General features: G+C 48.2%; 96 protein-coding genes, 1 tRNA gene and 1 pseudogene. 52 read left to right on the forward strand and 46 right to left on the reverse strand.

Annotated elements, in window-relative coordinates; genetic code table 11:
* Together BGO59_RS22255 and BGO59_RS22260 are read left to right on the forward strand one after the other, a co-directional pair.
* A pseudogene (locus BGO59_RS22255) lies at positions 1-830 on the forward strand (hypothetical protein); the annotation flags it as partial.
* Between the two features lie 118 nt (positions 831-948).
* Complete coding sequence (locus BGO59_RS22260) at positions 949-2481, forward strand: malate:quinone oxidoreductase (protein ID WP_293686862.1); 1533 nt, start codon at positions 949-951, stop codon at positions 2479-2481.
* A 107-nt stretch (positions 2482-2588) separates the two neighbouring features.
* On the opposite strand, the gene BGO59_RS22265 is transcribed toward BGO59_RS22260, so the two are convergent.
* On the reverse strand, positions 2589-3344 hold the full coding sequence (locus BGO59_RS22265; RefSeq protein WP_293686863.1) for a LytTR family DNA-binding domain-containing protein: 756 nt from the start codon (positions 3342-3344) through the stop codon (positions 2589-2591).
* A 164-nt stretch (positions 3345-3508) separates the two neighbouring features.
* On the opposite strand from BGO59_RS22265, the gene BGO59_RS22270 reads away from it, so the two are divergent.
* From BGO59_RS22270 to BGO59_RS22280, 3 genes are all read left to right on the forward strand, one after another.
* On the forward strand, positions 3509-4132 hold the full coding sequence (locus BGO59_RS22270; protein ID WP_293686865.1) for a hypothetical protein: 624 nt from the start codon (positions 3509-3511) through the stop codon (positions 4130-4132).
* Between the two features lie 173 nt (positions 4133-4305).
* A complete protein-coding gene (gene ggt / locus BGO59_RS22275) occupies positions 4306-6000 on the forward strand; it encodes a gamma-glutamyltransferase (RefSeq protein WP_293686867.1) in 1695 nt (564 codons plus the stop codon).
* Positions 6001-6112: 112 nt separating this feature from the next.
* Positions 6113-7363 carry a DUF819 family protein gene (locus BGO59_RS22280; protein WP_293686869.1) on the forward strand — a complete coding sequence of 417 codons (1251 nt, stop codon included), beginning with the start codon at positions 6113-6115 and terminating at the stop codon, positions 7361-7363.
* Here BGO59_RS22280 and BGO59_RS22285 read toward each other — a convergent pair.
* The 10 genes from BGO59_RS22285 to fumC all read right to left on the reverse strand — a co-directional run bounded on the left by BGO59_RS22285 (position 7360) and on the right by fumC (position 19744).
* Positions 7360-8463, reverse strand: a complete 1104-nt coding sequence (locus BGO59_RS22285) for a hypothetical protein (protein WP_293686871.1) — start codon at positions 8461-8463, stop codon at positions 7360-7362. The two genes, BGO59_RS22280 and BGO59_RS22285, sit on opposite strands and share 4 nt — an antisense overlap.
* 82 nt (positions 8464-8545) lie before the next feature.
* Positions 8546-10102 (reverse strand): DHA2 family efflux MFS transporter permease subunit, encoded by a 1557-nt coding sequence (locus BGO59_RS22290; protein ID WP_293686873.1) that lies wholly within the window; start codon positions 10100-10102, stop codon positions 8546-8548.
* Positions 10103-10220: 118 nt separating this feature from the next.
* Positions 10221-11330 carry an HlyD family secretion protein gene (locus tag BGO59_RS22295; RefSeq protein WP_293686874.1) on the reverse strand — a complete coding sequence of 370 codons (1110 nt, stop codon included), beginning with the start codon at positions 11328-11330 and terminating at the stop codon, positions 10221-10223.
* Between the two features lie 122 nt (positions 11331-11452).
* Positions 11453-12781 (reverse strand): TolC family protein, encoded by a 1329-nt coding sequence (locus BGO59_RS22300; protein WP_293686875.1) that lies wholly within the window; start codon positions 12779-12781, stop codon positions 11453-11455.
* 1 nt (position 12782) lies between these two features.
* Positions 12783-13214, reverse strand: a complete 432-nt coding sequence (locus BGO59_RS22305; protein ID WP_293686877.1) for a MarR family transcriptional regulator — start codon at positions 13212-13214, stop codon at positions 12783-12785.
* Positions 13215-13501: 287 nt separating this feature from the next.
* Positions 13502-14176 (reverse strand): class I SAM-dependent methyltransferase, encoded by a 675-nt coding sequence (locus BGO59_RS22310; RefSeq protein WP_293686879.1) that lies wholly within the window; start codon positions 14174-14176, stop codon positions 13502-13504.
* Positions 14177-14306: 130 nt separating this feature from the next.
* Positions 14307-17063, reverse strand: coding sequence for an ATP-binding protein (locus BGO59_RS22315; protein ID WP_293686881.1), 2757 nt, complete (start codon positions 17061-17063; stop codon positions 14307-14309).
* Positions 17060-17356, reverse strand: a complete 297-nt coding sequence (locus BGO59_RS22320) for a hypothetical protein (RefSeq protein ID WP_293686883.1) — start codon at positions 17354-17356, stop codon at positions 17060-17062. Before BGO59_RS22320 ends, BGO59_RS22315 begins: the two co-directional genes overlap by 4 nt.
* A 52-nt stretch (positions 17357-17408) precedes the next feature.
* Positions 17409-18233, reverse strand: coding sequence for an AAA family ATPase (locus tag BGO59_RS22325; RefSeq protein WP_293686885.1), 825 nt, complete (start codon positions 18231-18233; stop codon positions 17409-17411).
* 110 nt (positions 18234-18343) lie between these two features.
* The gene (fumC, locus tag BGO59_RS22330) at positions 18344-19744 is read right to left on the reverse strand and encodes a class II fumarate hydratase (protein ID WP_293686887.1); all 1401 of its coding nucleotides are present in this window, start codon (positions 19742-19744) and stop codon (positions 18344-18346) included.
* Positions 19745-19896: 152 nt separating this feature from the next.
* On the opposite strand from fumC, the gene BGO59_RS22335 reads away from it, so the two are divergent.
* The 4 genes from BGO59_RS22335 (at position 19897) to BGO59_RS22350 (ending at position 21587) form a co-directional block, all read left to right on the forward strand.
* Entirely contained in the window at positions 19897-20355 is a 459-nt protein-coding gene (locus tag BGO59_RS22335; RefSeq protein WP_293686889.1) for an antitoxin Xre-like helix-turn-helix domain-containing protein, read from the forward strand.
* A gap of 89 nt (positions 20356-20444) precedes the next feature.
* Positions 20445-20894: an RES family NAD+ phosphorylase gene (locus BGO59_RS22340; protein ID WP_293686891.1), complete on the forward strand. Its 450-nt coding sequence runs from the start codon at positions 20445-20447 to the stop codon at positions 20892-20894.
* A gap of 133 nt (positions 20895-21027) precedes the next feature.
* A complete protein-coding gene (locus tag BGO59_RS22345) occupies positions 21028-21195 on the forward strand; it encodes a lmo0937 family membrane protein (RefSeq protein WP_293686892.1) in 168 nt (55 codons plus the stop codon).
* 197 nt (positions 21196-21392) lie between these two features.
* Positions 21393-21587, forward strand: coding sequence for a hypothetical protein (locus BGO59_RS22350; RefSeq protein ID WP_293686894.1), 195 nt, complete (start codon positions 21393-21395; stop codon positions 21585-21587).
* A gap of 187 nt (positions 21588-21774) precedes the next feature.
* Here the strand turns inward: BGO59_RS22350 and BGO59_RS22355 are convergent, their stop codons facing one another.
* The 4 genes from BGO59_RS22355 to BGO59_RS22370 all read right to left on the reverse strand — a co-directional run bounded on the left by BGO59_RS22355 (position 21775) and on the right by BGO59_RS22370 (position 26308).
* Positions 21775-23091, reverse strand: a complete 1317-nt coding sequence (locus tag BGO59_RS22355; RefSeq protein ID WP_293686896.1) for a gluconate:H+ symporter — start codon at positions 23089-23091, stop codon at positions 21775-21777.
* An 89-nt stretch (positions 23092-23180) separates the two neighbouring features.
* Complete coding sequence (locus BGO59_RS22360) at positions 23181-24536, reverse strand: restriction endonuclease (protein ID WP_293686898.1); 1356 nt, start codon at positions 24534-24536, stop codon at positions 23181-23183.
* Positions 24537-24541: 5 nt separating this feature from the next.
* Positions 24542-25300 carry an aldolase/citrate lyase family protein gene (locus BGO59_RS22365; RefSeq protein WP_293686899.1) on the reverse strand — a complete coding sequence of 253 codons (759 nt, stop codon included), beginning with the start codon at positions 25298-25300 and terminating at the stop codon, positions 24542-24544.
* A gap of 105 nt (positions 25301-25405) precedes the next feature.
* Complete coding sequence (locus tag BGO59_RS22370; RefSeq protein WP_293686900.1) at positions 25406-26308, reverse strand: histone deacetylase; 903 nt, start codon at positions 26306-26308, stop codon at positions 25406-25408.
* A gap of 153 nt (positions 26309-26461) precedes the next feature.
* Here BGO59_RS22370 and BGO59_RS22375 point away from each other — a divergent pair, with 153 nt between their 5' ends.
* The 5 genes from BGO59_RS22375 to BGO59_RS22395 all read left to right on the forward strand — a co-directional run bounded on the left by BGO59_RS22375 (position 26462) and on the right by BGO59_RS22395 (position 30762).
* Positions 26462-27211 carry an SDR family oxidoreductase gene (locus BGO59_RS22375; RefSeq protein WP_293686902.1) on the forward strand — a complete coding sequence of 250 codons (750 nt, stop codon included), beginning with the start codon at positions 26462-26464 and terminating at the stop codon, positions 27209-27211.
* Positions 27212-27333: 122 nt separating this feature from the next.
* Complete coding sequence (locus BGO59_RS22380) at positions 27334-27771, forward strand: hypothetical protein (protein WP_293686903.1); 438 nt, start codon at positions 27334-27336, stop codon at positions 27769-27771.
* A 31-nt stretch (positions 27772-27802) separates the two neighbouring features.
* Positions 27803-28087: a hypothetical protein gene (locus BGO59_RS22385; RefSeq protein WP_293686905.1), complete on the forward strand. Its 285-nt coding sequence runs from the start codon at positions 27803-27805 to the stop codon at positions 28085-28087.
* A 178-nt stretch (positions 28088-28265) separates the two neighbouring features.
* Positions 28266-30473, forward strand: coding sequence for a DUF5916 domain-containing protein (locus BGO59_RS22390; RefSeq protein WP_293686907.1), 2208 nt, complete (start codon positions 28266-28268; stop codon positions 30471-30473).
* 100 nt (positions 30474-30573) lie between these two features.
* Complete coding sequence (locus BGO59_RS22395) at positions 30574-30762, forward strand: hypothetical protein (protein WP_293686909.1); 189 nt, start codon at positions 30574-30576, stop codon at positions 30760-30762.
* A 110-nt stretch (positions 30763-30872) separates the two neighbouring features.
* Here BGO59_RS22395 and dapA read toward each other — a convergent pair whose 3' ends face one another.
* On the reverse strand, positions 30873-31772 hold the full coding sequence (gene dapA / locus BGO59_RS22400) for a 4-hydroxy-tetrahydrodipicolinate synthase (protein WP_293686911.1): 900 nt from the start codon (positions 31770-31772) through the stop codon (positions 30873-30875).
* A 369-nt stretch (positions 31773-32141) separates the two neighbouring features.
* Positions 32142-34295, reverse strand: coding sequence for an NAD-dependent DNA ligase LigA (gene ligA, locus BGO59_RS22405; RefSeq protein ID WP_293686913.1), 2154 nt, complete (start codon positions 34293-34295; stop codon positions 32142-32144).
* Positions 34296-34552: 257 nt separating this feature from the next.
* Between ligA and rpe the strand changes: the two genes are divergently transcribed.
* From rpe to BGO59_RS22475, 14 genes are all read left to right on the forward strand, one after another.
* Complete coding sequence (rpe, locus tag BGO59_RS22410; protein WP_293686915.1) at positions 34553-35224, forward strand: ribulose-phosphate 3-epimerase; 672 nt, start codon at positions 34553-34555, stop codon at positions 35222-35224.
* 57 nt (positions 35225-35281) lie between these two features.
* Complete coding sequence (locus tag BGO59_RS22415) at positions 35282-36685, forward strand: alpha-amylase family glycosyl hydrolase (protein ID WP_293686917.1); 1404 nt, start codon at positions 35282-35284, stop codon at positions 36683-36685.
* 132 nt (positions 36686-36817) lie between these two features.
* Positions 36818-38914, forward strand: coding sequence for an OmpA family protein (locus BGO59_RS22420; RefSeq protein WP_293686919.1), 2097 nt, complete (start codon positions 36818-36820; stop codon positions 38912-38914).
* Positions 38915-38944: 30 nt separating this feature from the next.
* Positions 38945-40795, forward strand: a complete 1851-nt coding sequence (locus BGO59_RS22425) for a hypothetical protein (protein WP_293686921.1) — start codon at positions 38945-38947, stop codon at positions 40793-40795.
* A 127-nt stretch (positions 40796-40922) separates the two neighbouring features.
* Positions 40923-41753, forward strand: coding sequence for a transketolase (locus BGO59_RS22430; protein WP_293686922.1), 831 nt, complete (start codon positions 40923-40925; stop codon positions 41751-41753).
* Positions 41754-41833: 80 nt separating this feature from the next.
* Entirely contained in the window at positions 41834-43834 is a 2001-nt protein-coding gene (locus BGO59_RS22435) for an NAD-dependent epimerase/dehydratase family protein (protein WP_293686924.1), read from the forward strand.
* Positions 43835-43943: 109 nt separating this feature from the next.
* Positions 43944-44852, forward strand: a complete 909-nt coding sequence (locus BGO59_RS22440) for a transketolase (protein ID WP_293686926.1) — start codon at positions 43944-43946, stop codon at positions 44850-44852.
* A gap of 12 nt (positions 44853-44864) precedes the next feature.
* Entirely contained in the window at positions 44865-46610 is a 1746-nt protein-coding gene (locus tag BGO59_RS22445; RefSeq protein WP_293686928.1) for a hypothetical protein, read from the forward strand.
* 67 nt (positions 46611-46677) lie between these two features.
* Positions 46678-47841: an acyltransferase gene (locus BGO59_RS22450; protein ID WP_293686930.1), complete on the forward strand. Its 1164-nt coding sequence runs from the start codon at positions 46678-46680 to the stop codon at positions 47839-47841.
* A 184-nt stretch (positions 47842-48025) separates the two neighbouring features.
* Positions 48026-48787: a glycosyltransferase family 2 protein gene (locus tag BGO59_RS22455; protein WP_293686932.1), complete on the forward strand. Its 762-nt coding sequence runs from the start codon at positions 48026-48028 to the stop codon at positions 48785-48787.
* 75 nt (positions 48788-48862) lie between these two features.
* Entirely contained in the window at positions 48863-50254 is a 1392-nt protein-coding gene (locus tag BGO59_RS22460) for an FAD-dependent oxidoreductase (protein WP_293686934.1), read from the forward strand.
* Between the two features lie 84 nt (positions 50255-50338).
* Entirely contained in the window at positions 50339-53056 is a 2718-nt protein-coding gene (locus tag BGO59_RS22465; RefSeq protein ID WP_293686936.1) for a hypothetical protein, read from the forward strand.
* Between the two features lie 50 nt (positions 53057-53106).
* The gene (locus tag BGO59_RS22470; protein WP_293686938.1) at positions 53107-54108 is read left to right on the forward strand and encodes a hypothetical protein; all 1002 of its coding nucleotides are present in this window, start codon (positions 53107-53109) and stop codon (positions 54106-54108) included.
* A gap of 163 nt (positions 54109-54271) precedes the next feature.
* The gene (locus tag BGO59_RS22475; RefSeq protein WP_293686940.1) at positions 54272-54886 is read left to right on the forward strand and encodes a class I SAM-dependent methyltransferase; all 615 of its coding nucleotides are present in this window, start codon (positions 54272-54274) and stop codon (positions 54884-54886) included.
* 67 nt (positions 54887-54953) lie between these two features.
* Here BGO59_RS22475 and BGO59_RS22480 read toward each other — a convergent pair whose 3' ends face one another.
* Entirely contained in the window at positions 54954-55187 is a 234-nt protein-coding gene (locus BGO59_RS22480) for a hypothetical protein (protein WP_080055957.1), read from the reverse strand.
* Between the two features lie 340 nt (positions 55188-55527).
* Here BGO59_RS22480 and BGO59_RS22485 point away from each other — a divergent pair, with 340 nt between their 5' ends.
* Positions 55528-56355, forward strand: coding sequence for a universal stress protein (locus BGO59_RS22485; RefSeq protein ID WP_293686943.1), 828 nt, complete (start codon positions 55528-55530; stop codon positions 56353-56355).
* A 10-nt stretch (positions 56356-56365) separates the two neighbouring features.
* Here the strand turns inward: BGO59_RS22485 and BGO59_RS22490 are convergent, their stop codons facing one another.
* Positions 56366-57463, reverse strand: coding sequence for a Gfo/Idh/MocA family oxidoreductase (locus tag BGO59_RS22490; RefSeq protein ID WP_293686945.1), 1098 nt, complete (start codon positions 57461-57463; stop codon positions 56366-56368).
* A 140-nt stretch (positions 57464-57603) separates the two neighbouring features.
* Between BGO59_RS22490 and BGO59_RS22495 the strand changes: the two genes are divergently transcribed.
* The 3 genes from BGO59_RS22495 (at position 57604) to BGO59_RS22505 (ending at position 60152) form a co-directional block, all read left to right on the forward strand.
* Positions 57604-58473 (forward strand): carbon-nitrogen hydrolase, encoded by an 870-nt coding sequence (locus BGO59_RS22495; RefSeq protein WP_293686947.1) that lies wholly within the window; start codon positions 57604-57606, stop codon positions 58471-58473.
* Positions 58474-58554: 81 nt separating this feature from the next.
* The gene (locus BGO59_RS22500; RefSeq protein WP_293686949.1) at positions 58555-59493 is read left to right on the forward strand and encodes an ROK family protein; all 939 of its coding nucleotides are present in this window, start codon (positions 58555-58557) and stop codon (positions 59491-59493) included.
* A 101-nt stretch (positions 59494-59594) separates the two neighbouring features.
* On the forward strand, positions 59595-60152 hold the full coding sequence (locus BGO59_RS22505) for an SIS domain-containing protein (protein ID WP_293686951.1): 558 nt from the start codon (positions 59595-59597) through the stop codon (positions 60150-60152).
* 9 nt (positions 60153-60161) lie between these two features.
* Here the strand turns inward: BGO59_RS22505 and BGO59_RS22510 are convergent, their stop codons facing one another.
* The gene (locus BGO59_RS22510) at positions 60162-61286 is read right to left on the reverse strand and encodes a BamA/TamA family outer membrane protein (protein ID WP_293686953.1); all 1125 of its coding nucleotides are present in this window, start codon (positions 61284-61286) and stop codon (positions 60162-60164) included.
* A 229-nt stretch (positions 61287-61515) separates the two neighbouring features.
* Between BGO59_RS22510 and BGO59_RS22515 the strand changes: the two genes are divergently transcribed.
* Positions 61516-62196 carry a phosphatase PAP2-related protein gene (locus BGO59_RS22515; RefSeq protein WP_293686955.1) on the forward strand — a complete coding sequence of 227 codons (681 nt, stop codon included), beginning with the start codon at positions 61516-61518 and terminating at the stop codon, positions 62194-62196.
* Here the strand turns inward: BGO59_RS22515 and BGO59_RS22520 are convergent.
* Both BGO59_RS22520 and BGO59_RS22525 read right to left on the reverse strand, forming a co-directional pair.
* Positions 62173-63603, reverse strand: coding sequence for an adenosine deaminase (locus BGO59_RS22520; RefSeq protein ID WP_293686957.1), 1431 nt, complete (start codon positions 63601-63603; stop codon positions 62173-62175). The genes BGO59_RS22515 and BGO59_RS22520 overlap by 24 nt on opposite strands.
* Positions 63604-63834: 231 nt before the next feature.
* Entirely contained in the window at positions 63835-65421 is a 1587-nt protein-coding gene (locus BGO59_RS22525; RefSeq protein ID WP_293686959.1) for an acyl-CoA carboxylase subunit beta, read from the reverse strand.
* Between the two features lie 106 nt (positions 65422-65527).
* Between BGO59_RS22525 and BGO59_RS22530 the strand changes: the two genes are divergently transcribed.
* From BGO59_RS22530 to porQ, 4 genes are all read left to right on the forward strand, one after another.
* On the forward strand, positions 65528-66061 hold the full coding sequence (locus tag BGO59_RS22530; RefSeq protein WP_293686961.1) for a hypothetical protein: 534 nt from the start codon (positions 65528-65530) through the stop codon (positions 66059-66061).
* An 83-nt stretch (positions 66062-66144) separates the two neighbouring features.
* Positions 66145-66888 (forward strand): hypothetical protein, encoded by a 744-nt coding sequence (locus BGO59_RS22535; RefSeq protein WP_293686963.1) that lies wholly within the window; start codon positions 66145-66147, stop codon positions 66886-66888.
* Positions 66885-67595, forward strand: a complete 711-nt coding sequence (locus tag BGO59_RS22540) for a hypothetical protein (RefSeq protein WP_293686965.1) — start codon at positions 66885-66887, stop codon at positions 67593-67595. Before BGO59_RS22535 ends, BGO59_RS22540 begins: the two co-directional genes overlap by 4 nt.
* A gap of 149 nt (positions 67596-67744) precedes the next feature.
* Positions 67745-68776, forward strand: coding sequence for a type IX secretion system protein PorQ (gene porQ / locus BGO59_RS22545; protein WP_293686967.1), 1032 nt, complete (start codon positions 67745-67747; stop codon positions 68774-68776).
* Positions 68777-68829: 53 nt separating this feature from the next.
* On the opposite strand, the gene BGO59_RS22550 is transcribed toward porQ, so the two are convergent.
* Together BGO59_RS22550 and BGO59_RS22555 are read right to left on the reverse strand one after the other, a co-directional pair.
* The gene (locus BGO59_RS22550) at positions 68830-71205 is read right to left on the reverse strand and encodes an ABC transporter permease (protein WP_293686969.1); all 2376 of its coding nucleotides are present in this window, start codon (positions 71203-71205) and stop codon (positions 68830-68832) included.
* An 89-nt stretch (positions 71206-71294) separates the two neighbouring features.
* Positions 71295-73178, reverse strand: coding sequence for a family 20 glycosylhydrolase (locus BGO59_RS22555; RefSeq protein WP_293686970.1), 1884 nt, complete (start codon positions 73176-73178; stop codon positions 71295-71297).
* Between the two features lie 155 nt (positions 73179-73333).
* Here BGO59_RS22555 and hslU point away from each other — a divergent pair, with 155 nt between their 5' ends.
* Positions 73334-74719 (forward strand): ATP-dependent protease ATPase subunit HslU, encoded by a 1386-nt coding sequence (hslU, locus tag BGO59_RS22560; RefSeq protein ID WP_293686972.1) that lies wholly within the window; start codon positions 73334-73336, stop codon positions 74717-74719.
* A 174-nt stretch (positions 74720-74893) separates the two neighbouring features.
* Here hslU and BGO59_RS22565 read toward each other — a convergent pair whose 3' ends face one another.
* From BGO59_RS22565 to BGO59_RS22610, 10 genes are all read right to left on the reverse strand, one after another.
* On the reverse strand, positions 74894-78004 hold the full coding sequence (locus BGO59_RS22565; RefSeq protein ID WP_293687541.1) for a CusA/CzcA family heavy metal efflux RND transporter: 3111 nt from the start codon (positions 78002-78004) through the stop codon (positions 74894-74896).
* Positions 78005-78108: 104 nt separating this feature from the next.
* Positions 78109-79188, reverse strand: a complete 1080-nt coding sequence (locus tag BGO59_RS22570) for an efflux RND transporter periplasmic adaptor subunit (RefSeq protein ID WP_293686974.1) — start codon at positions 79186-79188, stop codon at positions 78109-78111.
* 76 nt (positions 79189-79264) lie between these two features.
* Complete coding sequence (locus BGO59_RS22575; protein ID WP_293686976.1) at positions 79265-80533, reverse strand: TolC family protein; 1269 nt, start codon at positions 80531-80533, stop codon at positions 79265-79267.
* A 116-nt stretch (positions 80534-80649) separates the two neighbouring features.
* The gene (locus BGO59_RS22580) at positions 80650-81348 is read right to left on the reverse strand and encodes a response regulator transcription factor (protein WP_293686978.1); all 699 of its coding nucleotides are present in this window, start codon (positions 81346-81348) and stop codon (positions 80650-80652) included.
* 605 nt (positions 81349-81953) lie between these two features.
* Positions 81954-82430 (reverse strand): DUF3237 domain-containing protein, encoded by a 477-nt coding sequence (locus BGO59_RS22585; protein ID WP_293686980.1) that lies wholly within the window; start codon positions 82428-82430, stop codon positions 81954-81956.
* Positions 82431-82506: 76 nt separating this feature from the next.
* The gene (locus BGO59_RS22590) at positions 82507-82950 is read right to left on the reverse strand and encodes a nuclear transport factor 2 family protein (protein WP_293686982.1); all 444 of its coding nucleotides are present in this window, start codon (positions 82948-82950) and stop codon (positions 82507-82509) included.
* Between the two features lie 78 nt (positions 82951-83028).
* Positions 83029-85827, reverse strand: a complete 2799-nt coding sequence (locus BGO59_RS22595; protein ID WP_293686984.1) for an ATP-binding protein — start codon at positions 85825-85827, stop codon at positions 83029-83031.
* 322 nt (positions 85828-86149) lie between these two features.
* Positions 86150-86566, reverse strand: a complete 417-nt coding sequence (locus BGO59_RS22600; RefSeq protein WP_293686986.1) for a hypothetical protein — start codon at positions 86564-86566, stop codon at positions 86150-86152.
* Positions 86563-87825: an MFS transporter gene (locus BGO59_RS22605; protein ID WP_293687543.1), complete on the reverse strand. Its 1263-nt coding sequence runs from the start codon at positions 87823-87825 to the stop codon at positions 86563-86565. The genes BGO59_RS22600 and BGO59_RS22605 overlap by 4 nt, the downstream gene beginning before the upstream one ends.
* A gap of 68 nt (positions 87826-87893) precedes the next feature.
* Positions 87894-88391, reverse strand: coding sequence for a DUF4440 domain-containing protein (locus tag BGO59_RS22610; RefSeq protein ID WP_293686988.1), 498 nt, complete (start codon positions 88389-88391; stop codon positions 87894-87896).
* Between the two features lie 144 nt (positions 88392-88535).
* Between BGO59_RS22610 and mltG the strand changes: the two genes are divergently transcribed.
* The 6 genes from mltG (at position 88536) to BGO59_RS22640 (ending at position 94111) form a co-directional block, all read left to right on the forward strand.
* Positions 88536-89573 (forward strand): endolytic transglycosylase MltG, encoded by a 1038-nt coding sequence (gene mltG / locus BGO59_RS22615; RefSeq protein ID WP_293686990.1) that lies wholly within the window; start codon positions 88536-88538, stop codon positions 89571-89573.
* Between the two features lie 3 nt (positions 89574-89576).
* Positions 89577-89990 (forward strand): thioesterase family protein, encoded by a 414-nt coding sequence (locus BGO59_RS22620; RefSeq protein WP_293686992.1) that lies wholly within the window; start codon positions 89577-89579, stop codon positions 89988-89990.
* Positions 89991-90101: 111 nt separating this feature from the next.
* Entirely contained in the window at positions 90102-91055 is a 954-nt protein-coding gene (locus BGO59_RS22625) for a YihY/virulence factor BrkB family protein (protein WP_293686994.1), read from the forward strand.
* A 210-nt stretch (positions 91056-91265) separates the two neighbouring features.
* A complete protein-coding gene (locus BGO59_RS22630; protein WP_293686995.1) occupies positions 91266-92300 on the forward strand; it encodes a glycosyltransferase in 1035 nt (344 codons plus the stop codon).
* Positions 92301-92315: 15 nt separating this feature from the next.
* Positions 92316-92936, forward strand: a complete 621-nt coding sequence (locus BGO59_RS22635) for an L-threonylcarbamoyladenylate synthase (RefSeq protein ID WP_080055936.1) — start codon at positions 92316-92318, stop codon at positions 92934-92936.
* Between the two features lie 164 nt (positions 92937-93100).
* Entirely contained in the window at positions 93101-94111 is a 1011-nt protein-coding gene (locus BGO59_RS22640; protein WP_293686998.1) for a hypothetical protein, read from the forward strand.
* A 166-nt stretch (positions 94112-94277) separates the two neighbouring features.
* On the opposite strand, the gene tig is transcribed toward BGO59_RS22640, so the two are convergent.
* Positions 94278-95639, reverse strand: coding sequence for a trigger factor (gene tig, locus BGO59_RS22645; protein WP_293687000.1), 1362 nt, complete (start codon positions 95637-95639; stop codon positions 94278-94280).
* Between the two features lie 102 nt (positions 95640-95741).
* Positions 95742-95823 (reverse strand) — tRNA-Leu (locus BGO59_RS22650).
* A 242-nt stretch (positions 95824-96065) separates the two neighbouring features.
* Here BGO59_RS22650 and BGO59_RS22655 point away from each other — a divergent pair.
* The 5 genes from BGO59_RS22655 to BGO59_RS22675 all read left to right on the forward strand — a co-directional run bounded on the left by BGO59_RS22655 (position 96066) and on the right by BGO59_RS22675 (position 101655).
* Entirely contained in the window at positions 96066-98336 is a 2271-nt protein-coding gene (locus BGO59_RS22655) for a bifunctional (p)ppGpp synthetase/guanosine-3',5'-bis(diphosphate) 3'-pyrophosphohydrolase (RefSeq protein ID WP_293687002.1), read from the forward strand.
* A 125-nt stretch (positions 98337-98461) separates the two neighbouring features.
* Complete coding sequence (locus BGO59_RS22660; protein WP_080055932.1) at positions 98462-98971, forward strand: Fur family transcriptional regulator; 510 nt, start codon at positions 98462-98464, stop codon at positions 98969-98971.
* Positions 98972-99052: 81 nt separating this feature from the next.
* Positions 99053-99556: a DUF3291 domain-containing protein gene (locus BGO59_RS22665; RefSeq protein WP_293687005.1), complete on the forward strand. Its 504-nt coding sequence runs from the start codon at positions 99053-99055 to the stop codon at positions 99554-99556.
* A 30-nt stretch (positions 99557-99586) separates the two neighbouring features.
* Positions 99587-100873, forward strand: a complete 1287-nt coding sequence (locus BGO59_RS22670; protein WP_293687006.1) for an adenylosuccinate synthase — start codon at positions 99587-99589, stop codon at positions 100871-100873.
* A gap of 59 nt (positions 100874-100932) precedes the next feature.
* Positions 100933-101655, forward strand: a complete 723-nt coding sequence (locus BGO59_RS22675) for a hypothetical protein (protein WP_293687008.1) — start codon at positions 100933-100935, stop codon at positions 101653-101655.
* Here BGO59_RS22675 and BGO59_RS22680 read toward each other — a convergent pair.
* Both BGO59_RS22680 and BGO59_RS22685 read right to left on the reverse strand, forming a co-directional pair.
* On the reverse strand, positions 101652-102719 hold the full coding sequence (locus tag BGO59_RS22680; protein ID WP_293687010.1) for an ankyrin repeat domain-containing protein: 1068 nt from the start codon (positions 102717-102719) through the stop codon (positions 101652-101654). The genes BGO59_RS22675 and BGO59_RS22680 overlap by 4 nt on opposite strands.
* A 54-nt stretch (positions 102720-102773) precedes the next feature.
* Positions 102774-103208 carry a DUF3592 domain-containing protein gene (locus BGO59_RS22685; RefSeq protein WP_293687012.1) on the reverse strand — a complete coding sequence of 145 codons (435 nt, stop codon included), beginning with the start codon at positions 103206-103208 and terminating at the stop codon, positions 102774-102776.
* A 277-nt stretch (positions 103209-103485) separates the two neighbouring features.
* Here BGO59_RS22685 and BGO59_RS22690 point away from each other — a divergent pair, with 277 nt between their 5' ends.
* Both BGO59_RS22690 and BGO59_RS22695 read left to right on the forward strand, forming a co-directional pair.
* Complete coding sequence (locus tag BGO59_RS22690; protein WP_293687014.1) at positions 103486-104562, forward strand: hypothetical protein; 1077 nt, start codon at positions 103486-103488, stop codon at positions 104560-104562.
* Between the two features lie 148 nt (positions 104563-104710).
* A complete protein-coding gene (locus BGO59_RS22695; RefSeq protein WP_293687545.1) occupies positions 104711-106087 on the forward strand; it encodes a hypothetical protein in 1377 nt (458 codons plus the stop codon).
* A 159-nt stretch (positions 106088-106246) separates the two neighbouring features.
* On the opposite strand, the gene BGO59_RS22700 is transcribed toward BGO59_RS22695, so the two are convergent.
* From BGO59_RS22700 to BGO59_RS22715, 4 genes are read right to left on the reverse strand one after another with little or no spacing between them, the layout of a single operon-like run.
* Positions 106247-107560 carry a TolC family protein gene (locus tag BGO59_RS22700; RefSeq protein WP_293687016.1) on the reverse strand — a complete coding sequence of 438 codons (1314 nt, stop codon included), beginning with the start codon at positions 107558-107560 and terminating at the stop codon, positions 106247-106249.
* 22 nt (positions 107561-107582) lie between these two features.
* Positions 107583-108707, reverse strand: a complete 1125-nt coding sequence (locus BGO59_RS22705; RefSeq protein ID WP_293687018.1) for an ABC transporter permease — start codon at positions 108705-108707, stop codon at positions 107583-107585.
* 28 nt (positions 108708-108735) lie between these two features.
* The gene (locus BGO59_RS22710) at positions 108736-109743 is read right to left on the reverse strand and encodes an HlyD family efflux transporter periplasmic adaptor subunit (protein ID WP_293687020.1); all 1008 of its coding nucleotides are present in this window, start codon (positions 109741-109743) and stop codon (positions 108736-108738) included.
* 11 nt (positions 109744-109754) lie between these two features.
* Positions 109755-110438, reverse strand: a complete 684-nt coding sequence (locus BGO59_RS22715; RefSeq protein WP_293687022.1) for an ABC transporter ATP-binding protein — start codon at positions 110436-110438, stop codon at positions 109755-109757.
* Between the two features lie 228 nt (positions 110439-110666).
* On the opposite strand from BGO59_RS22715, the gene BGO59_RS22720 reads away from it, so the two are divergent.
* The gene (locus tag BGO59_RS22720) at positions 110667-111377 is read left to right on the forward strand and encodes a MarR family winged helix-turn-helix transcriptional regulator (RefSeq protein ID WP_293687024.1); all 711 of its coding nucleotides are present in this window, start codon (positions 110667-110669) and stop codon (positions 111375-111377) included.
* Here BGO59_RS22720 and chrA read toward each other — a convergent pair.
* From chrA to recR, 4 genes are all read right to left on the reverse strand, one after another.
* Positions 111374-112579 carry a chromate efflux transporter gene (gene chrA / locus BGO59_RS22725; RefSeq protein ID WP_293687026.1) on the reverse strand — a complete coding sequence of 402 codons (1206 nt, stop codon included), beginning with the start codon at positions 112577-112579 and terminating at the stop codon, positions 111374-111376. The two genes, BGO59_RS22720 and chrA, sit on opposite strands and share 4 nt — an antisense overlap.
* Before the next feature lie 131 nt (positions 112580-112710).
* Entirely contained in the window at positions 112711-113670 is a 960-nt protein-coding gene (locus tag BGO59_RS22730; RefSeq protein ID WP_293687027.1) for a 2-oxoglutarate and iron-dependent oxygenase domain-containing protein, read from the reverse strand.
* Positions 113671-113838: 168 nt separating this feature from the next.
* Complete coding sequence (locus BGO59_RS22735) at positions 113839-114531, reverse strand: superoxide dismutase (protein ID WP_293687029.1); 693 nt, start codon at positions 114529-114531, stop codon at positions 113839-113841.
* A gap of 162 nt (positions 114532-114693) precedes the next feature.
* Positions 114694-115305, reverse strand: a complete 612-nt coding sequence (recR, locus tag BGO59_RS22740) for a recombination mediator RecR (protein ID WP_080059895.1) — start codon at positions 115303-115305, stop codon at positions 114694-114696.
* Positions 115306-115343 lie beyond the last annotated feature (38 nt).

Genomic DNA, 115343 nt, shown 5'->3' on the forward strand with positions numbered 1-115343 from the left:
ATGGGCCCGCAGCCTTAACGGGTCTCACAACCTGGGATAACCTGTATGACCTGGCTCTGAAACTCAGCTTACCCGCCGAACGGGACCTTCGGAAGCAGGTGACTAGCTACGCGAAAGAGCATGGTATGCATATTCTGGAAGATATAGCTGGAACCAGCCTGCTCGTTCAACTCATCGATACAGCTAAGCTGGACCCCAAAAAATTGCCCACCGAGATCATGCATGAAGCCAAACACATCCGCGAAACGAAGCCGCTGCTGCTGGTCATGGATTACGCGTTTGGTGAACAGGCCTTCGAAACGATGGACGAACTCCTGAAACCGTATGAACATAATGAGCTAACGGACCCGCTTAATGTTGCCTCTATCTCCGTAATCGGAAAAGCGGGAATTCTGACCGGTGGAAAAGGAGATCTGATGATCCCAACATCGCACATTTTCGAAGGCACCGCCGACAACTATCCCCTTGATAATGACTTTAGTAAGGAAGATTTTGAAGGCAACGGGATTCCGGTGTATGAAGGGGCTATGATAACCGTTCTGGGCACTTCGCTCCAGAATAAGGATGTACTCAGTTATTTCCGTAATTCGTCCTGGAACGCCATTGGCCTGGAAATGGAAGGCGCTCATTATCAGAAAGCGATTCAGGCTCAGTCGAAAATACGAGGCAGTGTTCCGGCCACGGTGAAGGTGCGGTATGCTTACTATGCCTCCGATAATCCACTTCTGACCGGTGCTACACTGGCTTCGGGAAGCCTGGGAACCCTGGGCGTTAAACCAACGTACCTGATTACAGTTAAATGCCTGGAAAAGATTTTCAAGGCCATCTAATCAGATTCATTATAATCGACAGATTTAATGGGATTAAATCAGGAAAGATGACCGGCATTGAACAAGCTGTTTCTCAAATTTGTAGCTATAAGGAATACATACCTGCCAATCAATTATCATGGCGAAGCGTAAAAAATCTACCGAGAAAGGTCCCGATGTTATTCTGATCGGTGCTGGAATAATGAGTGCCACGCTGGGCGTGCTCCTGAAAGAGTTAGAACCTGACCTGACCATCGACATTTACGAGCGGCTGGATAGTGCAGCCGCCGAAAGCTCCGATGCCTGGAACAATGCCGGAACGGGTCATTCGGCCTTTTGCGAACTCAACTATACACCCGAAAAGGAAGATGGGTCTATCGACGTAACGAAAGCTATCAAAATTGCCGAATCCTTTGAACAGTCGAAGCAGTTCTGGGCCTATCTGATTCAGAAGGATTTTCTGCACGATGCCCCCAATTTTATTCGCTCCATTCCCCATATGAGTTTTGTGTGGGGGGCTGAAAATGTCGACTATCTGCGCAAACGGTACGATGCGCTCCAGCAGAACTACCTCTTCCACGGCATGCAGTATTCCGAAGAGCCAGGCCAACTGGCCGAATGGATACCGCTGGTGATGGAAGATCGTGACCCGGCCCAACCGGTAGCGGCTACCAAAATGGATATTGGCACCGATGTCAACTTTGGCGCACTTACCCGTGCCATGTTCCGGCGGTTGTACGATATGCCGGGCGTTCGACTCTATTTTGCCCACGATGTGCATGATTTGTGGCGTTCCAAGAGTCTGGGTGGCTGGAAGCTCCGGGTCGAAAACGTAACGACCCGTCAGGAGCGGGAAGTACAAACCGACTTTTTATTCATTGGAGCCGGTGGCGGTTCGCTGCGGCTACTCGAAAAATCAGATATTCCCGAAAGTCGGGGTTTTGGCGGGTTCCCGGTTAGTGGACAATGGCTCAAGTGCGTCAATCGGGAAGTCATTGAACGACACCAGGCCAAGGTGTATGGTAAAGCGTCGGTGGGTGCTCCGCCCATGTCGGTCCCGCACCTCGATACGCGCATGATTGATGGGAAACGAGAATTGCTGTTTGGTCCCTATGCTGGTTTTTCAACGAAATTCCTGAAAAGCGGCTCGTACATGGATTTACCTAAATCCATTCAGTTGAGCAACATGGCGCCCATGCTAATGGCCGGCCTGCACAATATACCATTGACCAAATACCTGATTCAGCAAGTGATGCAATCGCCTGAAGATCGGCTGAATGCGCTGAAGGAATACTACCCGGACGCCAAAATGGAAGACTGGGAGCTAGAAATTGCTGGACAACGGGTTCAGGTCATTAAGAAAGACGAAGAAGAAGGCGGGGTATTGGAGTTTGGCACCGAAGTAGTCAGTGCGGCCGACGGCAGTATTGCCGCTTTGCTGGGTGCATCGCCGGGTGCATCGACTGCCGTATCGATTATGCTCGACTTACTGAAACGCTGTTTCCCTGAACAGCTCCAATCGGAAGCGTGGCAGCAGAAACTGAAAGAGATGATTCCTTCATATGGTCAGGTTCTGGCTCAAAACCCTGAACTTGGCCAGCAACTCCGAAAACATACCAGTGAGGTGTTGGGTCTGGGCATGTTTGAATACACACCTGAAGTGACCCGATAAGCGGATCATTCTGTCTTACAGTAAAATAGCCTGACACTCACCATGTCAGGCTATTTTACTGTAAGACCCTTTTAGCGGAAAATTGATTACGTAACTTTCTTGCCGGCTCAATTCGGCTCTCCTAATTGCTCGCTTACATAGCGCTTATAGACTCGGCCGATGCGTAGTTCTTTCGAACCAATCCAGAAGGCATCGGACTCTCGCTTGCTGACCCAAATCATATGTACAATACTCGACCGACTAATTCGGATAAACTGCCGTTTGGGCAATCGCTCTTCAGCCTCTTTCATCGTTAGCCGGGTCACATACACCTTTCGCCCCGCATTGATTTTCAGGTAATTTTCCAGACTTTCGATGTACTGAATATCGCGATATGGAATAGCCTGCCGAACCCCATCAACCATACACGAAAAGTATCCATACTCATTATCCGGCTCCTCTGACAGGGGAGCCGAGTCAATCGTTTTGTGATTGCTTTGACGCAGAGACCGATACAGCATGAACACTCCCAGACCCGTAATGGTATACACCCAGAAATTGACCAGAAAAGGCAGCGAACGGGTAATGTTGAATTCGGTATGTAACACAAAATTCATGTTAAACGAGCACAGGGCCATCAGCAACAGAAGCCACCCGGTATAAAGCATCTTTTTCCCGCGTAGGAAGAGTCGTTCGAATAAAATCCGATTATGAAAAACGATCCAGCCATAGAGCAATACTAAATACAGGTAGGGCGATACCTTCAGGAAACCCTCCCGGTGATCGATCGCATACCAATCGGAGAGGTAATGAGCGACCAATAATGCCCCTAACCCCAATCCATTCCGAACGATGGCATGATCCAGCAGGTGTGTGCGTTGCATAGGGCAATTTACCTATTAGAACTCGTTCAATCGCCAATTCCGTGACAAACGGCTTTCGTCACAAGCCAGTGCACCTCATCACGTTTATCCGGGGTCGCTTATGTTTACCCAGCAATTTTGAAACGACTTCGGTAAACAAACCTACGAAGCCCATTTTTATGCAAATGCTTCATACACTTAATCTTTTTACACATGTCGGCTTCGGTACACTCGCATTAGGCATCGGTCTGATTACCCTATTCTATCAAAACCAACCAAAACACCATATTCGGTACGGGCGCTACTTTCTGTATTGTTTGAGTATCGTGGTTGGCACGGCAGCCATTGGTATTGTTTTCTTTCGCTCGAATCCTTTCTTGCTGATGCTTACCCTACTGGGCGGTTATGTCGGCTATTCAGGCTACAGAGCGGTTCAACTCCGGGAACGCAAACGCACTCTACCCGATAGTCTGCTTACAATCGGCGTATTGGTGGCGGGTGGTTTATATGCACGATCTATGCAACTGGCAGGCGGCAACTGGTCGCCAACCGTAGTCTATTCAACCTTATCGGCGCTTGGTTTAGTCGGCGGCTACGATCTGCTTAAATACGTCTGGTTGCATGAACGATTAAAAACCTGGTGGCTCTACGAGCACATTTACAAAATGCTGTCGGCCTATAGCGCCATTCTTTCCGCATTTGCCGGTACAGTATTGCCCAATTATAAACCCTACAGCCAGATTCTGCCTTCAGTGCTTTGCGTCAGCGCCATCATTTATTTCATCTGGCAACGAGCACGTAACCGCTGAAGGCTTTCTGACAAGATTATTTTCTGACAGTGATTTACAGAATAAAGCCGAATTTCTATGCCCCAACCTTCCTGTTTTATCCTATAAATCCTGTCAGAAAATAACATATTGGTTATCTTGTGCCACAGTTCAACAGGCTGTGGCACAACTATTTTTAAACGTCATACAACCTCATGAAACACCTCTTCTTTTTTTGTTTCCTACTTCATCTGGTCTCTTCAGTAGTTGCGCAGGATCGGCTTTCAGGTAAGGCTTTTGCGAACCGGTCGGTCGTGATGGCACAGCACGGCATGGCTTGTACCTCACACCCCTTACCAACGCAGGCGGCCATCGATATCCTTCGATCAGGCGGAAATGCGATCGATGCAGCCATTGCGGCCAATGCGATGGAAGGATTGGTTGAACCCCATGTCAACGGCATTGGTGGTGACCTGTTTGCGATCGTTTGGGATGCAAAAACAAAAAAACTGTATGGGCTGAACGCATCAGGACGGTCACCATACTCCCTCACCTTGGCCGAACTAAAAAAACGGGGCCTTACACATATTCCGTCCGATGGTCCCCTACCCATTTCGACACCGGGTTGTGTGGATGGCTGGTTCGAACTGCACAAGCGGTTTGGCAAAACGCCTATGCCGAAGATTTTGTCGCATGCGATTCGGTACGCTCGCGAAGGGTATCCTGTTCACGATGAAGCCGCCTTTTATTGGCCTTCCATGATCGCTCGTTTTAGTAAATACCCCAATGTAAAGGAAACGTATGCTCCGAATGGGGTAGCTCCGAAACGAGGTGAAATCTTCAGGAATCCGGCATTGGCGAACACAATGGAAAAGATTGCGAAAGGTGGTCGGGACGCGTTCTACAAAGGCGAAATTGCCCAGACTATCGATGCCTTCATGAAGCGCGTAGGCGGATTCCTGAGTGCCAAAGATCTGGCTGACCATACCTCCGAATGGGTGGAGCCCGTGTCGACCAATTACCGGGGCTATGATGTGTGGGAGTTACCGCCCAACAGCCAGGGCATTTGCACCTTACAGATGCTGAATATTCTGGAAGGCTACGATTTCTCGAAGATTCCCTGGGGTAGTCCTGAGCATGTGCATTTATTCGTAGAAGCGAAAAAGCTGGCTTTCGAAGACCGAGCTAAATACTATGCTGACCCTGCATTTGCCCAGATACCTGTAAAAGAATTGATCAGTAAAGACTATGCTGCCGAGCGACGTAAACTGATCGACCCAAACCGGGCAGCTAGCCGGGTCGATGCCGGGAACCCTGCGCTGCGACAGGGCGATACCATCTATCTGACCGTGGCCGATGAAGAAGGGAATATGGTATCATTGATTCAGAGCAACTACCGAGGCTTTGGCTCGGGGATGGTAGCCGATGGACTGGGGTTCATGTTTCAGGACCGGGGTGAACTGTACAGCCTGATCGAGGGGCAGAATAATACATTTGCGCCCCACAAACGGCCATTCCAGACAATCATTCCGGCTTTCGTAACCAAAGATGGGCAACCGTTTATGAGCTTCGGGGTGATGGGTGGCAGTTTTCAACCACTCGGACACACCGAAATCCTGATGAATATGATCGATTACGGCATGAACCCACAGGAAGCGGGCGACGCACCCCGCATCGACCATAGCGGCTCCTCAGAACCTACCGGCGAAAAAATGGTCGATTCTGGCCTTATCACGCTCGAATCAGGCTATCCTTATGAAACCATCCGCGATCTGATGCGGAAAGGCCATAAGGTTGGCTACGGGTTGGGTGGTTATGGTGGCTACCAGGCTATTATGTACGATGTCAAAAACAAAGTGTATCACGGCGCAACAGAATCCCGAAAAGACGGACAGGCGGCAGGGTTTTAAAACAATGAATAATGCACAATGGATAATGGATAATGCATTTTAAAGACTAGCTTTTACAACACAATTCATTATCCATTGTACATTATCCGTTGTGCATTATTCATTACCTCCAATGCCCGCACCGCTCATTACCAACGACGCCATTATTCTGGGAATTTTTCTGGTTCTGTTGACCTTTATTTTCCAGACGTCGCAGTCCAGCCATCCGTTCTGGCAACAGCTCTACACATATGTGCCTGCCCTCCTGCTCTGCTACATTTTCCCGGCAGCCATGAACAGTTTGGACATCATCTCGGGCGAGCAGTCAAGTTTATATAAAGTCTCGACCAATTACCTACTTCCTGCGGCTTTGGTGTTGCTTACCTCTACGGCCGATCTGCGAGCAATTGCCCGATTAGGCCAGAAAGCCCTGATCACGTTTCTGTCCGGAACGGTCGGCATTATTGTAGGAGCCCCTATTGCCTTTGCGCTAGTTATGTGGTTGTTACCCGGTTTTCGGGAACAGGCAATTACGCACGAGTACTGGAAAGGGCTGGTCACTATTTCAGGTAGTTGGATCGGTGGCAGCAGCAGCCAGTTAGCGCTTAAAGAGATCTACGGATGCAGCGAAGAACTTTTTGCCATTATCCTCGTCGTCGATGCGGTCGTCTCGACAAGTTGGACGGCCTGTCTGATTTACGGAGCGGCCTACCGCGACAGGATCGATGCGTGGCTTCATGCCGATACGAGTTCCCTTGAAGAAGTAAGGCTGCGGATTCTGGCCTATAAAGAAGAGCCAGACCGCCCTGCTAACCTACTAGACCTGAGCACTATTCTGGCACTTGGCTTTGGCGGAGGAGCCTTCGCGCATGCGATGGCCTATGTATTCTCAACCTCGTTACAACCCTACAAAAATGAACTGGCTACCTATGGGCTAGACCCGTTCACATCCAATTTCCTGTGGGTTGTCATTTTATCGACATCGCTGGGTATTGGACTCTCCTTTACCAGATTGCGTAAACTCGAAAAACTCGGCACCACCGATCTGGCGACGCTGTTCGTCTATTTTCTGATCATGACCATCGGAATGCGGCTCGACCTGTCGAACCTGGGCGGCAATCTGGGGCTATTTCTGGTAGCCGTAATCTGGATGCTGATTCATGTCATTTTCATGCTTATTACGGCACGATTGATTCGAGCCCCCTATTTTTTTGTGGCCGTAGGCAGTCAGGCTAACATTGGTGGGGTTTCAACGGCGCCAGCGGTAGCATCCGTATTTCATCCAGCTCTGGCTCCAGTAGGTGTATTGCTGGCGGTTTTAAGCCACGTACTGGGTACATACGGTGGATTGATTACCGCCTGGCTTATGCGCCTGATTGACTAATATGGATATAGTTTCTGCTCTATTATGGTTTCAATACCTGCTTTAATTAACGTCCGACGTACTAAGCGGCCTTTTGCATCGTAATAGCTCGACTCCTGTGTCCCGTCCTTATTGAAATAAAGTCTATACATAGGCTTACCCGAATGCTTATTCACCATACCTATTGACTGGATATTTCCATCACTCCCAGGTAATATATCATATTTTAAGGAGGTTATATCTGTTCCAAGAATCATCTCATAGTTCGGTATTCCATCCCGATGATAGCTTTTCATATACAGGTGTTGCCCGCCAACTCCATAAATATGAAAGCCCATTAGCTGAGGCCGACTATAAATCTGCCTGACCGAATCCAAGGGAATATTTCGGAGCAAACTTGTCATTCTCAACCTGGCCGAATCAGTTTCTATTTCATACCAATGCCAGCTCGAATCTATTGGAACTCCATTGCTATAGCTATCCTTGCTTTCTAAATTTCCATCGGCATACCACCAGGTAGCGGCCCCGTCTTTTAGTCCATTTTTATAAAACTCGTTCCCCCATAGTACGCCGTTCGAATGCCAGACAAGTCGTTCCCCTTCTAGCTTTCCATTTTTATAAAATTCTGTATAGCCTTTCTGTCCACTTGGGTAATACTCTTCAATTAACCCTTCCTTTACTTGAACAGGTTTCCCTGTTAAATGCCGGATGTGATTCAGCAATTCATCCGTACCGTGATACCGAAAGTCTTTGATTCCCGCATTATCTTTATATCTAGAGGAATAGTCACAGGCGAATACGGTTGCATACCCTTTGAATTCTTTCGTAAAAATGATCCATTCCTGACCCGGTCGAAGTCCGATATCACAAGAGCTCCGATACCCGTCCAATAGAAATTTATCAGGTAGTTGACCTTTAAATGCTTCAATTACATCGACAGTAAACTGAGCCGCCGTGGAACCATCCCAATGGATAGGTTCCAGCGACTGTATTTTAACCAAAGCAACGTAGTTATACGTCTGCAATTTCTCCGCATCTAATGGCTTCAGTCGAGCACAGTAGCAAGCAACTGCCTTTTGGTGGAAGATGAGACTAAAGCAAAGTAGAAGTAACCTTTTCATAGATCAAATATAAAAAAACATCGGACAGTCTAGTGACCATCCGATGTCCAAACAACAAATGAACAAAACATAATTTAATTACTTATTCCATCACCATCTCGGTATGAGCTGAAGCCTGGATTTTCTTACCGATGAAGAGAAGCAGCAACGGTACACAAACCAGGAAAAAAGCCCCAATAATCAGGAAGGAATCGGCATAGGTCATTACCAGTGCCTGTTTCATCACGGTTCCCTGCATCATACCATACGCTTTTCCTGTAGCCGTCATCAACGCATCGCCTTTCGATAGAAACAGGTTTGTAAACTGACGGATCCGCTCAGTTGATAAGGGGTTATACAACGAGATATTGTCCGATAAGCGAGAAGCATGGAACACGGTGCGCGTTGAGATGTAGGTGGTCATGATGGCCGTTCCAAACGTACCACCCAACTGACGAATCATACCCGTCAGAGCTGATCCTTGTGGAATTTCGATGTTCTTCAAATCGGCCAGCGTGATGGTCGTTAGCGGGATAAAGATCATTCCCATGCCAATACCCCGGATAATCAATGGCCAGAAGAAGTAATCTGGACCAGCCTCCAGACTGATGGCCGACAAGTCGAAACAGAAACCGAAAAACAGCAGGAACCCAATTGCCGCATACCAGATAGGCGAGATGTAGTTTTTACTGAGCAATCCGCCCACAACCGGCATCATTAGCCCCGTCATAATCGACCCAGGCATGAGCAATAATCCCGTTTGACTAGCCGTAAAGCCTAAGATCGTCTGACAGAATACCGGAATAATAAAAACTGATGCAAATAGCCCGAAGCCCAGAATAAAATTAAAGAGCGTACCTACTGCAAACCGGCGCTGTCGTAACAAACTCAGGTCCAGAATCGGTAGCTTGACCACCAACTGACGCCAGATAAAGCCGATCAGACCGATACCAGCCGCGATAGACATAACAACGATAAACTCCGAGGTAAACCAATCTTCTTCCTGGCCTTTTTCCAGAACGATCTGCAAACCACCGATACCCATTGTCAGCAGTATAAGCGCCAGCCAGTCCATGTTACCCGCCTGCACTTTTTCGGCCGGTTCCTTGATGTAGGCATATGTCAGGAACGTTGCCAGAATACCGAAAGGAATGTTGATGTAAAACACCCAGTTCCACGACAGGTTATCGGTAATGTAGCCACCCAGCGTAGGGCCAATCGACGGCCCAATAATAACCCCCATTCCGAAAATGGCGTTGGCAATACCGAGTTGTTCTTTCGGAAACGTCTGAATCAGAATAGATTGCGCTGTAGTCAACAAGCCACCACCCCCAATTCCCTGGACAACCCGGAAGAACACAAGCTCCCATACGTTGGTCGATAAACCGCAAAAAATAGACGCGATGGTAAAGAGGACGATGGACGCAGCAAAGTAATTCCGACGGCCTAATTTTGCGGTCAGCCAGCCCGACATGGTAATCATTACGGCACTGGCGGCTGCATATCCCGTTACAACCCAGCTAATATCGCCCAGCGACGCGCCGAGGTTACCCATCATCTGGTTCAGGGTTACGTTCACAATCGACGAGTCGATGGTTTGCAGCAAAGCCGCTGTCGTCACCGTCAAAACGACGACCCATTTATCAAATCCTAAATTCATAACAGTAGAGATAAATGGATAATGAAGAATGTAAAATGAATAATTCCGGCTACGAACTAAGAATGCCTACGCAAGACCATTATGCATTTTACATTATCCATTATCCACTATGAGTCACTTATTTCTGCAGATCGACCGCAACGGTTACGCTCATTCCCGGACGGATTTTGGCGTATAAAGGGCTGTTCTTCTCCAGCTCGATCCGAACCGGAATCCGCTGTACCACTTTCACATAGTTGCCTGTCGCATTGTCGGGAGGAAGAAGCGAGAATTTGGCGCCCGTAGCTCCGGCAAACGAACCCACGTGGCCTACCAGCTTTTCACCACCGAAGGCATCGACATCAATATCGACCGTCTGGCCGGGCTGCATTTGCTTCAACTGTGTTTCTTTGAAATTGGCCGTTACCCACAGATTTGAGTTGCCCACTACCGAGCAAACGGCTTGTCCAGCCTGCACTAACTGACCGATCTGCACCGACCGCTTCGATACCACACCCGAAACCGGGGCTTTAATCACGGTATAAGACAGTTGCAGTTTCGCCATTTCCAAATCGGCCTGACGTTGCTTGATAGCCGCCTGAGCCACCGTGATCTGTCCTTCCGTCGCCCGTCGTTGCGAACTGGTCACCCCTGTTTGCGTACCCGCAGCCGCCACCTGCGACTGAGCTGTTTGTAGCTGAGCCTGAGCCGCCTGCAATTGCGCCTGAGCCGCATCACGTTCGGCCTGAACCGCATCAAATTGTTGTTGGGGAACCGTCTTTTCGGCCAGCAATCGGCTATACCGTTCAAAATCCTGATTGGCTTTACGAGCCCGTGCCTGTGCTGCGGTTACGTTAGCCTGTGCCGTTGCTACCTGATTGCGTGCCGTTTGGACACTGGCTTCCGAACTCTGGATGGTGGCCGATGCAACAGCTACCTGCGAACGCGACACTCCGGCAGCTGCCAGGGAACTTTGCAGCGCGGCTTCGGCCTGCTCTAGCCGGATACGATAATCGGCATCGTCCAGTACAAACAAGGTATCGCCTTCTTTTACAGGCTGGTTATCCTTAAAGCGAATTTCTTTCACATACCCACTCGCTTTCGGAATAACTGGGTTCACATCCCCATCAACCTGAGCATCGTCGGTCGTTTCGTGACGTTGCAGGTAGCGAAACTCGCTGTACCCAAAAAAGAGGGCAATAGCCAGAACGATGACCCCACCTACTCGAAATAACGTTTTCTTATCCATGATTTTAATTTAAATAGTCAATTTTTGAGTCATTTAGTCGTCATTCGGTGGTCATTACTAGTCATTAATTGTATTCGCGACGAATCACAACTAAATGACAATCAATGACCATTGAATGACTGTTAAAGATTTGAGCCCGTCGCTTTCAACAGACGCTGATAAGCCAGTTGCGCGTCGACGGTGGCATTGATGACGTTGAGTTGAGCCTGTAACAGAAAACTATTGGCCTCCAGGAGGTCGGTCGAGCCAACCAATCCATTACGAAAACGTGATTCCGTCAGGCGGTAGTTTTCCTGTGCCTGACCAACAGCGGTACGGATCACATTTTGCTGTTCGAGCGCCAGCTGGTAGTTGTTATACGCCGTAACTACTTCGGAGCGAATCTGATCGGTTTGTTGTTGGCCCTGCAAACTGGCCTGATCGATAGCCGTTTGGGCACTGTGCAGCTTTCCTTTCATGTTGTAGATCGAACCGATGTTGTACGAAATCCCAGCCCCAACATTCCAGGCACTGATAAATGAATTGGCTTCCGGGAAAAGGCGAGCGGTTGGGTTGATGTAGTTGTATCCCAGGGATACACCCAGATGCGGATACATACTGCTTTTTGTATTCCGTAGCAGTTCCTGATTCGACTGTACACGTAGGGCATTGGCCTGTACTTCGGGGCGCGTTTGCACAGCCCGATCCAGAAACGAACCAAGTGATTCGGTCACGGCGGCTGGATTGGCCAGTACCGTATCCACAGCAATCTGCTGATTTTCGGGTAAACCGACTAGCAGGTTGAAATTATACAGGGCAGTCTGACGGGCTTTCTCAACCTGCAAACGACTCAGATTCAGGTTATTTTTCTGAAGCTGAATTTTCAACACTTCGTTTGCCGTTACAACGCCTTCTTTCTGTAAATTCTGCGCATCGCGCTCTTTCTCTTCAAACTGCCGAATATTTTGTTCAATAACGCCAACTGAACGGGCCAGTTTGACAATATTATAGTAGGCATCCGTCACCGTGTATACCAATTCGGCTCGGTTACGCTGCGCATCAAGGTGACTGGCTTTCGCTAATAACTCGGCCGATTTTTCTGCCGACTTTTCGGCAAAACCGCCAAATACTTCTTTACTGATCGTGGCCCCACCCATCGTTGCATTAAAAGCGCCAGCCGGAATACCAAACAGCGCTTTGCCATCGTCGCCCTGTCCGAACGAAAATGGTCCGGTCAGACTATAGCGCGAATACGCAAGTGATGCATTGGCCGTTGGCAGGCTACGATCTTTTGCTTCCTGCAACCGGGCTTCGGCCGCCTGCGTGCGCGAATCAGCCAGTTTTATGCCTTTGTTGTTCTGGAGGGCTAGTTGAACAGCCTGGTTTAGTGGCATGATGGTCGGTGCTGTCTGCGCCACTGACCAGCCTATACTTGCCAGCAGAACTCCAACACCTATGATGTACTTTTTCATATTATCGATTTCTAATTTTTTCCAGAAGTTTATTCATAACAGTTACCTCTTCCTCCGTCAGATGGTTGACGATGGATTCAAAATCGCTGAACTCGACAGCTACCTTTTTGACAAACTGATCCGACTCAGTGGTTAAGCGGAGATTTACCCGCCGACGGTTCGTTGGATCAACTTCTCGAACGACCAGGTTTTTAGCTACCAGTCGATCAATAAGTCGGGTCATATCGGAGTTCATATCGGTCATTTTCTCCTTCAACTCCCCTGCTGACAGGCTGTTTGGGAAGACATCCGAAAGCAGGCGAAGAGCCTTGTACTGCTGCACTGACAAATCGAACGGAGCCAGCTTCTGCTGAAAATGGTTGAAGATGTACCCATCCGTTTTGTGCAGGTTGATGATGAGCCGGTGGTATTCGTTTCGGAACTGATTTTCCATCGTTTTGTAAGAGCGTGACAAATGTATAACCAATATTTGTTTAAACAAATTTCGTTTAAACGTCAATACTTTAACAAATTGCTATCCTGGAATAATAAACTATAAGAAAGGCTTTGATTAATCCAAATGAGTCATTGTATTAGAATAGTACAAAATAATATTTTAAACAATATTCCCATAAATTATAACTTTTCCTATATTTCAATTTGATAGTTTTAATAGAATTTTAATTATCCGATCAACTATTCCAAGCCTATTTCTTACAATGTATTCGTTAAAAGCAGCGATTAATAAGCAAGGACAAATATGAATACAGCATCTTTTCTGCGTCTAGGGTCAACCACCGTTTTGCTGACAAACCGGAATCCGTTATCCGTCAGCAGTTTAATGAGCGTATCATCAGTAAACATTGGTTTCCTACAATCCGTATGCTTTCGGTTCGGTTTTGTAGCAATGGCTTCCCAGACAAACAACTGACCATTTGGTTTCAGATTCTCCCGAATCTGCTGGACCATCTCCGCCTGATAGGTAAACTCATGCAGGCTATTTTCTACAATAATTTTATCGAAGTACTGCTTTGGCAGTTTTGTCTCTTTTTCTTTTCCCCGCACGGGTACGAAGGTTGCTGAGCAGGCATCACGCGCTGCGCTTTTATAGATAGCTTGAATAAGTATGGTCAACCGATCGGGTTCAAACCAATAGGGGTCAAGATCTTGTAAGTAAACGGTCAGGCTATCTACCATTAATGAAAAAGCAACCTCTCGTATCCCCTGCCCCGCGCCAATACTAGCTACTTTCTCGTTGGGGCGGAAATCATAAATAGGACGATAATGCGCCAATAACCAGTCGATGCCCTCTTTTTTGGTATACCATTTATTGATTCCAATCGCCCAGTCTACACGTTGGGCAGTTGCAACATACCCTATTAACCAGCAGAAAAGGCAAAGTAGTAGTTTTTTCACGTATATCATTCAACGATGGCCTATCACTAATAAGCAAACATACACCCTAAAAATATATACAGAATATAGCTCTGTGATTATAAAAAAAGGCCCCATCACTGAGGCCTTTCTGTTTATGGTATAAGATGGCCTACTGAGCCACAGGTGTATTATAGTCCTGCATAAACTTAAATATTTTCAGAGCTACCTCTCTGACCTCAGCCGCCACTTCGGTTTTTAAGTACTCCTCTGAATTTAAGGTCAGCGCTTTAATGGCTTCGTAAAATGGCCGGGAAATTTGATCGTGTCCAGTTTCCCGGAAAATATTCTGTAGTTGTTCTCCGTAACCTAAGCGGATAGCAACGGCAGCAGAGAGGTGAAAAATTTCTCGAGTTGCTTTGTTAGGCTCTTTTTCTAGATTCTGTATAGCAGTGATCCAATAGGCAGATGCTAGGGACCAAGCGTGATTATATTCCTCAAAAGATGCTTTGTGTAACAACCTTCGCTCCTCGCTCAAATGCTCTTTTATTTTATAAAATAATTGATTTCCTCTTAACGACTCGCCCAATTTATCTCTATACAGAATAAGTAATTTTTCCTCAACTTTAATATCGCCTTTACTTAATGAAATAGCCTTCAGATATTTTTCCTCTGATTCTTTCATTTTATTTAACGATAAATATATATCTCCCATGCCTTCCCAAACCCACCCCAGCGTTTGTCCTAATTTTGTTTGTGTTGCTTTTATCATCATACTTTCAGCTTCTAGTGGTCGTCCACATTCCATTAGAAACCTACTATAAGCATAAAATATGTGAGGAGGGGGAGTCTTCGCCTTTGTTTTAGTGAGTGTTTTAAACTGTAATTCGGCATCATGTAATTTACCCTTATGCTGAAGATACCATCCATACCGTATGCGAGGCATATAATCCCAAACATTTTTTGAGGTCATATCTACACTCTCCTTATACAAAGCCTCAGCCTCTGATTCTCTCGAGAGCCTATACGCCAATAAATCAGCTATCTTAGCTAATATTTCTGCATCTTTATTAATACTTAAAGATTTGTTATAAGCCCTTTCAGCTTCGGTATACCTTTTTCTTCTCTCTAAGAAATCACCAAGTTCTCTCCAAGACCAAGCCGATTTATCAATATTAGTAGCATTTGAAAATGCTTCCTCGGCTTCCGCTAACTCTCCTCTTTCCTCCAATATTTCACCTAAATTGATCCAATCAAAATAATCTGTAGGATCAATACTAAGAGCTACTTTATACGACTTTTCGGCTTCTGCTTTTCTATTAGATTCTTCTAGTAACCTAGCTAAGCGACTCCAAGCCTTTGAGTTATTACTATCCAATTCGATTGCATCTCGAAGTAATCTTTCGGTCTCTTCAACACTAGTTTTATCATCATTAAGCCAAGCGTCTAGATAAATTTGATAACTTTTGTTAATGTTGTATTTCTTGATAATTTCCTCACTTACCTCATCCATATTTACTCCTACTAGTTCCTCAAGCTTATCTACATCGCCATCAACTAATTGTAATAGCCGCTGATAGATTTTTTCTTTTAGTTGCTCCCCGGTTTGGTTAGGCAATGCACGCGCTAATGCTAAGCCATAAGCTAATTCATAAACCTCCTCTCGCTCATGTACATTGCGCATAAATGCTTTTGCGTGTTTTACTAGTTCAGGACGAGTAAACCAGGCTTGGAGGAAGCGCGTAAGCCAAAGTAAATCTCGTCGTTGGCGACGGGTAGCCCGGCGCATCAGGTACCAGATATTGAAGAAGCGCTCGCTGATTTCATAGCTGGCAGCTTTACGCTTCCCTAACTTACTGATCCACCCCGATTTGCCTAAACGATCAAGCTGTATGGATAGCTGATTATTTTCCAGTGACGTTCGTTCACGCAGGGTATCTAACTTGCAGGGGTTCCAGTTCAAGGCAACTGCATCGACTACTACCTGCGCCTGTGGGGCAAGCTCTTCAAAACGCGACTTATATAAAGGAGTCATCTGGTCGATTAGCGCTTCAAGATCCTGAAACACATCGGCCGAAAATCCCTGTGCCACCAACGAGAACAAAATCACAACCGTTCGAACATTACCACCCGTAAGGGCGTGCAACGTTTCAAGACGGGGCATGTTTTCGGCAGTCAATTGCGATAAAAGTGTCGTCTGATTGGTAATTTCTGCCAAATGCCGAAGCATGACCAGCGTCTGCTGGAAATCTAATTTATACAGAAAGTGAACGGCAAAGGCATCGTAAAAAGGGGCATCGTATTGCAAATCCTCGTCAAACGCTTCGGGGCTGGCGCCAATAAAAATAGGTGCCCCTGGCTCCGTTATCAATTTACGTAGTTTTGACTGTTCGACTTCACCTAACCGATCAAAGATCAGGTTTAGGTTATCCAGCAAAAAAACCGGCCGACGTCCTAACGACTTCGTAAGGTTACGCAACGATTCATAGGCTTTCCGACTCAACTCCTGTTCATTACGAATCGTACTTAAAGCGGCAATCTGCTCATCAAGTTGAAAAGCCATTTTTTCATCTCCTTCCGTTTGCAGCGTATCTGCTAAGGCATCTAGGCTATTGAGCCAGAATTTCGATAATCGATCTATATTATATTGCTCTTCGGGAAACGTGAATGGCACAAATTTTTTGCTTAAGGGCGCTTTACGAAGTTCTACGTCCAGTCGCTTTAACAACGTCGTTTTTCCCATTCCCCGCTGACCAATAATCAGATGGTGTTGAGGTATACTCGTTTCCTTTTCTGTTTTAATTGAATCCAGTAGCGTATGAAAAACGTCCTGCCGCATGATGAATAATCGCTCAATTTCATCGTCACGCAACCGTTGTGGCATAAATACACTAATACGCTGTAATTGAAGAGCCTCTGGTTTTTTCATTGCAGGCGTGTGTTGAACCAGTATGTACGCAATAAGGGAGATCGAAATGCATAAACACCACTTTCTGAAAGCAGATAACCATCACGTTCCAGCATTTTGAGTAGTTGTGTTGCTTTGTCTTTTATGAGTTCTGGCGCGACATGCATACTTCCCAGGTGCTGTTCCAGTAACAGCCGTTTGCGTCCCTTTTCTTGCCGAGAAAGTAAGTCAAGCAGGCTTTTAGCCAGTCGAGCGTCTTCAACAGTCAATTGCTCGTCCAGCCGTTCCATCCAGGTTCCTAAGTTTGAATGCACAGCAGCCAGTTTAAAAGCGGGTTCTACATCTTCCACTGTAACCACTCCCCCTTTAAGTCTGTGCGCAGCTTTCAGTTTTGAGAAAAGAACCTGGAGATAATAAGGCAGCGGCCACCCTGCCCGAACAATGCCTACGAACAGCAGGAGCCAATGGAAGGCCATTATCCAGCCCCAACTTTTCTAAAAATTGATCAGCAACTTCAGGCGAAAATGCCCCTAAGGGAAAGCCATACAGATCATTGATTGTCTTTATAACACCCATTCGTTCCGTAAACGAATCCAGACCGATTGATCCGCAAAATACCCATCGTATTTGTATGCCGGGCAATTGCCGAAACGAGCGTAACCAGTGTAGGAATGACTCTGCACGCTGTTTACCATTATCAGATTTAGCAATACGATTTAATAGAATTGGCAATTCATCAATAACAATCAACCCATCATTCATATCGCGTAACAGATCAAGTAGCTGTGTTTTGAGATCGGCCGTTTTAGCCTGATTCCACTTAACAGTCATACTGCCTATATCTTCCGCTTTGACTTCAAGTTCAAGTGACTGTAACAAATCGCCTAACTTCTTGAACGTGGTATCTTTCGCCTTTTTAAACCAGTGAGCCTGCTCCTTTAGCCCTTCATCGAACAAGCGAACAAACCCAATCTCATTTTCCTCTCCCTCTACATTTATAAATAAGGACTTCCAATCAACGCCATGAGCATCTTTAACCAGGCGCCTAACTAATGACGTTTTCCCAACCCGACGGGGGGCTGAGATCAATAGATGGTTACCACTTTGAAGCAAGTCCCATGCTTCAGCTAGTTCTATCTTTCGATCAAAAAAGTCTTCATCCTCAACCGGAGATCCTATTTTATTTGTCATAATTCAATGAATGGGTTACGATGCAATTTATATACAATTTTGTATATATACAAAATTGTATATAAAAAAAGCCCCATCACTGAGGCCTTTCTGGTTAAGTAATAGACGATTTATTTAATCTCGCCAACCATATCTTCTGGTTTTACCCATTCGTTGAACTCGTCTTCGGTCAGGTAGCCGAGTTTCAGCGCGGTTTCTTTCAGCGTAGAGCCGGTTTTATGGGCTGTCTGAGCAATTTCGGCGGCTTTGTAGTAGCCAATTTTGGTATTCAGCGCTGTAACCAGCATCAGCGACGAATCGACGTGCTTTTTGATATTTGCTTCAATTGGTTCGATCCCTTCGGCACATTTGTCGTTGAACGATACACATACATCCCCGATGAGACGGGCCGAGTGCAGGAAGTTGTAGATCATAACCGGCTTGAACACGTTCAGTTCGAAGTGGCCCATAGCCCCACCAAAGTTAATAGCTACGTCGTTGCCCATGACCTGGGCAGCCACCATCGTCATGGCTTCGCACTGGGTTGGGTTCACCTTACCCGGCATGATGGACGAACCTGGCTCATTGTCAGGAATGTGCAACTCGCCGATACCCGCCCGAGGTCCCGACGACAGCATCCGAATGTCGTTACCAATTTTCATCAGGCTGGCCGCAACCGTTTTTAAGGCACCATGCGCTTCTACAATAGCATCGTGAGCAGCCAGGGCTTCAAATTTATTTTCGGCCGTCACAAAGGGTAATCCCGTCAGAGTGGCAATGTGTTTGGCTACATTTTCCGAATAGTTGGGTGGGGTGTTGATCCCTGTACCGACGGCGGTTCCGCCCAGGGCCAGTTCGCTCAGGTGAGCCAGCGAGTTATTGATGGCCCGAAGACCGTGATCAAGTTGCGATACATAGCCCGAAAACTCCTGCCCTACCGTCAATGGCGTGGCATCCATGAAGTGCGTGCGGCCAATTTTGACGATGTTCATAAACTGCTTCGACTTGTCGGCCAGTGTATTACGCAGCTTGGTAATACCAGGAATGGTTACGTCGAGCAGGATTTTATAGGCGGCAATGTGCATGGCCGTCGGGAAGGTATCGTTCGACGACTGCGATTTATTGACATCATCGTTTGGGTGCAGAAACTTCTTCTCATCGGTAAGCTGACCTCCGTGCAGCACGTGGGCACGATAGGCAACCACTTCATTGACATTCATGTTCGACTGCGTACCCGAACCCGTTTGCCAGACCACCAGCGGAAACTGATCGTCCAGCTTACCATCCAGAATTTCGTCGCAAACCTGTCCGATCAGGTCGCTTTTCTCCTGGGGTAGTACACCGGCGTCGAGGTTAGTCAGGGCAGCCGCTTTTTTGAGATACGCAAATGCCCGGATAATCTCTTTGGGCATTTTATTAATGTCCTGAGCAATTTTGAAATTTTCAATCGAGCGCTGGGTCTGGGCGCCCCAATAGACATTGGCCGGTACCTGTACCTGGCCCATCGTGTCTTTTTCGATGCGGTATTCCATGAAAATAGGCTAAAGAGTGAATGAGCGAAAGAGTGCCTGGGATCAGTAGCGTTTTCGCTCTTTAATTACGGCTGCAAAGTTAGGTTGCAGGAGAACAGCGTTGAAATGAATTCTTATCTTTGTCAGCTTGTTATCATTTAACAGTATTTAATTTGTCATTTGCCTTAATTATGCAGGTATCCGTCGAACAAATTCTGGCAGGCTTAGGGGGAGAGCGCTTTATTAAGCGTCGCATTCGGCACGAATTCGATCTTATCGAGATTGTCCAGGAGGGTTTGCCGATGGAATCGGCCGCTTTTTTACAAACGAATTTTGGGCTTACCAATAAAGAAATGAGCCACATTTTGGCTATTTCAGAAAGTACGTACCAACGTCGAATTCGAAAAGGGGCTCGATTAACTCAGGACGAAACGGAGAAAGCAATTTCGTTGGCCGAAGTCTACGAAAAAGGCATCGAAGTATTTGAAAACAAAGCGGATTGGGAGTATTGGCTCAATTCGCCCATCACGGCTCTACAGGAAAAAAAACCTATTGAGCTATTGGGTTCCATGATAGGCCGCAAGCAGGTATTAAATGTACTGAACGCGCTTCTGCACGGTCTCTTTTCTTAGGTTTCAGCCCTAACCAACATGAGTTAGCCACTCTAACTCCAATGAATTAAGCCTCTTTTTCTATCAAATCAGGTACATATCTTTGCTACATGAAGCTGTACCGAATTACAAATACAAAGTATGCCCGTGATTTGAATGGAACTGGAGGGCTTTATGGCCCAGGACGCTGGCATCGGGAAGGTACTCGAATCCTTTATTTAGCCGAACACGTATCCCTGGCGAAGCTTGAAGTGCTCGCTAATTCACGAATCATTCCACAGAATCAGTCGCTGGTGACGGTCGAACTGCCCGATGAAGCTTCCATTACCTTTGTAGATGAATCGGATTTGCCAGATGGCTGGCAGAACATACCTCATTTGGAGGAACTGGCTGCAATTGCCGAAAAATGGATAAATGAGCAGATGTTTTGGGTGATGCGTGTTCCTTCTGCTCACTCACCTACAGAATATAATTATTTGATAAATCCCCTTCATCCTGAACATGACAAGCTAAAACTGCTCAGTATTGAGTCTCATCTCTTCGATTCTCGCTTGAAATAGAAATCTATTGAGCCGCTCAGCTAGTCAGTCACAGGATTATTTTTTTATGGAATAAATCAACTTCTCTAACAAATTGAGGCAACCGTAGTTCTACTTACAATTCACCTAATTTCAACGTTAAGAAACTACAATTATGGGCAATCTTCTGTACACCATAGCCGTCATTCTGATCATTGTATGGCTGCTTGGTTTTTTAGGCGTCTTAGGCGCTGGTATTGCTGGCAGTAGCCTCATTCACATACTACTAGTAATCGCAGTCATCATGGTTCTGCTTCGTGTCATTCAGGGCCGAAGTATCTGAACTCCTTATTGATTCTAGCGTTTGAAGGTAACTATCTTCTCGTAAACGCATATAGATACAAGAAAGCCTTTGCTCATAGCAAGGGCTTTTTTTGTTACCTAATCGACTGTATTTCTAAAAAAATACCGAAGAACATGGGTTACTTTTTTGATTTTAAGGAATAAAAGGGAAATCACTATCTTCAACTTATAGCAAACATGGCTAAATCTGCATTCTTTCTGCTTTCTATGCTGGCATTGGCAACAGCTTGTTCCAGCACAAAAACCGAAACCACTGAATCGACTACAGCGGTTTCCGACTCGACGTCTATGACCTCTGACTCTACGAGCATGTCTACCGACTCATCATCGACGATGTCAACCGATACCACCAAGAAAGATTCGATCAAGTAATATAAATACTTTTCGGGCTAGTCCTGACGACTCTCTTTACGGCAAAAGGCCCTCGGGGTTAACAGACTGTTAGCTCCGAGGGCCTTTTGCCGTAAAATCACGTTAGCCGTACGATTGAACCTGTTTGATTTAATGTAAACGTTTAACGGTTTTATCTGGCAAATAGATAAACATGTAGGTTAGGACACTAAACCACCAGATTCAGGGCTAACACACCTAGCAGGCCAACAATTGATACAATGGTTTCCATCAATGACCAGGTTCGGATGGTTTGCCCGATACTCAGATTGAAGTATTCTTTAAAGAGCCAGAACCCTCCGTCGTTGATATGAGAAAACATCAGGCTTCCCGATCCGATGGCCAACACCATCAATTCGGGTTTGATAGGCTGCGATTGCAGTAAGGGTAATATAATCCCTACGGTTGTCAGGCCAGCCACGGTGGCCGACCCAACGCATACCCGAATAAACGCAGCGATTCCCCAGGCTAATAACAGAGGTGGAATAGCGGCATCAGCCAAGAGGCTACCGATGTATTTGCTGGTACCGCTATCGCTGAAAACCTGCTTCAGAGCGCCTGCACCTGCAATCACCAGCAGAATAGGGGCCACTGCTTTAACAGCTTCCTCCAGATCTTTGGTGATCGCTTTCATGCTTTGCCCCTGACGAATACCCAGCGCATAAATAGCCGTTAGTACCGAAAGCAACATCCCGATGTAAGGTTCGGCCAGGAGTGTCACGATGGTTTTCAGGATCGACTCTCCAGCCATGGCATTTTTTAATGGCCCGAACGTCGTTAACAGAATCACGGGTAGCAACGCAACCAAAAAGCTGATAAACGTTCCGGGCAAGTTCTGTGTTGGGACTTCTTTCCGATTGAATAAATCGCTGTTGGGCGTTGCCTTGATATGCGTCAGTGTTTTTCCGAAAATAGGCCCGGCAATAATGATGGCAGGTATCGCTACTATGATACCATACAACAGCGTCTGCCCGATATTGGCATTGAGCTGACCCGCTACAGCTGAAGGTGATGGGTGAGGAGGCAAATATCCGTGCGCGACAGAAAGGGCTGATAACATCGGTACCGCTACCGACATCAATGGAAGTCGGGAAGATGCTGCGATGGTGAAAATCAGCGGAACAACGATGATAAAGCCGGCATTGTAAAACAGCGGAATACCGATAACAAAGCCAGCCAACGCCAATCCCCACCGAATATTTTTGATCCCAAACCAGCCAATCAGCACATCGGTTATTCGGCGGGCAGCCCCACTTTCGGCCACTAGGCGACCAAGCATAGCGCCAAAGCCAATAATTAATACCAGTTCACCCAGAGTTCCTCCAATTCCGGTTTGAATGGATTTTCCGACGGCTACAACCTCCATGCCCGATGCCAGACCAATACCCAGCGCCACAAGCACAAATGAAATGAACGTATCCAGCCGAACAAATGCAACTAAAAAAACGAGGGTCAGAATGCCGATTAATGTAAGAATCAGGGGCATAGAGAATGGAAGGTAGGTTTTGCTTCGTTACGAAGTGGGTTACAATAAGCGCACAAACGACATAAAGCCTTTTATAAAGAGCGCTGTATTTAATGAGAAAAAGCGTAAGTAGCCAATTTTTCTACTTCATTAGCCAGCGAATTAGTCAGGTCGAACGGCCAGATGTGCAATCGGGTTGTGGCGTCGTAATCGAAAACGGGTAATGGGTGCTGAAACGTTTCGCTGGCCGGATAGATCAAAAACAGATTATCGGCATTGTATTTTTTCCCATAGGCGTACAGTTGATACAAATCGGCCTGCTCAATACCGTAATTGCCCATGCGTTGTGATCTGTTCGGTTCAGCCGCATTGATCGATTTCCATTTCATATCCAGAACCAGCGTATGCGTATTATGACGGATAATGACGTCGGGGCGGAGTTTGAATTTTGGCATACCAATGTGCTCATCGACCAGATGGGCCGAGGACTCCTGGATACGCACTTCGTCGCTCTCAGGCCAGTAGGTTCGGACGCCATGCGTTACATGATCTTCAAAAACCCGCTCCATCGGAAATAGCAGCGCCAGATTGGGCGTGGCTCCTGTTTTTACGCCATAGCCTCTTCCGTATGCTAAGGCTTCGGCCCAGTGTAACGCCGTTTCGTATCGCCGAAACAAGCGTCCCGACCGACGAATAAGCCGGAAATCATCAGCTAACACGTCCGAAATCGGCACTTCGTCCATTGCCCACACTAATTGACTGATTCGACGCAGTGTACCCGGATTTTTTGTTTCGCCAGCCAGGTAGTTCAGCAAGGTTTTCAGTATTCGGTTCGCGGCTACATCGGCGGTCAGCGTATCGTGTATGACGGCCAATCGCTCGGCATGCCAGGCATTTTCCCGTTGCTGCCGGGTCGCCTGAAACTTCCCTTTCCAGTAGCGTTCGTTGCTCTCCTCTAAAACGTAAGCATGCTGGATTCCCTGCCGAACCAGCGGTTCCACCGTATCGAGAAACGTTGCCATAAATACCTCCCATAAAGGCAATGAAATGGCCTGTGTCTGCGCATCGGGCAAGGTGCGAAAAGGACTATGCCGAAGCTGCCGCAACATGGTAAGCAGTCGCGCCCTAGCCTGGTCAATCGGGCCGATTTTTGGGAGAATTTCGAGTTGGGTCTGGGGTGTTATGGGTAATAGGCCGACGTACTGACGAACCTGAATCAGTTCACGACCTTTTTGGATGGAGAACGCCAACAGCCCCTCTGCATCTTCCTGCTCAAACACAAATCGACGCAGTACCTGAAACACGGTATCAGGAACCAGCAGTCCGTTTTTGGGAGACTCTGTCCACTGCTCCAACGAGCCGATCAGGCTGTTTTCAAGGACCGAAATTGTGGTTGGCATACTGAACGTAGCGTGGTTGGCGTGTAACGCGGGTGGAAACCCGTTATCAACATCGCGGGTTTCCACCCGCGTTACCTTCCCTTCATAAAATCACTAACTGCCGATTTCAGCAGCCCGGACATTGTGTTCAGACAGAATAAAACACCCCGATCAATTAACGCTTTAGCCTGATCGCCGGTAGCGGCTGTGGTTCCGGCAATTAGTCCGGCTTTTCGGATTCGATCAACGACACCAGCAATGGTTCGTTTTACTTCATCATGACCGGGTCCATCATGGTACCCCATGCTCATGGCCAGATCGCGTGGCCCAATCACAAATCCGTCAATACCTTCGACCTGCAACAGTTCATCAAGGTTGTCGATGGCTTCTTTGTCTTCAATTTGAGGCAACACCAGCAGTTGTTCGTTGGCAAAATCGACGTACTCACCCTGATTCATCGTACCCATCAGGTACTCATTGGCCCGTACAATACCGAATCCCCGCGTTCCTGCAGGTGGATACTTTACCGCTTTTACAAACGCTTCGGCCTCAGCCGCCGTTCGAACGCCCGGCATCATGATACCCATAACCCCTACATCCAGAAATTGCAGAATCAATTTGGCATCGTTGCTCCGAACACGAGCCAACGGCGTAATACCACTCACTTCACAAGCCCGCACAATATCCTGCACATGGGCCGTGGTAACGGGGCTGTGTTCGCCATCGATCATATAAAAATCGAGTCCCGAAAAGCCACAGAGTTCAGCAATGGTTGGATCAGTACTGTTGGCAAGAACACCCAGAACAGGCTGGTTATTTTTAAGGCGGGTTTTGACAATATTTTGCTTCATAGGTAAAGAGTGAAAGAGCGAAAGAGTGAATGAGCGATGAACTTGGCTACCGGAACTTTCGCTCATTCACTCTTTCACTCTTTACCTATGCAAGATACGACTGAATCAGAAAAACAAACTCGCTGCCAGCCGAAACGTATTGCAGTGCGCTTCGACAATATCGGCGATGCGGGGAGAATACCCCCCTCCCATCGAAACGGCAATGGGCAGATTAGCCCGGATAGCCTGTTCAAAAACGAACTGATCGCGCTCCCGACACCCATCCCGGCTCACCCCCAGCTTCCCTAACCGATCCGATGCCAGAATATCGACGCCCGATACGTAAAACAGAAAATCAGGCTGTTCACGACGAATCAGAGCCGGTAAGGTATCATACAACGTGTTCAGATATAGCTCATCGGCAGTACCCGTCGGCAGGTCAATATCCAGATCCGATTGTTCTTTTTTGAGCGGATAGTTGTCTTTCCCATGCATGCTAAACGTAAACACACGCGGCTCATGCTGAAACATGACGGCCGTACCATTGCCCTGATGCACATCCAGATCGATCACTACGATTTTTCGAGCCTGATTCGTTTCGAGCAGATAGTGAGCTGCTACGCCAACATCATTTAGCAAACAAAACCCCTCACCCCGATCGGGATAGGCATGGTGAGTACCACCTGCAATGTTCAGGGCAACCCCATCAGTTTTCGCATACTGGGTGCAGTCGATGGTTCCCTGCGTAATGACCCACTCACGCTCAATCAGTTCACGCGTTAACGGAAAACCAATCCGACGCACCATGGCAGGCGAAACGGTTAAGGTTTGCAGCGCTTTTACATATTCAGGGGTATGAACACCCAGCACCCAACGGTCATCGACAGCAGCCGGAGCCATGAAATTAGCCTCGGTGCAGGTGCCTTCGTATAGCAGTTGTTCATGAATCAATTCGTACTTCAGCATGGGGAAACGGTGCCCCTCGGGCAACCGCAGCCAATAGACCGGCGAAAAGGCAATATGCAGCATGAAATCAGGTAAATTCGGGGTTGGTATCCATACGTCGGCCTGTCCCGTTCGATAAGGATACGCACTAAGTTAACCGTTAGCGGCCAGGTTCGGTTACCAATTTTAGGTGTTTGTTCGTTGGAAAGGTTCATCCAACTACATTAACCGGCTTGTATGAGAACAGCTATCATCACAGGAGGAGGCCAGGGAATTGGCCGCGTTACAACCCAATATTTACTCACTCACGGTTACCGGGTAGCTATCTGGGAAGCCGATACCGACGCGCTGGCAGAATTACGCGAAGCCTTTAAAGCCTCATCGGCACAGATCTTATTCATTTCCTGCGACGTTTCGAGCGAAACCAATGTCCGCAAGGCTGCCGAACAAACCATAAATCATTTTGGCCAGATCGATGCTCTTATCAACAATGCGGCTATTATGATCGAAAAACCTCTCGACAAATTCATGCTCGACGAATGGAATCGGGTGATCGGGACAAATCTGACCGGGGCTTTCTTATGTGCCAAACATCTTTCGCCCTACCTGGCCCAACAAAAAGGGAGCATCATTAACATGGCGTCGACCCGCGCTTTCCAGTCAGAACCCGACACATTTGCCTACTCCGCCAGTAAGGGGGGCATTCTGGCGCTTACCCACTCGCTGGCCGTTAGCCTGGGTCCCGACATTCGGGTCAACGCCATTAGTCCCGGCTGGATCGACGTATCGGCTTTAAAGAAAAAAGCGAAGGCCAAATCGGATGATCTTCGGCCGGAAGATCACAGCCAGCATCCGGCAGGTCGGGTAGGTCAGGCCGACGATATTGCCCGCATGATCCTCTTTTTGATTGCCCCGGAAAATAGTTTTATTACGGGCCAAAACTTTGTGGTTGACGGTGGTATGACCCGTAAGATGATTTACGTATAACTACGCTGTACACAATCCGAAAACATCATCACCTTTGCGGAGTTAATAGACTGTTAATAAAAACAGCTGAGCGATGCCCGACAAACGGGCATCGCTCAGCCATCTGGTAATCTTCATCAACCATGAACATAGAATTCTCTACTTCTTCGGAGCGCTCACCACTGGAAGTTCTCGACGTACAGGTGTCGGCTCAACGCTCTTCCGGCCCTTCGTTGCTGTCCTTACGTTTTTTGTGCCGTAGTGACCGCTTTACGGATGTCCATGTTCCGACATTGTCGTGGTTCGATGCCAGTCAGCTAGAACGCTTTTCACAGCAGGTAGCGTCAACAGAATACCCCGATACCTGTCAGGTTGATTTGCTGGATGCAGGTGTACGATTAACCGGTTCGGTCCGTCGGTTAGCAGGCGTCTGGACTACAGGTCGTACTATTCGGATCGAACCGCTGGAAACCGCTGTCAACCCATTTTCCCCCTTCACGCTCCATGCATCGCACCGGGACGTAAAAAAGTATGCGGGTAAGCTCTACCAACGGCTGTGGGAATTATTTACAAAAGGCTAGCCAAAATTGAACCTTAAAACAAACCGCACTCATGGAAAACGTCAATCAGGATGCCATGCTGAAAAAGCAGTCTCAAACCTTTAGCCCGGAGACCGAAGGCCCTGCCCAAACACCCGACGAAAGCATTATACTCAACGAAGACTATAATCCAACGGATTTAATCGGTGAAGTCGATAGTGGTCCCGACGGTAAAGGTAAGCCTTCAGGAAGCCCCAACATGGAAGTGGATGAAGATTCGTTTGGCAACGACGATTCGCTGGGTAATAACGATGGCACCGAACCTGACCCCAGCATGACCGACGAACTGCCTTCGTAGACGAGTGCCCCAAACCAATTTACAAAGACGCAATGGCTACATAGTCATTGCGTTTTCTTTTAGGGCATTTTGCCTGCTCATCAACTCTACTTATCCTCTCTGCAATCCTCCAGCGTCGAACGGTATAAATGGGGCTTATCTTTGCTTTTACGTTTAAAGCCTATAAAGCGTCCATTTGGTGAAATTCTCCATAATTCTTGCCGTTACCTGCTCCTTATTCTGTCAAACTATTCTGGCTCAGAAGAAAAACGAAAGCTACCAACTTCATATTAATCGGGCTACGTCGCCCATTACAGTCGATGGCCTAGTTGAAGAAGCCGCCTGGCAAGCGGCCGAAGTCGCCACTAATTTCTGGATGGTACTCCCAATGGATACCAGTCGTGCCCGCGTTCGTACGGATGTTCGGATGGCCTACGATGACCATAACATCTATCTGAGTGCCATTTGCTATCATGGTTACGTAGAAGGCCCATACATGGTTGAATCGCTTCGTCGCGACTGGGCGTTTGTTAAAAATGACAACTTCATTTTTTTCATGGACACCTTCGACGATCAGACCAATGGGTTTACGTTTGGTACCAATGCCGCCGGAGCCCAATGGGATGGTTTGTTGTACGAAGGCGGCAAAGCCAATTTAAGCTGGGATAACAAATGGCATTCTGTCGTTAAAAACTACGCTGATCGTTACGTGCTCGAGCTGGCGATTCCGTTCAAAACCATCCGATACAAAAAAGGGATTACCCGCTGGGGCATCAATTTTAGTCGGCAGGATTTAAAAACCACCGAAAAATCGTCGTGGACCCCCATTCAACGACAATTCCCGACGGCTTCGCTAGCGCTAACCGGGGTACTGATCTGGGACCAGCCTCCTCCACAACCCGGCCCTAATATTTCAATTATCCCATATGCGCTTACGGGCATCACCCGAGATTATCAGAACAACACCCCCACCAGCAGCCGATTCGATGCGGGTCTGGATGCCAAAGTAGCTGTTACCTCATCACTCAATCTGGACCTGACCGTTAATCCCGATTTCTCGCAGGTGGATGTCGATCAGCAGGTAACCAATCTGGATCGCTACGAACTATTCTTCCCCGAAAAACGGCAGTTCTTTCTGGAAAATGGCGATCAGTTTACCAACTTCGGCTATGCTACCATCCGCCCGTTTTTCAGCCGCCGGATTGGGCTGGGAGGAGTACCGATTCGGTTTGGAGCCCGGCTTAGTGGCAAGCTCAATAAAGACTGGCGCATGGGTGTCATGGATATGCAAACAGGGAAGGTTGACGACACGGGTTTACCAGCGCAGAACTTCGCCGTCGTGGCCCTCCAGCGTCGAATCTTTGCCCGTTCGAATATTGGGCTGATGTTTGTCAATAAAGAATCGCTTTCGTACCAGCCCGAAGCCAATAAACCTCTGTATTCACGTTACAACCGCAACTTCGGCCTCGAATACAATCTGGCATCGGCCAATAATCTCTGGACGGGTAAAGCCTTATATGTTAAATCATTCAGCCCAGATCAATCGGGCGAGGATGCTGTTTATGCCGGGAATTTACAATACACAAGTCGTCGATGGCTCATTAGCGGTCAGGTGGAGTCGGTTGGTAAGAATTATACGGCCGAAGCGGGGTACGTCCCACGTCGAGGCTATCAGCGGGGCATGACCACTCTTGGCTACACCTTTCTGCCAACGGGCAGTAGCGTCCTGAATCACGGACCACTGCTTACTTCTACTTATTTTTTCGATCCAGCCTGGAAGCAAAGCGACAATGAAAGTGTATTGAGTTACGCCATTACCTTCCGTAGTCGAAGTGTTTTCACGGCCTGGGTTGCTACGGATTATGTCCGGCTCCTGCAACCTTTCGACCCAACCAACACGGGCAGAGAAACGCTGGCGACCGGCACCGAACACTATTGGACCGCCTGGGGCACCGATTTTGATTCGAAACCCCAAAGTGTATTCACCTATGGATTTTCGAGCCGCTATGGTGGTTATTATGACAACGGCACCCGGCTGAATCTGACGGCCGATCTGGGGTATCGCATACAGCCCTACGTAAGTCTGGCAGCTAGTTTAAGTTATAATGATATCCGGTTACCACAACCCTGGGGCCGGACAACGTTCTGGCTGGTCAGCCCCCGCTTCGACCTTACCCTAACGAATACGCTATATCTGACTACGTTTGTCCAGTACAATGAGCAGCAGAAAAACATGAATGTGAACGCTCGTATTCAGTGGCGCTACAAGCCTGCATCCGACTTTTTCCTGGTTTATACAGACAATTATTTACCTAATTCAGCACAGATTGGGCAGGATGTACCGGGCTTCTTTTCCGTAAAAAATCGGGCGCTTGTCCTGAAGTGGACATACTGGTGGAATTTGTAACAGGTAAGGTTTTAAACAAACTGAATTTGTGTTAGTTAATCAGACAATCGTCTAAAAACGAAGCTTAGCTTAAACAACTACACTAAAATTTATAAACGTTATGAAAACCCTGTTGCGCATTTTCCCCGTAGCCCTGGTGGCCTTGTTTCTGACTTTCTTTCTGACCAGTTGCGAAGCAATTGGCGGTATTTTTAAAGCGGGCGCCTGGACTGGAGCTATTCTGGTTATTGCCGGTATCGGTGTGGTTATCTGGTTAGTATCGAAGCTATTTGGTGGCGGAAGTCGATAATCGCTAATTCATGAATAATCAAAAAAGCTCGCCCGAAGATTCGGGCGAGCTTTTTTGATTAGTAACATGCCCGTCCGCGATTGTATCGCCGACGGGCGCATGTCAGCCTGTTACTGAGTCACTAATTCCAGCAATCCATCGCGCTGAAGAACGGCACGCTGGCGTTCGCTCAGGTCGTCGGAAGCTTTCATCAATGGTAGTCGAACTTCAGACGAAATCAGCCCCATAATTTCCATAAGGCTTTTCACCCCTACCGGATTACCTTCTTCATATAATAATGGATCGATGCGCAGGAAATGGCCCAGTTCTTTTTGCGCAAAGGCAAAATCACCCTGCAGAGCCGCGTCGATCATAGCCGAGAAACGAGCAGGGAACGCGTTGGCAATCACCGACATAACCCCTACTCCACCAATACTGATAATAGGTACACCCTGTACATCATCGCCGGAAATGAGCAGGAAATCATCGGGTTTGTCGCGAACGATTTCCATGCACTGCTCAATCACGCAGGACGCTTCTTTCACACCAATGATGTTTGGATGCTGTGCCAGTTCAACAATCGTCTCAGCCGACATGTTGATACCTGTTCGGAAAGGTATGTTATACAGAATAACGGGTACAGGGCACGCATCGGCAATACGGGTAAAATGCTCGATTACCCCGCGTTTACCAGGTTTATTATAGTAGGGGCAAACCGACAGGATAGCATCGACGCCCTCAAAATCAATATCCTTCATTCCCGCTACGACATCGGCGGTCACGTTGCCACCAACCCCATACACGATCGGAAGCTTCTTTGGGTTGTTTTCCTTCAGGTATTGCAGCAACTGGGCTTTCTCTTTCTTCGTCACCGTAGGCGATTCACCGGTGGTGCCCTGAAGGACAACATAACGCACTCCTCCATCGGAGATGTGTCGGATAACGCGGCCAAAACCGTCGAAATCAATAGAATGGTCGGCATTGAAAGGTGTCACGATAGCAACACCGACCCCATGGAATTTAGTATCCATTAGCGGAAACGGAATTTTAGAAATGCAAAGTTACGGGAATTTGCTTGCGAAATATTTCATATTGAATCTGTTTAACCTTTTATTTCTGTAGCTTTTTTGTCAATTACATGTAAAAAGTAATCACGGGTTCTCCTTATTCTCAATTCAGAAAACCTTGAGATTCCGCCTATATATTTCTCAAAAAGCTCTCTTTCTACAAGCTTGCATCAAGAAACTGTTTAAACGTATGTACGTAGTCCATCCATTGGTCAATGTATCAACTCAACAGTAATCCAAATAAGCCGTTTCAAAAAGTCAAAATCAGGTTCACAGATACGTTTCCACAATAAAGCAATACCACAAATTTTCAACCCACCCATTCAATCGACTCTACACGTCCAGCATCGCCAGGAACTCGTCTTCGCTTATCATGGAAACGTTTAGCTTCTGCGCCTTTTCGACTTTGGACGGCCCAGCATTTTCGCCAACAATCAGGTAGTTGAGTTTTTTCGAAACGCCACTCAAAAGTTTACCCCCATTAGCGGCAATGCGGGATTCGAGTTCTTCACGACTAAAGTTGGTAAATGTGCCCGTATACAGGAACGTTTTACCAGCTAGTGTATCCCCTTCCGGCTCTACTATTTTTTTCTCACCCACAAACTGTAATCCAGCCGCCCGCAACCGTTCAACAAACGTGCGGTTTTCCTCATCGGCAAACCAGGCCACTATGCTCTCCGCAATACGGGGTCCCGTGTCCGGCACAGCCAGTAACGTTTCCAGTGAAGCGTTCATAATAGCATCCATCGATCCAAAATAATCAACCAGCTTTTCTGCTGTCGTAATCCCAACATACCGAATACCCAGTGCAAACAATACATTGGCAAATGGCTGTGCTTTCGATCGCTCGATGGCGGTCAGGATATTCTCAACGGTCTTTTCGCGAAAACTCACGATGCGTTGCTTACCCGTATCCTCCAACCCACCATCACGGTCGACAAAGGTCTTCTGGAGACCTAGCAATTGATCGGCTGTCAGATCATACAAATCAGCGGGCGTTTCCACTAAACCCCGTTCAATGAGCAGCTCGATTTTTCCTTCGCCCAGACTTTCGATATTCATAGCCCGACGCTGGATAAAATGCTCGAATCGGGTCTGGCGTTGGGGAGGGCAGCCTCGCTCGTTCGGGCAATAATGATTCGCTTCGCCTTCTTTCCGAATCAACGGCGTTCCACAGGCTGGGCAGGTCGTCGGATAAACGATCGGCACACTCTGGTCGGTACGTCGGTTCAGATCAACTCCCGTTATTTTTGGAATAATTTCTCCGCCCTTTTCGACAAACACGGTATCGTTCAGCATGACGCCCAGCCGCTCAATTTCGTTTGCATTGTGCAAAGAGGCCCGTTTCACTGTTGTTCCCGCCAACAAAACGGGGTTAAGCAAGGCGACGGGTGTAACGGCCCCCGTTCGGCCCACCTGATACCGAATCCCTTTCAGAACTGTACTGGCAGCCAGTGCTTTGTATTTAAAGGCAATGGCCCATCGAGGGCTTTTGGCTGTATACCCCAGCTCGCGCTGCTGATCATAGCGATTGATCTTAATAACTATGCCATCGGTGCCGAGCGGCAACGTGAATCGTTTTTCGTCCCACTCGTTGATGTACGCCATCACCGCCCGGATATCGGTGCACTTCCGCCAGGTTTGCGACACATTAAATCCCCACTGCTTCAGGGCAATCAGGCTTTCTTCGTGAGTTTGAAATACGTCGGGCTCTGAGAGAAACGAATAGATATAGCAGTCGAGACGACGTCGGGCGACAGCGCTTGAATCCTGTTGTTTGAAAGTTCCCGAAGCGGCATTGCGCGGATTAGCGAGCAGGGGCTCTCCAATATCTTCACGTTCTTTATTAATACGCTCGAATTCGGCCAGCGGCAGAAACCCTTCTCCCCGCACTTCGAAAAGCGCTGGAGGCATGGGGGCATGGGGCTTAGGAGCATCATTGCTATCGAATTCAAGAGACAACTGCCCTTCACGTTCATTCTCCACCCGTTGCCCTCTGCTCTCTACCGTTCCACCAACTCGTAACGGCACCGTCCGAATCGTGCGAATGTTATTGGTAATGTCGTCGCCCCGGACCCCATCGCCACGCGTAGCTCCCTGTACTAACACCCCATTTTCGTAAGTCAGGCTAAGGGCCACTCCATCAAATTTCAGTTCACAGATATATTCATACGGCTGTCCGTTCAGCCCTTTCTGTACCCGTTTATCAAATTCGATCAGGTCGTCTTCTGAATAGGTATTACCCAGCGACAACATGGGGAATCGGTGATAGACCGTTGCAAATTCTTTACTGATCGTGCCGCCCACCCGAACGGTTGGCGAATCAGACCGACGCAATTCCGGATACTGTTTTTCCAGTTCGGTTAGCTCGGCCAGTAGCTGATCGAACGTAAAATCATCGATCTCCGAAATGCTATTCTGATAATATTGGTGATTATAGTAGTTTAACCGATCGGTCAATTCAGCAATTCGTTCCTGGGGATTCATAAAAAATAAAGTCAATAGGCTTTTGCGGTCAATCCATAATCAGTAAGCCATAGTAGCTGATTCATAGGTATTCCTTTTGTATCAACAACTCTTGACCGACAACTAAAGGCTGACGACTGGCTGGCAATATTGGGTTTGTTTCCTCGTTCAAGCAAAAAAACTTAGTTTTACAGGATAAAAAAATTGAGTAATGGCACAGACCTTTGCTTAAGCATTTCTTTTTCAACGAATTGATTGTTCAGAACGCACAAACAACCATGAATTCGCCTTCGATTGCCCCTTCGCTACTAGCTGCTGACTTTGCAAACCTGCAAAAAGAACTGGAGCTGGTTAACCGTAGCGAAGCCGATTACTTACATTTCGATGTCATGGATGGTTTGTTTGTGCCCAATATTTCATTTGGTTTTCCACTGCTGGAGGTTGCCCGTAAATACTGTCAGAAACCTCTGGATATTCACCTCATGATCACCCAGCCCGAACGCTACCTCGAAGCATTTGCCGAAGGGGGCGCATCCGTCATCCATGTTCATTACGAAGCCTGTACGCACCTCCATCGTACCCTGACTCGCATTCGGGAGCTTGGCTGTCGGGCTGGCGTCGCGCTGAACCCACACACCCCCGTCAGCGGTCTGGAAGATGTACTGGAACAGATCGACGTTGTGCTTATCATGTCGGTCAATCCCGGTTTTGGCGGCCAGACTTTCATTCCCCATACGCTTCAGAAAGTAGCGAAGTTAAAACAATTACTGACCGCCAATGGCTCAACAGCCCTGATCGAGATCGATGGCGGAGTAGGCGAACACAACGCTCGGGCGCTGGTGAAGGCTGGTGCCGATATACTGGTAGCAGGCAATTCCGTATTCCGATCAGCAGACCCGATCGAAGCGATTCGTCAGCTAAAAGCTAGTAGTTTACCAATGATGGCCTAATCCACAATCCCCAAAAACCGTAACGCTTAATTTAATTGACTCTGTAGGCATTCGTCCATGAAGAAAATATACCTGGCCACTCTGCTCAGCTCGCTGATTTTAACAACGGCCTGTCGCAAATCGAACCAGAACCAAACCGAAAATAACCCTTCCGATACAACATCCATCGGTGCTCCTCCTTCGCCTGAGTGGGCCAAAAACGCAACGATCTACGAAGTCAATACGCGCCAATTTTCGGCCCAGGGGAACTTCAAAGCCATAGAAGCCCAATTGCCCCGGCTGAAAGAAATGGGAGTCGATATTATCTGGCTTATGCCGATTTTCCCGATCAGTCAGGAAGGCAAGCAGGGTACGCTTGGCAGTCCCTATGTGATTTCTGATTACAAAACCGTAAACCCGGCTTATGGCACCATGGCTGACTTTAAATCGCTGGTGAACCGGGCCCATGCCTTTGGACTCCGTGTAATTCTGGACTGGGTAGCCAGCCATACGGGCCGAGACCATGTATGGGTCAGTCAGCACCCCGATTGGTACATGACTGCCAAGGGCAAAATGACAGCTCCTGTTGACCCAGCAACGGGCAAACCCAGCAGCCTGACGGACATAGTAGGTCTGAACTACGATAACCCAGATATGCGGCAGGCCATGATGGAAGCCATGCAATACTGGGTGAAAGAAGCAGATATTGATGGGTACCGCTGTAACGTTGCTGGGCTGGTACCGAACGATTTCTGGGCCGAACTCCGCCCCAAACTCGACAAAATCAAAACCGTTTTTATGCTTTCGGAATGGGAAGATGACCCCAATCAGTTTAAAAGCGGCTTTAATATGAACTATAGCTGGAGCCTGCACAATATCATGCGGTCGATAGCCAAAGGTGAAAGTCGGGCTACTAAAATTGATTCGGTTCGTGAAGCCAATCAGAAGAAGTTCCCAGCCTGGTACTACCAGATGATTTTCACACAAAATCATGACGAGAACACCAAAAATGGCACTCTGACCGAGTCGTTTGGCCCTGGTGCCGATGCGCTTATTGTCTTGAGCAGTACACTCGAAGGTATGCCTCTGGTATACAATGGGATGGAGTCAAATCTGAACAAGCGGCTGGCTTTTACCGAAAAAGATACCATTCCCTGGGGCAATTACGAAAAAAGTGACTTTTATAAAACCCTGCTCACACTGAAGCACCGAAACCGGGCCTTGTGGAATGGGCTAGCAGGTGGCAAAGTCGTCAAAATTGAAACGGATCATGACGATAAGGTGTATGCCTTCCATCGTCAGCGCGACAATGACCGAATTGTGGTTGTAGTGAATTTAAGTGACCAACCCCAAACAGCTCGTCTTATGGGAGACGGGTACACAGGAATGTACACTGAAGTATTCAGCCATCAGCCTGTTGAGCTAAAGCCGGAGATTCTGGTGACGCTAAAGCCCTGGGAATATCGGGTACTGACCAATTAGATAGATTTAACAGGCAACTTTCTGAAGCCTGGTTATACTGTATAGACTTTAAACCGCTCATCCATAATTCGTGCGTGATATGCCGTAAATTATTAATTTGGGCGTTTATACTCTTCGTTCACGTAGTTAGTTATGCAAGGTTGGAGCATCTTGTCGGGTATATGGGTTGTTGCGGCTATCACAATAGTCAACGGACAGGCGACCGTTTCTCAACAACGAACCACACCCCAATCGGTATCTGTGCAATGGGCCAGTCGGGTAGTAGGTGTATCATCAGAAAAAAAAGGAGAACCATATGGAGAGCAATACAAAGCTTCCCAAGCGCTTGGTCGACCAAGCAAGATTCTCGAAATGGGTGAAAGTCCCTGTGCATGGTCACCCTATTATGCTGATGGCACTGCCGACGAGTGGATTCAGGTAGGTTTTGAAAAGCCTATGGCGGCCCGGCAGATTATTATAGCCGAAAATGTCAATCCGGGTGCCGTTGTCAAAGTAATTATAATAGACGAAAAAGGGACTCAACATACTATATATCAAATTGAGACTATACAGGCTCGCCCTGATCCTTTTCTTCGCATCTTCCCCAAAGATTCGGCCTACCTCTGCACTCAGATTAAGGTCATTATAAACGGATTGACCTTAAAAGGCCCTAATCAGATCGATGCAATTGGCATTACCGAAAGCACTATCCCTGTTTCGGTCAGCATCAATCTAGCGAAAGACATACCTAAAGAGATTGTCCGGGAAAACCTAGGCCCGAATATCAATACAAAGGAACAGGAAACAGCGCCCGTCATATCACCCGATGGGAGAACTCTCTACTTCACCCATGCCACTCTCAAGGCTAAAAACGAACTCGCAGACCAAAATGTCTGGTATTCAACATTAGGTCCAAATGGGATATGGAACAAGGCTGAAGATATAGGTTCCCCAATCAATAATAACGATCAAAATGCGATCTGTAGTAGTGCCATCAATGGTAAAACGCTTTATCTAGTCAATGTTTATCATCCTTCTGGTAGTATGAGCCCTGGTTTATCACGCACGATGAAAACCCCCAAAGGATGGTCGTTCCCCACCGAATGTAAAATCAAAAACTATTATAACCTGCCGAATGATTATTATCGGACGGATATTCCTGAAAGTAAGAAATTTCCATATGCTGAGTACTTTATCAGTTCCGATGAAAAAGTCGGAATTCTGTCGATTCGCCGAAAAGATACCATTGGAGATCGTGATTTATATGTAATTTTTCAACAGACCGATCAAACCTGGTCGGAACCATTATCGCTAGGTAAAACGGTTAATACAGCCGATACAGAATTCTCTCCTTTTCTAGCAGCAGATGGCAAAACGCTTTACTTCACAACAAGAGGCTATGCTGGCTACGGAAATGCAGACATTTTTCTTTCACATCGCTTAGATGATTCCTGGACAAACTGGAGTGAACCCGAAAACCTTGGCCCAGCTATTAATACCCCTAAATGGGATGGCTATTTTACCATTCCTGCTTCGGGAGATTATGCTTATATGTGTTCAACAGAAAATTCGTTGGGCGAAGACGATATTTTTCGGCTAAAACTGTACCCAGCTATTAAACCCGATCCGGTCGCCATTATATCGGGGCAGGTACTGGATGCGCAAAGTAAAAAACCCGTTGCCTCCGAAGTAGCATCCGGTCTTCTTGGTGAAAACAAAGAGGTTGCTAAAGTCGATTATAATCCCGAGACGGGTGAGTACAAGATGATTCTGCCTACGCAGAAAGTTTATAATCTGAAAGCGAAAAAAGACGGCTATTTTACAGCCAGTGAAATGCTTGACCTGAGTAAGGACAAACGCTTCCGAGACATACGACGCAATCTTTATCTGGTCAAAATCGAGGCCGGACAGAAAATCGTCATGCGCGATGTGCTTTTTCAGCAAAGTCAGTTTGTCCTGTTGCCGGGTGCCGATGCCGAACTGGACCAGGTAGTGGCTATGATGGAAAAATATCCGGCCATGGAGCTTCTGATTGAAGGACATACAGATAATCAGGGTGATTGGGAGCCTAATATGAAGCTTTCCGAAGACCGAGTTCGGGTCGTTAAAGAGTATCTGACGAGTAAGGGGATAGCGGAAAATCGGATTCAAACCAAAGCTTGGGGCCCCAGCAAACCCATCGCCAGCAACGAAACCGAAGAGAAGCGTAAACAAAACCGGCGGGTAGAATTCACCATTCTTAAACTGTGAGAACCCGCAATTTCTCGTAGTTTTGCCCAAATGTCTGCTCAATTACCCCGCAATTACCTGATTTTGCTAGGTGCCTTACTGGTGCTAGCCTTATGTCTTCGCCTGTATCGAGTTGGTACCTATGGCATTTATTTCGACGAAAAATCAACCCTACTCATCAGTCAGGGGGTATGCCTCGAAGGGGCTAACCAGAAAGATGTATTTAGTAAACCATACTTTACACCAGCCGAATTCTGGAAGCCGAAAACCTATTCCGATTTTGTAGAGGCAAACATCCGGGGAGATATTGGTAACAGCCCCTCCTACTACGGTTTTTTAATGGTTTGGCTCAGCATTTTTGGCCTGAGCGACACGGCACTCCGTATGCCGTCGGTGATCTTCAGCACACTGATTGTCTGGCTGTTATTTGTTTTTGTTCGACGGCACTTCCGACCAGAAGATGCCTCACGCCCAGGAGCGTCCGGCTCCCTCAGGTCGAATACTGTTGATACGCTTGCCCTAACCAGTGCCGCCATTGCAACCATTGAGCCGTTTTTTGTCTCGTATAGCCACATTGCCCGCAATTATTCAATGTCGTTTTTTCTGACATTGCTGGCTACCCATCTTTTTCTGCTCATTCTGGAACGCACCCAACAGGCTCCTGGCCGATTCGCCCGGTCCAGAAAGCGTCCGGTCGTTTGGCTGTATCTGGCCTATGGCCTAACGTTTGTAACGGCGCTCCTCTCGCATTATCTGACCATCACCGTATTTTTGTGCCACGGCCTTTATGCGTTACTCTATCTTCGGAACGGACGGGCCTGGGTGCAGTTTGCTGTGACAGCTCTGGTTGGACTGGGATTGGTGTCGTTATGGTTTCGGTATGGCGGAGGTACATACACCTTTTATATTCTCGAGGAACAGAAAAACTTTTACCGCAACCTGGCTCTTACCAATCCACTCCATAATGGATTCGGCATCATTCTACCCGCAACAATCCCTAATATTCTGACACGGGCCGTTCCGGTTTTTTCTGATCTGTTCATCATCACCAATGGTTTGTCGGCTGTATTGGGCGGTATTCGTAACTCACTGCTGGCTTTGGGGCTGGGTACTGTAGCTACGCTGGTCATGCATCGGTATTTTCTGGTACCTAAGCCTCCGATCTGGGTTTATGTAGCCGTTCCATTGCTGCTGCTGGCGGGTTTACCTTTTTATACGGTCCTGCCGATTCGCCTACTGGTACTGTCTATTGCCGTTCCGTTTATCTATTTGATCGGGCGGTACGTCATTTATCAGACTGACACTCAACAGAAACGTTTGGTTTTCCTATTGCTTATGCTGGCCCTGATTCCTACGTTCTTCTTGTTGTTTATGGCGTGGCGGTCGGGACATACGTATGGCATCACACAACGGTATTCCGGGTTTTCGTTTCCCTATGTCTGTATTCTGGTTGCCTTTGGATTCCTCCAATTGGTACATACGCGCTGGTGGTTCAGTGTCCCCATAACTCTTGTTTTGCTGATTCAGGCTGGATTTATTGGCCAACTCCTGGTAGGTATTTATGAGGATACGGCCGCTAAATACACCCTGTTTGGTGAGCCACGTATTGCTAACCCTTACTGGTCATCTGCCCAACAGTTGAAACGACTTTACGCACCAGGCGATACCATTCTTTACCCTAATAAGCAGCGGGTTATTCGCTCTAAGAAAAACGATATTACCTTCTCACCCGTTTCACTCTACGATGCTCAACTGGTCAACCTGTATCTGCCCAAAGATGCTCAGTATATCCAGCGTGTTGATCCGAACGAACGCGACCGAATTGTACTGGTGAAAGGGGGTTCCGACAAAAAAATTACTATTTTTGACTTTCAGGGCAACAAATACCGCTACGGCGATTAGGACTCTATTTAATGAATAATGTAAAATGAACCAATGAAAAATGGGGGAAGTGACATGAAGGATAAACGACGAGTTGCCAACCGTTAGCTGCCGATTCATTCCACATTATTCATTTATTTCATCAATCATGACGTCAACAACTGAATCAACCGATTTGCAAACGCTTCAGGGCCAGCTTCGTCTCAAAATATTGAGCTTATACAATCAGGCACACGCCGGTCATATCGGTTGCTCGCTGAGTTGCATCGATCTGATGATTGCTACACTCGTATTGCGAAAACGCGAACAGGATACATTTCTTCTGTCGAAGGGTCATGCCGCAGCCGCCCTATATACCTGCCTCAATCACCTGGGTGAAATTTCGGACGACGTGCTGGCTACCTATTATCACAATGGGACTACTCTCCCTGCTCACCCGGCCCCAAATCAGCATAAAGGAATCCCCTTTGCAACGGGTTCGCTAGGGCATGGTTTGCCCATTGGTACGGGGGTTGCCCAGGCAGGCAAACTACTCGGCGACGATTCCCGCGTGTTTGTACTAATGTCAGATGGCGAAACCAACGAAGGAACAACCTGGGAGGCCGCTCACTTTGCCATTCAGCATCAGTTGGATAACCTCATCGTACTGGTCGATAAAAATGGCTTGCAGGGCTTTGGCTATACAGCTGATGTGATGGGCGATACGGCCGATGTACGAACCTGGAATGCCATCGGTTTTGAGACAGTCGTGGTCGATGGGCATTCAATCAACGAGGTAACGGCCGCCATCGACCAGCTCACGGCTACGCCGAATGGAAAGCCGAAACTGGTTATCGCCCAAACGGTAAAAGGGAAAGGAGTTTCGTACATGGAAAATCGGCTTGAATGGCATTACCTGCCTATGTCGGAGGCTCAATACGAACAAGCAAAATCGGATGTTCATGAGCGTTACCTAGCCTCTCAGGTAGCTCAGGTTTGACCGTTCGCTCATTACCATTTCCTATAAAACTGTATATGGGCCTAGGCAAATCCATCTTTTGCCGTAATATTGCGGCCTAAATGAATTCGTCTGTCCCCGATTTGTTACCTACCAGCATAAAGCAGCTCAATGGACCGATTGTCGTTTTTGGAGCTAGTGGCTTCATTGGCGCCAACCTGTTTGAGCAACTCTTCCGCGTCCGCAAGGATGTGTACGCGCTGACCCACGATGCCACCAAAGCCTGGCGGCTGAAACTTCTGGATGTCCCTGCCGAAAACATCGTTCACTGCGATATTCTCTCTAATACGTCGGTACAGGATGTGTTTGGTCGAATAAAGCCAAAAACGGTTTTCAACCTCGCGGCCTATGGTGCTTACAGTAAACAGAAAAATGTTGGCCTGACCTACGAAACGAACGTACTGGGGACTGTCAATATTCTGGAAAACTGCACACCCGACATGGTGTATATCCATGCGGGCAGCAGTTCGGAATATGGTTTCAACTGCACCGCTCCTAAAGAAACCGACCGGGTTGAACCCAACAGCCACTATGCGGTTTCGAAAGTATCGGCCGCGTATACGCTCGAATACTACGCCCGTATTGCTCAGCTCAACACACTAAACCTGCGGCTTTATTCCATCTACGGTGGCTGGGAAGAGCCCGATCGGCTTATTCCCCGGTTGGTAGAAGAAAACCGGAAAGGGCAGTTACCTCCGCTGGTATCGCCCGATATTAGTCGTGACTTTGTGTATATTGATGATTGCGTGGATGCGTTTGTCCAGGCAGCTTTGCGCGTAAATCCGGCCATTCGGGGCCGTTCTTACAACATCGCCACCGGAAAAAAAACCACCATGCGCGAACTGGTCGATGTAGCCCGGCAAACGTTTGGGCTAACCCAGGAGCCGGTGTGGGGCAGTATGAACAATCGGAACTGGGATTTGGCCGATTGGTATGGCGATCCATCGGCGGCTGAAGCTGATCTGGGCTGGAAAGCCACTACCCAGCTTACCGACGGCCTGCGGCAAACCGCCGAATGGCAGGTAAATCATCAGTACGAAAGTCGCGTTATACCAGCTTTCCAGACGCCAACGCTCAATCCGGTTATTTCGCCCATCATTGCGTGCTATAAGGATGCACAGGCGATTCCTTACATGTATGAACGGCTGGTTAAAACCTTCAATGAAATGAAGGTGCGCTACGAAATCATTTTCGTTAACGACAACTCGCCCGATAATACCGATGAGGTTCTGGCCGACATCTGCGCCAAAGACCCGAACGTGATTGCCATAAAACACTCGCGCAACTTTGGCTCACAATCGGCGTTTTTGAGTGGAATGGAAATCTCATCCGGCGACGCTGTTGTGCTGATGGATGGTGATTTACAGGACCCTCCAGAAATCATTCCTAAGTTTTATGAGAAATGGCAGCAGGGGTTCGACGTCACTTATGGCGTTCGGATTCAGCGCGAAATGCCTGCTCACGTCCACTTTTTCTACAAGCAGTTTTACCGGCTCTTTAAACGAACGGCCTATATCAATATCCCGGTCGATGCCGGTGATTTTTCGATGATCGACCGGAAGGTAGTACGAGAACTGGTCAATCTGCCCGAAACCGAACAGTTCCTGCGTGGCTTACGCGCCTGGGTGGGCTTCAAACAGACGGGCGTCGATTACGTTCGCCCGGAACGCATGTTTGGTGTCTCGACCAACAACTGGACGAAGAATATCTGGTGGGCGAAGAAAGCCATTTTCTCATTCAGCTTTGCTCCGCTGGAGTGGATGACCTACGCAGGCTTTGTGCTGACGGGACTTTCGATGCTGGGTATTGTCTGGCAGATACTATCGCGGCTACTTAATTTCGACCCCAATACGCCATATGGCTTATCGACCGTTATTGTATTGGTGATGTTTTTTGGGGGGATTAATTTGCTGGGCATTTCGTTTCTGGGCGAGTACATCAGCAAGATTTTTGAAGAGACCAAAAAACGTCCGAAATTTATCCGCACTCTGGTCCGTAAAGGTGATCGTATTTATAACACTCCGGATAAAATTTCGGCTTTAATTACAGAACGGAAACGATAGATTCTTTAGTTGTCATTGCCATTCTGTACGAAATAAATCCAGGTAAATACTGAGCGCCAATTGTGAAGCATTTTTCAACGCAGTTCAGTCTGGCTGCCCGTAAACGTTCATGAGAAAAGAATTTTCAGCCGCCGTCGAACGAATTGCTCGGGAAGACGATAAGATCATATTCATCACTGGCGATTTAGGCTATAGTGCCCTTGAAAACGTAGCCGATGTGCTGGGGCCCCGTTTCATCAATGCAGGTGTAGCCGAACAGAACATGGTTGGCGTAGCAGCCGGTATGGCCTATAAAGGCTATAAGGTGTTTTGCTACAGCATTGCCCCTTTCGTGGTCTATCGATGTCTGGAGCAGTTTCGAAACGATATTTGTCTGCACCGGATGCCCGTGTTTCTGGTTGGCAACGGGGGTGGGTATGGCTATGGCATTATGGGCAGTACGCACCACGCCATCGAAGATCTGGCCTGCCTGAGTAGTCTGCAAAACGTGAATACGTACATACCGGCGTTTGCCGATGAAGTGTCGCCAATGCTGGATCAGATCGTGGCCGAAGGTCGTCCTACGTATCTGCGCCTGGGGGCAGGGCCCAATACGCCCGATGGTGCTCAGACCTATGGCTCATTCAGGCATGTGGTTCGGAGCCAGTCTCCCATTGGAACGGTGGTGGCTCTTGGACCCGTTACCGCCAATGTATTGACAGCCTTACAGGATAAATTGCTGACTGATCAATTCGATGTGTTTACGGCTACGAATCTTCCCCTCGATTTACCGGCTGACTTAGCGCACAAATGGGCTGGAAAACCCATGCTCGTTGTAGAAGAACATGTATCGGTTGGTGGTCTGGCGCAACAATTATCTGTTAAACTTCTGGCCGATGGGGCTGCACCAAGCCATTTCGTTAGTCTGTCGGCACAAGGGTATCCGAACGGTCTCTACGGCGATCAGAAATATCACCAGCAATTATCGGGACTCGATCCGGTCAACATTGCCCGGCAGTTAGCGTCCTTTACAAACTAGTATCCTGATCCCTTGGTAACCTTATCCAATACCTCACAGACACAACGGAAAGGCTACGGACTCGTTGCCGGTTTCGTAGCTGCGGGGCTTATCCTGATTCCGGTCGTACTCTTCTGGTATGTCTGGTCTACCTATGCGGTCAGCATACCCAAGTGGGATGATCATGTTCTGAGAGCCTTCCTGCTGAATTTCGATAAAGAAGCCTCACTTTCCGGAAAACTCTACGAATTTTATCGTCAACACAACGAGCACCGGATTGTCTACGATCGGATAATAACCTGGCTGGACTTCAACCTATTTGGTAAGTTCAGTTACCGCCATCTAATGCTTGTTGGTAACCTGAGTCTGCTGGGTTTGATCGCTATTTTTGGTCTGGTATTGGGTCGATCGACGGTTTTGCAAGGAAAAAATGCTCAGGCTCAGGTATCACCCAGCCTAACGGATTATCTGGTCTATCTTCCTCCTGTTGCTTTTCTGCTTCTCAACCTGTCGCAGTGGGAGAATATGTTCTGGGGCATGGCCGCCCTGCAGAACTTTACTGTACTCCTCTGGGTGTTCTGGACGATTTATCAACTGGCTTTTTCAAACCGCCTATGGCCTGCTTTGGTGCTGGCTACAGCTGCTACACTAACGAGTGGTAATGGGTTGCTAGTCTGGCCTGTCGGTTTTGCCATACTGGTGCTGCAACAGTTGCTTGAGAAACGACCCAATCGAAAAGCCATACTCATCTGGTCTATTAGTGCTGTTGTACTGATTGGCCTTTATTTTCTAAATTACCAGAAGCCCCCAGGCAATCCCCCTGCTCGCGGCTCCTTCTTCGACCTCATTAAAGGCTGGCTCGCCTTCAGTGGGGCAGCCGCCGAGGCATTCCCTGTTGGCCCCGCCTTTGCCAAATGCCTGCTTGTTGGCAGTATCGCCACTGTGCTTGCGCTGGGTAGTTGGGTGTACCTACTGGAAAAAGGGTTCGTAAAAAAGCAGTTTCCAGCCTTCAGCTATTTCTTTTTCGGTACCACCGCTTTTCTCTTGGGAACAGCCGCAACGGTAGCCTGGTCGCGGGTAGGCTTTGGCCTGCATTTACTGATCACCAGTCGCTATAAAATCTATTCCCTACTTCTACTGGCACTGGTCTACTGTTTCATTATTGTGCAACAGCGAAAGACAGGTAGGCTCTGGGTACTAGTTTTGGGACTAGTTTTCAGTGCTGGTCTAATGGCTGGTTCGTATCTTACCTATCTGAGCGATACCTTATACTGGCGGCACTGGCTGACCACACACCAGTTTAACTGGACTCATAACGCCAACAATGCGACCATCAGTATCGACTCAGCGTCCAGCCACTACACCGACTTAGCGCCCGCTTTTTACGATACTACGTTACCGACTATTTTTGGGCAACCCACTCAGGCAGCCGTGCCTGTCCAGCTACAAAAAGATTCCGGTGGATACCTGATCCAAAATAGTACGCTACCAGCACAGGGAATCGGAGATGAAGGGCCTTACCTGCTGGCCCGCTCCGATGTACGATCGTATCTGTTTCCCGTTCGACAAAATCAACAATCCGTGCAAGCGGCCCGTTTTCTGCCTGCCAACTTGTTTACAAACGGCTTTACAGCCAATGTGCCAACGGAAGAGATGATTGCAGGTTCGTACCAGTTATTTATTTTGACAATTCCCGACGGTAGAGCCAGTCTACATCCCACAAACCAAACGATTGAATCAGCCGGGCCGCCCGCGGCAACCCTGAAAAAAAACTGGTAATCGTCAGTAACTAGTCGGTATTATGAGATTAACATCGAACTAGAATCGCCAACCGAACACGCTTTTTATGCAACCAAACGCGCCACTCACTACACAGCCTACACGCCCTGCTCTGAATCACCTGCTACAATTGGATGGGGTTCGGTTTATTGCTGTTGCTTTGGTGTTGTTCGACCACTGGACGATGGAGCATATCGAATTGCCGGTCGGTGCACTTGGTGCCTTAGGTGTAACGATTTTTTTTGTGCTGAGCGGCTTTCTGATCACCCGTATTTTGCTATCTAGTAAAGATAAACTCAGCCATCAGCCCAACGGCGGCCTGGGTAAGTATCTTAAAACGTTCTACATCCGCCGAACGATCCGAATTTTTCCGGTCTATTACCTGACGCTGCTTGTTCTGGCCCTGATCAATGAACCACCCGTTCGACAAAAATTTGCCTGGTTAGCGCTGTATGCTACGAATATCTATATAGCTCTGTACCATACTTGGATGGGCACTGTTGACCATCTATGGTCATTAGCCGTTGAAGAACAAGTCTATCTTTTTCTGCCTCTGCTTCTGTTCTTTATTCCCCGCCGATATGTACCCATTACAGCCCTTTGCATGATCGTTGGCAGTGTTGGGCTTCGGTATGTCCTTCATCGGGCCAATCTACCCTGGTTTATCGGGTATGTGTCAACGCCAACCTGTCTCGACTCGTTTGGCCTGGGTGCCATTATGGCCTACGGTTGGCTATACCGCCGTGACCTGTTCAACAAGGTCTTTCAATCGTCGATCTGGGTCTGGCTCGGCCTGGCTGGCTTCATTGGCGTGGGGTTATTAAATCAATGGATAGCCGTAGACTCCCCACGTGGCTACCATAACATCATGTCGGATGTATGGGAGCGGCTGGCAGCCTCAATTTTCGGTTTCTTCCTTATCGGACGGGCCGTGCTTGGATTCGGGGGCGTCATGAAATGGGTACTGGAAAATCGGGTTAGCCAATACCTGGGCCGCATCAGTTATGGTTTATATCTGTACCACAACTTTGTTTTCAACGTTTATCACACTCAACCAACTCATTTTACCGTCCGCTCCTGGCGTCGGATTACGGACCTGCTTCCTGTATTGAACAGTTCTTATTTTTTTCAATTCTCCTATTTCGTTTTTCTAACCGTATTGCTGGCAACGGTTTCGTGGTACCTGATCGAAAAGCCGATCAATGGTTTAAAAGATAAATTTTCCTATTAATTCGCCCGAATGCTCTTTACAGAAGCTAACCGTTAGCTAACTCCCTACGTTTAGCCACTAACTATTTCTATATTTGCAGTATTGATAGGGATGAACTATCGGGTTGGCAATGTCTGTTGGTCCAACTTATTTTAAACCTGTTGGCAAACGACAGACGTACCGCCAACGCCCTAAAGTACACTGAATGAGCCTCCTGCTGTCTATTGTAATGCCGGCTTACAACGAAGAAGAAGTCATCGAAACGGTTGTAAAGCTGTGGACCGATCTGTTGACCGAACAATTTCCTACCGAAAACACTCGCCTGATCGTTATCAATGACGGGTCGCGCGATAAGACCGGCGCTATTCTAGACCAAATAAAAAGTCGCTATCCAAAGTTGATGGTTGTTCACCAGCCAAACGGCGGGCACGGTAATGCTGTAGTGAATGGGTATCGGCAGGCCGTCGCGCTCGATTCAGAATATGTTTTCCAAACCGACAGCGACGACCAGTTTGTACCCGAAGATTTTGCTAAGTTGTGGGCTAAACGGCACGAATCACCCTTTATCCTGGGCTACCGGGAAGAACGGTTCGATGCTCCGGCTCGTCTGTTTATCACGAAAATTCTTCGCTGGAGTATCGCGTTTATTTACGGAACATACATCAAGGATAGCAACATTCCATTTCGGCTTATCCGGGGTTCATTTCTGCGTAAGTTGTTAGCCCAACTGCCTAACCCAACCCCCTTTGCGCCAAATATTTTTCTGGCCGTAATGGCGAAAAAGGCCGGCTACAATACCTTCGATATTCCAATTACTCACAAAGAACGGCTGACGGGTACAGTTTCTATTTTGAAATGGAAACTTCTGAAAGTGTGTATTCAGAGCTTTAAAGAATTAGCTCAGTTCCGATTCGAACTGGGTAGCAAAGTCAAAGAACTCAAAAAACCCGAGCCGGTAACGGCGTAATTAGTGCTATAGGATATAGGAGGTTTTGCTGTAAACGTAATTTATCATATATCCTATATCTGCTCCAACTTAATCATGAAGTATAAGTATGTTATCATAGGCTCTGGCCCTACGGGCCTTGGAGCTGCTTACCGCCTTAAAGAACTAGGAATTACTGATTTCGTTGTCCTCGAAAAAGAAGCGCGAATTGGTGGCTTGTCCAAAAGTTTTGTGGATGAAAAAGGCTTCACCTGGGATGTAGGAGGCCATGTGCAGTTCTCTCACTACAAGTACTTCGATGACCTGATGCACAAAGCATTGGGTGCAGAAGGCTGGCTCAGTCACCAGCGCGAATCGTGGGTCTGGATTGAAGGTCGATTTGTCCCCTATCCATTCCAGAACAACATCAAGTACCTTACGCCCGAAACGATGTGGAAGTGCCTGGAAGGCATCATTCACAACTACAAATTTCCTAATAATAAGAAGCCCGCTAACTTCCGGGAATGGATTCTGGCCACCTTCGGGCCTGGTCTGGCCGAAACGTTCATGTTCCCCTACAATTTTAAAGTATGGGCGTATCCACCAGAGGATATGAATGCCGTTTGGGTGGGCGAACGGGTAGCCATCACTGACCTACAGCGGGTCACAAAAAACATCATATTCAATCAGGACGATTTTTCGTGGGGGCCCAATAGTACGTTCCAATTCCCGAAACAGGGTGGTACGGGCGGTATTTGGGAAGCCGTTGGGGATCTGATTGGCCGGGACTATATTAAACTCAATATCGCCGTCGAGCAAGTAATCGGGCCGGAGAAAAAACTCATCCTGTCGACTGGTGAAGAGATTCACTACGATTACCTGATGAGTACCATGCCGCTCGATCTGTTTACGCAACGTGTAGAAGGCCTTGAGCCCGAAACGGTACAAACAGCGCAGGGACTCAAGCATTCGTCAACCAATGTTGTAGGAGTTGGCCTGAAAGGGAAGCCTAAAGAGAGCCTCAAAACCATGTGCTGGATGTATTTCCCGGAATACAACAGCCCTTACTACCGGGTTACGGTGTTCTCGAACTACAGCCCCAATAACGTTCCCGACATTAATCAGCATTGGTCACTAATGACCGAAACGAGTGAATCGTCGGCCAAGCCCGTTAATCGCGAAACCTTGATCGACGACACTATCCGGGCTCTGATTGAAGACCAGTTGATTGAATCGGCCGACGATGTGATTTCTACGTTCCATATGGCCTTCGATTATGGTTACCCCACCCCATCGGTAGAACGGGATGGTATTTTAAAAGCTGTTTTGCCTAAACTGGAATCGTTCGATATTTATTCACGAGGTCGATTTGGTGCCTGGAAATATGAGGTAAGTAATCAGGATCATTCGCTGATGCAGGGTGTAGAATGGGCCAATAGAGTGGCGGCTAATATTCCTGAATTGACACTGCCTTTCCCCGAAACCGCCAACGCGATGTGGGGTAAATAGATAATTTAGTCGATAATCTTCTGTCGATAGTCAATAGTAAGTCATTGTTTATACTTACTATTGACTATCGATTATTTTTAATTTATGAAACGAAACATCTGGATCGGTGCCGGAGCAATAGTGGTGCTACTGATAGGCTGGTGGGTCTATCGGCAGTTCGTACCGGCATCCCGTACAGTTGGTTCGTTGATCCCTCCGGGTTCGCTGATGATTCTGACCAGCGACCGCCTGCAGGATACGATTTCAGCCCGTGTCCTTCGGACAGAGATGTCGCTCCGGCAGATACCTGTTTTTGACGAAGCCCGTCGGCGACTTGATCGCTTTCTTTACGCTACTGCCGACTCCGCCACGGTTATTAAATTCATATCTGGTCGGCAGGTACGCTACTCGCTTCATTCCCTCTCAAAAACAACACTCGATTTCATCTTTTATATTCCAATTACGGATAAAGATGAGTCATTTCTACACCGACTTACCACCCCTGACCCTCGCCAGTACAGGGTACTCAGTCACACATTTTCGGGGGAGAAAATCCTGGATTTAGTTTCCCGCATGAATGAACCGATTGGCTCATTTATTCTGACGGACGGTTTCCTGGTAGGCAGTGTATCGGGGATTCTAATTGAGAATGTGGCGAAACGAATGCACCAGTCCCTCAAGTTCTCTCAGGCTGAACCGGACTTTCGGGTCGATGCCGACCACCTGGCTGGTGTATCGGTTCGGCCAGAAGTACTTCAGGCGTTATTCAGCAATGCAGGCTCACTGGTTCGTTTGTTTCTGCCCGAGGAACTCAACTTACAGTTTCGTCAATCGGCTTCGCGTTCACACCTGATCGGCTACGCAGTTGACCAGATTGGCAATCGACGTGACGTGGCCGACTTATTTGCCGACCAGACACCCCAGCGAATTCAACACGCAAACCTGATTCCACAAACGACAGCTACCCTCTATCACATAGCTATCAGTGATGCCGAGCATTTTGGTAGTTCACTTAGCCGTTTACTTGGATCAGCGTCCAGCGATTTTCTGCGCGATCGGTTCGACCAAATTAAACCAGCAGCCCAAACACTCTACAAATCGTTGGGTAGCGACCTACTGCTAGCCCGTCTGGAATCGCCAACGGGCGCCCTCCGACAGGTACTTATTCTAACAGGTAAAGACGGCAAAAAACTGGCTAACTTATATCAACTGGCCGCTTTTCAGGCAGGTGCTAAATCACCAGCCTCTCCTAAAGACTATCTTGGTCATAAACTTTTACAGTTACCTGTTCCAGAACTGCCAGCGTCCTTATTTAGTAGCCTTTTTGCAGGCTTTTCACAGAGCTGGGTCACTTTGCATAACAATGCGGTAATTGTGGCAAATAATGAAGAAGCGATGCAGGACTATCTCCAGCAGGTACAGCGTGGAACTGTCTGGACAGCGGATACACGTCAGGCTGAGCTACTCAACACAACGCTTCGTCCCGCCAATTTCACTGCCCTGGTTCGGTTAAATCGGGCACAAACGACCGTGCCTCCAACCTGGCCGTTAGCCTGGCAAAATCTGCTGGATCAGGTCGACCCCGCTACAGGCAGTACAACGCTGTCTAATCTGGAAAACATGGCCTACCAGGCCAGTTACGGCAACGAAAACATTCAATCGACTGTTATTTTGGGACGTACGACCCGACGGGCCAGTCGAGCGGTTCTTAATAAGTTGCTGCTGCGAAAGAAGGTTGAATTTGAAGCCCCACTCATTGCTGCTCCCATCGTAGCGGGAAATTTGAGTGATAGTTCGGCTCAGTTCTACGCACAAAATGAGGCCGGTGAGTTTGTACTGGTAACGCCGAAGGGAGAAAAAATTGTTCAGAGCCGCACCGACGGCCCTATCCGCAGTAACGCGCTGGCAGTCGATTTCCTGAACAATGGACGACTCCAATACCTGTTCATGACCGATCGAACGCTCTACGTAGCCGATCCGATCCGTACCCGTAATGAAGTTACGTTGCAGGCGATTCCGCTACCTCAGGGTCTCGATCCGTCTTACCTGGCTCGTCCACGGGGAAGCCAGCAACGCAATCTGGTAGCGCTGGCGGCTCACCAGGATGGCCATATTTATGCCCTTGATCGGCAGCGTAAGGCATTCATCCGGATTATGACAGCCCCACGAAAAGGACAGTTGCAGTTACCTTTTCAAGTCATGGCCACTTCGTCGGGCATGAATGTGCTGGGTATTCAGGCCGACGGCACGCTGAACTACTGGCGTGAAAATGGTAGTGAATTCCCTCATTTCCCGGCCCGTATCGAACGAAAAAATGAAGACGAGTCAGAAATCCGATTTGTAGGTCCAGCCCTGATTCCTACGGGTCAAACGTTGATTCAGACCATTGCCGATGAAGGCCAGTTGTTTTCGATCAACACCAACGGGCTTATTGCCAAACGGACTCAGCTATACCGCCCGGTTCGGCGTGGCTCGTTCCGGCTATTTCCCGATGAAGAACAAACGAACTGGCTGCTTATTCGGGCGGCCGATACCGAAGTAACCATCCTGAACCAACAGGGCCAGCGGATGTTCGACGTTCGTGCTTTGCAATCTGAGCGTAACAACGTGCGTTACCATCGGCTTGGTGCAGGTATCGAACTCATCAGTGTGCAATCGGGAGGGTTTACCACGTTGTATGACCTAAACGGTCGAATTATCGGGGAACGCCCCATTCCGAGTGATTTTCCAGTAGTTTTGCAGTTCGACGAACGATCAAACGAATTATCTATTTTGAGCGGAATCAAGCAGGCCGTTCAGTTATTCAGCATTAGATTGAGGTAAAGCAGCCAAGTGTAGGGTTACCTACATCAACACTTTACCACTCCATACATATGCGTGTACTACGTTACCTTATTTTAGTGATCGCTATTCTGCTCTGGGGAGGTGGCCTTTCGACTACGCTATCACGGTGGTTATACAGTATTGGCGTTATTGTTGACGACTATCGATTTGGCGATTTATATCGTTTGTCGGCTCTCCCGCAGTTTAAAGTACCTCAGCCTCAATGTCCTCCCTCAAACCGATCTAGTGACACAGCCTCAGCACAGTTATATTTGATTGGCGATAGCTTTTCAGAGCCTCAAAGGCTGAGCCAGTCCGATTTTCAGGTGAGTCATTACCAGCGAGTGGGTTGGGACAATCAGCAACGCATACAGCTCGATCCATCAAAGCGTAATCTCTTACTGATTGAATCTGTAGAACGGCACGTTCGGGAGCATTTCGCCAAACACATTACCGAATATTGTGTTGTACAGGACACAACGAAGAATCCGACGCCAAAGCCAACGCTGGCCCAGCGGATCAGTTCTGAACTTCACCGGACCGATGTAGAGGAACGGCTCGAATCGGCCTTGTTCAGTGGCAACTGGGCATTCTGGTTTAAAGAGTTGAAAGCTACCCTCACCCTGAACTGGTTCGACCGACCCAATGCCAGCGTTAGCCTGTCCCGAAACCACCAGCATATTTTTTTGCATAGCGATACCGATTCAGCCAATGTTCTAAACTCCTCTTTTTCAACCTTATCGGATCGGGAAGTCAATACGCTGGTGGACAGCATCAATTCGGTGGCAAAGCGATACCAGCAATTGGGCTTCGATGCTGTTTACCTGTCGCTTATTCCCAATAAAGCGACTATTCTGGAACGGGAACGCACTGACTACAACCATCTGATTGAGCGAATTCAAAACAACCCCAGGTTAACAGTACCGACGATCAACACGTATACTCATTTTCTTGAAGCTCCCCAATCGCCTTATCTAAAAAGCGATACGCACTGGAATTGCGAAGGTCGGGCTATCTGGCTGGACCTGGTAAGGCAGAGGTTACAGTTATAAAGTACTTAATGATAGTGCCCGGTCGATTTCTTCATTTGTTTGAGATAACGAGCGTTAGTTGCAGTAATTCGCGAAGAAGCCCCTTCAACTTCCCATAGTTCGTCGGCAATAAGCTTCTTCCAAACTACATTTGTCAGTCAGATTTTGAGATACGAATAAAACGTTGGACGATCCTAAACGCATTGTACGGCAAGGGTATGACCGTCTGGGCAGCTCGTACCGGACTTTCTTTGAGAAGACGGATTCAAAACGATATGTGAACTGGCTAACCGATTTTGTCCAGCGTCTTCCTATCGGGAGTAGTGTACTTGAACTGGGCTGTGCCGATGGGATTCCAACCGCCCAATACCTGAGCCAGTTTACCGATTATCTGGGCATCGATCTCTCTCCCATACAAGTCGAATTGGCCCGCCAGAACGTCCCTCAGACTCGCTTTGAAGTTGCTGATATGTCGGCCCTCTCCTTTCCTGCCGAATCATTCAATGGCGTTGTTGCCTTATATTCCATCATCCACCTTCCGCTGGTTGAGCAGCCAACTTTATTTAAAGCTGTTTACCAATGGCTCAAACCGGGTGGTTACTTTTTATGCATAACAGGAGCTGGCGAATGGACAGGTAGCGAATCTAACTGGATTGAGCCTGACACTGAGATGTACTGGAGCCACGCCGATGCCAATACGTACCGAAACTGGTTCAGCGAAACAGGTTTTATCCTAGTAGATAGTTTCTTCGTACCCGAAGGTAGCGGAGGCCACACGTACTTCTTACTGGCAAAGTAGTATAAAGCCTATCGCTCAGCAGACGTTACAAGTCTACAATTATCTGTACTACAGCTGATTCGTGAATTTAATCGACCAGGTATGGTAAGTATGGCTCCAGTTTATCGGTCCCCCGAAAGGCTGAGACCTGATTCAATTGATTGTTGTAGGCATCGTAGCGAAGTTCGACGTAGAAATCGCGAAGATTATAGAGCAGAAAAATATTGTCGCCCTCGTAGCGGTTGGCCAGAATGTCACCGGCAAAATACAGCGTGTCGAGTTGCTGCTCGGCGGGGAGTTTGGTAAAATCGGTGGGTTGCATAAACGAACGGGGTTGACAGGCGAAATAAGCAAAAGTCAGGCTCCCCACCAAATGCGCCAGCCGACTTTATATAATACAACTAAAACACTAAAGCCTATATATAAAACATACACCTAGCTAAATAAGCTTATTTCAGGCAGTTCCATAAAACAACAGGAACACGGATTATTATGATTTTCAGGATTAGATCAACGGTAATTCTAAAAATCATAACAATCCGTATTCTAAGTGTAGTATACCAAGCTCCAACTGATTCTAATCAAGTCGGCTACTGTGTCAAATCATGGGTTATCGATGCGAATCCAGCTTGTTTTGTCCTGACTAACAAGCTCTTTGCTCCATGAAAACTATTCTGGTCCCCACCGACCTAAGCCCTATCACAATCTATGCCCTCGATGTAGCGGCTGATATAGCCCGCACCTACGATTCTGAAATCATTCTTCTCCATACCGTATTGTATGGCGTTCCGTCTTTAGGAATAGCCGATAGCGTTACGGGCCTTTCTCTGGATATGGGGCCTCTCTATGCAGATGCCTGGAAAGAAGCCGAAAAAGCCCTTCATGAATTGGTAGCTAACCCGGCCTATGCCGATGTGACCATCAAACCCGTACTAGGCAGCAACATAGAAGGGCTCATCAACGCCATTAATGCGCAACAGGCCGATCTGATTGTGCTGGCATCGAAAGGGGCATCTGGTTTACTGGAATGGATTGAAGGTTCGCATGCTGAATTCATTACCCGTTTCGCTACCTGTCCGGTACTGGTTGTTAAGGAGCCTGTAGGCCGGTTCAATCCTCAGGAGATTGTGTTTGGCATCGATCTGGATGAGGAATTAAAAAAGCCACATTTATTCCCGTTTCGGCTCGATGATCAGTTTTGCCGACAATATGTGTATGTAGTTACCCCTACCGACAATCGCCAGCCTGAAGGGATTCGGGAGTGGGTAGCCGACTTCACCGCAGCAAACGACATTGACCACTACAACCTCAAAATTGTCCACGACCACACCGTACCCGATGGCATTCTGGAGTATGCCCATTCCATTCATGCCGATCTTATTGTGTTGTATACCCGTGGGTATACAGGCCTTCGACACTGGATACAGGGTAGCGTGGCCGAAGATGTTTTAAATCATGCCGACATGCCAGTCCTGATTATGCGGGCTTAAACTTGAGCAATTAACCCAGTTTTACTTCTTTCCCTGACTTCGCTGCGGCATAGATCGCTTCAACAACCCGTATATCACGAAGCCCCTCTTCGCCCGGAACCAGCAGCGGCTTTTTTGCCAGGATGGCGGCCGCATCGTCGTCCATTTGCATGGCCTGTTGCATAGGTACTTCGTAGGGGTGTTCTATGCGACCTCCATTGCTCCAGACACCTTTCTGGCCATTATAACCCGAATACGGTTCCATATAGAGTGTTCCTTTCGATCCCGTCACATGCAGGTAATTCATATTCATGCCGTAACTGGTTTGTAGAGCAGCTCGTGCGCCACTCGGGAAAACGAGCTGGACCATTGAGGTTTCGTCCAGACCATTCTTGTAGACGTTTGGCCGGGAAGTATACTGCTGGGCTGTTACCGCTATCGGTTCTTCGCCCGTAGCCAGTCGAGCGCCCTGCACTACGTATACACCCATGTCGTACATAACCCCACCGCCCATTTCTTTTTTCTGCTTCCAGTGATCAGTACGCGCGTCATAGTAAGCAGCTGAGCAACTAACCATCAGCACATTACCAATTTTTCCTCCACGCAGCGCCTTCGTCCACTCCTGCGTGTTGGGTTCATGATGCAATCGGTAACCAATGGCCAGCGAAACCTTACTTTTTGCACAGGCGTCGATCATGTTCTGACACTCTTTTGCCGTCACAGCCATTGGTTTTTCGCACCATACATGCTTACCCGCTTTGGCAGCCCGAACCACATACTCCTCATGCATCGACGGGGGCAACACGACATACACGACATCGATGTCAGGATTGTTGACAATCTGATCGAAGGTCTGGTACGAATAAATGTTCTTATCTGGAATGTTGTACTGCTTCTTCCACTTCTCCGCCTTTTCGGGCGTACCTGTCACGATACCAGCCAGGTAGCAGTTCTTTGTTTTCTGGAGGGCCGGGGCCAGCAGGTCGGTGCTGTAGTACCCTAAGCCAACCAGAGCAACCCCCAACTTATCTTTGGCAGATCGGGTAGCCGTCCAAAGAGCATTAGGTGCGAGCGTGGTAGCCAGGCCGGTAACGCCAGCGGTATGAAGAAACGTTCTACGTGATGTCATAGTTATTTCAGGTTTGCGATTTGAGGTTTCAGGTCGTCAGGTGTAGGCCATTCGTATGGCAGCTACCAGGAAAACTGAAACTTTAGTAGACAAACTCAAAAAGTTTTCTGTTCTAACTATGTACCTCCTAATTTTGTCGCATGTCTAAAAAAGTCAATATCGGTTTGGTGCAGATGAGTTGCTCGGCGGATGTCGAAGCCAATATTCAGAAAGCCATCGACCACATTCGGGAAGCCGCTCAAAAAGGGGCCCAGATCGTTTGCTTACAGGAATTATTCACCTCGCTTTACTTCTGCGACGTCGAAGATCACCATAATTTCAGTCTGGCCGAAGCCATTCCCGGCCCCACCACTGAGCGGCTGGGCAAAGTAGCTGGCGAATTGGGTGTGGTCATTATTGCTTCGCTGTTCGAAAAGCGGGCGCAGGGCCTATATCACAACACAACGGCCGTACTGGATGCCGATGGGGCTTATCTGGGTAAATACCGAAAGATGCACATTCCTGATGATCCGGGCTACTACGAAAAATTCTACTTCACGCCCGGCGATCTGGGGTATAAAGTATTCGATACTAAATTTGCCCGCATCGGCGTATTGATCTGCTGGGATCAGTGGTATCCTGAAGCAGCCCGTATTACCTCGCTGATGGGCGCCGAAATTTTGTTCTATCCAACGGCTATTGGCTGGGATACGAACGAACCGGACCCCAAACAGAACGAAGAGCAATATAACGCCTGGCAAACGATCCAGCGTAGCCACGCTATTGCCAATGGGGTCCATGTCGTGTCGGTGAACCGCGTAGGTCGTGAAGCCGATCAGCAATTCTGGGGCGGGTCGTTCGTTGCCAATCCATTCGGTTCGTTATTGTATCTGGCCCCACACGATCAGGAGCTCGTTCATGTACAAACGGTCGACCTCGAATTGTCCGAAAAATACCGCACTACCTGGCCTTACTTCCGCGACCGACGCATCGACTCCTACCAACCCATCACAAAACGATACATTGATTAATGTATGAAGTATGATATAGGATGTATGAAAGGCCACTACATCATATATCTTATATCATACTTCATACATCACACCTTCACTATGAGACTTGGTATTGAAATAGGCGGAACAAAATTGCAGTTGTTTACAAGCGATGAGCCTGGCCAGATAACGCAACGCTTCCGATTAGCCATCGATCCTGCTAAAGGGGCCGAAGGGATTCTGGCACAAATTGCCTCAACGATCAACCAGATCACTACACCGATACAATCGATTGGGGTTGGCTTCGGTGGCCCGGTCGACTGGCAAACGGGTCGAATTGCGACTTCGCATCAGATTGGCGGCTGGTCGGGCTTCAACCTGGGCGAATGGCTCCAGCAGCAGGTTCCCGGCGCTCAGGTACGGGTCGAGAACGATGCCAATGTAGCCGCCCTGGGCGAAGCGCTTCGTGGCGTAGCTACCGGATTTCGGAACGTCTTTTATGTGACCCTGGGCAGTGGTGTCGGTGGAGGCATGGTCGTTGATCGACAATTGTATCATGGAGCTCTGCCCGGCGAAGCTGAAATCGGTCATTTATGGCTTGTACCGCCCAGTGAGTCGAGCGACGGACAAACCATTGAACAAACCGTTTCGGGTTGGGCAGTCGATCAACAGATTCGGTCGTTACTCCCGCAGCTACCCGATGATTCCTATTTAAAGCAGGCCGTACAACAGGCACATGCGGGTGGAACGACTGGCAAAGAAGCCCGGTTTTTACATCCTGCCTACGAGGCCAGTGACCCGGTAGCCAAAATGCTGATCGAACAGATTGGCTCGGTACTGGCGCTTGGCCTATCGCATGTTACCCATTTGTTTCATCCCGATGCCATCGTACTAGGCGGAGGCCTTTCACTCATTGGTGAACCGTTGCGGGCGGCTGTTCGGCAGGCTTTACCCCGCTTTGTGATGAAAGCCTTCCATCCTGCCCCCATCGTTTTACTCGCTAAACTCGGTGAAGATGCCGTACCCATTGGTGCTTTAGAATTAATGGGTGAAGAGTAATGGATAATGTAGAATGAATAATTTTTTGGTCCTTCTTCATTATCCTTTATCCATTACTCATTATCCATTACCCATTGTTCATTATTAATTACCCCTTTTCCATGAACCAGACGTATTTTAAAAATTACCTTGATCGGCAAAAAGCCGCTTACGATGCTATCCCCATCGACCGAGTCGAACACTTTATTAATCTGATCAAAACATGCTGGGAAGATGACCGGCAGTTATTTGCATTCGGCAATGGTGGAAGCGCATCCAACGTGTCGCATTTTATCACGGATCTCGGCAAAAGTGCTTCCGACCGGATGGGGAAGCGATTCCGGTGCATGTCGCTCAACGAGAGCATTTCCTGGATAACCGCCCTCGGCAACGATTATGCGTATGAGGATGTATACATGCGCCAGTTAGAGAATTACGCCCGTCCAGGCGATTTGGTTCTGACCTTAAGCGTTAGCGGTAATTCACCCAACGTAGTCAAAGCGGTAGAATGGGCCAATGCACATGGGCTGACTACGATGGCCCTGGTGGGCGGTAAAGGTGGCAAACTGGCTGAACTGGCCCACGAATCGATCACCGTTCAGGATAGTCACTATGGCCGGGTCGAAGATGCCCAAATGACGATCTGCCATATGCTTTGCTATGGATTCATCGATAGCTAAGCAGCCCGTTTAAAACGCTTCGGAAATATTTACGTAAAAGCCGTGGGTGTGATTGCCCACGGCGGCATCGAACCGAACGTTGACGTGTTCTTTCCGGCTGATCATAAAACGCAAACCAGCTCCTCCTGTCGGTTTCAGGTCACTGATGGCAAATTCGTTTGGTTTATGCGCCACATCGCCAACGGATGCAAACACAACCCCACCGAACCGTCCAATGAGACGCTGGCGTAACTCGGCCTGAAAAATGAGGGCATTATTGTCCCGGTAACGACCATTGTAATAGCCCCGCAGCAACGACGATCCGCCAAGGGTAGCGGCCTGTTTGAAGGGCACTTCGCCTACGTTCAGATTCAAATAAAACTGCCCCGCCAGCACCGTTTTGGGCGACAGTGAATGATAGTGTCGGATGTCGAACAGGTAGTTGGTGAAATCAAACTCGGTACCCATCCATTTTTCATAGTCCATAAACGACACATCGGCGTACCAACCCCGAATGGGCGAGTAAATATTGTCGCGGGTATCCACAATACTCGCCACGCCTACCCCATTTACCACACTACCCAACCCGCCTATGAGCGTTTGAGCGGGTACTTGCCGATCTGACGACCGACTGACATCGAACGTTTTAAAATACTGCTGCTGAACACCCACAAACCAGCCGGGTTTTACTTTCCGCAGGAATCGGTTATAGGCCCGTAAACTTTTGTAGGAAATCAATTCTTCCTGATTGTCGGTCGTTCCCGGTCCTATGCCGTAATACAACTCGGGGAAGTCAGCATACAGAAAAAAGCCCCTGATCAGGTATTTTTCATGACGGGTAAAAATCGTATACGTCGGCTCAACAACGGTCTGCGCGTTCTGCGTGTGAATAACCGCAAAATCCAGATTCGAGGTACGAGCTGTGCTATCAGTCCGAAAGAGGAAAACGCCCAATGCTCCGTACGCGACGTGCGTTTCGGGCGTATAGAATACAACAGGGAGTGGAATAAAATGAAATCGATGGGTTTCTTTGGCTGTATCAGCCACCGTTATGGATTGGCGGGTTTGGCTCTGACCATGAAGAAGCACCCCAGAATGGCCAGGACGAGCCAGCACAAAAAACAGCAGGCACATCCAGTAAAAATAGCTACGCATCGACACGCAAAACGCTCAGGGTTATTGACTGTACTTCTAAACGATTCGTCTGCAACGACTCTGCTGTTGGCATCGAACAAGGCTTTAGACTACATGAAATTTACAAATAAATAATGGTAGCGATACCCGATTAATCAGATTTTAACTTATACCCCTCAATACTTGTTTACGCTATCATCATCCGTAATCATCTTCTTATTCGTACCTTTGCGGCCATTTTATAGTACCTATGTCCATTTTCACACCGAATCCAGTTGACGATATCGCTTGGTCAATCGCCTGGAAATCATCCGCTTTTCGCCGAAAGTTTGTGATTGGCGTCGTTAGCTTACTCGCCTTATTAGCTACGTTTCCCTACTTCTTTGCAACGATCGAACAACATAGTGGTCCTGTTCTGAACGACTGGTTACTGAGTCGTATTCCTCCGGTCGATGTATCGCTTATTATTTTTCTGGTAATATGGGCAACTGCCTTGTTATTGCTGATCCGTGTCCGACGCAGCCCGGCTCTGTTCATGATGTTCGTGTACAGTTACGTCATCGTCAGTTTATCCCGCATGATCAGCATCAATGTGATGCCACTCAATCCGCCGATTGGCCTGATTCCCATGGTCGATCCGATCACCAATGCGTTTTACGGGAAAGTCTATATTACCAAAGACCTTTTTTATTCCGGCCATACGTCGACCATCTTTCTGATGTTTCTGTGTTTCCGTCGGCGAGGGGATCGGGTTATTGCCCTGGTTGGTTCGTTGATTGTTGGGGCCTTATTGCTGGTACAACACGTTCATTACACCATCGATGTCTTGTGCGCGTTTGCCTTTACATATCCGCTGTATCGACTGGGAACATGGCTGGCCTTAAGCGGCTGGAATGATGCAGGTAAATCAGTGGCGAACACCGGGAACTGACCGTTCAAATTTTACAAATCGCTGCTTCAGATCATTCAGCAGCGATTTTTTTACGGCCTCTTCTTCAATAAAACTGTAGTTGATGCTATTTAATACGTATTGTTTTATATCCTGATACGAGATTTGTTTGTAGCGTTTTGCCAATAGTACATATTGATCCGTCAGATTCGTTCGCAGGACACCCGCATCATCCGACGAAATAACAATTGGTACATTAAACGTTTGGTACAGAGTGATCGGATGTTTATCATCTTTCACTTTCAGGATAAATTCATTGCTGAATAGATTGATTTCGACGGCTATTTTTTTCCGGCTCATGTCCCTTAATAGCTCATAGCAATCGGTTTCATAGGGTATATCGACGCCATGTCCGATTCGATTGGCTCCAGCTAAGTAAACGGCCGACCGAATATGCCAGGTCAGGTCTTCGGGTTTAACCATACCCAGAGCTAGTTCGCCCGCATGTAAGGTGTATTTAACGGCAGGATATTTTGCGTGGCAGTACCTGAACATCAGCATGTGGAGCCAGTAATCGCTCATGGCCACTTCGTTATCTTCGGGAGCAGCAATATTGACGCCCACCACCAACGGACTACTGACGGCGGCATCAAAGGCCACGATCATATTTTTGAACAATTCGACCGGCTCTACCGTGCGGACTACATAGCTTTGGTAGCGCATCGTAAATTGCTCATCGTCGATCTTCAGGCTGGTATGCAGGCGGTTAAGCGTCTCATCGATAAACGTAGTGGCGCATTCCCGCACATTTTTTGCCTGGATGGCTGCATACAGCGAATCCAGTAATTGTAGGCAGGCAACTGTATCTTTTTTCGTCTGTCCAACTCTCAGTTTTTTTGTAAAATCGGCTAATTCAGTTAATTCTTTTGGGCAAGGCGCATTGACAAACAACGTCTCGATATAGCTGACATTTTCTTTTTTAGCCCGGTTTTTAATTTCCAGCAATCCTTTGTCCAGCTCCGCCCGGCTGGCAACGCCAAAACCAGCGAACGTCTCAAAAAATAATTTATCGGATGGATAGTCGACGTGGTTGTAATCTTTAACCGACCACTTTTGGAAAAGCTTCTGTTTATATTCCGAAAATGCCCCCTCCTGTTTCAATGTTGCGAAGTCGACCCAATCATCGCCCTGTGGTTTTTTCTCCGAGACTTTCAGTGTTTTTCGATTGATGAAATAATTGTTATCAACCACATAATCGATGTAGGTTTCGGTATAAATAGAACCACTATAATGGTGATGTAAATCACCGCCTTTAGGCATCTGGGCAAAAAAAGCCGTCAGCAGCGCATCGTTACTCCGAATTTTCTCAAAATAATCGCTTACCGACTGACCAAAAGAGGATAGTGATAGAAAAAAGCCAACTAAACAAAAGCGTATTCGTGCGATCATCGATCGATGGTTTCTGTACTAAATAGTTTTCTGTAACGCGGGTTTCCACTGCAACAGCGGACCGCCCGCATTACTTAAGGAAATAATACGGTCAGTGTTCCGACCAGTAACGCCAAACCGAAAATAATGAGTAGCCCGATTAGTACAGTTTTTAACAGGCTGCCGGGCCGCTCTGGAGTTGATTTTGCCATACAATTAACTATTACTAAAGCATGTCCGTCCATACACCGTTTACAACGGAATATTTCCGTGTTTTTTCTTGGGCATACTCGCCACTTTATTTTCCAGCATCTGGAAGGCCCGGATTAGTTTCTGACGGGTCTGGTCGGGCATAATGACCTCGTCGATATAGCCCCGGTGAGCCGCCCGGTACGGATTCGCAAATTTCTCGGTATAATCCTGCACTTTCTCCTGTAATTTGGCCTGGGGATCTTCGGCCTCCGCAATTTCTCGCTTAAAAATAATCTCGGCCGCTCCACTAGCCCCCATCACGGCAATTTCGGCCGATGGCCAGGCGTAGTTCAGGTCAGCACCGATGTGTTTGGAATTCATCACATCATACGCACCACCGTAGGCTTTACGGGTAATGACCGTTACACGCGGCACGGTGGCCTCACAAAACGCAAAGAGCAATTTGGCCCCATTGGTGATGATCCCATTCCACTCCTGATCGGTACCGGGCAGAAAGCCAGGAACATCTTCGAGCACCAGCAGGGGAATGTTGAAACAGTCGCAGAAGCGCACGAACCGGGCCGCCTTGGTACTGGCATGAATATCCAGTACACCAGCCAATACAGCTGGTTGATTACCGACCACCCCAATGCTTCGCCCTGCCATCCGGGCAAAGCCCACTACGATGTTCTCCGCGAAATTTTTGTGTACTTCAAAGAAGCTACTCGCATCGACCAGTTCCTCAATTACCTCCCGCATATCATAAGGCTGGTTCGGGTTATCGGGAATAATGGTATTCAGACTAGCGCGGGTTTCCTCGGTTGCTTCATAGGCCAGCATGGGTGGCTCATCTTCGCAATTCTGTGGAATGTAGCTCAGCAACTGCTTGATATTCTGAATGCAGGCCAGTTCATTTTCGCAGGCAAAGTGCGTCACTCCCGATTTGGTACTATGGGTACTAGCCCCGCCCAGTTCTTCGGCTGTAACGGTTTCATGCGTAACGGTTTTTACCACATTCGGGCCGGTCACAAACATGTAGCTCGTGTTTTCGACCATAAAAATGAAATCCGTAATGGCCGGGCTATAGACAGCGCCACCTGCACAAGGCCCCATAATGGCCGACAGTTGCGGAATCACGCCCGATGCTTTGGTATTGCGGTAAAAAATATCAGCATATCCTGCCAGCGACAGTACCCCCTCCTGAATTCGGGCTCCCCCGGAATCGTTCAGACCAATGACGGGTGCGCCATTCTGCATGGCCAAATCCATGATCTTACAGATTTTTTCAGCGTGGGTTTCCGACAAGGCTCCACCAAAAACGGTAAAATCCTGCGCAAACACATAGACCAATCGTCCATTAACCGTCCCATAGCCCGTTACGACACCGTCGCCCAGGTAATGCTCTTTGTCCAGCCCGAAGTCGCGGGTGCGGTGCATAACGAACTTGCCAATCTCTTCGAATGAGCCCTCATCGACCAGCAACGCGATACGTTCGCGGGCGGTAAGTTTGCCTTTTTTATGCTGAGCATCAATTCGTTTCTGGCCACCGCCCTGTTCGGCTTCCGCATTTTTCTGCGCTAGCACGTCGACTTTGGATGGCCTGGTAACTGGGGATAGATTGGAATCGGAAGGGGTTTCGGTTTGCATAAAGTTGGTCGTCTCGACATCAAGGACGAGCAAAGTTAATTTTTCTTACGAATTCCAACGGTTCAAATTGTTTTTGTATCCTTACCCCATCTTAAACCTGTACACCATGCCTCGACTTTTCTCTGCCTTTTTGCTAACAATGGGTTGTCTACTCCTGGACGGTTGCCGACCTTACTACGCCCCAAAGCCTACGACAACCGGCGACAGCTACCGACCAGTTTATGCTGCTTATTCCGACATTCGAACCATTCAGGCACTGGGACCACAACCGCTCAAAAATGCGGGGAAAATTTATGTAAAAGATAACTATCTATACATTAATGAGGCAGGTAGTGGTATTCATATCTATGACAATCGGAATCCCGAAAAGCCTGTTCAGGTTTCATTCATCAGCATTCTGGGCAATCAGGAACTGGCTATTAAAGACAGCATTCTCTACGCTGACAATGTTACAGACCTGGTAGCCCTCAACATCGCCAATCCGCTCAACGTCCGACTGGTAAAACGCATCGAAAACGCGTTCGACTATTCGGCCTATCCACTGGCTACCAACGTGCGCTTTGAATGTGCCGATCCAGCTAAAGGGGTTGTTATCCGCTGGGAAAAAGCCGACCTCGAAAATCCACAGTGCTATCGATAGCATTCATCAAGTTAAATCTGCTGCTTCAGGTTCATTCTGTTGGCAGGACTACAGCAGCCTGCCCCTTTAATCAGCCTTTTCCCATGAAAATCTCCCTTCTTTTTCTTTCGCTGATCGGCTTATTGACGGCCTGTGCCAATAGTGATTCCGTATCACCCGGTGCCGGCGTTGGCGGTTCGACAGCCCGATTTACCATCAGCGGCAATACGCTTTATACCGTCAGCAACACGGCGCTGCAAGCTTATGACATTTCGGAAAGCGGCAACCCCAAAAAAGGAACGAATACAAAACTCGGATTTGGTGTCGAAACGATTTTCCCATACCGGAATAACCTGTTCATCGGCACGCAAACGGGCATGTACATTTACGATATTACTCAATCGAACGCCCCCAAACAGGTAGGCCTTTACACACACATCCTCAGTTGCGACCCGGTAGTGGCCCAGGGGAATTATGCCTACGTTACTTTACGAACAGGGACTAACTGTCGGAATCAGTCCATAACGGCTAATACGCTGGATGTGATCGACATCAGTACTGTGAGCAGCCCCAAATTGCTGAAGAGTTACCAAATGACCAACCCACGCGGGCTTGGTGCCGACAGTAGTTTATTATTTGTGGGAGAAGGCGATTATGGGCTACGGGTGATGGACATCAGCAATCCACTCGACGTAAAAGAGCTGAACTACTTCGCCAACACCAAGACATACGATGTAATTCCAACCCAGAAACGGCTCATCGTGACCGGTCCAACTGGAATTTATCAATACAGCTACGCTGATTTTAACCAGTTGAAACTCCTCAGCCAAATCCCTGTTCAGCCATGAACCTCTTTTACAAAATTGGGGTAGCGAGTCTGCTATCAGGCATTTGTTGGGGAGCGCAGGCCCAGTTCATTAATCCCGAACCCTCCTATTCAATACATCCCCAAACGTCCCCAAAATGGGTTGTCAAATTTGCCCCATTCAGCCTGATCGACTTCAGCAATACCGTACAGTTTGCCGTCGAACGAGTGGTTGGGCAACAACAGACCCTACAGGCCGAATTCGGCTATGGGTGGGAAGGCATGAATCTGTGGCGATATTCAAAAAATTCGCGCTACGATCGCTATGAGACATGGCGAGGTCGGGCCGAATGGCGATTTTACTGGCGTCGATTTCGCCCACCATTCGGCTCATACACAGCACTGGAGGGAGTTTACAAACAGGAAAACGCATTCGAAACCGGAACGATAGGCATTGCACCCGACGGAGGTATGCCGCAATATTACCGCCTGTATTCGCTACCCATATCGAAGCAGGTATGGGCATTCTCACTCAAATTTGGGCGACAGTTTTCGTTCTCGGCCAACAATCGGCTTATTGGCGATTTTTACGGTGGCCTTGGGGTTCGTACTCGCGATATTCACGAACCGAACCGCCCCGACGGCTATCTCTATTATGCATCCAAAGGTTTTCTGGTCGACCCTTTTTCACCCAATCCGCCCGTTTCTCTCAATGTATCCTATGGATTCAAGATCGGCTATACGTTTTAAGTCTACCTGTTTTCCTTTAGATATACAACCATAGCATAGTTTTTCATGCTGTTCTTGTGAGATGTCAGATGTAAGCATCTGACATCACTGTTGGCTTTCATAGTGGCTAAAATTAGCGTTTCTTTGTACCAAACTGCGACCGAATCCGCTTGAAAAACCGATTTATTCTTTTGCTACTTATTGGGCTTCTACCCGTTTGGGCAGTTGCTCAACCCATCGGCGGACAGCGTGTCTTTTCATTCCTGGATTTACCTACTCACGCCCGTGTGGCGGCCTTGGGAGGGCAGGTTGCCACAGCCGTCAGTCCCGATGGTTCATATCATCTGAACAACCCAGCCTTAGCCGATTCGTTACCAGACAATCAACTGTCAATTAGCCTGATGCCTTATCTGGCAGCGGCTAAATACTATACGCTGCAATATGGGCTTCCTATTCAGTCGCAGGGGAAATGGGCTGTCGGGCTGCAATACCTCAGTTATGGGCAATTTACACTGACCGACCCGGTCGGCAATACACTGGGGACATTTACGGCCAACGACTATGCACTAAGCCTCACCCATGCCCGAACCGAAGGCAATTTCACCTTCGGGGCCACATTGAAAGCCGTTGGATCGACTATCGAGATGTATTCCGCCTTTGGGATTCTGGCCGATTTAGGAGCCGTTTGGCGGCATCCGAAAAAAGACCTCACCTTTGGGCTGGTCGCCAAAAACGTCGGTTACCTCATTAAAAATTACGGTACGCTGGATGCCGATTTACCCTTCGATTTGCAGGCGGGTGTCACATTGAAGCCCGAACACGCCCCGATCCGGCTCACACTAACAGCCCATCATCTGCAACGCTTCGACATTACCTACAACGACCCCAACCTGAATGTGCGTTACGACCTGAGCGGCAATCCAATTCCGCAAACGACCAGCGTAACCGAAAAACTGGCCCGACACCTCAGCGTGGGAGCCGAATTGCTGGTTCATCGAAATGTGCACCTGTTAGTAGGCTATAATCACCAGAAACAACAGGAAGGCAAACTAACAACGGGTGGCGCAGGTGTAGGCTTTTCCTTCGGCATTTCGGTACAGGCCAAAAGCTTCCAACTCACCTACGGCCATTTTTCCTCCGTTCCTACGGCTGGCACCAGCCAGCTATCCCTCCGCATCGACCTGGCCCGGCTCATGAAGTAAGCTATGGCTCGCAGTGGAGTCCAACTCTGCTTTTACCAAGCAATACCTGTAGCTTATTCTGAACGCAGGGCATTAACAGGATTTGCCAAAGCGACTTTTAGCCCCTGATAAATAACCGTAATAATACCGACTGCCAAGCTAATTACACTTCCGACAATAAATATCCACCAGTGTATTTCTACCCGATAGGCAAAGCCCTGGAGCCACAGATGCATCAAATAATAGGCGCCTGGTACAGCGATTAAAACAGCAATTACCATCAACACTAAAAAATCTCTGGAAAGCAACGAGAGAATATTGGCTATGCTAGCTCCCATTACTTTCCGGATACTAACTTCCTTTAAGCGAGTATGGCCAACAAAAGCTAATAGGCCAAACAGCCCCAGACAAGCTAATGAAATCGCTACAGCCGTAAATAGTTGAACCATATATAACACCCTGGTCTCGGCAATAAAGGTATTCTGAAATTCATCATCTAAAAACGAATACAAGAACGGTGTCTCAGGGTCGTATGTATGATAAATCTTTTCCAGTATTGCTAGCTTATCACTTATGTGATCCTGTTTACCAAGCCGAACCTGCATATTTCTGAACCCATCGGCTACCAATGTATTTTTTTTCACGAGAAATAGCATTGGCTTACTGTCTGTCAATGGACCGCTTAGGCTAAAATCCTTTACAACGCCTACAATTTTACCATACTCCTGTCCATCTTTAGGAAAGATGCTTTGCCCGATAACATTACCATTTGTATAGCCTAGTGCCCGAACTGCGTTTTCATTGAGTGTAACATAAAAACCATCAGCATTAACTACTGCGTTTTCAGTTGGTTTTTCTTTCCAGATAAGACCAAGATTAGACACAAAATCTGCATCTGCCTCCAGCATAGTAAGAGGTGTTAACTTGCTCGATGTCTTCGTTTGAAACTTACCTTCCATGTAACTTTTGAAAAAGGGAGTATTTGACAAACTGACATGCTCAACTCCGGCTTGACTCTTTATATCTTTCTTGAAATTGTCACTCTTAGAAGAAACCTTGCTACTCAACTTGATGCTTACTACCTGATTTCGATTAAACCCGAGGTCTCGATCTTTTATGTAGTCAATTTGACGCTGCATCATCAGACTGCATAAAATAAGTGTAGCAGATACACTAAATTGAAAAACCATCATCGTGTTTCGTACACGCCTGCCCTGATTTTTGCTGATGTAATTTCCCTTAAGAACCTTTATTGGGGAAAAGCTTGATAAAATCAGTGCGGGATATGAGCCAGCGATTAAGGTACTAGTCAAAAATAGGCTAATCAGTATCCCAATAAATTTTTGACTGGACAGAAACGAGAGGTCTATTTCTAGCTGAAAAAGGTTATTAAAAGGTTCTCTAAACAACAAAACCAGGCAAAAGCTTAGTATAAAAGCGAAAAAATTAACCAGAGTTGATTCCAAAAAGAATTGTTTAACAAGGCTGAATCGATTTGCGCCGATAGCTTTTCTGACCCCAACCTCCTTTGCCCGTAACGTAGCGCGTGCTGTCGCCAGATTGATATAATTGAACAAGGCTAAAAAAAGTATTAGCACCGAAATTCCGGATAAAACATACAGCAACTTTACACTGGTCTTTTCATTGTAAGTATAGCTATTCCCAAATCGAAGTTCCTGCAAAGGCTCAAGTTCATATATATCCTTATCATTGTAATTCACTGCACCGATCAATTTGTTAGCAGCTTTACTATTTCTGGCAATTTTAGGAATGGCCGCTTTTTGATCGATTAGTAGGAACGTTTCAAAGTTGGGCAGGTTATCGAACGCGAATGAATTAATTTTTTGATAAGTATTCTGAGACGATACAAAATCAAATCGTAGCGTAGAATTTGTTGGAACATTGTTAGCAACGCCCGTAACTTCAAGCAAATGCTGTCCGTTATAGCTAATGGTTTTACCAACTGGATTTTCTTTTCCGAAATATTTATCGGCTACGCGCTCAGAAATAACCACAGTAAAAGGCCTTTCCAGGCACTTTTTTGCATTGCCATATTTTAATGGAAAAGAGAAAATAGAAAACAAAGATTGATCTGCGAACACAAAACCGGTTTCTTCATTAATCAGTGTTGGGTTTTCCAAACTTTTGATAACTGCTGACTTATCCCGGAGGATTCGCGTATAGGCTTTGATCTCTGGATTTCCCCGGACAAGTTGCTCAGCTAGCTTTGAGGAAAATGCCGGATAAGAACTTTGTTCATTCCGGCTTACTATACGGTATATACTTTCCTCTTTTTCATGAAACGAATCGTAACTCCATTCATGAAATACGAACTGAAAAATTATAACAGAAATAGAAATCCCAGCAGCCAGTCCGCCAATACTGATCAGGGAATAGAACCGCTCTTTCCACAAATTCCGGAGCGCTATTTTTAAATAATTCCTAAGCATAAACCAAGAATATTAATTTTATAAGTAAGCCTCCGTTTGACAAATAAGTAAGTCGTTGAAAAGAGCGGTTCTTAACCGCATGGTTTTACCTAAAACCGGCCAACCCGCCGTTGTAAGGCGTCCCGCGTTAATGTAATCAGATGACCGATGGGTTTTCCGGCACGGTAGGTAACGACCCGCAGGGTGATGGGGCCATCGGGCAGATCAATGGGTTGGGTGTATTTGGTCGAAAACTGGTCGGGCATGGTGTCGTCGATGGTGTAGTAGATGTCGAGGTTGGGGGCTTCGCCAGCGAGTTCGAGCCGGAGTTTACCGTCTTTCATACTCGTCCGCACAATGGCATCGTAAATAGCCTTTGAGTAGTTGATCTGTGCGGCATCGGCCCGTTCGAAGTGAGTTTCCATACGCTCCACAAAATTGGCCCAGTTCTTTACCGCTTTTGGCGACCAGAATACTTCCGACAATGCCCAGCCACGCGGGTAAGTCATGTATTCGGCATAGCGCAGGGTAGGTATCTGCTCGGTCCAGAGGTTACCCTGCCCTCCCAGAATGTATTTTGCATCGACACCATCGGGTACCGGATCGAAACTATAGCACTTTTCAGCCCGCAAACTGGCGTAGATCGGCGGATCGACCGCAGGGTCGCCCTGCGTATAATCGAGGTAAGCAAATGTAGTTGGGGTCATTACCACATTGTGCCCAGCCTGTGCCGCTTCAATCCCTCCTTTGATTCCCCGCCAGCTCATGACCGTTGCCCCCGGAGAGATTCCTCCTTCCAGAATTTCGTCCCAGCCCAGCAGTTTCTTGCCTTTCGCGGTCAGAATTTTCTCAACGCGGTTCATGAAGTATCCCTGCAAATCTTCAACATGCCGGATGTTCAGTTGTTTCATCAATGCCTGACAGCCCGGATCATTAGCCCAATAGCCTTTGTAACACTCATCGCCCCCCACGTGAATATAGGGATTGGGAAAGAGAGCCGCCACCTCTGTAAACACCTTATCCAGAAACGCATAGACATTTTCATCTGATGGATTCAGCGTGTTTTCTACTTTCATTTTAAACGTACCGTTGCCGTACCATTCCGAGAAGGGCGTACCGGGATTTACGCTCACCTGCTGTTTGGTACAACTCAGTTCGGGATAAGCTGCCAGAGCCGCCATACTGTGACCCGGCACATCAATTTCGGGAACGATGGTTACGTTACGAGCCTGTGCATACGCCACTACCTCCCGAATATCGTCCTGCGAATAAAAGCCGCCAACGGGCGTAGGTTCGCCGGGTTTAGGCTCGGCACGATCACCGAAATGCCCTGCCCGCGCTACCCGCCACGCCCCCACCTGGGTCAGCTTAGGCAGTGATTTGATTTCGATTCGCCAGCCATTGTCGTCGGTCAGGTGCCAGTGAAGCGTATTGAATTTTAGTTTGGCCAGTTGATCGATGTACTGTTTGACTTCCTCTTTCGTAAAAAAGTTACGACTCACATCGAGCATAATGCCCCGCCAGCCAAACCGTGGATAGTCGGTAATCTTTACTGCCGGCAGCGACCAGGTTTTCGAAACAGCCGTTTTACTCTCAATTTCTTTCGGCAGCAACTGCGTGAGCGTCTGCATCCCGTAGAATAGCCCTGCCGGACGGTTAGCCGTTATGACCACCCCTTTCGACGATGCATCGAGCATGTAGCCCTCGTCGCCAAGCTGGGTATTCGGCGTCGCATTCAGGTTTAGTTGAATTTTGCCCGCTTTTCCTTGTTTGGCGGCCAGCGCATAGCCTGTTGGTTTGTTTAAGCGTTGACTAAGCATGTCAGCAACCACGCGGGCATCGGCCTGATTATACTCGATTGAGGTTGTTTTGGTCAGAGCGAACAGACCGGTTTGAGGCTGAACACTCACGGGCTGCGGTATTAAATGAATGGGCGTTTGCGCGTAGGCTGCGGTCAGGCAAAACGCGAAAAGTAGAATCCGACAGAAATTCATGCAAAAACTGATTATTGATTTCAGGAGAAAGCCAGTTAGTCGAAGTTTTTAATCATGGTTACTTAAACTACTATTTTTTCTGTAGCATTGGCACAATTTTAAAATTCCTGTGTTTTAGAAAAAGCGCAAGTAGTGCTTCGCTTTTGTTTTAATCAATGACCCACTCACTGAAAGACCTTACTCCCCGGCAGATTGTTGCCGAGCTAGATCAATACATTATTGGCCAGCACGATGCCAAACGCAACGTAGCTATAGCCCTGCGGAACCGCTGGCGCCGGATGAACAGCAGCGCCGATATGCAACGCGAAATTACGCCCAACAACATCCTGATGATTGGGGCTACGGGCGTCGGCAAAACGGAAATTGCCCGTCGGCTGGCTAAAATCGCCGATGCGCCTTTTATCAAAGTGGAAGCCTCCAAATTTACGGAGGTAGGGTATGTAGGCCGCGACGTAGAAAGTATGGTGCGCGACCTGGTCGAGCAATCCGTCAATATGGTGCGGGCAGCCAAGAAAGAAGCCGTTCAGGTGAAAGCTCAGCAACAGGTTGAAGAAACTATTCTGGACATTCTGATTCCCCCCGTAAAACCAGCCAACGGTCAGCTTGGGTTCGAAAATGGCCCTAAAGACGCCGACGCAGAACTCAACGAACGCACCCGCGAACGGTTCCGCGAAAAAATCCGCTCGGGCGAAATGGACGACCGGAAAATCGACATCGACGTTCAGCAAAGCCAGACACCCAATATTGGTGTGATGGGCGGCACTGTCGATGATCTGTCGATGATGAACATCCAGGAGATGATTGGCAATATGATGCCCAAACGCGGTAAAAAACGCAAAGTGAGCATTGCCGAAGCCCGCAAAATCCTGCTGGAAGAGGAAGCCGCCAAACTGATCGATATGGACGAGGTGAAAGAAGAAGCCATCCGCAAAGCGGAAGACGCCGGTATCATTTTCATCGACGAAATCGACAAAGTGGCCTCGGCTCGTTCCGGCAACGGCGGTGGCGGTCCCGATGTCAGCCGCGAAGGCGTGCAGCGCGATCTGTTACCGATTGTGGAAGGCAGTGCGGTGAATACAAAGTATGGCGTTATTCATACCGACCATATTCTGTTCATTGCTGCCGGTGCTTTCCACGTAGCCAAACCGAGCGACCTGATTCCTGAGTTGCAAGGCCGCTTCCCGATTCGTGTTGAGTTGCAAAGTCTCTCGGAAGATGATTTCTACCAGATCCTGAAAGAGCCTAAAAATGCCCTTACCAAGCAGTATGAGGCCATGCTGGCAGCTGAAGAGGTTGAACTTGGTTTCCAGGACGACGCCCTTCGTGAACTGGCCCGCATCGCTTTCGAGGTAAACAGCGAAGTGGAAAATATTGGTGCCCGACGACTGCAAACGGTTCTGAGCCACCTCATGAACGACTTCATGTTCGACATTCCTGACGTGATCGGTGCCAATGCCAAAGTGGTGGTTACCAAAGAACTGGTCAGTGAAAAACTGAATGGTCTGGTTAAAAACCGGGATTTAAGCCAGTTTATTCTGTAAAACGCTCCCGAATCGACTTACACGTTTCATCTATTGAACGAGTAAAGTATTTTTTGCCATTTCGACGCAGGAGAAATCTCAAGCTTATTTAACAGAAAAGCTTGAGATTTCTCCTGCGTCGAAATGACCACTTAACTAATCCTAGAAGACCTAAAACAACTTCCCTACAAAGGATCAATCCAGATCGCTCAGCCGATGTACGTGATGTCGGTTAAACAGCCGGTAAATAATCGGGAAAATGAGCAACGTCAACAGCGTGGCGGTAATCAATCCACCAACCACTACAATCGCCAGCGGCTTTTGCGTTTCGGAACCAATTCCGGTCGAAACGGCGGCTGGTAAAAGGCCGATAGCCGCCATCAACGCGGTCATGATAACGGGCCGAATCCGGGAGCGAACCCCTTCCCGAATGGCTGTATCCAGCGGCATACGCTCTTTCCGGTTCTGGTTAAAGACCGAAATCAGAATCACCCCGTTCTGTACGCAGATACCGAATAGGGCAATGAAGCCTACCCCCGCCGAAATACCGAAGTTCATGCCCGTCAGATGAAGGGCCAGTATGCCCCCAATCAAGGCAAAGGGTACGTTTAATAGCACGAGTCCGGCGTCTTTGGCATTGCCGAAGGTGATGAACAGGATCACGAAAATGGCGGCTATACTAATCGGCACCACCTGCCCCAGCCGCTCCGTTGCCCGTACCTGATTTTCAAACTCACCCACCCATTCTACTGAATAGCCTTTGGTAGTTTGAAGCTTTTCGCGCACACGCTGCTGGGCTTCGGCAATGGTCCCCCCCAAATCGCGACCACGAACCGAAAACTTTACACCAATAAATCGTTTGTTCAGGTCGCGGTAAATAAACGCGGGGCCGGTAATCTGCCGAATGCTGGCAATTTCCTTGAGCGGGATTTTACTCCCACTCATCGTTGGCACCATGAGCCGCATAATATCCTCCTCACTTTTTCGGTATTCGGGCAGAAACCGAACCCGAATGTCGAACTTACGCTCCCCTTCATATAATACAGATGCCGTTTTCCCTCCAATGGCCATCTCGATCACCGCCTGGGCATCGGCCGTCGATACGCCATAAAGGGCCATTTTATGATCGTGAAACAACACGCTGAGTTCAGGCTGTCCTACGTTACGGATAATGCCTAAATCTCTCACCCCGTCGACATCCCGAATGGCCTCCAGCGCCTGGTTGGCGTATTTCTCCAGTTCGTAAATATCGGGGCCAAAAATTTTGATTCCGTTGCTTGCCTTGTAACCCGCTACGGCCTCAGCCACGTTGTCGATGATCGGCTGCGAATAATTATAGAGTACTCCCGCGTAATTTTTTAGTTTGGCATCCATTTCATCCGTCAATTGCTCCGTTGTGATCCGGCGGCTCCACTCCTCTTTTGGCTTCAGATCGACCTGGAACTGGCAGAAATAAAATCCGTTCGGATCGGTCCCGTCGTTTGAGCGCCCGACCTGCGAGAGCACTTGTTTTACTTCTGGAAACGTACTCAGATCAGCCCGGATGGTCTTGGCCATATCGACACTTTCGGGTAGCGACATACTCATGGGCAATTCAGCCGTTACCCACAGAGCTCCTTCATTTAGCTGCGGCAGAAATTCAGTTCCCAGCATCGTCGACGAGAAGAACGTAGCGATCATGAAGCAAATAGCGGCAAACAGACTCATCCGGCGATTGCGGTAGCACCAGCCAAAACCCGCCATCACGATGCGGTTAAAGAAGTTTACAATGGGGTTATTCTTCTCCCGCACATTTTTCCGTAAGAGTATCGAACACAGCACCGGCACCAGCGTCAGGGTAAAGAGTAGCGCACCCAGCAAAGCGAAACCCAGCGTCCAGGCCAGGGGCGAAAACATTTTACCCTCTACTTTCTCGAACGAAAAAATGGGAAGTAAGGCGGTGATAATGATCAGCTTGGAAAAGAAAACCGCTTTCCCCAAATCACCCCCCGTTTTTCTAATCAACCCTAGCTTGGCCATGCGATTGTATCGCTGCATACCGACTCGATGCGCCATGTGATCCAGCGACACAAATATTCCCTCCACCATCACGACTGCGCCGTCAATGATAATTCCGAAATCGATAGCGCCCATCGACAGCAGGTTGGCCGACATCCCTCGCAATCGTAAGCAGATGAAAGCAAATAGCAGAGCCAGCGGAATGATGATCGACACAATGACAGTGGTGCGCCAGTCGGCCATGAACAGAAAGACAATCACTGTAACCAATACGATGCCTTCGATCAGGTTGTGCAACACGGTTTCCGTACAAAAACTGATCAGGTTATCGCGATCATAGAAGGTTACCATTTTCACATCGGATGGGAGAACCCGCGTGTTCAATTCCTCGATTTTATCCTTCACCCGCGCCAGTACCTCACTAGGGTTCTCGCTCTTGCGCATTACAATGATCCCTTCTACTACGTCATCGTTTTTATCCAGGCCCACCTGCCCTACTCGCGGCAGATTGGACTCGACCACATCGGCAACATGCTTAACCAATACGGGGTTACCGCCTGCTTCTTCGATCAGAATGTTCTCTATATCCTGAATAGATGTCAGTAAACCGATGCCCCGCACCACATACGCCTGTGAATTGCGTTCGATCACATCGCCCCCTACGTTGATGTTACTGCGCGTAACAGCCTGATAGACTTCGAGCGGAGTTATGTCGTATTTAGTCAGTTGCGTTGGATTAACCCGCAGCTCATAGATCTTATCGCGCCCTCCGAAGGCAACAATATCGGCCACACCCGGCACACTCCGAAGCTGACGGTCGATCACCCAGTTTTGCAGGGTAAGCAACTCGCGACTATCCCGATTTTTACTTTCCAGGGTATAGCGATAAATCTCTCCAGTTGGGCCGTAGGGAGGCTGAATTTCCGGCTCAACTCCCTCGGGAAGGGCCACATTTCGAAGTAGGTTATTGACCTGCTGTCGCGCAAAAAAATCCTCGACGCCATCGTCGAAAATGATCTTCATCACCGACAGGCCGAACATGGTTGTGGAGCGGACATTACTTTTTCGCTGAACGGAGTTCATGGCTACCTCAATGGGTACGGTCACAAAGCGCTCTACTTCCTCGGCCGATCGGCCTTTCCATTCCGTTACGACAATGATCTGGGTATTAGTTACGTCGGGAAAGGCTTCCAGCGGAGTGTGCAGGTAGCTAAAAATACCGGCAATCACCAGTACCGCCGTCATGAAGAAAACGAAGAAGCGGTTCTTCAGCGAAAAGCCGACCAGATTACGAATGAATTTGTTCATGAGCGTAGCGCGTTGGGCATGGGGCAACGAGCAGAGGATATGGGGCATAGGACGTTTTTGTCACCCTATTTCCCAAACCCTATGCCCCGCCCCCTTGCCTTCTGCTAATTATTGAGTGCGTTGTATACGAGCAGTTGATTTTTAGAAATGACTTTTTCGCCCGGCTTAATCCCCTGGCTGATATAGGCCCTGTCGCCCAGCGATTTGAGGACTGTCACTTCCCGAACTTCGATGTCCGACCGGCTATGAAAAACCAATACATACTGTTTGGAACGATCAAAAATGACCGCGCTTGATGGCACAGTAGCCGCTTCGCCACCGGCTTCATATCGCAGCGTGACCGTCGCGTGCATTTCCGGGCGGAGTTTCATCCCCTGATTCGCCAGCCGAATCCGAACGGTCATGGCTTTGGTATTTGGGTCCAGTACGGTATAGATTTTATCGACCTGCCCGTCGAAATGTTCATCTGGGTAGCTCAGCGTCTGCACACTTGCGTTCATGCCCGTTCGTACCTGACGAATGTCGCTTTCGTTTACATTGGCCAGTACCCAGATCTGGTTGATCTGGCCGATGGTGAACAGGTTATCGGCATTATCGGAACGCAGTTGCATATCGCGGTTAACGTTCTTTTCGATGACGTAGCCATCGATGGGTGCTTTTACAGTATACATGGAAGCCTTTCCGATACCGTAAATACGGGATACTTCTTTCACTCGGTTCGATTCGGCCTGCGCCTTCTCCAACTCTTTTTGCGCGGCTACTACCTCCCGCTGCGAGGTCAGTTTGGTTTCGAACAGGTCTTCGGCCACCCGTAAATTTTTCTCGGCCAGCAACAGATCCGACTGTGCCTGAATACTTTGCCGTTCCAGATCCGCCACTTCCCCCGAACGAATCGAGGCCAGTACCTGGCCTTTTCGGACGTAGTCGCCTAATTCGACCCGAACATCTTCCACATTCCCACCAACCAGCGGGAATACTTTGATAACCCGGTTCTCATCGGCTACTACTTTGCCAACCAGCGTTAACTCACTTCGTACGGGCTGCCTGGAAGCGCTGTCAATCTGGATACGCTGCATCATCGTATCCGACAACATAAAGGCTTTAGCGACATCGGGGGCTGGTTTTGGATCGCACGAGGTGAGCATAAACAGGTAGCCGATTGCCCAAAAAAGGGAAGGTTTCATTCGTGTTTTGCTAAGCTGACCAGCGCAGTCAGCGGTTAATGGAAGCATGGTTTCAGGATGTTTCGTCAATGGAGTTCTAGTTGAATAAATCTTCGCCAAGGAGATAATTGAGTTCTTCATAAGCACTCACCCGGTCGGCTTTCAGGCGATTGAGCTGGCTAACGCTATCGTTATACGCTTCGATCAGATCGACAAATTCGAGCAGGGTAATATTACCCTTTTGAAAGCTGGTGATCACTCCCCGATTCAACTCGTCGAACTGGGTAGTGAACTGCTCTTCCACCGTTTGAACCCGACGCTCTACTTCCCGTATTTTTTCCAGGGAGGTCGCTACCTCGTTCATCACCTGATTGGCTTTTTGCTGCTGAAGCTGTTGCTGATACTGAATCTGACTTTGAGCGGCCCGGATAGCGCCCTGGTTCCGGTTAAAGACGGGTAGATCGGCCGATACCGAGAGCCCAACATAATGCTGAATGTAACTTCCGGCCTGGTCGTAAGTGCCGCCTACCCGCACGTCGGGCGTAGCCAGAGCACGCTGGAGAGTATGATTAAGTTTCGCCTGCTGAACGAGCGATTCCATTGCTTTCAAATCGGGTCGATTCCGTAAAGCCAGTTGCTGAAGCGTATCATCGGGCTGAGCAGGCACGCGATAACGACTTAAAAGCTGATCGACAAATACAGGCTTAATCGGCTGATCGACAGACAAAAGCGTGCGTAGTGCCCGCTGGTCATCGGCCAGCTGGAATCGGATAGCTGTGCGGTCGTTGGCTAGCTGAAATAGTAACGCTTTCAACCGAAGCAGTTCTCGGAGTGAAACATTGTTCCGGTTGTATTGAACCTCATAAGCGGCTACTGTGGTTTGAAGCGTTGCCAGTTGCTGATCAAAACGAGCCAGGGTTTGCTGCTGAAAATAAATGGAATAAAACCGACTTCGCAGGTCGAAGCGGAGGCCGCGAAGCAAATCCAGCAATTCAAGCTGCGTCAGCCGGGCCGATTCGGAAGCCAGCGCAATGCGTTTATTCCGTTTCCCTGCCGTATACAGCAGTTGTTGAATAGCAACGGTCTTCTGCCCCTGCCGGCCAACGTCCAGAACCCGCCGGGTTTCATTGTTATAACTACTAACTTCAAGCGTCAGATTGGGATTATCATATAAACTAGCCTGTAAAATCTGAGCCTGACTGGCGTCAATCCGAAAGCGCTCTGCCAGCAATAGCAGATTGTTTTTAACAAACAGGCTGTCTGCCTGCCGGAGCGTTAGCCGAAGCGAATCCTGTTCTGAAACAGATTGTGCCTGAATGAACGGAAGGGGAATAGTGAACAAAAACAAAAAAACGAGCAGCCGCATAGGAAACATAAGGTACGGCCACAAAGGTCTGCTCACCAGGTTACAGCGGTCTTAATACAGGCTTAGAATACCTATAGAAAACAATTAGAATACGCTTAGAAACCCGGCTTACGTCGTCATTCGTCCTCTTCCTTCAGCACATAGCCCATGCCCATCCGGGTGTGAATCAGCTTCGGAGAGAAATCACGGTCTATTTTTTTCCGTAGATAATTGATGTACACTTCCACAATAGAGGAACCCGGATCGTGCCTCAACTGCCATACCTGCTCCGCAATATCCATCTTGGACAATACCCGTCCCCGATTGCGAATCATATACTCGATCAAGGCAAATTCGCGTGCGGTCAATTCAATAGCCGATTCACCACGCCAAACTTCTTTCGTCAGGCCATTTACGGTTAGGTTCGCCACACGCCATACCGTTTCTGACTTGGTTACAGGGCCGTTTGTCAACTCCACACGACGCAGACAGACTTCGACTCGGGCAATCAGTTCCCGAAAGTCAAACGGCTTTACCATATAGTCGTCGGCCCCCAGCCCAAGCCCTTCTACCTTATCCTCAACTTCTCCCAGCGCCGATAAGATAATAATGGGCAAATGTGGTTTGGCCGACCGTACACTCCGGCACACTTCAAACCCATTTATACCGGGCAGATTAATATCGACAATCAGCAGATCTAGGCTAGACTTAAGGGCTATTTCACGACCGTTAATCCCTTCATAAACCACTTCAGTAGCATAGCCTTCGTCCTCGAGACCTCGTTTTATGTTCTGGGCGATTCGGCGGTCGTCTTCAATAATGACAATTTTCTTCATGCGTTACTAACGATTTTCACTACGGCTACTCCCCAAATTATGATGCCGTTTCCATCCATGATTTTCCAGAATCGTCAAGACGTATAAACGATTACACAGGGTTTTTATGGAGACTACTTCATTATATAATAAAAACACCGGCCGATAAAAGCTGGTGTTTTTACGTGCAATACAGGGTTTTCAACTTCATAGCAAAAGTAGGTTCTACCTAGCTACCAGCCGATTAGAAGAGAATTAGATTTTTCTTAAATTAATCTTAGAGACCAATCCATCATCGAAGGGCGTACATGTCGGAAGCAGCTCCTTGGAAGTAATCAGGCCATCTCCTAGCTCACAAACGCAATCCATGTGATCCCGATATAATAATTCAAGACACGTTGGGCAAGTTTTAAACAATTGGTATTCCCGGTTAGCCATCCCACAAGGGACGTTTGGTGAAACAGGATGACGCCTGATTTTTCATACTTTTTCTAGCATAAAAAAAATTGTACAGCCCTAAAATGCCTTTATACGGTTTGTATAACGCTATTTTTAGAGCTGTACATAAGCCTTACGATCTGGCAGCTTGCAGGCTCCGGTAATCACCGACCCCCAAATGCTACTTGCTATAGAATCCGATATATCGAATAGGAAACGCCGGTAAGGTCAGCCTCACCTACACCAACAGCCAAGGTATGATTCAACCAAGCGTATTTGTCGGAAGCCGTCTCACAAAAAGGCACAATGCGAAAGTAATAATCAGACCAGGCAACGGCCTCTCCTCCGATTAGTTTTACTTCCAGCGTGGGAACATGGTGTAGAATACCTTTATAGGTGACAAAGATCAGTGCTTCATCGCTGGTTTTAAGCGTCATGCGAACATCGAGCAGTCCTCTGCCAGATGCATCGACCAGAAAAGAATCACTACCGCCGGGCAGTACACTACCGTGGAAAGCCGGTCCTTTAAACCAGCCGCCTTTAATGGGATAAAGCCGCCGATGTCCGGCAGGTGTATCGCCGATAATCTGCAGATCAAGGTCAACCCGGATTTCCATCAGAAATTCATACTGAAGCGGGCGCGGGGAAGTTAAGTCAGTTGACATAGTTCAGGAAAAAGATAGTATGAGTAAATTAGAATGAAGTCTGTCAGGCATTTTTCCTTTGCCGGATAACCGCCACTCACCTGGCAGCCTCACGATTATCCAGGGCAGTTGCCTGGTAACCGGCCATTTTCCAGGCATTATTTTGCCATACGAACAATTGTGTCCAGTAATCTTTATGCGTAAATGTGCTGCCATCTTTACGCTGGTAGACAGACGTGGTTTTACCAGTCATCACACCGGTGGAACCATATTGGCGGATGAGCAAATCGTTGTAATCGCGCTTGACACAGACGAAACTCCGGAACATTTCCCGGTTATTTTCACGGGAACCGCGTTTTCCTGTAACACCAATGCCCACAAAATCAGCAGTACAGTCCTTATCGAAAAAGGCGACCGGGTCTTTCATGAAACGCCCTATCAGTTTATGAAAGGTGGCTTCAGTAAAAGGTACGGGATTTTGCGCCGGCACACAGGTACAGATAAATGTAAAGGCGAGACTAAAAAGTAAACGATTCAGCATGATAAGTGATAGGTTTAGATCTGTTGCAAACCTATCGCTCATCAGCTGATATAACGGTTAATTTTGGGGCAATTGTGGTCAATTGTGGGGCATTACACGCATTTTCGCACCCAAAACCGTCTGATTTATAAACTCACTCGGGGTAAGCTGATAGATTTCCTTAAAGCACTGACTAAAATAGTTAGGCGTCTCAAACCCCACGCGATAGGCCGCTTCAGAAACATTATAGCCTGTTTGTAAGAGTTCGGCTGCTTTGCGAAGCCGATACCGGCGGATAAGTTCATTCGGAGCAAGCTGCGTCAAACTCTGAATTTTGCGATACAGCGTTTTACGATTCATGGCCAGCTGACCGGCTATCCACTCCACACTCAGTTCAGAATTATCCAGGTGGTTGTCGAGCAATTCGTAAACACGCAGCAGAAATTTATCCTGAATAAGCTCAACCGGATTTCCGGTCGCAGGCAACGCCATCTGCTGTTGGTAGTGTTCACGCAGCTTTTGCTGATGGCTCAGCAGATTACGAAGCCGCAACCGAAGTTCAGTCAGTGCAAATGGTTTCGTTATGTAGTCATCAGAACCTTGCACCAATCCATCAAGTTTACTGGAGTTATCAGCTTTGGCAGTCAGCAGAACTACACCAATATGGTCAGTTTCGGGAGTAGTTTTGATACGTTGGGTCAGTTCATAACCATCCATAAGCGGCATCATAATGTCGGAAATCACTACATCCGGCAGTTCGCGTTGCGTAACTTCCCAGCCTTCTTCGCCGTTAACCGCAGTCAAAATCCGGAAGGTTGTCTGTAATTCTTCCACCAGAAACGACCGTAGTTCAGCATTATCTTCCACTACAAGCACCAAAGGTAAATCACCGGTTATGGTCTCAGCTATTCCGACTGCTTCTGCTACTGAAACTAAATCCGGCAACGAGCAGGACGTCGGCACAATAGCAGGTGCAACATAATCGCCGGTAGCCAAACGAACACCCAATTCAACCGTAAATACCGTATTCCCCGGAAGGCTGCTCACCGAAACAGAGCCCCCCAACAGTCCGACCAGCTCCTTCACCAGTGATAACCCGATTCCGGTTCCTTCATGACTGCGGGTATGTGAGTCATCAGCCTGATAAAACCGGTCAAAAATATGCGGCAGTCTGGCGGGCAAAATCCCGATGCCCGAATCTGTCAGCTGAATAGTTGCCATGTATGCCGCACCTGTCGGTGCAATGCGGAATGAAAGCCGGACGTTCCCCCCCGGCGGGGTAAATTTCAGTGCATTCGACAGGAGATTTGACAGGATTTTCTCCCATTTATCTGCATCGAAAAGCCACTGATACTGATCATTTTCTACCTCATAAATCATTGAAATCGCTTTCTTTTCGGCCATTGGCCGGAACTGCTCTGCTACACCGACAACGAAATCAACGAGATTTCCTTGTACGTCAACAACAGGCATTGTTCCTGCCTCAAGGCGGGCAATATCGAGCAGTTGATTAATGAGATGCAGTAGTTTTTGTGTATTGCGCTGAATAGTGGTTAATGCATAGCGATATGGACTGGTTAAAGCCGTCTCACCAAGCAGTTTTTCTACCGGAGCGGCAATGAGCGACAAAGGAGTCCGGAATTCGTGAGTTATGTTAGCAAAGAACCGCATTTTCATCTCATCAGCAGCTTTAGCCTGTTCAGCCTCACGAAGCTGGCTCGCTTTCAACTCAATTAACGTTTCCTGAAGCTGCCGGGCCTGTCGCTGAAGCTGAGCATTAATCTGCTGTTTCTGAAAATTAGTACGCAGCAAAATACTACCGATCAATGCCAGAACAGCCAGCCCGGCCAGCAATCCATACTGTCTGACACGATTTTGATAAGCAGTTTGTTCAGCCACGGCTTTTTGCTGACGCTGCTGTTCTTCGAATGCAACGAGCTGGGTCTGTTGAATTTTCTGCCTGTTGAACAGCATATTCTGTGTCGCCAGCTGGATTTCCTGATAATAAAACGCACTGTCGGGATTATAACGGGCTTTGTAGATACGCGCCAGCAAGGTGCTGGCTTCCCACGTATCAAGCGGAAACCGGACTTTCCCGGCTGAACGAATTGACTGACGGGCAAAGATCAGGCTGGAATCAAGTTGGCCGCGATTGTAATACAACTGTGCCAGCTTCACGGCGTTATGACTAAACGTCCGAAAATTTTTCTGCCGGCGGCAAACAGCCAGACTAGTCCGGTAAAGCGCAATTGCCGAATCCGTTTTGCCAAGCTTCGCATACACACTGGCCATTGACGCCATCATATAACCCAGATGAAGCTGCCGGTTGTGTGTGATGGCAGTATGATAGCCCCGTTTAATGTACCAGTAGGCTGAGTCAATTTGATTCAGTTCCTCATAGGCGTTAGCCAGATGAGCATAAATATACTGAGGTATTTGTTGGTGCGGAAAGCGTTTGGCAATCAACAGGTACTCTTTTGCTTTCGCGTAATCGCCGTAGAGAAAGTACAAATAGCCGATAGACCGGTATATGTCAATAAGCGTTGGTTCGGGACCAATTTCCCGGGTAATCGCCAGAGATTTGAAAAGATGCCGCAGAGACTCAGCATAGTTACCCTGATTCATGTATACATAGCCTAATTGCTTTAGTGCATCAGCTTTGAGGGCTGGCTGACGAAGCTTTTGCGCTATATGAAGATATTGCTTCCCGAAAAAGAGTGCAGAATCATTATCGATTTCTTCGTAACTGTTGACGAGTGCCGGCAAAATCTTTGCGCGGATACTATCGTGTTGCGCCAGACGCAGCACATACCGAAGACTATCGACTGGCTTTTGCTGGGCCGTTACGAGCGATGTAGAAAGAACCAGTAACCCGATGAATGTATAACGCCAATTCATTGGTATACAGTGAAGATCGTCCTACCAAAGTAGTGTAAAAGTTTGGCTTTTGCCAGATTACCATCTCTTATTCCAGACAACGCTTAACCCACCCTCAAGATTTATTCACTAATTGACTATGTTTATAAAACCCCTTGACTTTTTTACCATCAGTACTATTAGCCACAATGGTTGTGCGACCAACAATCTCAACGTTTTATACCATTGGTATTCCGAACCCGAATAGAGAAGAAGTTTTAATAGGCCATTTCAGCCGTTAGGGTGTACAAACATTCTATTCACCCTAAACACCACTGTTCATATTAGACGACAGACCATTGACTCACCCCCCAGTACTTGATCGATCATCAATTAGCTTTCCAACTTGCTCAATGGCCCGATCTACATCCATTCGTTTGCGGTCGGGTGGATCGAAGCGATTGAAGGGATGAAGCTCAAGCACAAAGGTTTCTTCCACCTGTTCGTCATCGACGGGTGTGTAGAGTTTATAGGCCATCAATTTAATCGGAATCAGGCCATGCTGTTGTTTGAACCCGGTAAGCACATACGCCAGCAGGTTTTCTACCTCGGCAATTGAACGGTCTTCGGCGGGCACGAACCGCACATACGCATGATTGCGATCAACAATCGTTTGCTGGTCTGGAGCAAAATGGCCTTCGCAACTGGAAAACGTGCGTACGATACCTGTTCGGTTCAGCGCATCGACCAAGGGACGAATTTTCGGTTCGATCTCGTTCATCCCGGTTCACCATCCATCAGGGCCACTTCATCGGCTCCGTCGGTCCGGTGCCGGGATATTCTCCGGCCTTTTTGCCATAGCCAACCCAGATACCCAACCGCAATCAACGCCATCACTCCTGATACGGCAAAGGCTGCATCGACACCGGATTCACCCACTACGTGATTGAGCAACCAGCCAGAACCGACGGCCCCTAATCCAATACCCGCTTCGAGAGCAATGTACATGGTTGCCATGGCTCGTCCACGGGTGTGCTCGTCGCTCAGGTCCGCTGTCCAGGCTTGCACCGTTGGCGAGTTCATCCCCCACGAGATACCATAGAAAATAGCGGCAGTCCAGAACAAAACCGGCGAGTCGACCATAACCAGCAAGCCCATTGAAAACGCCAGAACGACGGTTGAGATAAATAATACGGGTACCCGGCCGTAGCGATCCGACGACTTACTGAACAGAATACGAACCATTAGTGAGGCCACCGTATAGACGGTGAAAAACAAGCCTTTATTGGTAATACCCAGTGACCCGCTCAACGTAGAGATTACCGTGAGTACCGCGCCAGAAGAGAACGATTGCAATAGCAGAACCAGAAATGGCGGGATGGCCTGTTTATCAAAAATCTCGTCTTTTTTCAGCCGAAGTAAGGCAAAACGAAAACGTTCTGGCGTCGCCAGCGTTTCGGGCATACGGAGCAGAATACCAATGGAAAGTAAGGCAAAAGCCGATGATGTCCAGAACATAACGTTCATGGAAAAATCGGTAGCCAGCCAACTCCCAATAGCCGGTCCCAGCGACATACCCATCGCCGTAAACAGACCAAGCATGCCCATTGCTTCGCCCCGACGATTGGCCGGAACCACATCGGCAACATAAGCCGATGTAGCCGTTGGTTTAGTCCCCGTCGAAAAGCCGTGAATTAGCCGGAGCGTCAGAAATCCCCATACGGTCAACAGATAGGGATATAGCAAACCACAGACAAAGCATACGACTGACCCGAAGGCCATGACCGGAACCCGCCCAATCGTATCGGTCAGTTTGCCACTAAACGGTCGTGAAACCCCAGCCGTGAACGTAAAAAGCGCAATAATCAGTCCGATGTATTCTTTGCCACCCAGCTTCGTCAAATAGGCCGGTAACTCGGGAATCATCATCGAAAAACTGGACGAAAACAGGAAGTTACTAACTGACAGTAACCAGAACGAGAGCGTATACAGCGAGGGATCTCGCGACGTTTGGGAGGTTGACGATGAACGAACGGTCAAAACGAGTTGAGTTGGTTCGCCCAAATTTACGATTCATTTTTGAAAAGGTTTACAGTAAATCGTAAACTCTATTTAGGTTCGGGGGTACTATTCCCACCATCGACAACGAACCGCCATTGTCCATTGCGCTGCCGTTTCCAGACAGTCACATAAACCCCAAACTGTGTTTTCTTCTTGCCCGACTCGTCGCGTTGGCTAAGCATCCACTGACCAAACGTATACCCCATGTCACCCGCCTGCGAGGCATCGGCCTTAAGAACCTGCCAGGTCAGCATGCTTCCATCAACGGACATACGGCTCATCTGCGCCCGCAACGAATCGAACCCGACTGTTGGAGCAGCGCCATCGTTCAGCTTGATTACTTCATCGGCTGCGTAGGTAGTAAACGCTTTGGCCATGCCCTGTCTTTCAGACAATTGACTAAACTTCATATCCGCTTCACGAATCTCATCAATGGCCTGTTGGCGTTTGGCGGCAGCCGGATTCATGGCTCGTGGGCTATCGGCGCTTGTCCGGCACGATGTAATCCAGATCACCATTACTAGTAGAGATAATACGTACTTCATTATGGGTAGGTAGCTATTTTGGCTAAATTTGCAGCATCATAATGACTAATGCCTAATGGATACTACACAATTGTAGTGCCAAAAATCGTAGTTGTAACCATCTGCGCATTCTTCATTATTCATTGTTCCTTATTGCTCGCAATTATGTCTCGTAATTTTAAAATTGGGCTGTTTCTCACCGTTTCTATCCTTCTGACCACGTTTACCTTTTACTTCTGGCAAGTTTTTAAAAGCCCCAACCTACAGGTAAAAGACAACGACAAAACGTTTGCACTCCTGATTCCACGCGGTTCAACGTTCGAGTCGGTCATGGACACGCTCAAAACGCATAAGGTAATCAACGACGAAACGTCGTTCCGTTTCTTGGCCAAACTGATGAAATACCCCGAACTCGTTAAAGAAGGGCGGTATGAAATCAAGCCGAACATGGGCAACCGCGATGCGCTGGTCAAACTCCGCAGTGGCAATCAAGACGCTATGCCTGTAACGTTCAACAGCATGCGGCAGAAATCGGACTTGATTCAACGCCTGGGCAGCAAATTTGAATTTGGCTCCGAAGCCCTGGGCAAACTGCTGAACGATCCGGCTACCTGCGAGAAATATGGATTTGATACCACAACGATCGTTTGCATGTTTCTGCCCAATACCTACGAAATGTTCTGGACCATCAAGCCCGAAGCCCTGCTGGATCGGATGGGGACTGAATACAAAAAATTCTGGACACCTGATCGTCAGGAAAAAGCCAAAGCCTTGGGAATGACCCAAACGCAGGTCCAGGTGCTGGCTTCGATCGTAGCGGCCGAAACCAACAAACGCGATGAACAACCCCGCGTGGCTGGTGTGTATCTGAACCGCCTGAAAAAAGGCATGAAACTCGAAGCCGACCCCACTGTCATTTTTGCGCTGCGCGATTTCACGATTCGTCGGCTGCTCAACAAGCAACTCACAGTCGATTCGCCCTACAACACCTATCGGTATATCGGCTTACCGCCTGGGCCTATCAATCTACCGGCTCCTACTACCATCGATGCCGTTCTGAACGCCGAGCAACACGACTACCTGTACTTCGTGGTCGATGCCCGTTTCAATGGGTATCATACCTTCTCGAAAACCATGGCCGAACACCTGGCCAACGCCCGTCTGTACCAACAGGCACTCACCCGCATGAAGATTATGAAATAACCTATGATTACCCACGACGTTACCAATATCCGGGTGCGCTATTACGACACCGATCAGATGGGCATTGTTTATTATGGCAACTACGCCCGTTATTACGAGATCGGCCGTGTCGAAGCTCTTCGCCATCTGGGCCTTACCTATAAAAAAATGGAAGAAGATGGCATTTCAATGCCTGTCTACGACCTGAATTCCCGATTCATTCGACCCGCTAAATACGACGATCTACTCACTATCCGGGTAACGATTCCGCAAATGCCCAAAACCCGGCTGATGTTCAATTACGAGATTTTCAATCAGGATGGGCAACTGCTGAATACCGGCCAGACTACGCTCGTTTTTGTTCGAACAGAAACAGGCCGTCCCTGTTCGGCTCCCCCCGATTTAGTCGAGGCAACTAAACCTTTCTTTGAACAATAATTGTGTATCGTTAGTCACTAATCTATAGTCAGTTACCCTGGCATGCTCCAGAGGTGACCATTGGCTACCCGCAACAGCGGGCCTTGACCATTTACTAACGACATTTACAATATGTTCGATAAACTGTTCGGTTTTAAGGCGTTGCGTAGGGTAAAGACCTGGTTACAGGCTCATCATCCATTCAACTCCAAAAGCACCTGGTATTCGTTTTTGAAGCGAATGGCTACGCAAATCATTGACAATGATACCAGCGAACGGGCTGCGTCGGTATCATACAGTCTGATTCTGGCTGTTTTCCCAACAATCATTTTCTTTTTCACGCTGATACCCTACATCCCGATCCCTGATCTCGAAGAACAGGTGATGGGCTTTTTGCAACGGGTTTTACCCGGCGATACCTTCAGTACAGTCGACACAACGATACGGGATATTATCAATCGGCCGCGCAGTGGTGTCCTATCGTTAGGCTTCGTTTTGGCGCTCTATTCAGCTACCAGTGGGCTGGTTGCGTTGATGCAGGCATTCAACTCATCCTATCACTCGGCAGAGCGCCGGAGCTTCCTCAAAATTCGGGCCATAGCTGTAGGGCTGACATTTACCCTGGCATTTGCGCTGATTTTAGCAATAGTTGTTCTGATTATTGGCGGAATAATGAGTGACTATCTCCTTCATTTTGGCTTTCTTAACAACGTCGTATTTGTCAATCTGCTCACGATTGGGCGTTACCTGATTGTATTTGCAGTATTTGTCGGTTCGATTTCAATGATCTACCGATTCGGTCCGAACGTGAATATGAAATGGCTGTTTATCATGCCGGGCGCTGTTACCGCTTCGGTCCTTATCGTTCTCATTACGCTCGGATTTTCATTCTACGTTTCCAATTTTGGGTCTTATAACAAACTATACGGGTCGATCGGAACGCTAATCGCTCTGATGATCTGGATCAACCTGATCTCGTTAGTGCTGATTTTAGGGTTTGAGATGAATGTGGCACTTTATAATCTCGAAGGTGACCCACACCCGAGTGTAGCCGCTAAGACAACAAACGCCACCTCGAATACTTGAGGTGACGTTTGTAAAACCTAACCCATAAATGTAAAAGCACACGCTTTCCTGGCGCCAAAACTGGCACGGGAGTCACGTGTTCGTGTTATAAAATCGCGAAAAGCGTGCCAATTTTTCCCCCTTTCTACAATAAGCGATTCAACACTGGGCTAAATCGGGAAAATGACCAATGTAATCGTTCCTCGTCTGCATGTTAGTCACTCACAATCAATGCTTCCCACGTCCAGCAATTCGTGTCGAAAAAATTTTCCTGTTACTCATGCACCTGCCTGGGTAACGGTCATTTGCATCTGCTATAATCATCGGAAGTACGTTAAGCAGGCCCTACAATCGGTCCTTCAACAAACCTATCTCCATATCGAGTTGATCGTTATTGATAATGGAAGCAGCGATGACTCTGATGAACAAATCAGTTCCTTCATTGAGCAGCACCCATCTGTACGATTCATAAAAAATACTACTAATCTGGGGCTAAACCGAGCGTTCAACCAGGGGCTATCGACTGCCAAAGGGAGTTACATTATTGATCTCTCGGCCGATGATGTGCTGTTGCCTGACCGGGTGGCGAAACAGGTTGCCCTTTTCGAGCAACTACCTGATTTCTATGGGGTAGTATTTTCCAATGCATGCTTTATCAATGCTGCGGGCAAACAAACCGGCACCCATTATCCGGTTGATAGCCGGGGGTATACAACCGTACAGATACCAACCGGAGATGTATTCGGAGCTGTTTTGGCGAGTTATTTTATCTGTACACCTACCATGTTGATTCGCCGTTCTATATTCGATAGGTTGGGCGGTTACGACGAAGCGTTGAGTTATGAAGATTTTGATTTCTGGGTTCGTTCATCACGTTTCTGTCACTACGCCTACCTCGACGAGGTGTTGACCCTGAAACGAGAATTACCCGATTCGCTATCCAGCCAGATCCTTCAACGTCGTAATCAACTATTGCCATCTACGTTGATCGTCTGCCAGAAAGCGTTTGAGTTATGTCAAACTACGGGTGAGTTCGATGCGTTGGCTGGCAGACTCAGCACGTTTATCCGAAAAGCCTTCTATACTGAGCAGTTTGCGCTGGTTCACCAATTCTACAGGCTGCTAAAAAAGATTAGACAGCCGGATAAATTGACCCGATGGATAGTTGTTCTTTCTTACGGCCATCTGCCCATCAACTACGTTTACCGTTTGTATCATCGGTATTGGCGAAACCCGTTTGGGGCGTTTATGGTTACTGATATATAGTTAACCGCTTTAGCTATGTCTGCTGAATTCATTAAGCTTTATCCGAAAAACCCTGATCCCCGCCGGATTGCGCATATTGTAAACGCGCTTCGTGATGGAGCCGTTATTATCTACCCAACCGATACCATTTACGGTATGGGTTGCGACATCCATAATGCACGGGCTGTTGAGCGAGTTGCCCGTATCAAAGGCATAAAGCCGACCAAAAATGACTTCTCGTTTATTTGCTATGACCTGAGCCACATTGCCGACTACGCTCGCGTGAGTAATCAGGCCTTTAAATTGATGAAGAGTCTACTCCCAGGGCCCTTTACATTCATACTCCAGGCAACCAACCAAGTACCTAAGCTACTGAATACCAACAAGAAAACTGTAGGTATTCGCGTTCCTGACAACGACATTCCCCGGCAGATCGTTCATGAGTTGGGCAATCCGATCATTACTACGTCGATCCGGGATGAAGATGAAATTATTGAGTATTCAACCGACCCGGAGCTAATCTTCGAGAAATTTCAGCACCAGGTGGATATCGTAATCGATGGAGGCTATGGCGGCAACATCCCGTCTACCATTGTCGATGTCACGAACGATGAGTTTTCTATTGTACGGCAAGGCTTAGGCGAATTAGTACTTTGAAAAGTTACAAATAGGAATTATACTTGCACTGTAGGGTAGATTCTACTACAGCGGTTACATGCTGTCGGCAAGGTTATTGCTCCAATCCCAGAAACAGGGTTATTACTGATAAAGCCAGGGGTTGCCCACCTAATTAAAAAACATTATCAAACTCATTTCACAGTATGCGTTTCTCCTTGGCCGCTCTCTCTCTGCTGGCTCTTTATTCGCTTTCCAACTGCACGTCTTCTTCAAAAGAAGAGTCCTCACACACCGGAAAACTCACGGCCGAAGCGTCTGCCAAACCCGTTGCCGATTCATCGAAAACCCCATCGCCTGAACCTGTTGCCACAACTGGCAAGGCTAACACGGGCGATCCAACGCTCGACTCGCTGACCTACGCACCGACGGGAGCCATTCTGCCGGGCAAACGTATCTTCGCTTACTACGGCAACCCACATTCCAAGAAAATGGGTATACTGGGTAAGTACGAAAAGGAAGAAATGCTTCAGCGGCTGGACAAGGAAATTGCCAACTGGCAAAAAGCCGATCCGGCTACACCCATCCAACCGGCTCTGCACCTGGTGGCCATCTCAGCGCAGGGCGCTCCGGGTAAAGATGGCGGCTACCGGCTTCGGATGTCGGATAAAACCATCAAGAAAGTCATTAAATGGGGGAATGAGCACAAAGCCATCGTCTTCCTCGATATTCAGCGTGGCCACGCACCGCTGGGTGGTGAAATGGAATACCTTACAAAATACCTCAAACTACCCTTCGTCCACCTCGGTATCGATCCTGAGTTTTCGATGGTAACGGGCCACAAACCCGGCACTAAAATTGGTAGCTACGATGCCGCCGATGTGAACCAGGCCGTTCAGTTTCTGAGCAAGATTGTGAAAGAAAATAATCTGCCTCCCAAAGTACTGGTTGTTCACCGATTTACGCAGGGGATGATCAAGAACTACAAAAACATCAAGCTGGACCCCAATGTCCAGATCGTGATGGACATGGACGGCTGGGGACCTCCCGTACTGAAAAAAGACTCTTACCACGACTATATCCAGAAAGAGCCAGTTCAATACACAGGGTTCAAACTATTCTATGATAACGATTTCCGCAAGCCCGGCTCGCGTATCATGACCCCCGAAGAAGTGCTGGCCCTGACGCCAAAACCCATGTACATCCAGTATCAATAAGATTGATTCTTTCTGACTATAATTGGGCGGCTTAGTCATTGACTGAGCCGCCCTTATTGTTTATATCCGTTTCAACTATCTTTCCTGAATCTCTTTCCAATCTTGTTCTAAAGAAAAAGCGGCTCAGTCAATGACTGAGCCGCCCACAAGATATGGTTGAGACCAACTAGCGATTTTCAACCAACGCTTTAAATTCATCAACCGTGACTTCCTGAGTCGCCAGGGTCAGTTGTGTTTTTGCGTAGTCGATCACTTTATCGTCGTACACCCGGTTGAAGGTGCTAGTGTAGTTCTGACCGTTATTTTTCTCATCCATCAGGTAGTTGCGGGCAATGCGATCGATGGTCTGATTCATCTCGGCATCTTCTGAGCTGGCAAAGCCAAACTGTTCGCGCACCATCTGCCGAGTCGCTTCCATCACTTCCTCGAAATCAACTTTGATGTCGGCTTTTTCAGCAATTTTATTTTTGATGAGTTGCAGCTTCACCGATTTGGTGAAATCGTCATACTGTTCATCAATTTGCTCGGGAGTAAACTTTCCTTCATTCACTTCCATCAGCCAGTTTTTCAGGAACTCATCAGGCAGCAAAATAGGTGTGCTATCAAGCAGGGTTTTCTCGATATCCAGACGCAGCAACTGAGCCGTCTCACGGGCATAATTGCTCTGGATGATTTCAGCCACTTTAGCCCGGAACTGTTCTTCGTCTGATACAGCACCAGCACCCAGCACCTTATCGAAAAGCTCCTGATTCAGTTCAGCAGGCTCATGACGGGTAATATCGTCGATAGCGAAGGTAAACTCGCCGGTCAGGTTAGCAACTTCCTCTACTTTAGCCCCTGTAGCATTGGCTCGGGCTTTCTCATCCGGGAACGCCTGCTCCAGCACAAACGTAATTACATCTCCTTTTTTCTTACCGATAAATTGCCCTTTAGCATCATCGGCCATTTTAGCCATCGGGAAAGCAGTTTTCGCCGAGAAACCCGTAGCGCCTTCTGGAGCCGATACCTGATTTAACTCACCATAAATCGTGTCACCATCAGCTACTTCCTCGCCATGCGAATGGGTATGGAAACGCTGCTGCAACTCAGCAATGGTTGAATTGATTTCGGCATCACCAGCCTGAATTTCATACTGCGTTACGCTTGGCAAATCGTTGAAATCAATATCAAACTCCGAAGCCAGCCCCAGTGTGTAGCTAAATGCAAAATCCGTTTGATTATCCCAGTCAATGGCATCAGCTTCTTCCCGATTTGGAACCGGGTCGCCAACTACCTGTAACTTATTATCGCGGATGTACTGGCTAACGGTTTTGCTCAGCATTGAATTGATTTCATCGACCAGAATGCTTTTCCCATACATCTTTTGTACGAGTGAAGCGGGTACGTGTCCAGGACGAAATCCTTTAAGCTGAACTTTCCGACCGTAGTCTTTCAGTTTCTTATCAACTTCGGGTTTATAATCAGCAGGGGTCAGCGTAATCTTGAGTGAAGCGTTGGTGTCGCTGGCTTTTTCGAGCGTAATATCCACGGGTATGTCGGTTTAAAAGTAAAGAGCGAAAGAGTGAAAAAGCGAAAGAGTGAATTGTTTAGACAAACGCTCTTTCGCTCTTTCACTCTTTCGCTTTTATAGTACGGGCGGAGGGACTCGAACCCCCATGCCTTGCGGCACCAGATCCTAAGTCTGGCACGTCTACCAATTTCGCCACGCCCGCTGGTAGATAACACAGCCTGTAAAGTAATTAATGAACTAGACTGGTACAGCCATTATTCATTAGGCATTTCACATTATGTGTTGTTTTTGGGACTGCAAAGGTAGTAAAAAAAATCAATAGACCAAATCAATTCGCAGAAGGTTTTATTTTTAGTTAATACTGGCTCATTTTTCGACGAATATTTTGTTATCTTGGTAGTACGAGTACAACCCGATAGGCCATTACCTACAACAAAGCCATTTATGACTAATGCAATCGAGCATCGACCCAGCACAGAGCCTGTAATTGATCTGGAGCTGGAACGCCAGGAAATCCTGAAGCGTTACCGTCGATTGTTGCGTGCCGCAAAACCCATGCTCAAAGGCGACGACGCCAAGCTGATCAAAAAAGCCTTTAATACGTCGGCCGAAGCCCATAAAAACATGCGTCGGCGCTCAGGTGAGCCCTATATCTATCATCCGTTAGCAGTAGCGCAGATTGCGGTTGAAGAAATTGGGCTGGGTACCACCAGTATTGTAGCCGCGCTCCTTCACGATGTTGTTGAAGATACGGATACAACCATTGCCGACATCGACCGGGCGTTTGGCCCGAAAGTGGCCCGCATCATCGACGGGCTGACCAAGATTTCGGGATATTTTGAGTATGGCACGTCGCAGCAGGCCGAAAATTTCCGGAAAATGCTGCTGACGTTATCCGACGATGTTCGGGTTATTCTGATCAAACTGGCCGACCGACTGCACAATATGCGAACGCTGGACTCGATGCCCCGCGACAAGCAGTTAAAAATTGCATCGGAAACGATTTACATCTACGCTCCCCTCGCCCACCGCCTGGGTTTGTATACGATCAAATCGGAGCTGGAAGATCTGTACCTCAAACACGTGGAGCCAGATGCCTATAAAGATATTGCCCGGAAATTACGTGAAACCCGGCTGGCCCGCGATCGATTTATTGGCCGTTTTATCGAACCCATCGAGAAAGATCTGGCCGAAACAGGCCTTAAATACGTAGTTAAAGGTCGGCCCAAGTCCATTTATTCGATCTGGAACAAGCTGAACAAGTCGAAAAAACCGTTCGAGGAGATTTATGATCTGTTTGCCGTTCGGATTATTCTGAAAGTACCTCCCGACGAAGAAAAAGCAGCCTGCTGGCGGGCCTATTCAATCGTTACCGATCACTATAAACCCAACCCCGATCGGCTGAAAGACTGGATCAGTACCCCACGTGCCAATGGCTACGAATCGCTGCATACGACGGTTATGAGCAAGCAGGGACAGTGGGTGGAGGTCCAGATCAGGACGGAGCGCATGAACGAAATTGCCGAGAAAGGCTATGCTGCTCACTGGAAATACAAAGGCAACGACACGCAAACCGGCGCAGGTATTGAAGCCTGGATTAGTCAGGTGCGCGATATGATCGAGTCGGCAGGTAGCGACGGCAAAAAAGCCGCAATCGAATTCGTCGATGATTTCAGAAGCAATCTGTACAGCGAAGAAGTCTTTGTGTTTACGCCCAAAGGTGAGCTACAGGTACTGCAACGCGGAGCTACGGCTCTCGACTTTGCTTTCAGTATTCACACCCAGATTGGGGCGCGCTGCATGGCGGCCAAAGTCAATAATACGCTCGTTCCACTGAGTTATGTCCTCCAAAATGGTGATCAGGTCGAAGTGATTACCTCAAACCGACAGAAGCCGAATGAAGACTGGCTGCGGTTTGTGGTTACCTCAAAGGCCAAGACCAAAATCAAGGATTTAATTAAAGAGGATAATAAACGGTATGTGACGGATGGCCGGGAAATGGTCAGCAAGAAGCTTCGTCTGTTAAAACTGGAAATGACCAACGAGGTCATTAATCAGTTACGGGCCTACTTCGGCTCGAAAACAACTGATGATTTCTTCTATCGGGTTGGCAAAGGACATATCGATGTTGCTGAACTCAAGAAATTCAAGGCCGATAAAGAAGCCAAAGAAAATCGGGCCAATAAACTAAATACCGATGCCCTGCCCGATGCCAAAGCATTCGTTAAGGAACTGAAGAAAATCCATGGCGAACGGGCAGATGCCGACATGCTGCTCATTGGCGAAGACATGGACCGCATCGATTACACGCTGGCTAAATGCTGCAATCCGATTTCGGGCGACGATGTGTTCGGCTTTGTGACCATCAATGAAGGCATTAAAATTCACCGGGTCACCTGCCCCAACGCCGTCGAACTGATGTCGAATCACGGTAATCGGATCATCAAGGCGAAGTGGACTAGCCAGAAAGAACTGGCTTTTCTGGCTGGGCTGCGCATTACCGGAACCGACCGGGTGGGGCTTATCAACGATGTAACCCGTGTGATTAGTAACGAGTTACACATCAACATGCGCTCAGTAGCCATCGACTCCAAAGACGGCATTTTTGAAGGGAATATCAAACTCTATGTTCATGATACTGAACATCTTGAAACCCTTATGCGCAAACTAGAGCGGGTTCCGGGCGTGTTCGAGGTCATTCGCTTCGACTCATAATATCGGTTTATGGTATCCATCGTATGGTTTACGGAGACTAACGCGTCAACATTTCTTGCGTCAGCCTCCGTAAACCGTAAACCATAAACCTCTACCTTTGCACCTTAAACTAATCGGAACCGGATATGCCTGCGCCGAATCAATCTAATTTAGACGCGGCTCAGTCGATTTTTAGGGCTTACCTCGAACGGAAAGGCCTGCGAAAGACCCCTGAGCGCTTTGCCATACTCGAAGAGATTTACAACCGGCAAGACCACTTCGACGTGGATGAGTTGTACATCTCGATGAAGAACAAAAAATACCGGGTGAGCCGGGCTACTGTCTATAATACCCTTGACGTACTAGTTGACTGCGACCTGGTCACCAAACATCAGTTTGGCCGTAACCTGGCCCAATACGAAAAATCGTATGGATATCGCCAGCATGACCATCTCATTTGCACCGACTGCCATAAGGTCATGGAGTTCTGCGACCCCCGCGTTCAGAACATCCAGAATATGGTTGGCGACATGCTCAAATTCAATGTCATGCACCACTCGTTGATTTTCTATGGTTCATGTACCCGCGACTTTTGCGAAAACCGCCAGGAGTCCGAAAAAGACCAGCAGGGTATTCAAGTTCCTGTGGAAGAATAATGGAATGAATCACGCATAATGCACCCTATAAAATGGCTATTGAGGTAAATCGTAGTACACTCGTAGTACACTCCATTTTACATGGTTTTCCGCCTATTGTTGAATTCACCGATGCCGCTAGCTCAACTGAATATTTCGCGGATGCTTGCACCCGATATTACGCATCCTATTATGGCTGATTTTGTGGCGCAACTTGAAACCATTAACCAACTGGCCGAACAAAGTGAAGGTTTTCTATGGCGGCTCAAAGGTGATGGGAATAATGCCACTGATTTACGTCCGTTCGACGATGAACGTATCATTGTGAATATGTCTGTTTGGGAGTCGGTAGAAGCGCTACAGAATTTTGTCTTTAGAAGTCGCCATACCGATGTCATGAAAGACCGCCGGAAATGGTTTGAAAAGCCAGATCAGGCCACGACTGTACTGTGGTGGGTTCCTGTGGGCCATATCCCAACCATTCAGGAAGCCAGAGCGCGTCTGGAACACCTAAATGCAAATGGTCCTGGCCCACATGCCTTTACGTTTCGCACCATTCAGCCTGAGTCAACTGCACTCGGTATCATCAATCCAGAATTAGTGTAACCATAGCTGCTACAGCAGCCCATTATCAGAATGATCGATGTTTTATTAGGCCTCCAGTGGGGCGACGAAGGAAAGGGCAAAATCGTAGACGTATTAGCCCCAAAATATCAGGTGGTAGCCCGGTTTCAGGGCGGTCCAAACGCTGGGCACACGCTTGAATTTAACGGTCTGAAGCACGTACTGCACCAGATTCCGTCGGGTATCTTTCGCGACGATATTCTCAATATCATTGGCAACGGCGTTGTTCTTGACCCGATTGTGTTCAAAAAAGAAATCGATGGGCTGGCAAAGTATAACCTGGCCTTAACCCAGAATCTGCAGATTTCCCGGAAAGCCTCTATCATTCTGCCTACCCACCGCCTGCTGGATGCTGCCTATGAGCAGGCCAAAGGCGAATCGAAAATTGGATCGACCCTGCGCGGTATTGGTCCTACCTATCAGGACAAAGTGGCCCGTCAGGGTTTACGGGTTGGCGATATTCAATCCCCTAATTTCCGGGCGAAATACGACAAGCTGGTAACGCTTCATAAGGTTATCCTCGATCAGAACCAGTTTGACTATGCCTCCATACTGCCCCAGGCCGAAGAAGAATTTTTCGGTGCTGTGGAGTTTATGCAGCAGTTTAAGCTGACTGATAGTGAATATACGGTCAACGAAGCATTGGTAGAAGGCAAAAAAGTACTGGCCGAAGGTGCCCAGGGTTCACTGCTTGACATTGACTTCGGTTCATATCCGTTCGTTACCTCGTCCAATACCATGACTGCCGGAGCCTGCACAGGGCTTGGGGTTGCGCCCCGACAGATCGGCGAAGTGTACGGCATATTTAAGGCCTACTGCACGCGAGTCGGTAGTGGGCCTTTCCCAACCGAACTTTCGGACGAAACCGGCGAACAAATCCGTCAGGAAGGTCGCGAGTTTGGTGCCACAACGGGCCGTCCCCGTCGGTGTGGCTGGCTCGATCTGCCTGCGCTCAAATATGCGATCATGATCAATGGCGTTACGCAGTTGGTGATGATGAAAGTGGACGTACTGAATATTTTTGACGAGATCAAGGTTTGTACGCACTACGAATTGCCCGATGGTACTGTTACGGAGCAACTGCCTTACGATCTGTGCGACACCGCCGTTACGCCAATCTATAAAACGTTTAAAGGCTGGCAGGCCGATCTGACCAACATTCGTTCGTTTAGCGACGTACCTGAAGCCCTGGCCGATTACGTTTATTTCCTGGAAGACACCCTGGGTTTACCCATCAACTTTATCTCAACCAGTCCTGACCGGGAAGCGATTATCCACCGTCAGGCTGTAATTGCCTAAGGTGTTTTTACCTATATGATCCCGGCAAGGTGCTTTTCAGTATTCCTTGCCGGGATCACATGTATCCTCTCTCTGCCCGTTCCATGTCAGTAACCGATTTTTACCGAACCTTCTACCAAACTGACCAGTTGTACCGTCTGGCAGATGAGTCGTGGGAGCCCTCAAAACCAGTTGCGGTAGATGTTGCTGATCCAGTAGCTATGGTTGCATCGGAAATTGATTTACTGGCCGAACTGGACATGCTATCGGCAAATGGTCAACCCACTGCGCAGGTAATCACGCCAGAGCCAGAGCCGTCAATAATCTCCGTCCAATTTCCGGCAGAGTCAGCCGCAGAAGCGCCGGAGGTTTTGCCCGACCTGGCACCGCGCCCTAAAGTACCACAGGTAGTTCCACCCTTGCAGCAAAAACCCCGGTTGCCGTTGTTAAATCATAAAGTGCTGCTCCTGGCCGATGAAGAGCTGGACCCCAGCAACTTATTATTCCTGGAAAAAATCCTGAAAGCTGTCAACCTGAATATCGACGGGGTTGACCTGCTGAATCTGCATGGGGTAAAAGACATGGATTTTGCGGAATTGCTTCGGGGTAAGTACATCAATCACTTTATTACCTTTGGCGTACCCTTCGAGCGCATCAATCTCGACATCATGATGGACCGCTATTCGCCGGTTCGCTTCGAGGGAATTACTTTTCTGATGGCCGATTCGTTACCAACCATTGAAGCCGATCAGAACTTAAAGAAACGACTCTGGACGGCTCTTCAGCGCGTATTCCTGCGCTAGTGACTCTGCTGTTTCAATTTCTTCAAAACAGCTTTTACCTGATCGAACTCGGCCGGACGGAGGCTATCGGCCCCTTTGTAATGGTCTTCAAAAAAATCAATGTAGGTCTGAATGGTAGTTCCATCGGGCGATGTATAGTGCACATCGGCGCCCCGCTGAATCAGCAACAGGCACGCATCCCAATACCCAAAAGCCGACGCAAAGAGCAAGGGAGTATACTTTTTCGTATTCTGGTCATAGGTGCCCACTAGCATACAATCGGCCCCACGGTCGAGCAGGAGCCGAACTTTATCAATCGAATCAGGCCCACCGGAACGAATGGCTTCATAGAGAATTGGGACGCCATTGCTGCCCACTGCATTCGGATCGGCACCGTGATCGAGGAAAAATTGGAGCATATTGGGCGTAGCATTCCAGACCGAAGCGGCATGGGTCGATACACGAGCCGAGTTCGTACTGTTAATGGTGGCTCCAGCCGCCAACATAAGTTCCATGATCTGCTTTGTCTTTTCCCAGTCTCTGGTATACTGGCTATAGTGCGTTGCGATGTAGTCGAGAGCGGTTTGCTCGCCCTGGATATCCAGATTATTGATTTGCGGGCAAGGTTCCTGCAATAGGGTTGCTACCTTATCAACATTTTGGTCAAAACAGGCAGCCAGCAACTTTTTAAGTGTCGGATCTGAAAAATATGCTGATCCATCATAATTAGATTGTGAATAGGTGATAGCCTTGACAACATCTTTCAGACTGGAACCGAGGTTGCTTACCAGCAGGACAGCAAACGGCAACATAATCAACGAAAAAGCTGCATATTTACTCCATACGTGAGGAATCAGATTAAGGACCAGCAATACGCCTAGAACAATACCTGCCAGTATCAGGGCAGCCTCACCCATTCCTCGCCCAGCCGCATCGCCCCCTCTGGTCGGGAATAGTAACGAGATGATCACTAAAAGAGCCAGAATTCCAATAACAATCCAATTGATAACGGTGATGTATTTCAGCATAGCTGTGTATTTCGTCTCAGTGGATTTTATGGTTTGTTTTGCCTCTGTGACTTCCATAGTTCTTCGTAGTTGATGGCGAATTGATAAATACCTGATGAAACCTGCCATCGATTAGCCAGCTACCAGCCATTCCCAAATAGCCCCAACCGATTCCCCGATTGTCCAGACAGATAGTAGGAGAAATACAGACCCTATACCTGCCATAACATACACCAGCAGGTAATCGCCATCTAGCTGAACCCGCTCCGGTTTTGCCGGATCGTAATAGAGCGTCACCTCCTGGCCAATAGCATAAGCCGGAGGGTTACGCCCTTCTGAACTATGAAATACCAACTCACGGCCATCCTGTATACGATAGCGAACAGAAGGGGCTACAGGGTATTCGCGCGGTTTTATCCGGTGCATACTAATCACAACTCCTTTGGTCATGACACCTTTTTTGACCAACTGCTGATGGTCGTAATAGAGGTAACCGGCAATGCCAACCAGCAAAACACCGATTAAGAAAAAGAGGAGAATCAATAGATCGGCCATAGAGAGTTTCATCAGTACGGAACGTGGCGGACAAATGATCAGTATCCGGTCTACGAAACTGGCAGAAAACGCCGACGATCGCCAGAAGCAGTCAACAACTGGTAGATTTGAGCTAACAGTTTGCAGAAATCCCTTCACTGAATACAGGACTCAGAATACGGTTTCTGACGAAATTCTTCTCCGTCTGTCCAGAATGATTTGCATTCATACCGTACTATTTCCGTATTTACAGCCGTTTTTCGTTTAACAACCTGATCCGGCCAGCCTGCTCAATGGCCCGGCTTCGATAATGACGCTTTTTCAACGATTTCAGTCTTTTTTTTCTCGTACTACCCCTGTTCCGGCGACGCTCACACCCGCTTCGCTGGTTCATACGCCATCGGTAAGCCCAGGTCCTAAAGAAACCATCAACGCGTTGGCTGCTTACTCGATTCCGGCCGTCCCGGTTCCAGCCGAACCCCTCCCCCACTGGTTGGCGGATGAAGAAAGTCTACGCGATGAAGGGGTATTGTTTGGCCTCTCCGACGCCCGGCCCGATAGCAAACTCGCGCAGATTCGGGCTTATTTTGCGCAGTTAACTGCTCCGTTCGAAGAGGCAATTGGTCAGTATACCGAAAAAATCAGTGAGCTTAATCTCTTCATCGAACAACGCGAAAACCGTCTGACAGCCCTCCGTGATCAGCTCGACACGCTGCGTGACAAACAGCCTGGTACGAACAACTTATTTCGAAACAGTATTAGTCTGGTGCTTTCCCTTGCGCTGTGCGTCGGAAATTATTTCCTGATTGATGAAACGCTACAGCCTGCCTTCGCCAACCGCTGGATCGCCGTGGGTGTCTTTCTGGCAGGTATGTTCAATCTGGCCGGGCGTACATCGTTTTTCTACGAAACCAATACCCGGCTAACGGTCCGTCGTCTTTTGGAAGAAGTAGGTCTGCCCCTGGCCACCTCTGTTTTCATCTTCATTCAGGCGCTTCAATCGCAACCGGTGATCAAATCTATTGGCTTATTCATCTTTGTTTTCTTCCTGTTTTTGCTGGCTGGTAAACTACTACTGAACACTTTATCGGCCATTCAGACTGATCTTCTTACGATTCAGCAAAATCGGCAGCTACTTGTTCAGAAGGCGCAAAACATAGCCATTTGGGAGGCCGATATAGAACGGCTTACACAGGAGATTGATGCCTTTCGGATGCAGAAGTGGCCTATTGTTACAGCCCTGAATCAGGCCGAAACAAATCTGACCCGATTGAACACTCAGCGCGATGGCTTTGTTCATTTATTTATAAGTGAATTCGAACTGGCCCGTAGCCTTCGCGATCGACTTACCGAACAACAGCGAAAAGGCATTATAAACTATGAATGATAGATATTTACTTACCAGATAAAGCACTGACTTACAAGCAACTGACCCGATCAAATCAGTTATTCAGCAGCATGTAAGTTCCGTATCTGCTTACTGGTTTTGTTTTAGTAAGATAGCGAAACGCATAACTTATCATTCATACTTGATGATGGAGCCAACGAACAATCCTGACTTTCAACACGGGTACACGAGCGGTGTTGAAGGAGTGAATCGGGAAACCTACGAAGGATATTTATCGAGCCAGATTAATACCGATTGGTTAACGGAGCGTATTCAGGAGAAACGTTCTGAACTGGCAACGACCGAACAACGCCTGACCGAAACGACCGAGGCCAACCGGACGGCTTTTGCCGACCTGCAAAATCATACCTTGCAGGTTGATCGGCTGGACAAACAGGTGAAGCAACGCGAAGCCGATCGGCAGGCGCTGGAGGCTGACCGCGAAGCCTTACGCGAACGTCGGACCAAAGCCGCTCCCGACTACTCGTTACTGGCCGGCATTCTGTTTCTGATTGCGGGTATCTCATTTCTGGCTGGTGATTTAATCATCTCGCACGAAATTGTAGCCTATGCCCTCAACATCCGCAATACCAACGAAGCCTGGGCCTTTGCCGTTGGCCTGGCGATGGTGTCGATCCTGTTAAAACCAGCTTACGACCGCCTGATTGAAAAACCATATCAGGAAAATCCGGAAGCCAACGAGCGCAAATACAGCCGCTTCAAGATGACTCTGGCCGTTTTCGCGGTCCTGACGCTGGCTGTGCTGGGCTGGTTCCGATACGAAGCCTATCGAACTGACCAGCTCAAAGCGGCCATTAACAAATCGATTCGACAGTTGCAGGTTAACCCCGACCCGACGGCAGCCACGCAGGCGCTCAGCCCATCGGCTATGCATCAGATCGAAAAACAACTCAACGAATCGAGTGAGCTAAATCTGGCACTGGTCAACAGTCCGTGGGCGCTGTTGTCGTTCGTTCTGAGTGGTATTCTATTTGCCATTGCAGGTGCCGTCTGTTTAGGGATTGCCCTGCCCGTATTGTCGGCGTTCTGGTTCCGATGGCTCCAGGCCGACATCAAACTCTGGAAGCTGCGACGGCGTATCAAGCGAATTACAACTGAGTTAGCTCCTCTTGAAGCGCAGTTGGCCGAACAACGAACCCAGCAGAATGTCCTTCAGCATAACCTGGATCTACTCCCGTCGCTTACTGAGCTGAAGGAACAACGCCAGACGCTGAATGCCGAACTGGCCGAGCTTTTGGCGGAACTTAAACTGGCGCAAACCGACAGTCGAATCAGTAATTTCAATGATGGGTATGGCCAGGGAGAAGCTACCCGCACGGGGCTGACTGAAGAGGAACAACGGCAATTGCGCAAAGACAAGCTGACCGTTCAGAACGGTAGCCGTAAACGCACCGAAGAACTCCGTACCAATGGGAACCCACCAACAAATGGGACAAACGGTAAAGCCAATGGTATGCGACCGTATCAAACCATCCGCAAATTTCTCTCGGACGAAAATCTGTAGTACTCTTTCAGCACGTCCATGCTGACAGATTAGCGACACTTTCTTTTCTATGCTCCAAGGCGAGCCTGATCAACCCCTAAATTCTCGGAAGGGGGACTTTGTCTACTAGGGAGCAAAGTACCCCTTCTGAGAATTTAGGGGTTGATCAGGCCTCTGTTTTTATAAACTTCCCTGCGCTTTCCGTACCTGAATTTGCCCGAGTAGTACATCATAAACAGCCCGCAGGTAATTATTTTCGGCCTGTTGCAGGCTGTATTCACTATTCCGAAAATCAGCCAGCACTAGCGTACCAGCCTCAAACCGTACGCGATCAACAGCCAGGATAGCCTGCGCCTGCGTTATATTCTTCTGGGTTTCGGACAGGTTCTCACGGGCCTGATCGAGTGTGTTACGGGCCGAGCGTAACTCGTAATCAAAATCGTTTTGCAGTTGCTGCATGGTGTTCTGATTGATCTGCGCCCGACGTACATAATCCTGACGATTGATCCGGGCTTGCCGCCCATTATAGATTGGCATCGATACCTTAACACCTACGTAGTTGTATGGAAACCAGGTACCGCTCTGAAATGGGTTGAACACATCGGCAAATTGCTGGGCCGCATAGGCACCGTAGCCCGTTACGAGCGGAGCCAGGCGCGCCTGTTCTCGACGCTGATTCAGGACATTAATCTGCCGGTCAGCCTCTTCCTGCTGTAATTCCGGGCGTGTTTTAGCGGCCAGTTCCTGCGCGCTAAACTGCTCAAATAAAGCCCTTAACGAGTCGACAGGTTCCACCGCCTGTGGCGACTGGATTCGGTAGCGTAGATTTTCCAGACTAAGCGCGTAATCCCGCTGATCGTTTCGAAACGTCATTTCGGCATTGCTCAGGTCAAGCGTAAATCGATCGAAATCCGTTTGCAGAAGCGTGCCCGCCTGAAAACGGGTTTGAGCCTGTTCCAGATAACTTCGCGCCCTCAATCGCGCCAGGTCCGACAACCGTTGCTTTTCACGGTTAAATACGGCCTGGTAGTACGCTTCGGTCACCTGCTGACGAATATCAATCCCCTGTTTGTCGAGTGTTACCCGTTGTTTATCGACGGTCAACTGGTTAATGTGCCGATCAATACGGCTCTGGGCGTCATAGATTTTCTGCTCGGCCTGCGCCGTCAACGCATTGCTGAATGGCGTTCCGAACCGTAACACCACATCCTGATTGTTGGCAAACGGTGCATTTTTGATAATGTTTCGCTGAATCTGGGTGTTCCAGCGAAGGTCGGCCCCCAGATTAATCTGTGGCTGCCAGGCTGCCCGTCGTCGGGCTTCATCGCTTTCGGCCAGTTCCACCTGAAGTTTTTGACTGGCGATTTCCAGCCGATTCGTCTGAGCAAGTTCAAGCGCTTCGGTCAGACTGATGGGTTTCGATGTACTACCTGCCGGCTGTGCTCTGACAAGCTGGCCTAAAAAAATCCCGGCAAGAACAAATGCGTATTTCATACGGAGATAGGAAACAGGTTGCTTACCCTCTAAATACAGTGGCTGGCTCCAGGGAGTTGATTCGTCGGATCGCAAAAACACACCCGCCCAACGAAATGATGAGCGTTATGGCAAACAAGGCGTATTCGAACCAGGTGGGGAAATAAAACAAGGTACCCGACTTCGCAATACCCAACCGAAATCCTTCAACCAGTAGCCGTCCGATCGTGAAGCCAACGATAGCGAATAAAAATGCCTGGGTAAGGATCAGGCGGGTAACATAGCCATTTGTGGCCCCAATGGCTTTCAACGTACCATAGTCTTTGATCCGGTCGATAGCTGCCGAATACAACGTCAGGCCAATGATGACCAACCCGGAAATGATCGCAAACCCAATCAGGCTACCAAACGAAGCAGCAATGCCATTCGTTGACAACACCGTTTTAACTGTCGTTTGCGAAAGCTCATCGGCATTCCAGGCTCTTACACCATTGATACTCTGGTTGATTTGCTGAATCACAGCTGATTCGGCCACGCCCTTTTTTGGCTTAACCAGATAAAAGCTAACCTGAGTGGTCGGTACATTGCCCAGATACCGGGCGCGTTCGATGGTTGTGAAGCCCAATAATCCCCCACCAAACGACCGGGCACCACGGGTTAGCCCAGCGTTGTAGACCTTCTTCCCATTGACCTCAAAATAATCGCCGGGTTTCAGATTTCCCTGGGCTTTTGAATCGTAGTAATCCGTAATCAACGCCCCATCGGGTATCATGTCTTTATTTTTGGCCGTATACAACCGCCAGGGGCCTCCCACAAAGGCTGGTGCTTCGGAACCAATCAGCGACAATCCACCTGTGGTACCATTGGCAAATTTGGCCCCTACAGCAGCCACCACAACCGGATAAGCGCGTTCGACGCCCGGCAACGAACTAATTTCATACCCTTTCCGAACATCGAGCGGACTTAATTGATTGGCGTTCGTGGTGGTTTCGTCCGTTACCCAGATGTACCCCTTGTTATTATCGACAATACTCCGCATGGCATCGGTTAGGAAAATAAAGACCCCCGCCTGTTGCCCAATCAGAAATACCGAAATGATAATACCAGCCAAAGCCCCAAACGACTTGGCCACATCGTATCGAATAAACCGAAGCGCTATACTAAACATATCCAGATGCGTTTTGACGGTTTCGAGCCTAGTTATGGACTTGCTTCGCGACGGTGGGTGGGGTGGGCTGCGATCCCACCTGAATCAGGCATTCAACCCGCGCCCCAATGATCACTTTCGTCGGATCGTCTAACTGAACCCGAACTTCCCGAACCCGTCGATCTTCAAGGTTAGCGGTATTGTCAGAAAACAGGGACTTTTTTCGCAGATAGGGAGATGCCAGAATAACTGTTCCCGTTGTCAGTCGTTCGCTACTGCCCTGCGGGCGAACGTAGGCTTTCTGGCCGACTTTTACCCGTAATGCGAACAACTCATCGATTTCGGTAACGGCAACCAAGGGGCCTTCGGGGGCAAAATCGCCAATCGACTGGTTGCTGTTCAGATACTGCCCTACTTTGGCCTCCAGGCTAAGAATCGTTCCGCTTTCGGGCGCTTTCACCGTTTTCAGCCCCGCTACGGTCGATGCGTACTGTATGTCAGACCGTAGCTGCTTGATTTGTCCCTCAGCCTGCTTTACCTGCGCTTCCGATGCCCGAATTTGCTGTTGCAGGTTTGTGACCTGATACTGCGAATCGTCCAGTTCCTTACGCGTCAGTGCCTTGCCCGAAAACAGCATCTGATTGCGTTTTAAATCATCCTCGGCTTTCTGCAACTGTACCCGAAGCGTTTGCACATTCTGACGGGCAGTTTCGATGGCATCCTGCTGGGTCTGAATCTTTACGCTGGCCTGCCGCAACTGTGCCGTTTCAACGGCATTATCCATCGTTAGGATCACATCGCCTTTCCGAACGACCTGCCCAATATCGACGCTGATGGATTTGACCAAACCACCCGATTCGGGAGATAGCTGACTGATGCGCTTAGCGGGTTCGATTACAGCAATACCTAAAACCTCATCGACCCGATTTGGTGTACGTACCGTTCGTACCGTGTCTTTCCCATCGGTAGCGTCGGACTTCTTTCCGCCACAGGCACTGAACACATAAGCAGCTACTAGTAAGCCGAATACATTTGTTACGTAATGCGTTGCCTTCATAAGATTTGTCATTAATCGTTAAATCCGGAAACTTCTTTAACAGCCCCATTATCAACTTCTACAATTCGATGCGCGTAGGGTTTCAGCCTTGGATCGTGGGTGACGACAGCCACTGATTTCCCATTGTCGGCCAGGGTTCGTAACTCCTGCATGACTACGTTGATTGAATCCTTATCCAGCGATGCGGTCGGTTCGTCGCAGAGAACTAGTTTAGGATTAGTAACCAGCGCCCTGGCAATAGCGATGCGCTGTTGCTGCCCCCCTGATAACTGGTTCGGTAAGTTTTTACGTCGGTCGATCATCCCTACCGTTTGCAGTGCCTTTTCGGTACGGTCCCGAGCTTCGCTACTGCTCACCCCCTGCAATTGCAGAGGCATCATCACATTGGCTTCGGCCGTTAGTGGAGCCAGCAGATTGAAGTTCTGAAAGACGAACCCGATGGAATTTAGCCGCAGTTGGGCCAGGGCTTTTTGATTCAGTTTATTCACATGCTGACCATCGACCCACAGATCGCCGTAGCTGGGGTAAATTACACATCCCAGGAGCGACAGGAGCGTCGTCTTCCCTGAACCGGAAGGGCCAATAATCAGCAATAGCTCCCCTTCCTGCAACTGCAAGGTTGTCGGCTGGAGCGCCACAATGGTCTGATCGCCCGCCCGGTATTCTTTACCTACCTGTTTTAATTCGGCTATCATGGATCTGCAACTATTTTATCAACTAACCATATACTGACCTGAATGAATATGAATCGCAGGCGGCTGCCTTCATATTGGCATATAAATGTACGAAACCATACTTTATAGCTTATTCTCCAGCAATATTATTACGAATTTATAGTTAATACAAGATTTGTAAGAAAATTTTATGTATTTTCGTAGTGATAACTAATAAAAGCTATAGTGATTAATACGATTCTGTAGTTTATGGAAAAAGGAGAAAAGGCCTTGATTGATCTGGTAAATGCATGGGCTGCTTACAGTGAGGTAACACCCAATGCCGATTTAGGAGGATTCTGCCTGCACTATTTAACGGAACATGCCCACCAGCCCATGGTGAATGAGCAACAGCCGGTTATGGCAATCAATGACATGGCCTACCAGCCACAAGCCAATATGGGCAATCCACCGTTTATCGAAATAAGGCCTGAATCCCGTCTGGCAGCTCTGGTAGGACGCTTATCGAAATACTGCTATTTCTACTCAAAGAAAGCCATGCACCCGCTCCAGTTTAAAGGAATCGACGATCCTGTGTATCTGCTCGTACTGATGAAAATGGGCACTCCCAAAAAAAGCGAGCTCATCTACGAAATGATGTCAGAATTTGCCTCTGGTATCGACATTGTTAACCGTCTGGTAAGTATGGGGTTGATTGAGGAATTCCCAGATGAGGAAGACCGGCGCTCCAAACGGCTACGAATTACCCTTAAAGGGATTGAGGCACTTTACGAATGCTTTCCCGTTATGAATAAAGTGGCCGACGTGGCCTTTAGCTCACTTACCGAGGGCGAAAAAGCGCTACTGGTTCAGCTTCTGGACAAACTGGACCGATACCACGCAGAACATTACCGGCAAAGCAAGAATGCGGAGTTCGATGCGGTGTACGAGCAGATGGTTGGTGGTGAATCGATAGGTTAGTTGAGCATTATGCCTAGTAATAAACCACCCAGAATTAATAGGTAGGGCGGAGTTTTGGTATACAGCAAAAGAGCAATAGTCAGAATAACCACAACTACCGATGGCCAATGTGGAGCCATCGGTTCAAAGAGGGCAATGGCTGCAGCAGCCGTAAGTCCAGTACTGGCCGCATTGATACCCGCAAGCGACGCCCGCACTACCCGATAGCGCTTGAGCTGTTCCCAGAATCGGTACACAAAGAAGATTAAAAACGTACCGGGCAGAAAGATTCCCACCGTCGACACCAGACTCCCCCAAAGCTGCCCATGCCAGCCAGTTCCCCGCATCGACAAAGCCCCGATGTAGGAAGCAAAGGAAAAGACCGGCCCTGGCATGGCCTGTACCAACCCCAGACCTGACAGGAATTCCTCGTGCGTGAGGTAATGTTTAAACGCCACAAACTCATTATAGAGCATTGGGGTGAGCACCTGTCCTCCACCGAACACGATGCTGCCGTTCCGGTAGAAGTTTTCAAATAAACGCACAGGTAGTGAACGGGTGAATGCTCCCAGCAGGGCAGCGGTGACGAAAACGCCCATCCAGAGAAAAAAATTAGCCCACTGCACACGCAGGGGCTCTTTTTTCATTCGTTGCTGTTTTTCGTAGGTCAGGGCTGTAGTCAGGCCACCGACGGCAATTACAATAGGGGTCATGAAGGGTGAATGAAACACGTATCCCACCACTGTAGCCGTAATGGCAAGTGCCAGACTGACTTTATCATGGATCACCTTCTGCCCGATGCGATACCCGGCTACAACCATGAAGCCAACGGCCATTGGCTGGATAAATCGGGTAAAGTGCAGCGAAAGCTGGTGTCGTTCGAGGTAATAGATGCCAATACCAGCCGCTGTCATAGCACTGGCAGCGGGTAATATCCAAATCAGAAGCGTCAGATAGGCCAGGTTTGGCCCCCCGATTTTAAATCCTAAGGCTGTAATCGTCTGAGTCGATGTAGGACCAGGCAAAACCTGCCCAAGCGCATTCAGTTCCAGCAATTCCTCCTCCGTCAAGTACCTCCGTTTTTTCACTAGCCGATCAAAAAACATGGCCAGATGTACCTGAGGCCCTCCAAATGTGGTGCACGCCAGAATCAACACATCTTTCAGAAAGATGATGTACCGAATCCGGCGAACAGGCTGATGAGTGGTCAGGTAAGGGAGCATTATAGAGGAAGGTATTGACGGTCATTCGTAACCATTCAATAGGCATCGGCAGTCATGCATCGTAACTTTTATTGGTAAACGGCACTTAACAATGAATGACTATCGAACAACCGTCAATACCGATTGACAGACTATTTTTTCTTAAGCCCCAGTTCCATCAGGCGCTCGTCCAGAAACTCACCCGCTGTCATGTCGACATATAACTTGGGATGCTGAGCGTCAATACAACTTTCCAGACTGGTTAGGTCCATATCGGCGCGGGGGTGCATGAAGAACGGAATCGAATACCGCGACTGGTTCATCTTTTCGCGGGGGGGGTTCACCACCTGATGAATCGTTGACTTCAGCTTATGATTGGTCAGTCGATCGAGCATGTCGCCCACATTGACCACCACCTGATCAGGCAGAGCGGTAATGCCAATCCATTTTCCATCGCGACGAAGCACTTCCAGCCCATCGGCCGAAGCCCCCATCAGCAACGTAATCAGGTTAATATCGCCATGCGCTGCTGCCCGAACAGCACCTTCCGGTGTGGTTTCGGGGTCGAGTGGGAAATAATGCAGTGCACGCAGAATGCTGTCTCCATTCCGAACTTTATCGTCGAAATAATTTTCGGGCAGTTCCAGATACAGAGCAATCGCCCCTAGGAGTTGCTTTCCGGCATTTTCCAGCGTCCGGTAGGCTTCCAGCGTTGCTTCGCCAAATTCGGTGTCTTCATCCGGGAAAACGTTGGCAGGCATGTCACCTTCCGGTTCTGGCTGACCCACGTGGTAAAACTCTTTCAAATCGGCTACTTTGAATCCTTTGGCCGTTTCTTTGCCTTTACCCACATAACCACGCTGGCCGTTCAGTTCAGGATGTTCGTATTTTTGTTTAACGCTATCGGGCAGCGAAAAGAATTTCTGAGTTGAATCGTACAGGCGCTTGACCAGCTCATCGCTCAGGCCGTGATTCCGGATGGCCACGAAGCCGATCTGATTAAAGGCCCGGCCTAAATCCTGCACAAAGCTGGCTTTACGCTCGGGATCGCCTGCGGTGAAATCCGCCAGATCTAATGACGGAATTTCATTGTATAATTCTTCGGATAACATAGACTAAATCAATTTCTACAAAAATACGAAAGTTTAGAGGCTAGTTATAAAGATATAGAGTCATAAAGTTATAAAGTTAGCTGACGAACCCACATGAGTTTTGTCAGTCAACCTTATACCCTTATGACTCGTGTACCTATAACGGCGTACCGTTTTATAGCTGGCTATTTATGCGAAATTCTTCGCTACTTTATTCCAGTCGACCACATTCCAGAATGCCGTAACATAGTCGGGCCGACGGTTCTGGTATTTCAGGTAATAGGCATGCTCCCATACATCGAGGCCCAGCACAGGGGTTCCTTTCTTCTCGGCCAGAGCCATTAGCGGATTGTCCTGATTAGGTGTTGAGACAATTTCGACTTCGTTGCCATTTTTGATCAACCACACCCAGCCCGACCCAAACCGAGCCGTTGCTGCTTTACCCCATTCGGTTTTGAAATTATCGAACGAGGTGTACTTTTTGTTAATCGCTTCGGCCAATGCACCAGTCGGAGCACCACCAGCTTTAGGCCCCATGATATTCCAGAAGAACGTATGATTCCAGTGACCGCCCGCATTGTTTCGAACGGCAGCCGGTGTACTTGCATTGACGCTTTTCACGAGTGCTTCAATACTCATTTTTGCCATGTCGGTTCCGGCAACAGCTTTGTTGAGGTTATCCACATAGGCTTTATGGTGTTTGCCATGGTGAATTTCCATCGTCATTTTATCGATATGCGGTTCAAGGGCATCGGTCGGATAAGGCAGCGCGGGTAAGGTAAACGGGCCTTCTGCCTGCGCAGGCGACAATCCAAAGGAGCGAAAAGCGATCAGCCCGGCCGAAGCACCAAAAGCCAGTTTCAAAAACTCGGAGCGATTCATGCGAATGATTGGTTTTGGAGAAACAAAAAGCGTTTGATGAACAAACCCGTTTACGGGATAGATGTTCATCAAACGCAAATAAACGACATTTTTGCCTCTCCGGCTATGTTCGTATCGTTATGTTTCAGCCCAGAAACCCAATATTGATTACGAATCAGCTTGTTATTCGTATGCAATCCGGCTCAGGATACTTCGGCCCAGTGTTACCTCATCAGCATATTCAAGGTCACCGCCAATCGGAACGCCACGGGCAATGGTCGAGATTTTCAGATTGAACGGCTTGAGCTTTTTCTGAAGATAAAAGGCCGTGGTATCGCCTTCCATCGTCGGGCTGATGGCCAGAATAATTTCCCGTACCTGCTCGCCTTCGGCACCACGTAGCCGCTCCATCAACGACTCGATCTGCAAATCGCTGGGGCCAATGCCTTCTACGGGCGAAATGATGCCACCAAGCACATGATACAAGCCTTTATACTGCGCTGTATTTTCGATGGCCAGTACATCACGGGTATCTTCCACGACGCAAATCAATGACTGATCACGTTTGTGGCTGGCACAGATGGTACACAGGTCGTTATCGGACAGGTTATGGCATCGCTGACAATATTTGACGTTGGTCCGCATCGCTGTCAGGCTTTGGGCCAGCGCTTCGGTTTGGTCTTCGTCTCGTTTCAGCAAATGGAGCACAAGCCGAAGGGCGGTTTTCTTCCCGATTCCCGGCAGCTTCGACACTTCATTCACCGCGTCTTCGATAAGTTTGGATGGATACTCCAATTTCGTAAAATTAAAGAGTGAAAGAGCGAAAGAGCGAA

The organism is Spirosoma sp. 48-14, from assembly GCF_001898575.1.
Classification (GTDB): Bacteria; Bacteroidota; Bacteroidia; order Cytophagales; family Spirosomataceae; genus Spirosoma.

What these genes read in the sequence shown, in the direction of transcription:
- BGO59_RS22285 (WP_293686871.1), bottom strand. Translation starts at nt 8,463, where the DNA reads ATGAAAAGGTTACTTCTACTTTGCTTTAGTCTCATCTTCCACCAAAAG.
- BGO59_RS22665 (WP_293687005.1), top strand. Translation starts at nt 99,053, where the DNA reads ATGGTTTTCCGCCTATTGTTGAATTCACCGATGCCGCTAGCTCAACTG.
- BGO59_RS22685 (WP_293687012.1), bottom strand. Translation starts at nt 103,208, where the DNA reads ATGAAACTCTCTATGGCCGATCTATTGATTCTCCTCTTTTTCTTAATC.
- BGO59_RS22415 (WP_293686917.1), top strand. Translation starts at nt 35,282, where the DNA reads ATGAAGAAAATATACCTGGCCACTCTGCTCAGCTCGCTGATTTTAACA.
- BGO59_RS22495 (WP_293686947.1), top strand. Translation starts at nt 57,604, where the DNA reads ATGTCTAAAAAAGTCAATATCGGTTTGGTGCAGATGAGTTGCTCGGCG.
- BGO59_RS22340 (WP_293686891.1), top strand. Translation starts at nt 20,445, where the DNA reads ATGAAGCTGTACCGAATTACAAATACAAAGTATGCCCGTGATTTGAAT.
- chrA (WP_293687026.1), bottom strand. Translation starts at nt 112,579, where the DNA reads ATGCTCCCTTACCTGACCACTCATCAGCCTGTTCGCCGGATTCGGTAC.
- rpe (WP_293686915.1), top strand. Translation starts at nt 34,553, where the DNA reads ATGAATTCGCCTTCGATTGCCCCTTCGCTACTAGCTGCTGACTTTGCA.
- BGO59_RS22350 (WP_293686894.1), top strand. Translation starts at nt 21,393, where the DNA reads ATGGCTAAATCTGCATTCTTTCTGCTTTCTATGCTGGCATTGGCAACA.
- BGO59_RS22295 (WP_293686874.1), bottom strand. Translation starts at nt 11,330, where the DNA reads ATGGATAAGAAAACGTTATTTCGAGTAGGTGGGGTCATCGTTCTGGCT.
- BGO59_RS22425 (WP_293686921.1), top strand. Translation starts at nt 38,945, where the DNA reads ATGTCTGCTCAATTACCCCGCAATTACCTGATTTTGCTAGGTGCCTTA.
- BGO59_RS22420 (WP_293686919.1), top strand. Translation starts at nt 36,818, where the DNA reads ATGCAAGGTTGGAGCATCTTGTCGGGTATATGGGTTGTTGCGGCTATC.
- BGO59_RS22630 (WP_293686995.1), top strand. Translation starts at nt 91,266, where the DNA reads ATGCTTCCCACGTCCAGCAATTCGTGTCGAAAAAATTTTCCTGTTACT.
- BGO59_RS22540 (WP_293686965.1), top strand. Translation starts at nt 66,885, where the DNA reads ATGAACCTCTTTTACAAAATTGGGGTAGCGAGTCTGCTATCAGGCATT.
- BGO59_RS22715 (WP_293687022.1), bottom strand. Translation starts at nt 110,438, where the DNA reads ATGATAGCCGAATTAAAACAGGTAGGTAAAGAATACCGGGCGGGCGAT.
- BGO59_RS22365 (WP_293686899.1), bottom strand. Translation starts at nt 25,300, where the DNA reads ATGAAGCAAAATATTGTCAAAACCCGCCTTAAAAATAACCAGCCTGTT.
- BGO59_RS22700 (WP_293687016.1), bottom strand. Translation starts at nt 107,560, where the DNA reads ATGAAATACGCATTTGTTCTTGCCGGGATTTTTTTAGGCCAGCTTGTC.
- BGO59_RS22660 (WP_080055932.1), top strand. Translation starts at nt 98,462, where the DNA reads ATGCCTGCGCCGAATCAATCTAATTTAGACGCGGCTCAGTCGATTTTT.
- BGO59_RS22490 (WP_293686945.1), bottom strand. Translation starts at nt 57,463, where the DNA reads ATGACATCACGTAGAACGTTTCTTCATACCGCTGGCGTTACCGGCCTG.
- BGO59_RS22265 (WP_293686863.1), bottom strand. Translation starts at nt 3,344, where the DNA reads ATGCAACGCACACACCTGCTGGATCATGCCATCGTTCGGAATGGATTG.
- BGO59_RS22690 (WP_293687014.1), top strand. Translation starts at nt 103,486, where the DNA reads ATGACGCTTTTTCAACGATTTCAGTCTTTTTTTTCTCGTACTACCCCT.
- BGO59_RS22450 (WP_293686930.1), top strand. Translation starts at nt 46,678, where the DNA reads ATGCAACCAAACGCGCCACTCACTACACAGCCTACACGCCCTGCTCTG.
- BGO59_RS22575 (WP_293686976.1), bottom strand. Translation starts at nt 80,533, where the DNA reads ATGCGGCTGCTCGTTTTTTTGTTTTTGTTCACTATTCCCCTTCCGTTC.
- mltG (WP_293686990.1), top strand. Translation starts at nt 88,536, where the DNA reads ATGTCTCGTAATTTTAAAATTGGGCTGTTTCTCACCGTTTCTATCCTT.
- BGO59_RS22580 (WP_293686978.1), bottom strand. Translation starts at nt 81,348, where the DNA reads ATGAAGAAAATTGTCATTATTGAAGACGACCGCCGAATCGCCCAGAAC.
- BGO59_RS22385 (WP_293686905.1), top strand. Translation starts at nt 27,803, where the DNA reads ATGGAAAACGTCAATCAGGATGCCATGCTGAAAAAGCAGTCTCAAACC.
- BGO59_RS22585 (WP_293686980.1), bottom strand. Translation starts at nt 82,430, where the DNA reads ATGTCAACTGACTTAACTTCCCCGCGCCCGCTTCAGTATGAATTTCTG.
- dapA (WP_293686911.1), bottom strand. Translation starts at nt 31,772, where the DNA reads ATGGATACTAAATTCCATGGGGTCGGTGTTGCTATCGTGACACCTTTC.
- BGO59_RS22680 (WP_293687010.1), bottom strand. Translation starts at nt 102,719, where the DNA reads ATGGAAGTCACAGAGGCAAAACAAACCATAAAATCCACTGAGACGAAA.
- BGO59_RS22550 (WP_293686969.1), bottom strand. Translation starts at nt 71,205, where the DNA reads ATGCTTAGGAATTATTTAAAAATAGCGCTCCGGAATTTGTGGAAAGAG.
- BGO59_RS22280 (WP_293686869.1), top strand. Translation starts at nt 6,113, where the DNA reads ATGCCCGCACCGCTCATTACCAACGACGCCATTATTCTGGGAATTTTT.
- BGO59_RS22655 (WP_293687002.1), top strand. Translation starts at nt 96,066, where the DNA reads ATGACTAATGCAATCGAGCATCGACCCAGCACAGAGCCTGTAATTGAT.
- BGO59_RS22510 (WP_293686953.1), bottom strand. Translation starts at nt 61,286, where the DNA reads ATGCGTAGCTATTTTTACTGGATGTGCCTGCTGTTTTTTGTGCTGGCT.
- BGO59_RS22260 (WP_293686862.1), top strand. Translation starts at nt 949, where the DNA reads ATGGCGAAGCGTAAAAAATCTACCGAGAAAGGTCCCGATGTTATTCTG.
- BGO59_RS22705 (WP_293687018.1), bottom strand. Translation starts at nt 108,707, where the DNA reads ATGTTTAGTATAGCGCTTCGGTTTATTCGATACGATGTGGCCAAGTCG.
- BGO59_RS22640 (WP_293686998.1), top strand. Translation starts at nt 93,101, where the DNA reads ATGCGTTTCTCCTTGGCCGCTCTCTCTCTGCTGGCTCTTTATTCGCTT.
- BGO59_RS22735 (WP_293687029.1), bottom strand. Translation starts at nt 114,531, where the DNA reads ATGAATCGCTCCGAGTTTTTGAAACTGGCTTTTGGTGCTTCGGCCGGG.
- BGO59_RS22485 (WP_293686943.1), top strand. Translation starts at nt 55,528, where the DNA reads ATGAAAACTATTCTGGTCCCCACCGACCTAAGCCCTATCACAATCTAT.
- BGO59_RS22625 (WP_293686994.1), top strand. Translation starts at nt 90,102, where the DNA reads ATGTTCGATAAACTGTTCGGTTTTAAGGCGTTGCGTAGGGTAAAGACC.
- BGO59_RS22270 (WP_293686865.1), top strand. Translation starts at nt 3,509, where the DNA reads ATGCTTCATACACTTAATCTTTTTACACATGTCGGCTTCGGTACACTC.
- BGO59_RS22375 (WP_293686902.1), top strand. Translation starts at nt 26,462, where the DNA reads ATGAGAACAGCTATCATCACAGGAGGAGGCCAGGGAATTGGCCGCGTT.
- BGO59_RS22515 (WP_293686955.1), top strand. Translation starts at nt 61,516, where the DNA reads ATGTCCATTTTCACACCGAATCCAGTTGACGATATCGCTTGGTCAATC.
- BGO59_RS22380 (WP_293686903.1), top strand. Translation starts at nt 27,334, where the DNA reads ATGAACATAGAATTCTCTACTTCTTCGGAGCGCTCACCACTGGAAGTT.
- BGO59_RS22730 (WP_293687027.1), bottom strand. Translation starts at nt 113,670, where the DNA reads ATGTTATCCGAAGAATTATACAATGAAATTCCGTCATTAGATCTGGCG.
- BGO59_RS22600 (WP_293686986.1), bottom strand. Translation starts at nt 86,566, where the DNA reads ATGAACGAGATCGAACCGAAAATTCGTCCCTTGGTCGATGCGCTGAAC.
- BGO59_RS22720 (WP_293687024.1), top strand. Translation starts at nt 110,667, where the DNA reads ATGGAAAAAGGAGAAAAGGCCTTGATTGATCTGGTAAATGCATGGGCT.
- BGO59_RS22525 (WP_293686959.1), bottom strand. Translation starts at nt 65,421, where the DNA reads ATGCAAACCGAAACCCCTTCCGATTCCAATCTATCCCCAGTTACCAGG.
- BGO59_RS22535 (WP_293686963.1), top strand. Translation starts at nt 66,145, where the DNA reads ATGAAAATCTCCCTTCTTTTTCTTTCGCTGATCGGCTTATTGACGGCC.
- BGO59_RS22520 (WP_293686957.1), bottom strand. Translation starts at nt 63,603, where the DNA reads ATGATCGCACGAATACGCTTTTGTTTAGTTGGCTTTTTTCTATCACTA.
- BGO59_RS22430 (WP_293686922.1), top strand. Translation starts at nt 40,923, where the DNA reads ATGACGTCAACAACTGAATCAACCGATTTGCAAACGCTTCAGGGCCAG.
- BGO59_RS22570 (WP_293686974.1), bottom strand. Translation starts at nt 79,188, where the DNA reads ATGAAACCTTCCCTTTTTTGGGCAATCGGCTACCTGTTTATGCTCACC.
- fumC (WP_293686887.1), bottom strand. Translation starts at nt 19,744, where the DNA reads ATGGAATACCGCATCGAAAAAGACACGATGGGCCAGGTACAGGTACCG.
- BGO59_RS22670 (WP_293687006.1), top strand. Translation starts at nt 99,587, where the DNA reads ATGATCGATGTTTTATTAGGCCTCCAGTGGGGCGACGAAGGAAAGGGC.
- BGO59_RS22505 (WP_293686951.1), top strand. Translation starts at nt 59,595, where the DNA reads ATGAACCAGACGTATTTTAAAAATTACCTTGATCGGCAAAAAGCCGCT.
- ggt (WP_293686867.1), top strand. Translation starts at nt 4,306, where the DNA reads ATGAAACACCTCTTCTTTTTTTGTTTCCTACTTCATCTGGTCTCTTCA.
- BGO59_RS22620 (WP_293686992.1), top strand. Translation starts at nt 89,577, where the DNA reads ATGATTACCCACGACGTTACCAATATCCGGGTGCGCTATTACGACACC.
- BGO59_RS22590 (WP_293686982.1), bottom strand. Translation starts at nt 82,950, where the DNA reads ATGCTGAATCGTTTACTTTTTAGTCTCGCCTTTACATTTATCTGTACC.
- BGO59_RS22300 (WP_293686875.1), bottom strand. Translation starts at nt 12,781, where the DNA reads ATGAAAAAGTACATCATAGGTGTTGGAGTTCTGCTGGCAAGTATAGGC.
- BGO59_RS22565 (WP_293687541.1), bottom strand. Translation starts at nt 78,004, where the DNA reads ATGAACAAATTCATTCGTAATCTGGTCGGCTTTTCGCTGAAGAACCGC.
- BGO59_RS22710 (WP_293687020.1), bottom strand. Translation starts at nt 109,743, where the DNA reads ATGAAGGCAACGCATTACGTAACAAATGTATTCGGCTTACTAGTAGCT.
- BGO59_RS22460 (WP_293686934.1), top strand. Translation starts at nt 48,863, where the DNA reads ATGAAGTATAAGTATGTTATCATAGGCTCTGGCCCTACGGGCCTTGGA.
- hslU (WP_293686972.1), top strand. Translation starts at nt 73,334, where the DNA reads ATGACCCACTCACTGAAAGACCTTACTCCCCGGCAGATTGTTGCCGAG.
- BGO59_RS22480 (WP_080055957.1), bottom strand. Translation starts at nt 55,187, where the DNA reads ATGCAACCCACCGATTTTACCAAACTCCCCGCCGAGCAGCAACTCGAC.
- BGO59_RS22695 (WP_293687545.1), top strand. Translation starts at nt 104,711, where the DNA reads ATGGAGCCAACGAACAATCCTGACTTTCAACACGGGTACACGAGCGGT.
- BGO59_RS22315 (WP_293686881.1), bottom strand. Translation starts at nt 17,063, where the DNA reads ATGAAAAAACCAGAGGCTCTTCAATTACAGCGTATTAGTGTATTTATG.
- BGO59_RS22595 (WP_293686984.1), bottom strand. Translation starts at nt 85,827, where the DNA reads ATGAATTGGCGTTATACATTCATCGGGTTACTGGTTCTTTCTACATCG.
- BGO59_RS22455 (WP_293686932.1), top strand. Translation starts at nt 48,026, where the DNA reads ATGAGCCTCCTGCTGTCTATTGTAATGCCGGCTTACAACGAAGAAGAA.
- BGO59_RS22395 (WP_293686909.1), top strand. Translation starts at nt 30,574, where the DNA reads ATGAAAACCCTGTTGCGCATTTTCCCCGTAGCCCTGGTGGCCTTGTTT.
- BGO59_RS22555 (WP_293686970.1), bottom strand. Translation starts at nt 73,178, where the DNA reads ATGAATTTCTGTCGGATTCTACTTTTCGCGTTTTGCCTGACCGCAGCC.
- BGO59_RS22435 (WP_293686924.1), top strand. Translation starts at nt 41,834, where the DNA reads ATGAATTCGTCTGTCCCCGATTTGTTACCTACCAGCATAAAGCAGCTC.
- BGO59_RS22500 (WP_293686949.1), top strand. Translation starts at nt 58,555, where the DNA reads ATGAGACTTGGTATTGAAATAGGCGGAACAAAATTGCAGTTGTTTACA.
- BGO59_RS22325 (WP_293686885.1), bottom strand. Translation starts at nt 18,233, where the DNA reads ATGACAAATAAAATAGGATCTCCGGTTGAGGATGAAGACTTTTTTGAT.
- BGO59_RS22305 (WP_293686877.1), bottom strand. Translation starts at nt 13,214, where the DNA reads ATGGAAAATCAGTTCCGAAACGAATACCACCGGCTCATCATCAACCTG.
- BGO59_RS22465 (WP_293686936.1), top strand. Translation starts at nt 50,339, where the DNA reads ATGAAACGAAACATCTGGATCGGTGCCGGAGCAATAGTGGTGCTACTG.
- BGO59_RS22440 (WP_293686926.1), top strand. Translation starts at nt 43,944, where the DNA reads ATGAGAAAAGAATTTTCAGCCGCCGTCGAACGAATTGCTCGGGAAGAC.
- BGO59_RS22530 (WP_293686961.1), top strand. Translation starts at nt 65,528, where the DNA reads ATGCCTCGACTTTTCTCTGCCTTTTTGCTAACAATGGGTTGTCTACTC.
- BGO59_RS22610 (WP_293686988.1), bottom strand. Translation starts at nt 88,391, where the DNA reads ATGAAGTACGTATTATCTCTACTAGTAATGGTGATCTGGATTACATCG.
- ligA (WP_293686913.1), bottom strand. Translation starts at nt 34,295, where the DNA reads ATGAATCCCCAGGAACGAATTGCTGAATTGACCGATCGGTTAAACTAC.
- BGO59_RS22635 (WP_080055936.1), top strand. Translation starts at nt 92,316, where the DNA reads ATGTCTGCTGAATTCATTAAGCTTTATCCGAAAAACCCTGATCCCCGC.
- BGO59_RS22470 (WP_293686938.1), top strand. Translation starts at nt 53,107, where the DNA reads ATGCGTGTACTACGTTACCTTATTTTAGTGATCGCTATTCTGCTCTGG.
- BGO59_RS22290 (WP_293686873.1), bottom strand. Translation starts at nt 10,102, where the DNA reads ATGAATTTAGGATTTGATAAATGGGTCGTCGTTTTGACGGTGACGACA.
- BGO59_RS22345 (WP_293686892.1), top strand. Translation starts at nt 21,028, where the DNA reads ATGGGCAATCTTCTGTACACCATAGCCGTCATTCTGATCATTGTATGG.
- BGO59_RS22675 (WP_293687008.1), top strand. Translation starts at nt 100,933, where the DNA reads ATGTATCCTCTCTCTGCCCGTTCCATGTCAGTAACCGATTTTTACCGA.
- BGO59_RS22355 (WP_293686896.1), bottom strand. Translation starts at nt 23,091, where the DNA reads ATGCCCCTGATTCTTACATTAATCGGCATTCTGACCCTCGTTTTTTTA.
- BGO59_RS22370 (WP_293686900.1), bottom strand. Translation starts at nt 26,308, where the DNA reads ATGCTGCATATTGCCTTTTCGCCGGTCTATTGGCTGCGGTTGCCCGAG.